The organism is Cobetia sp. 4B, from assembly GCF_018831605.1.
Taxonomy (GTDB): domain Bacteria; phylum Pseudomonadota; class Gammaproteobacteria; order Pseudomonadales; family Halomonadaceae; genus Cobetia; species Cobetia amphilecti.
This window is the reverse complement of sequence record NZ_CP059843.1, coordinates 1,951,168-2,066,510: the sequence shown is the minus strand read 5'-3', so window position 1 is coordinate 2,066,510 and position 115,343 is coordinate 1,951,168. Positions and strand designations below refer to the sequence as shown.

78 protein-coding genes and 1 pseudogene (2 of these 79 only partly in view) are annotated in these 115,343 nt (G+C 62.8%); 50 read left to right on the top strand and 29 right to left on the bottom strand.

What is annotated here, in order from left to right; translation table 11 throughout:
* From H2O77_RS08720 to betT, 3 genes are all read right to left on the bottom strand, one after another.
* On the bottom strand, window positions 1-59 hold the 5' portion of the coding sequence (locus tag H2O77_RS08720; RefSeq protein ID WP_276315235.1) for an AMP-binding protein. It extends 1,744 nt beyond the left edge of the window; the window shows 59 of its 1,803 coding nt (coding positions 1-59); its start codon is at window positions 57-59; its stop codon lies beyond the left edge, outside the window.
* A 486-nt stretch (window positions 60-545) separates the two neighbouring features.
* Window positions 546-2,279: a BCCT family transporter gene (locus H2O77_RS08715; protein ID WP_215824398.1), complete on the bottom strand. Its 1,734-nt coding sequence runs from the start codon at window positions 2,277-2,279 to the stop codon at window positions 546-548.
* Window positions 2,280-2,759: 480 nt separating this feature from the next.
* Entirely contained in the window at window positions 2,760-4,787 is a 2,028-nt protein-coding gene (betT, locus tag H2O77_RS08710; RefSeq protein ID WP_153635745.1) for a choline BCCT transporter BetT, read from the bottom strand.
* A 267-nt stretch (window positions 4,788-5,054) separates the two neighbouring features.
* Between betT and H2O77_RS08705 the strand changes: the two genes are divergently transcribed.
* A complete protein-coding gene (locus H2O77_RS08705) occupies window positions 5,055-5,612 on the top strand; it encodes a hypothetical protein (protein ID WP_153635744.1) in 558 nt (185 codons plus the stop codon).
* Between the two features lie 132 nt (window positions 5,613-5,744).
* On the opposite strand, the gene smrA is transcribed toward H2O77_RS08705, so the two are convergent.
* From smrA to H2O77_RS08675, 6 genes are all read right to left on the bottom strand, one after another.
* Window positions 5,745-6,386, bottom strand: coding sequence for a DNA endonuclease SmrA (gene smrA, locus H2O77_RS08700; protein WP_225348067.1), 642 nt, complete (start codon window positions 6,384-6,386; stop codon window positions 5,745-5,747).
* Between the two features lie 155 nt (window positions 6,387-6,541).
* Window positions 6,542-7,618 (bottom strand): extracellular solute-binding protein, encoded by a 1,077-nt coding sequence (locus H2O77_RS08695; protein ID WP_197738736.1) that lies wholly within the window; start codon window positions 7,616-7,618, stop codon window positions 6,542-6,544.
* A gap of 1 nt (window position 7,619) precedes the next feature.
* Window positions 7,620-8,402, bottom strand: a complete 783-nt coding sequence (gene potC, locus H2O77_RS08690; RefSeq protein WP_043333579.1) for a spermidine/putrescine ABC transporter permease PotC — start codon at window positions 8,400-8,402, stop codon at window positions 7,620-7,622.
* A complete protein-coding gene (potB, locus tag H2O77_RS08685; protein ID WP_215824397.1) occupies window positions 8,399-9,280 on the bottom strand; it encodes a spermidine/putrescine ABC transporter permease PotB in 882 nt (293 codons plus the stop codon). Before potB ends, potC begins: the two co-directional genes overlap by 4 nt.
* Window positions 9,277-10,410: a spermidine/putrescine ABC transporter ATP-binding protein PotA gene (gene potA, locus H2O77_RS08680; RefSeq protein WP_153635742.1), complete on the bottom strand. Its 1,134-nt coding sequence runs from the start codon at window positions 10,408-10,410 to the stop codon at window positions 9,277-9,279. Before potA ends, potB begins: the two co-directional genes overlap by 4 nt.
* Window positions 10,411-10,954: 544 nt before the next feature.
* Window positions 10,955-12,238: a YihY family inner membrane protein gene (locus H2O77_RS08675; protein ID WP_175088735.1), complete on the bottom strand. Its 1,284-nt coding sequence runs from the start codon at window positions 12,236-12,238 to the stop codon at window positions 10,955-10,957.
* Between the two features lie 105 nt (window positions 12,239-12,343).
* On the opposite strand from H2O77_RS08675, the gene H2O77_RS08670 reads away from it, so the two are divergent.
* The 4 genes from H2O77_RS08670 (at window position 12,344) to H2O77_RS08655 (ending at window position 14,593) form a co-directional block, all read left to right on the top strand.
* Complete coding sequence (locus H2O77_RS08670; protein WP_043333573.1) at window positions 12,344-12,703, top strand: arsenate reductase family protein; 360 nt, start codon at window positions 12,344-12,346, stop codon at window positions 12,701-12,703.
* A 76-nt stretch (window positions 12,704-12,779) separates the two neighbouring features.
* A complete protein-coding gene (gene wrbA, locus H2O77_RS08665) occupies window positions 12,780-13,412 on the top strand; it encodes an NAD(P)H:quinone oxidoreductase (RefSeq protein WP_043333572.1) in 633 nt (210 codons plus the stop codon).
* Window positions 13,413-13,820 carry a DUF2069 domain-containing protein gene (locus H2O77_RS08660; protein WP_153635739.1) on the top strand — a complete coding sequence of 136 codons (408 nt, stop codon included), beginning with the start codon at window positions 13,413-13,415 and terminating at the stop codon, window positions 13,818-13,820.
* A 284-nt stretch (window positions 13,821-14,104) separates the two neighbouring features.
* Window positions 14,105-14,593 carry a cytochrome c gene (locus H2O77_RS08655; protein ID WP_172978663.1) on the top strand — a complete coding sequence of 163 codons (489 nt, stop codon included), beginning with the start codon at window positions 14,105-14,107 and terminating at the stop codon, window positions 14,591-14,593.
* A gap of 136 nt (window positions 14,594-14,729) precedes the next feature.
* Here the strand turns inward: H2O77_RS08655 and H2O77_RS08650 are convergent, their stop codons facing one another.
* On the bottom strand, window positions 14,730-15,488 hold the full coding sequence (locus H2O77_RS08650) for a cytochrome b/b6 domain-containing protein (RefSeq protein WP_215824396.1): 759 nt from the start codon (window positions 15,486-15,488) through the stop codon (window positions 14,730-14,732).
* A gap of 336 nt (window positions 15,489-15,824) precedes the next feature.
* Between H2O77_RS08650 and H2O77_RS08645 the strand changes: the two genes are divergently transcribed.
* From H2O77_RS08645 to H2O77_RS08625, 5 genes are all read left to right on the top strand, one after another.
* Window positions 15,825-16,715: an AzlC family ABC transporter permease gene (locus H2O77_RS08645; protein ID WP_215824395.1), complete on the top strand. Its 891-nt coding sequence runs from the start codon at window positions 15,825-15,827 to the stop codon at window positions 16,713-16,715.
* Entirely contained in the window at window positions 16,712-17,086 is a 375-nt protein-coding gene (locus H2O77_RS08640; RefSeq protein ID WP_153635735.1) for an AzlD domain-containing protein, read from the top strand. Before H2O77_RS08645 ends, H2O77_RS08640 begins: the two co-directional genes overlap by 4 nt.
* Window positions 17,087-17,156: 70 nt before the next feature.
* Window positions 17,157-17,807 carry a pyridoxamine 5'-phosphate oxidase gene (gene pdxH / locus H2O77_RS08635; RefSeq protein WP_043333565.1) on the top strand — a complete coding sequence of 217 codons (651 nt, stop codon included), beginning with the start codon at window positions 17,157-17,159 and terminating at the stop codon, window positions 17,805-17,807.
* A gap of 333 nt (window positions 17,808-18,140) precedes the next feature.
* Entirely contained in the window at window positions 18,141-18,668 is a 528-nt protein-coding gene (locus H2O77_RS08630) for a hypothetical protein (protein ID WP_153635734.1), read from the top strand.
* A gap of 84 nt (window positions 18,669-18,752) precedes the next feature.
* Window positions 18,753-19,424, top strand: coding sequence for an RluA family pseudouridine synthase (locus H2O77_RS08625; RefSeq protein WP_054556709.1), 672 nt, complete (start codon window positions 18,753-18,755; stop codon window positions 19,422-19,424).
* Window positions 19,425-19,559: 135 nt separating this feature from the next.
* Here the strand turns inward: H2O77_RS08625 and H2O77_RS08620 are convergent, their stop codons facing one another.
* The 4 genes from H2O77_RS08620 to H2O77_RS08605 form a co-directional block, all read right to left on the bottom strand.
* On the bottom strand, window positions 19,560-20,480 hold the full coding sequence (locus H2O77_RS08620; RefSeq protein ID WP_043333667.1) for a glycine betaine ABC transporter substrate-binding protein: 921 nt from the start codon (window positions 20,478-20,480) through the stop codon (window positions 19,560-19,562).
* A gap of 152 nt (window positions 20,481-20,632) precedes the next feature.
* Entirely contained in the window at window positions 20,633-21,490 is an 858-nt protein-coding gene (locus H2O77_RS08615) for a proline/glycine betaine ABC transporter permease (RefSeq protein WP_043333557.1), read from the bottom strand.
* On the bottom strand, window positions 21,487-22,695 hold the full coding sequence (locus tag H2O77_RS08610) for a glycine betaine/L-proline ABC transporter ATP-binding protein (RefSeq protein WP_043333554.1): 1,209 nt from the start codon (window positions 22,693-22,695) through the stop codon (window positions 21,487-21,489). Before H2O77_RS08610 ends, H2O77_RS08615 begins: the two co-directional genes overlap by 4 nt.
* 464 nt (window positions 22,696-23,159) lie before the next feature.
* Window positions 23,160-26,249, bottom strand: coding sequence for a bifunctional acetate--CoA ligase family protein/GNAT family N-acetyltransferase (locus tag H2O77_RS08605; protein WP_240548767.1), 3,090 nt, complete (start codon window positions 26,247-26,249; stop codon window positions 23,160-23,162).
* A 201-nt stretch (window positions 26,250-26,450) separates the two neighbouring features.
* On the opposite strand from H2O77_RS08605, the pseudogene H2O77_RS08595 reads away from it, so the two are divergent.
* Window positions 26,451-27,377: pseudogene (locus H2O77_RS08595) on the top strand (histone deacetylase family protein); the annotation flags it as partial.
* Between the two features lie 499 nt (window positions 27,378-27,876).
* Complete coding sequence (locus H2O77_RS08590) at window positions 27,877-28,515, top strand: XRE family transcriptional regulator (RefSeq protein ID WP_043333550.1); 639 nt, start codon at window positions 27,877-27,879, stop codon at window positions 28,513-28,515.
* 293 nt (window positions 28,516-28,808) lie between these two features.
* Here the strand turns inward: H2O77_RS08590 and H2O77_RS08585 are convergent, their stop codons facing one another.
* Both H2O77_RS08585 and H2O77_RS08580 read right to left on the bottom strand, forming a co-directional pair.
* Window positions 28,809-29,858, bottom strand: coding sequence for a helix-turn-helix transcriptional regulator (locus H2O77_RS08585; protein WP_215824393.1), 1,050 nt, complete (start codon window positions 29,856-29,858; stop codon window positions 28,809-28,811).
* A complete protein-coding gene (locus H2O77_RS08580) occupies window positions 29,858-30,793 on the bottom strand; it encodes a formate dehydrogenase accessory sulfurtransferase FdhD (protein WP_215824537.1) in 936 nt (311 codons plus the stop codon). The genes H2O77_RS08585 and H2O77_RS08580 overlap by 1 nt, the downstream gene beginning before the upstream one ends.
* A 208-nt stretch (window positions 30,794-31,001) precedes the next feature.
* Between H2O77_RS08580 and H2O77_RS08575 the strand changes: the two genes are divergently transcribed.
* From H2O77_RS08575 to H2O77_RS08500, 16 genes are all read left to right on the top strand, one after another.
* Window positions 31,002-31,559, top strand: a complete 558-nt coding sequence (locus tag H2O77_RS08575; RefSeq protein WP_215824392.1) for a DUF3305 domain-containing protein — start codon at window positions 31,002-31,004, stop codon at window positions 31,557-31,559.
* The gene (locus H2O77_RS08570; protein ID WP_215824391.1) at window positions 31,556-32,353 is read left to right on the top strand and encodes a DUF3306 domain-containing protein; all 798 of its coding nucleotides are present in this window, start codon (window positions 31,556-31,558) and stop codon (window positions 32,351-32,353) included. Before H2O77_RS08575 ends, H2O77_RS08570 begins: the two co-directional genes overlap by 4 nt.
* 520 nt (window positions 32,354-32,873) lie before the next feature.
* Window positions 32,874-34,790: a 4Fe-4S dicluster domain-containing protein gene (locus H2O77_RS08565; RefSeq protein ID WP_215824390.1), complete on the top strand. Its 1,917-nt coding sequence runs from the start codon at window positions 32,874-32,876 to the stop codon at window positions 34,788-34,790.
* A gap of 4 nt (window positions 34,791-34,794) precedes the next feature.
* The gene (locus H2O77_RS08560) at window positions 34,795-35,571 is read left to right on the top strand and encodes a molecular chaperone TorD family protein (protein WP_082388778.1); all 777 of its coding nucleotides are present in this window, start codon (window positions 34,795-34,797) and stop codon (window positions 35,569-35,571) included.
* Window positions 35,572-35,657: 86 nt separating this feature from the next.
* Entirely contained in the window at window positions 35,658-35,885 is a 228-nt protein-coding gene (locus H2O77_RS08555; RefSeq protein WP_215824389.1) for a twin-arginine translocation pathway signal, read from the top strand.
* Between the two features lie 214 nt (window positions 35,886-36,099).
* Window positions 36,100-38,946 (top strand): molybdopterin-dependent oxidoreductase, encoded by a 2,847-nt coding sequence (locus H2O77_RS08550; RefSeq protein ID WP_082388779.1) that lies wholly within the window; start codon window positions 36,100-36,102, stop codon window positions 38,944-38,946.
* A gap of 130 nt (window positions 38,947-39,076) precedes the next feature.
* Window positions 39,077-39,736: a formate dehydrogenase FDH3 subunit beta gene (gene fdh3B, locus H2O77_RS08545; RefSeq protein WP_043333544.1), complete on the top strand. Its 660-nt coding sequence runs from the start codon at window positions 39,077-39,079 to the stop codon at window positions 39,734-39,736.
* 51 nt (window positions 39,737-39,787) lie between these two features.
* Window positions 39,788-40,792 (top strand): formate dehydrogenase subunit gamma, encoded by a 1,005-nt coding sequence (locus H2O77_RS08540; RefSeq protein ID WP_240548798.1) that lies wholly within the window; start codon window positions 39,788-39,790, stop codon window positions 40,790-40,792.
* A 301-nt stretch (window positions 40,793-41,093) separates the two neighbouring features.
* Entirely contained in the window at window positions 41,094-41,438 is a 345-nt protein-coding gene (locus H2O77_RS08535) for a DUF1244 domain-containing protein (RefSeq protein ID WP_215824387.1), read from the top strand.
* A 2-nt stretch (window positions 41,439-41,440) separates the two neighbouring features.
* Window positions 41,441-41,971, top strand: coding sequence for a molybdenum cofactor biosynthesis protein B (gene moaB / locus H2O77_RS08530; RefSeq protein ID WP_215824386.1), 531 nt, complete (start codon window positions 41,441-41,443; stop codon window positions 41,969-41,971).
* Window positions 41,961-43,280, top strand: a complete 1,320-nt coding sequence (gene glp / locus H2O77_RS08525) for a gephyrin-like molybdotransferase Glp (protein ID WP_215824385.1) — start codon at window positions 41,961-41,963, stop codon at window positions 43,278-43,280. The genes moaB and glp overlap by 11 nt, the downstream gene beginning before the upstream one ends.
* Window positions 43,281-43,511: 231 nt before the next feature.
* On the top strand, window positions 43,512-44,318 hold the full coding sequence (locus H2O77_RS08520; protein WP_215824384.1) for a carbonic anhydrase family protein: 807 nt from the start codon (window positions 43,512-43,514) through the stop codon (window positions 44,316-44,318).
* Between the two features lie 490 nt (window positions 44,319-44,808).
* Window positions 44,809-65,352, top strand: coding sequence for an Ig-like domain-containing protein (locus H2O77_RS08515; protein ID WP_215824383.1), 20,544 nt, complete (start codon window positions 44,809-44,811; stop codon window positions 65,350-65,352).
* A gap of 176 nt (window positions 65,353-65,528) precedes the next feature.
* The gene (locus tag H2O77_RS08510) at window positions 65,529-66,872 is read left to right on the top strand and encodes a TolC family protein (protein WP_215824382.1); all 1,344 of its coding nucleotides are present in this window, start codon (window positions 65,529-65,531) and stop codon (window positions 66,870-66,872) included.
* Window positions 66,869-69,130, top strand: coding sequence for a type I secretion system permease/ATPase (locus H2O77_RS08505; RefSeq protein ID WP_215824381.1), 2,262 nt, complete (start codon window positions 66,869-66,871; stop codon window positions 69,128-69,130). The genes H2O77_RS08510 and H2O77_RS08505 overlap by 4 nt, the downstream gene beginning before the upstream one ends.
* Window positions 69,127-70,314: an HlyD family efflux transporter periplasmic adaptor subunit gene (locus H2O77_RS08500; RefSeq protein ID WP_215824380.1), complete on the top strand. Its 1,188-nt coding sequence runs from the start codon at window positions 69,127-69,129 to the stop codon at window positions 70,312-70,314. The genes H2O77_RS08505 and H2O77_RS08500 overlap by 4 nt, the downstream gene beginning before the upstream one ends.
* A gap of 15 nt (window positions 70,315-70,329) precedes the next feature.
* Here H2O77_RS08500 and H2O77_RS08495 read toward each other — a convergent pair whose 3' ends face one another.
* A complete protein-coding gene (locus tag H2O77_RS08495; RefSeq protein WP_215824379.1) occupies window positions 70,330-70,977 on the bottom strand; it encodes an ACP phosphodiesterase in 648 nt (215 codons plus the stop codon).
* 145 nt (window positions 70,978-71,122) lie between these two features.
* Here H2O77_RS08495 and selD point away from each other — a divergent pair, with 145 nt between their 5' ends.
* Complete coding sequence (selD, locus tag H2O77_RS08490) at window positions 71,123-73,486, top strand: selenide, water dikinase SelD (protein WP_215824378.1); 2,364 nt, start codon at window positions 71,123-71,125, stop codon at window positions 73,484-73,486.
* Window positions 73,487-73,680: 194 nt separating this feature from the next.
* Here selD and H2O77_RS08485 read toward each other — a convergent pair whose 3' ends face one another.
* Window positions 73,681-74,403, bottom strand: a complete 723-nt coding sequence (locus tag H2O77_RS08485; RefSeq protein WP_054556084.1) for a DUF3581 family protein — start codon at window positions 74,401-74,403, stop codon at window positions 73,681-73,683.
* A 291-nt stretch (window positions 74,404-74,694) separates the two neighbouring features.
* On the opposite strand from H2O77_RS08485, the gene H2O77_RS08480 reads away from it, so the two are divergent.
* From H2O77_RS08480 to puuE, 3 genes are all read left to right on the top strand, one after another.
* On the top strand, window positions 74,695-76,581 hold the full coding sequence (locus H2O77_RS08480; RefSeq protein ID WP_215824377.1) for a VRR-NUC domain-containing protein: 1,887 nt from the start codon (window positions 74,695-74,697) through the stop codon (window positions 76,579-76,581).
* Window positions 76,578-79,478: an ATP-dependent DNA helicase gene (locus tag H2O77_RS17900; RefSeq protein ID WP_240548766.1), complete on the top strand. Its 2,901-nt coding sequence runs from the start codon at window positions 76,578-76,580 to the stop codon at window positions 79,476-79,478. Before H2O77_RS08480 ends, H2O77_RS17900 begins: the two co-directional genes overlap by 4 nt.
* 149 nt (window positions 79,479-79,627) lie before the next feature.
* The gene (gene puuE / locus H2O77_RS08465; protein ID WP_215824376.1) at window positions 79,628-80,581 is read left to right on the top strand and encodes an allantoinase PuuE; all 954 of its coding nucleotides are present in this window, start codon (window positions 79,628-79,630) and stop codon (window positions 80,579-80,581) included.
* Between the two features lie 131 nt (window positions 80,582-80,712).
* Here the strand turns inward: puuE and H2O77_RS08460 are convergent, their stop codons facing one another.
* The 6 genes from H2O77_RS08460 to H2O77_RS08435 form a co-directional block, all read right to left on the bottom strand.
* Window positions 80,713-82,014, bottom strand: coding sequence for an amidase family protein (locus tag H2O77_RS08460; protein ID WP_215824375.1), 1,302 nt, complete (start codon window positions 82,012-82,014; stop codon window positions 80,713-80,715).
* Between the two features lie 36 nt (window positions 82,015-82,050).
* A complete protein-coding gene (locus H2O77_RS08455; RefSeq protein WP_215824374.1) occupies window positions 82,051-82,905 on the bottom strand; it encodes an amino acid ABC transporter ATP-binding protein in 855 nt (284 codons plus the stop codon).
* Window positions 82,889-83,542, bottom strand: a complete 654-nt coding sequence (locus H2O77_RS08450) for an amino acid ABC transporter permease (RefSeq protein WP_077376658.1) — start codon at window positions 83,540-83,542, stop codon at window positions 82,889-82,891. The genes H2O77_RS08455 and H2O77_RS08450 overlap by 17 nt, the downstream gene beginning before the upstream one ends.
* On the bottom strand, window positions 83,539-84,264 hold the full coding sequence (locus H2O77_RS08445) for an amino acid ABC transporter permease (protein WP_215824373.1): 726 nt from the start codon (window positions 84,262-84,264) through the stop codon (window positions 83,539-83,541). The genes H2O77_RS08450 and H2O77_RS08445 overlap by 4 nt, the downstream gene beginning before the upstream one ends.
* A 46-nt stretch (window positions 84,265-84,310) precedes the next feature.
* Window positions 84,311-85,165 (bottom strand): transporter substrate-binding domain-containing protein, encoded by an 855-nt coding sequence (locus tag H2O77_RS08440; protein ID WP_215824372.1) that lies wholly within the window; start codon window positions 85,163-85,165, stop codon window positions 84,311-84,313.
* Between the two features lie 591 nt (window positions 85,166-85,756).
* A complete protein-coding gene (locus H2O77_RS08435; protein ID WP_215824371.1) occupies window positions 85,757-86,752 on the bottom strand; it encodes a MurR/RpiR family transcriptional regulator in 996 nt (331 codons plus the stop codon).
* Between the two features lie 373 nt (window positions 86,753-87,125).
* Between H2O77_RS08435 and H2O77_RS08430 the strand changes: the two genes are divergently transcribed.
* A complete protein-coding gene (locus H2O77_RS08430; RefSeq protein ID WP_215824370.1) occupies window positions 87,126-87,569 on the top strand; it encodes a hypothetical protein in 444 nt (147 codons plus the stop codon).
* Entirely contained in the window at window positions 87,566-88,171 is a 606-nt protein-coding gene (locus H2O77_RS08425) for a hypothetical protein (RefSeq protein ID WP_215824369.1), read from the top strand. Before H2O77_RS08430 ends, H2O77_RS08425 begins: the two co-directional genes overlap by 4 nt.
* 205 nt (window positions 88,172-88,376) lie before the next feature.
* Here H2O77_RS08425 and H2O77_RS08420 read toward each other — a convergent pair whose 3' ends face one another.
* The gene (locus H2O77_RS08420; RefSeq protein WP_054556074.1) at window positions 88,377-89,060 is read right to left on the bottom strand and encodes a TetR family transcriptional regulator C-terminal domain-containing protein; all 684 of its coding nucleotides are present in this window, start codon (window positions 89,058-89,060) and stop codon (window positions 88,377-88,379) included.
* A gap of 405 nt (window positions 89,061-89,465) precedes the next feature.
* On the opposite strand from H2O77_RS08420, the gene H2O77_RS08415 reads away from it, so the two are divergent.
* The 9 genes from H2O77_RS08415 (at window position 89,466) to H2O77_RS08375 (ending at window position 101,876) form a co-directional block, all read left to right on the top strand.
* Complete coding sequence (locus tag H2O77_RS08415; RefSeq protein ID WP_215824368.1) at window positions 89,466-90,995, top strand: FAD binding domain-containing protein; 1,530 nt, start codon at window positions 89,466-89,468, stop codon at window positions 90,993-90,995.
* The gene (gene xdhB / locus H2O77_RS08410; protein WP_215824367.1) at window positions 90,973-93,387 is read left to right on the top strand and encodes a xanthine dehydrogenase molybdopterin binding subunit; all 2,415 of its coding nucleotides are present in this window, start codon (window positions 90,973-90,975) and stop codon (window positions 93,385-93,387) included. The genes H2O77_RS08415 and xdhB overlap by 23 nt, the downstream gene beginning before the upstream one ends.
* A gap of 20 nt (window positions 93,388-93,407) precedes the next feature.
* The gene (xdhC, locus tag H2O77_RS08405) at window positions 93,408-94,406 is read left to right on the top strand and encodes a xanthine dehydrogenase accessory protein XdhC (RefSeq protein WP_215824366.1); all 999 of its coding nucleotides are present in this window, start codon (window positions 93,408-93,410) and stop codon (window positions 94,404-94,406) included.
* A complete protein-coding gene (gene guaD, locus H2O77_RS08400) occupies window positions 94,406-96,013 on the top strand; it encodes a guanine deaminase (protein ID WP_240548764.1) in 1,608 nt (535 codons plus the stop codon). Before xdhC ends, guaD begins: the two co-directional genes overlap by 1 nt.
* A 211-nt stretch (window positions 96,014-96,224) precedes the next feature.
* A complete protein-coding gene (locus H2O77_RS08395; RefSeq protein ID WP_043333519.1) occupies window positions 96,225-96,884 on the top strand; it encodes an oxygen-insensitive NAD(P)H-dependent nitroreductase NfsB in 660 nt (219 codons plus the stop codon).
* Window positions 96,885-97,189: 305 nt separating this feature from the next.
* The gene (locus H2O77_RS08390; RefSeq protein WP_052384416.1) at window positions 97,190-97,498 is read left to right on the top strand and encodes a putative quinol monooxygenase; all 309 of its coding nucleotides are present in this window, start codon (window positions 97,190-97,192) and stop codon (window positions 97,496-97,498) included.
* A gap of 275 nt (window positions 97,499-97,773) precedes the next feature.
* Entirely contained in the window at window positions 97,774-99,204 is a 1,431-nt protein-coding gene (locus H2O77_RS08385; RefSeq protein WP_215824365.1) for a solute carrier family 23 protein, read from the top strand.
* A gap of 314 nt (window positions 99,205-99,518) precedes the next feature.
* Window positions 99,519-101,234 carry a bifunctional UDP-sugar hydrolase/5'-nucleotidase UshA gene (gene ushA / locus H2O77_RS08380; protein ID WP_240548763.1) on the top strand — a complete coding sequence of 572 codons (1,716 nt, stop codon included), beginning with the start codon at window positions 99,519-99,521 and terminating at the stop codon, window positions 101,232-101,234.
* Window positions 101,235-101,423: 189 nt separating this feature from the next.
* The gene (locus tag H2O77_RS08375) at window positions 101,424-101,876 is read left to right on the top strand and encodes an Lrp/AsnC family transcriptional regulator (protein ID WP_043332694.1); all 453 of its coding nucleotides are present in this window, start codon (window positions 101,424-101,426) and stop codon (window positions 101,874-101,876) included.
* Between the two features lie 92 nt (window positions 101,877-101,968).
* Here the strand turns inward: H2O77_RS08375 and H2O77_RS08370 are convergent, their stop codons facing one another.
* Window positions 101,969-102,787 (bottom strand): hypothetical protein, encoded by an 819-nt coding sequence (locus tag H2O77_RS08370; protein WP_215824364.1) that lies wholly within the window; start codon window positions 102,785-102,787, stop codon window positions 101,969-101,971.
* 815 nt (window positions 102,788-103,602) lie between these two features.
* Between H2O77_RS08370 and dctP the strand changes: the two genes are divergently transcribed.
* From dctP to H2O77_RS08340, 6 genes are all read left to right on the top strand, one after another.
* Window positions 103,603-104,694, top strand: a complete 1,092-nt coding sequence (gene dctP, locus H2O77_RS08365) for a TRAP transporter substrate-binding protein DctP (protein ID WP_043332696.1) — start codon at window positions 103,603-103,605, stop codon at window positions 104,692-104,694.
* Between the two features lie 217 nt (window positions 104,695-104,911).
* Window positions 104,912-105,442, top strand: a complete 531-nt coding sequence (locus H2O77_RS08360) for a TRAP transporter small permease subunit (protein ID WP_054556072.1) — start codon at window positions 104,912-104,914, stop codon at window positions 105,440-105,442.
* On the top strand, window positions 105,439-106,767 hold the full coding sequence (locus tag H2O77_RS08355; RefSeq protein ID WP_215824363.1) for a TRAP transporter large permease subunit: 1,329 nt from the start codon (window positions 105,439-105,441) through the stop codon (window positions 106,765-106,767). Before H2O77_RS08360 ends, H2O77_RS08355 begins: the two co-directional genes overlap by 4 nt.
* Window positions 106,768-107,007: 240 nt before the next feature.
* Window positions 107,008-107,847, top strand: coding sequence for a sulfite exporter TauE/SafE family protein (locus H2O77_RS08350; protein WP_043332700.1), 840 nt, complete (start codon window positions 107,008-107,010; stop codon window positions 107,845-107,847).
* A 51-nt stretch (window positions 107,848-107,898) separates the two neighbouring features.
* A complete protein-coding gene (locus tag H2O77_RS08345) occupies window positions 107,899-109,614 on the top strand; it encodes a gamma-glutamyltransferase family protein (RefSeq protein ID WP_215824362.1) in 1,716 nt (571 codons plus the stop codon).
* A 249-nt stretch (window positions 109,615-109,863) separates the two neighbouring features.
* Complete coding sequence (locus H2O77_RS08340) at window positions 109,864-110,904, top strand: type II asparaginase (RefSeq protein ID WP_215824361.1); 1,041 nt, start codon at window positions 109,864-109,866, stop codon at window positions 110,902-110,904.
* 113 nt (window positions 110,905-111,017) lie between these two features.
* On the opposite strand, the gene H2O77_RS08335 is transcribed toward H2O77_RS08340, so the two are convergent.
* Window positions 111,018-111,677 (bottom strand): NAD(P)H-dependent oxidoreductase, encoded by a 660-nt coding sequence (locus H2O77_RS08335; protein WP_240548762.1) that lies wholly within the window; start codon window positions 111,675-111,677, stop codon window positions 111,018-111,020.
* A gap of 595 nt (window positions 111,678-112,272) precedes the next feature.
* Between H2O77_RS08335 and H2O77_RS08330 the strand changes: the two genes are divergently transcribed.
* Entirely contained in the window at window positions 112,273-112,575 is a 303-nt protein-coding gene (locus tag H2O77_RS08330; RefSeq protein WP_215824360.1) for a S26 family signal peptidase, read from the top strand.
* 3 nt (window positions 112,576-112,578) lie between these two features.
* On the opposite strand, the gene H2O77_RS08325 is transcribed toward H2O77_RS08330, so the two are convergent.
* A complete protein-coding gene (locus H2O77_RS08325; protein ID WP_215824359.1) occupies window positions 112,579-113,202 on the bottom strand; it encodes a hypothetical protein in 624 nt (207 codons plus the stop codon).
* Window positions 113,203-113,454: 252 nt separating this feature from the next.
* Window positions 113,455-115,343: the 3' portion of an NADH:flavin oxidoreductase gene (locus H2O77_RS08320; RefSeq protein WP_215824358.1), read on the bottom strand. The gene runs 208 nt beyond the window's last position; the window shows 1,889 of its 2,097 coding nt (coding positions 209-2,097); its start codon lies beyond the right edge, outside the window — the gene reads right to left on this strand; the stop codon is at window positions 113,455-113,457.

The following is a 115,343-nucleotide window of genomic DNA, read 5'->3' as shown; positions in this document are numbered from 1 at the left end:
GTGGTATCGGTAGTGGACTTGCCTGACTCATCGGGTCGAGCCGCTAGGGGATCATGCATGGCGTTGCTCCTTGATCAGTACGTGGGGCGCTCGGCATCATTGCCCCCGCTACCTTGTTGTTGTAGACGTCGTTGTAAGACCTCGTTGCAAGACGTCGTCGTGAGACCAGGTCGTAAGACATCGTGGTGAGATGCGTGGTGAGGCGCTGTCGGGACTCCGTCGGGTGGGTATCAGCCTGTGGGCCCTTCACTGTCGACAGCATAGCCGCAAACCGATGCTGCGCGCCGTTGGCGAAATCGATGGACCTGTCAGCATTGGAACATACGTACGTTTGATATTGCCTTGCGACCTTGGTGACATGCGCAGGCCTGCTCTGGAGCAGGGAAACAGCCCTGAGCCCAAGAAGGGAAACAGCCCTGAGCCCAAGGAGGTAAACAGCCCTGACCCGAAAGCGAGAAACAACGAGGCCCCTGCCGGGGGGCAGAGGCCTCATGTCTTGCACACCGAACGCATGCGTCAGGCGCATACGTCTGGCAAACGGCAACTCAGGAGAGGTCGCGGACCTCGTTCTCGATCATCTTGCGGATATGCTCCTCGTTCTCGATCATCGATTCGCCATCCTCGCGCAGCGATTTCAACAGTCCGATCATCATGGCGATCAGCACGAAGGTGAACGGCAAGGCGCCGGCGATCGAGGCCGCCTGCAGGGACTTGAGCGCCTGATCGCCCCCCAGCAACAGCAGGATCAAGGTCACGGCGCCCAGCATCATGCCCCAGATGATGCGTTGCTGAACCGGGGGGCGACGACCGAAGGCCAGCAGGCGTCCCAGCACCAGGGTGCCGGAATCCGCAGACGTGACGAAGAAGATGATCACCACGACCAGCGCGGCCACCTTGGCCACGGTCGCGGCGATGCCGGGAGTGAGCACCTCGAACGAGTGGTAGAGGGTGCCGGCGTAGTCCCAGTTGGTGACCGCAGCCGTGTAGATGCCCATGTCGGCCCCGTACAGGGACTGATAGATCCCCGCCGAGCCGATGACGCCGAACCAGACCAGCGCCACGATGGAAGGGATGACCATCACCCCGAGAATGAATTCACGGATGGTCCGGCCGCGCGAGATGCGGGCAATGAACATGCCGACGAAACCGGCCCAGGCGATCCACCAGCCCCAGTAGAAGATGGTCCAACCGCCCTGCCACACTTGCTCGTCCGGCGTGCGCGCCGTCCACAGTGTCATCGAGACGCCATCGGTGAGGTAATCCCCGAGCGCGGTGATGGAGCTCGCAATCAGATAGTTGGCGTCGCTCACCAGCAGGAAGTAGGCCAGGATGCCGAGGCAGACCCAGGTATTAAAGGTGGAAAGCAGCTTGATGCCGCGTGCAACGCCGCTGGTCGCTGACAGGGTAGCGATGACGCTGATCAACACGATGGAGACCACGGTCACCATGCGCGACTTCTCTTCGATGAGGCCCAGTGACATCAGGCCGGAGCCGATCTGCTCGACGCCCAGACCGAGCGTGGTGGCGATGCCGAAAATGGTACCGAACACGGTCAGGATATCGACGGTGTGCCCGATGGGCCCGTAGATCCGGTTGCCGATCAGCGGATAGAGGGCCGAGCGCATCGAGAGCGGCAGGCCCTTGCGGAAGGCGAAATAAGCCAGTGACAGCCCGACGATGGCATACATGGCCCAGGCGATCGTGCCCCAGTGGAAGACGGTGAGCTTGATGCCCCCGGCGGCCGCTTCCGCGACGCGGCTGTCAGGCACCGGGAAGCCTTCGTCCCCCGGCATGAGACCACTCGCCAGGGCGGCCTGCTTGGCCTCGAAGAAGGCGGCAACGGCCGCCTTGACGTCAGCACTCAGAAACGGATTGCCGCCGCTCCAGTCACTCGCGAAATGGATCATGGGCTCGGACATCGAGAAGAACAGCATGCCCGCGCCGGTCCCGCAGCCGAACAGCATCGAGAACCAGGCAAAATTGCTGAACTCGGGACGCTCATCGTCACGCCCCAGCCGAATCTTGCCGACACGCGAACACATCACGTAAAGACAGACCACGAAGGTCGAGAACATCACCAGCACGTAGTACCAGCCCAGGGTGCTCTCTATCCAGGCCTTGATGCCCAGAAACTGATCGCTGGCCGTCTTGCCCAACAGAATCGCATAGAGAATGAAGAACACGGTCATGGTGATCGCGGTGATACCGAGCGTCGAGTTGAGTCCCTTCAGGACACCTCGCTGCTCGATGAGTGCATCCAGTTCCTTTCCTTTCAACATGTTTCTACCTCGTGACGGGTTTTTATTATCATTTTTCATGATGCCGCTATCGTCGTTCGTGACAGCGGTATCGTTGTTCATGACTGCGGATGCCGGGGCTCAAGGAACCTCAGTCGTCATGGGGACATTGCGGGCAGATCGCGTTCACCTTCGGCCAGACATGGGCGGGAACCTTGGCAGACGACAACGCCACGGCATGTCATCTGACCCCAGCCGATATGCGACTTTGTGGGGAGAGTCCATGCTATAGGCCCCCCGCTTGCGAGACCAATAAGATCTCGACGCCGTCTGGATAAGCAGCGCTAATGCCTGAGCCGAGAAAAAGAGGCCTCACATTCTGGCGTCTTTCGACAGAGGTCCTATCCAGGCCGCATCCTTCAGGGAACCTCATCCAGACAGACAAAAGCCCCCGGCGGATCTCTCCACAAGGGGCTCTTGCGTCATGGCGACGCGTGAAGCGTCACTGACTGCCCGCTCGGATCATTGACCGACGGACTGGCTCAGACGCAGCTGGTGCAGGTAGTGCATATGACGCTCGTACTGCTCGAGCAGATCATTGATGACCTGGTCCTTGCTGTAGCCCATCAGGTCATAGGACTGACCGCCTTCCTTGAGGAAGACCTCGGCACGACAGTAGTCCTCTTCATCCCCCTCGTCTTCCTGATCCAGATTGAGGTCCGGACGCAGGTGAGAGCGAATGCGCACGCCGTAGATGAAGTCATCTTCCTCACCATGGCGTGCATTGAAGTAGACGCGATCACGGCTGATGGTGACGTCGACTTCCAGTCCCTGGCTACGCAGCTCTTCGGCCAGCTCCTGCATGCCTTCCGCGACAGTGCCGCGCAGGAAGCCACGTACCATGGCGCGCGTCGGGAAGCTCATCAGGTGCTGGGCACGCTTGCGCCAGTTGCCCTTCTCGCCCATCGGCGTCGCGGCTGCGGTGTTCACCGACAGCGAGCGGCGCTTGACGGACTCGAGATTGAGCTGACGCAGCAAGCCGAAGATCGCGGCCAGCAGAATCATGCCGAACGGCAAGGCGGTGGCGATGGTGGCGGTCTGCAGCGCCCCCAGCCCACCGGCCAGCATCAGCACGATGGCCAAAAGACCCACCGCGAAGGCCCAGTAGATACGCTGCCAGATCGGGGTGTCTTCACGACCACCGGAGGCCAGCATGTCGACCACCATCGAGCCGGAATCCGCCGAGGTGACGAAGAACACGATGACCATCACCAACGCGATCACCGAGGTGATGGACGACAGCGGCAGCTGCTCGAGGAAGGTGAACAGGGCCAGCGAATAGTTGTCGTTGACGGTATCGACCAGCGCCGTGACGTTCTGCTCCAGAATCATCGAGATGGCGGTGTTGCCGAAGATGGTCATCCACAGCAGGGTGAAACCGGCCGGCACGAACAGCACGCCGATCACGAATTCCCGGATGGTACGGCCACGCGAGACACGCGCGATGAACATGCCGACGAACGGAGACCAGGACATCCACCAACCCCAGTAGAGCAGCGTCCAGCCACCGATCCAGTCATTGGGTTCGTAGGCGTAGAGTTCGAAGGTCTTGCCGACGATATCGGCCATGTAGAAGCCGGAATTCTGGACGAAGGCCTTGAGCAGGAAGGCGGTCGGGCCGAGCAGCAGCACGAACAGCAACAGCACCACGGCGAGGCCGAGGTTGATCTCGGACAGGATACGGATGCCCTTGTCCAGGCCGGTCACGACCGAGATGGTGGCAAGGCCGGTGATCACGACGATGATCGCGACCTGGGTCCAGTCGTTGTTCGGCATGCCGGTCAGGTGCGAGAGCCCGGCATTGACCTGTGCCACACCGTAGCCCAGCGTGGTGGCGACACCACAGACAGTGCCGACGATGGCGAAGATGTCCACCGCATGGCCGATCGGACCGTAGATGCGCTTGCCGATCAGAGGATACAAGGCACTGCGCAGCGTCAGCGGCAGGTCATGGCGATAGCTGAAGTAGGCCAGAATCAGCGCGACGATGGCGTAGATCGACCAGGCATGCAGCCCCCAGTGGAAGAAGGTCAGCTTCATCGCTTCACGTGCGGTCTCGACCTGCTCCGGGGTGCCTGTCGGCGGGTTGAGGAAGTGCATCACCGGCTCGGCCACGCCGAAGAACATCAGACCGATGCCCATGCCCGCCGAGAACAGCATCGCGAACCAGGTGACGTTGCTGTAGTCCGGCAGTGAGTGGTCCGGCCCCAGGCGAATCTCGCCATGGCGTGAGAAGCCGACATACACCACCGAGATCAGCACGATGGCCACGCACAGGATGTAGAACCAGCTCACGGTGTTGGTGATCCAATGCTGGACCGACTCGAACACGGACATGGCCGTATCCGAGAACACCGCGGTGAAGATCACCAATAACAGGATGATGGCATTCGCGCCGAAGAAGACCGGCGGGTTGACCTTGGCAAACAAGCCGGTGCGCGGCTCGGCACTGGCATCTTCGCCACCGCCCGCTGCAGGGGTATTGCGCATGGAGATTTCCTTGTGAGTGTCCGGGAGAGACGCCGTGAGCTGTCTCGGCGCCCTGCTGGCAAACAACACTATAATGAAAAAACATGATCAGATTGCGCGCGGATAATATCACCTGATGCCTACATGACCAATGTCTTGTCCAACTACCGTCCAACTTCTCGGCGTACACATGGCGCAGGATGCCATTTGTTTTCTTGATGCTTGCACGCTGGCACCCAACGTCATCGGCACACTCAAATGCCATGCTGGTCACACAGGAGTTAACGCATGAGTCGCAATCGTCATTCCGGCAAGGCCCCCCTGCGCGCGCTCGCGCTGTCTCTCGCCCTGTTGAGTGCCCTGCCGACCACGTCCGCCATGGCGGGCCCGGGGCATGGGCGCTTCGATGGGCCGGGCTACATAGGCCCCGACATCGTGATCGGGCATGGTGAGCCCGGTCGGCTGATTCGCTGGGCACCGGGTGGCCCTGGGCACGGTCATGGCCTGCCCGCCGGGGCGCGCGGTGTCTGGGTGGGCGCTACGCTGTATTTCCTGGCGGCAGGCACCTATTACCTGTGGGAAGAGAGTCAGCAGCAGTATCTGCCCGTCCAGGCCCCCGCTCAGGCGACACTCACGGCCGCGGCAGTCGATGTCATCGCCTACCCCACCAAGGGCCAGAGCGAAGACCAGCAAGCGCGTGATCGCTATGAGTGCCATCGCTGGGCCAATCAGCAGAGTGGCGCCGAAGCCAATTCCGCGGCGCCGCCCGTGACCGCCAGCAACGCAGACACCTATCGCCGCGCGCTGAGTGCCTGCTTCACCGGTCGCGGTTACAGCGTGCAATAGTCTGCTTGAGCCATGAGCATGAAAAAGCCCCGCCAGCTCGCGATGATCGCGGCCTGGCGGGGCTTTCTTGTGTCCATTGTCGGCTTTCTGCTGTCTGATTTGACTGCTTGCGGGATTTGCTGCTCGTGGCGATCAGCCGCGCCGCTTCTGATGCCGTTCGCGGTTGGTGTCACGCGCCGCGCGGGATTTGCGCAACATCACCAGCGTCGCCCCCAGCCCACCGTGGCGCGGCGTGGCACTGCTCCAGGCCTGCACCTCGGGCATCTGCTCCAGCCAGTGCACCAGGTAGGCACGAATCAAGGCGGCATGCGATTCGCTGTCACGCCCCTTGCCATGAATCACCAGCAGGCAGCGCAACTCGCTGCGCCAGGCATCCTGGATGAAGCGGTGCACCTCACGGCGACACTCGATGAGCGGACGACGCATCAGATTGAGCTGCGCCTCGGGTGGGTAGCCGCCCTGGCGCAAGCGCTCCAGCACACCGGTCTGGATGCCATCACGGCGAAACTCGACCGGGTCATGCGGCGAGAGATGCTCCACGTAGCTGTCGGACAGCCCGTCCAGCTCATTGCCCAGGGTCTTCTGCGCGTCTTCACGCCGTGCCAGCTGAGCCTCGCTGGGGCCCTTGCGGGCCGTGGTGACATCGGCGCGGTCCTTGCCGCGCGTCAGGGGAGCAACGCCTTGCATCTCACGACTGAACAGATCATCCGCCTCGGCACTGCTCAACTCACGGGCATGCGCCGCCGACATCATTGCAGGGGAAAAACGTGACATGGCACCCTCCAGTCTTCACCAGGACGTGTCAATTACGTGGAGCGCGCAGCCAAGGTCGACAAACGACGACGCCCCGAGACAGAGCATGCCTCGGGGCGTCGGTTCAGCTCAAGTCGCTGACGTGATTTCTTGCGTCATCACGCCTAAAGGGCGGATCAATGCCCGGTCTTGAGCTGCTCCCAGTACTTCTGATAGATCGACAGCGCATCGCCGACATCGGTCTGGAATTCGCCGCGGGCGAGATCCTGCTGAGTCGGGAAGACCACCGGGTTATCACGCACTTCCGGGTCCATCATGTTCTTGGCCGCCAGGCTCGGCGTGGTGTAACCCACGTACTCGCTGATTTCCTTGCTGACTTCCGGGCTGATCAGGTAATCGATGAACTGATAGGCCGCATCGACGTGACGCGCGTTGGACGGAATCGCCATGGTGTCCATCCACAGGATGATGCCTTCCTTGGGATAGACATACTCGACCGGCACGCCTTCCTGGTTCGCCTGATAGACCTCACCGTTCCAGATCAGACCGGCATCGACCTCGCCCTGCATGAAGGGCACGCGCGCCGCGTCGGAGTTGAAGGCACGCACGTTGGGCATCAGCTGGGTCAGCTTCTCGTAGGCCGCCTTGATCTCGTCCGGGTCCGTGGTGTTGCCACTGAAGCCAAGGCTTGCCAGTGCGACATGGAAGACTTCACGCATGTCGTTGGAGAGCAGCAGCTTGTCACGATACTTGTCGTTCCACAGGTCGTTCCAGCTGGTCAGTGCGCCCTCTTCGACATAGTCCGGGTTGTAACCGATACCGGCGCTGCCCCACATGTAAGGCACGCTGTACTGGTTGCCCTTGTCGAAGTCACGATCGACCAGGTTGGGGTCGAGGTCCTCGAAATGGTCGAGCTTGCTGACATCCAGCTTCTGCAGCAGACCTTCACGCGCCATCTTGTCGATGTAATAGGTCGACGGGAAGACGAGGTCGTAGCTGTTGTCGCTGTCCAGCAGCTTGAGCTTGGCGTACATCGCTTCGTTGGAATCGAAGGTGGAGTAGACGACATCGATGCCGGTCTGCTCTTCGAAGCGCTCGATGACCTCATCGGGCATGTACTCGGTCCAGTTGTAGACGTAGAGGACCTTGTCGCTGTCATCCGCGGCCAGAACGGGGGCGGATGTGGCCACGGAAGCCAGGCTGACGGCAGCCATCAGGCCAGCGGCGCGCAGCGGGAAACGGGTACCTTGCATGTTATTTTTTCTCCTTGAGCAACAACTGTGAAATCAACAGCAGACAGAGCGACAGCCCCAACAGCAGGGTTGCCAATGCATTCACTTCAGGTTTGAGCCCCAGTCGCACCATCGAGTAGATACGCAGCGGCAGCACCTCGAAGGTCGGCCCGGTGACGAAGGTCGAGATCACCACATCATCCAGCGACAGGGTGAAACTCAGCAGCCAGCCGGAGGCGATCGCCGGCATCAGCGCCGGTACCAGCACGTGCCAGACGGCGCGGGCTTCACTGGCACCGAGATCACGCGCCGCTTCCAGCAACTGCGGGTTGATGCCCGTCAGGCGGGAATAGACGGTGATCACCACGAACGGCAGACAGAAGGTGGCGTGCGAGACCAGCAGCGAGAAATAGCCCAGCTGGATACCCAACGCAATGAACAGCGCCAGGAAGGCGATCGCCATCACGATGTCCGGCATCATCATCACCGTGAACAGCATGCCATTGAGCAGCGGCTTGCCGCGGAAGCGATAGCGATAAAGCGCAGTGGCCGTCAGCGTGCCGATCAGGGTCGCCAGCGTCGCCGCCGTCACCCCGAGCCACAGCGTATTGAGCGCAGCCTCCATCAGATTGCCATTGCCCAGCAGCTTGTCGTACCAGCGCAGGCTGAAGCCGCCCCACACGAAGGGATTGCGTGAGTCATTGAACGAGATGCCGATCAACACCAGGATCGGCACATACAACAGCGTGAAGATCAGCGTCAGATAACAGCGGCTGAACCAACGCAGCGCGGCGCTCGCCTTCATAGGGTCACCTCACGCTTGAAGAGCTTGACGCTGCGGTAATAGGCCAGCAGCAGGAACGCCATCACCAGTGTCAGCATCACGCTGATCGCCGCGCCGAAGGTCCAGTTGTTGGCCTCCAGGAACTGGCCCTTGATGATGTTGCCGATCAGCGGATGGCGCGAGCCGCCCAGCAGGTCCGAGACATAGAACATGCCCATCGCCGGCAGAAACACCAGCAGCACGCCCGCGATGATGCCCGGCATGGTCAGCGGCAGCACGATATGGCGGAAGGTGGCCAGGCCATTGGCGCCAAGGTCGCGGGCCGCCTCCAGCGTCGGGCGGCTCAGCTGCTCGAAGACGGCATACAGCGGCAGGATCATGAACGGCAGCAGCATGTAGACCAGCCCCACGATCACCGCCTCCTCGGTATACAGCAGGCGCAGCGGCGCATCGATCAGGCCGAGGTTCATCAGCACATCGTTGAGCAGCCCGCGCGTCGCGATCAGCGTGCGCAGGGCATAGATGCGGATCAGCGAGTTGGTCCAGAACGGAATGATCACCAACAGCAGCAGCAAGGGCTGCAGGCGCGGGCTGGCCCGCGAGATCATCCACGCGAAGGGATAGCCGAGCAGCAGACAGATCAGCGTCGTGATCAGGCCGATCCACAGCGAATGGCCGAAGACACTCAGGTACACCGGGCTGATCATCTGGCCATAGTTGGTCAGAAAGCCCTGCCACAGCGTGCTCAGCGACAGCTCACCGGCCAGTAACTGGCCGGTGTTTTCCGGCATCAGACTGACCAGCACCACCAGCAGCGTCGGGGCCAGCACCAGCACGATCAGCCAGCCCCAGATGATGGTCAGGGTGGCGGTCTTGAAGGGATTGCGCACCAGACTCATGCACCCGCCCCCGTCACGGCCGGCTCATCATCGGGCAGGATGATCTCCCAGTCCGGCACCCAGCTGACGCGCACGCGCTCGCCGAGGCGGTAATCGAAGTCAGGGTCATCCTCGTCGAAGAACTCGCTGGCCAACAACTGCTGACCGCTGTCCAGCTCCAGCACCGTGTCCAGGGTCATGCCCTTGTAGTTGCGCTCGATGACACGCGCCGGGAAACCTTCGCTGTCCTCGGCGCCCTTGAGTCGCATGTCTTCCGGGCGCAGCAACACCTGCACCGCCTCTCCGCCCTGATAGGTGCGGCCATGGCTACTGAGTTCCAGCGTCTGACCGAGCAGCGTGATCTCGATGCGCCCAGCCGTCGCCGCGGGGCGCACGACCTGCGCCGCCAGCTGGTTGATCTCACCGACGAAGCGCGCCACGAACAGCGTGCTCGGCGATTCATAGACCTCACGCGGCGTGCCGATCTGCTCGATGCCGCCTTCGCGCATCACCACCACGCGATCGGACATCGACAGCGCCTCTTCCTGATCGTGGGTGACGAACACGAAGGTGATGCCCAAGCGACGCTGCAGGCGCTTGAGCTCGTTCTGCATCTGCTTGCGCAGCTTGTAATCCAGCGCCGACAGCGGCTCATCGAGCAGCAGGACGCGGGGACGCTTGACCACGGCGCGGGCAATCGCGATGCGCTGCTGCTGCCCGCCGGAGAGCTGGTCCGGGCGGCGGTCCGACAGATGGGCCAGTTGCACCATCTCCAGCGCTTCGCGCACCCGCTCATGAATCTCGGCCTTGGCGACCTTTTCCATGCGCAGCCCGAAGGCCACGTTGTCGTAGAGGTTCATGTGCGGAAACAGCGCATAGCTCTGGAAGACGGTATTGACCGGGCGCTGGTGAGCGGGACGCTCATGCAAGGCCGTCGACTCGAGCGTGATGGTGCCGCTATCCGGCGATTCGAAGCCGGCGATCATTCTCAGCACGGTGGTCTTGCCGCAACCGGACGGGCCCAGCAGCGTGACGAACTCACCATCGTTCAAATCCAGGTCAAGGCTGTCCAACACCTTGCGATCACCAAAGGTCTTGGAAATGCCACGCAGCTTGACCAGCGGGGCCTTCTCAGGAGCAGAGCTTTTCATCGGCGGGTTGTCACCTCCAGCGGGCGTCGCGAACGGCACCCTCATGCATGTCAGGCGCGCCAGGGACTGGCACGCCACATCGTCAATTCCATCGTGCCTGGCCACCGGCTGACTGCCAGCTCTCGCCGCTCGCTTTGGCGCTGGCGCGCAGGTCGCGCAAAGGTCACATCAGACAGCGGAAAGGCGCCGTCGCCAGTCTGGCATGCCAACCTTTCACTTGCGTGTCTGCCCGGCGAGCCGCTGCCAGCTGACCTGTCTCATTCATGCCTCGACCACGCCTCACCCTTACCTCGCTCACTCCTCACCCTGGCTCTCCAGCGTGCAGGCCGAATTGCGGCAAGGCAGGCGAGCGGTTCCGGTTGATGTGCGAGAGACAAAGGAAAAGGCCCGAACAGGTGTCGGGCCTTTTCATTGCCGTCATCGCTTTCGATATCGGGGCATCGGCATCCGCCTCAACCCCCGTCGGGATGAGCAGACGGCACAGGGTGCGCATTCTGCCCATTCGGCTTCAGGCTGTCACCTTGCAATCACGTTCCTGTGCCGCTCAGGAAGTCGCAAGTCGCGGATCTTGCGGGTCTTTTTCCTCCTGAGTCATGGCCTCATCACCCACCTCACCGACACTGGGCAGCACCTCGACCAGACCGCAGGTCATGCGCTCCTTCTCGGCGGCACGCGCACGCGCCAGCGCCTCACGCAGGGGTTCCAGGCGCGGATGCGGCGCTTCGCCCGCCTCGCCGGCCGGCAGTTCCCACGGCAAGGCGTGCGCCATCTCCCACAGCGAGTAATGACTGAGATCACGCCCGAGCACCCATTGGCCATCCTGGGTCTGGCTGGCGATGTTCTCGGCGATCAGCGGCTTGAGCACACGACGGTAACGACTGCCCAGCACTTCCGTGAGTCGATCATCGGACAGCGGCTCACCGCGTTCATGGGCATCCTTGAGCAGCATCACGGCACCGAGGGTCTGCCAGAACGGTGGCCAGCGATGCCAGTCAGCATTGGAGCGCTCGCCCATCCAGGCCGCGACTTCCGCCCCCAGCAGCACGATGCACCAGGACAGGAACACCCACAGCAGGAAGAGCGGAACGGCCGCGAAGGCGCCGTAGATGGCCTGATAGGACGGGAAATGCGTCACGTAGAGCGAGAAGCCCGCCTTGGCCAGCTCAAGCGCCAGCGCCGTGGTCAGCGCGCCGACCGCGGCGTCACGCAGGCGAACCTTGCAGTTGGGCACCGCGGCATAGATGAAGGTGAAGGCCGCAGCGCTCAACAGCGGCGGCAACAGACGCAGCAACAGTGCCTTGCCGCCCAGCATCTCGGCGGCCGAGTCGAAGAAGGACAGCGAGGTCAGAAAGGACGACAGCAGAAAGCCCGAGCCCAGCATCAGCGGCCCCAGCGTCAGGACGGCCCAGTACATCAGGAAGCTCGACAGTCCCTTGCGCCCTTCCGGCACCTGCCAGATGGCATTGAAGGCGCCTTCGATGGTGATCATCATCATCACCGAGGTCACGAACAGGAAGATCAGACCCACCGAGGTCAGATTGCGCGCCTGACCGGAGAACTCGTTGAGATACTCGAGCACCGTGGCGCCGGTCGAGGGCAGAAACTGGGAGAACACCGTGGTCTGCAGTTGATCGCCCACGCCGTCGAAACTCGGAATGACGGCGAACATCGCATAGATGACCGTCATCAAGGGCACGATGGCGAACAGCGTCGTATAGGTCAGTGCCGACGCGGTCTTCTTGCCGTCGTGATAGTTGAAACGTGATACCAGCTTGAGGATGACGCCGATGGCGGGCATGACCCGCGAGATCCCTGGCAGTTGTGGCATTCTTGTGCGCCCCTCTACAATGCGTTCCTGATTCATTCGCCACCGCCGGCCATGGCCAGTAGCGCTTGCGTGAAACCCATCACCTGTCCGGAAACGGAGACAGTCATGTCAATATTGAAACTCTACCATAACCCACGCTGCTCCAAGTCACGGGAAACACTGGCGCTTTTGACCGCGCGCCTCGAGGGCGATGCCTTCGAGACCGTCCGCTACCTGGAAGACCCCCTCGATCGTGAGCAGCTCGAGGCCCTGGCCGCCCGAGTGGAAGGCGGGGCGCGGGCTCTGACCCGCGAGAACGAAGCCGAGTGGAAGGCGCTGGGCCTTGTAGACCCCAGCGATGCGCAACGCCTTGACGCGATTGCCGCAACGCCGAAATTGATGCAGCGGCCGATTCTCGATGATGGCACCCGTGCCGTCATCGGTCGCCCGCCCGAAGATGTGCTGGTGCTGTTGAGCGACGCCTGATCCCCTGATGACAGAGTGTGCTCACGCAAGCCCCGCTTGCCCCTTTCGATAGATTGTCATCCACCTGAGGAAGCTCATGTCCGCAACGACCCCCGACGCGACGCCGTACGTCCTCGTCCTCTATTACTCGCGCCATGGTGCGACCCGCACGCTGGCCGAGCAGATCGCCGCCGGCATCGAGTCCATCAGCGGTGTCGAGGCACGCCTGCGCCGGGTGCCCGAGATCTCGGCCACCTGCGAGCAGACCGAGCCGGAAATCCCCGACAGCGGGGCCATGTACGTCGAGCTGGACGACCTGCGTCACTGTTCGGGCCTCGCGCTGGGCAGTCCGACCCGCTTCGGCAACATGGCGGCGCCGCTCAAGTACTTCCTGGACTCCACCAGCGAGCTGTGGATGAACGGCGCCTTGATCGACAAGCCTGCCACCGCCTTCAGCGCCTCAAGCTCTCTGCATGGCGGTCAGGAAACCACGCTGATCACCATGCTGATACCGCTGCTGCATCATGGCATGGTGTATGCCGGTGTGCCCTACAGCGCCACCGAGTTGCTCGAGACCACCCAGGGCGGCACGCCCTACGGCACGACCCACGTCAGCGGCAAGCGTGGCGACAACGATGTCGATGACAACGAACAGCGCCTGGCACTGGCGCAAGGCAAGCGTATCGCTCGCCTGGCCCTTGCCATGCAACCTCTCAGGGAGACGAAATAGATGCGCGCCTGGCTTGAACGACTGGAACGTGAGCAGGGCCTCGACACGCTCGAAGCCAAGAGCCGTCGCGGTGTGATCGCAAGTTTTGCGGCCGTCGCCCTGCTGCTGCTGATCGGCGGCATTCAGCTAATGGCGCAGAGCGAGAACAGCGGCCTGCTGCCGCTGTTGATCCGCCTGCTGCCCATCGCACTATTCCTGCCCGCCATCTTCACCCGCCGGGCACGTGGCCATGTCTGGCTGGCCTTCGTCAGCCTGCTCTACATCATGCAGGGCGTGATGCTGGCCGGTGTGCCTGGCCACGCCGTCATCGGCGTTCTGGAAGCACTGGCGGCACTGGGGCTGTTCATTTCCAGCATGGCTTACGCCCGTTTCCGCTCGCGCAACCTCAAGCGTCAGCCGCAGGCCTGATCAAGCCCTGGCCTCTCCATTGCCCGCCCTTCTCGTCGCGCCATAATCGACTAAAATTGGCGGCTAGAATAGCCGACTAAAATAGGCGACTAGAATAGCCGTAAAATAGCCGACTAGAATGGCGGGTATCGGTTTGCGCCCTCCCACGGCGGCTTGCCACTTACCCCGCCGCTACCCACTGCTTTTCCCAGCGTGTCTCCTCAACCATCGCGAGCCGCCCATGCTGTATCGGCTTTGCGAGTTGATTACAGCGAGGCTTTGCCATGATCGGCCTGACAACACACTTGTCTTTTCCGCGCCCTGCGGGCGTATCGCGCAACCGCCTGACCACTGGCGTGCTGGCGGCTGGCGTGGTGCTTGCCAGCCTGTTGGCGTCGCCAGCGGCACTGGCTGACAAGACGGAAGATGCCATCCAGTATCGCCAGGCAGTCTTCCAGACGCTGGCGTGGCAGTTCAGTCCGATGGGTGCGATGGTCAAGGGCAAGCAGGACTATGATGCCGAGGAGTTTCGCACCCGCGCCGAGCGACTGGCGCTGTTGGCTCAGATGCCATGGGAGGGCTTCATCGCCGGTTCCTATGACGGTGATACCGACGCGCTGAGCAAGATAGAGAGCGACCGTGCAGGCTTCGACAAGCGTGCCGAGGCGCTGATGACCCAGAGCCGGGCATTGGCTGACGCCGCCGCCAGTCAGGACCTTGATGCCCTGCGCAGCCAGTTCGTCGAGACAGCCAAGACCTGCAAGGGCTGTCATCAGCAGTATCGCGCTGACTGATATAGCCAAAGCTCCGTCAAGACGCAAAAGCGCCGCCATGAGATTGCTCGTGGCGGCGCTTTTGCGTCTTGGCATACATGAGGGCGAAAGTGAGAGTAAAAGTCATAGCGAAAGCATGAGTGAAAGCGAGCAGAGCTTACGGCAACTGCGCCCCCTGCCAGATGACCAGAACGGCAATGCCGATCGCCAACCCCAGCGCGAGCCTCCTGCGTGGGCGTAAAGGTGGCACTGGCTCGCCCTCATCCACTACCGATTCATCGCGCCTGAAATGCTTGCGGCCATGCACCATCGCCCAGATCAGCCACTCACCGCGCAGGCCATGCCAGACGATGGCCATCAGATGCAGGGCGATCAGCCCCCACAGCAGCGTGATATTGGTGTGATGCACCCAGGCCAGCCCCTCGGCGACACTCGCTGGGACCCGATCATGCAGGGGCCCTTCGAACAGCAGATCATCGGTGAGAAACAGCCCGCTCGAGGCCTGAATCGCCAGCACCAGCAACATGGCCAGCGTCATCCAGCCACCCAGGGGATTGTGGCCTGCATGACGTGGCGCGCGTCCCGCCAGAAAGTCAGCGGCGTAGCGCCAGGTCGTGCGCGGTGACGCCACGAAGCGGCTGAAGCGAGCATGCCCGCTGCCCACCAGCCCCCAGATGACGCGAAACGCCACCAGCCCGATCACGCAATATCCCAACCGTGCGTGCCAGACCATCGGAAAATCGAGTCCTGCGCCCACCTCGGCGGTGTACCACATGCCGGTGATCGCCAGAATCAGCAGCAGGTGAAACAGCCGGATGGCCAGCCCCCAGATCACGACACTGCGCAGCGGCGAAGGCTCACCCTGATCATGAAGCACCGTCTCAGACGAGGACTTGCGGAATCGGTTCGAACTCATCCTGATGACTCCCTCAGCGAATGAACCTTTGATGGCACACGTGATCAGGCAGCGATAGGCAGCCAACGAGCGACTACAGGCCAGTATAGGTGGACTCGGTCTGGCGGCTCACGGCAAATCAATCGGCCGTGCCGCCATGAGACATGTGAAATATCAGCAATGAAGCGCTGATTCAGCACTTTCCACTGCCAGCTGCCACCTTGGCAGCATCGCCTGACGCTTGATGACATTATATGCTGCGTAGATTGCCTGCGGCTTACCGGGTCTCGGCCTCTTGAAGGCTCCCGGCATGTGTCGCCCGTCTTCACCCCGCCTGCGCAGAACGGAACTCTCGCCATGTCATCGCCTTCCACGGCCGGTACCTCGCACGCCTCCCGGGACGACACCACCTGTGCGGGCTCGCCTCCCCGGCAGCCAGTCAGCAGTCGTCACCTATGGCAACAGGCACTCAACAAGACCCTGCCGGTGATGTTCGGCTATATCCCGCTGGGCGCTGCCTTCGGCGTGCTGTTCACCCAGCTGCCGTTGAGCCCCTGGCTGGGCCTTTTGATGTCACTGGTCATCCTGGCCGGGGCCGGCCAGTTCCTGGCGGTAGCGCTGCTCGGTGCGGGCGCCGGCATCACCGAGGTCTTTGTGGCCACTCTGCTGCTCAATTCGCGCCACCTCTTCTACGGCCTGTCGCTGCTGGAGCGCTTCCGCGCGGCGGGGCTTGGCAAGCTCTATCTCATCTTCGGGCTGACCGATGAAACCTACTCGCTGCTGGCCAGCCTGCCACGCAGCGGCGAACGCGATGATCCCGTGGCGCGCCGTGATGACCAGCGCCTGATGTTGCGCATCACCTTCCTCAACCAATCCTGGTGGGTACTGGGGACGCTGCTGGGTCTGGCAGCCGGACAGCTCAGCTTTGACAGCAGCGGCATCGAGTTCGCGTTGACGGCGCTGTTCGTGGTGCTGGGCATCGAACAATGGTTCGCCCTGCGCGAGCGCTGGCCCTTCATGCTCGGCCTGCTGGTCACGCTCGCGGGCCTGTGGCTGCTGCCGGAAGATCAGCTGTTGCTGGGCAGCATCGCGGCAGCCTGCGCCCTCCTGCTCGGGCAGTATCATTACCAGCGTGGCAAACAACAGCCACACGTCACGCCTGCCCCGCGTGACGATCATCCCCCACACGGCAAGTCTGGCGCGCGCCGGACTGAACACAATCAAGCCTCGGAGCACACCACCCCATGACGACCCTGCAGGCCTTGCTGTTGATCGCCGTGTCAGCCGGCGCGACCTTCGCCACGCGCGCGCTGCCCTTCGTGTTCCTGTCCCGCCATTCGGCCCATCCGCTGATTCTGCATATGGGCCGCTATCTGCCGGCCATCGTCATGGTCGTGCTGATCATCGTCTCGCTGTCGGCCATGCAACTGCCTGACATGTCAGAGTCTGCGCACCACATCTCGGCCTGGCAAAGCTGGCTCGTAAGCGCCGAGGGCGCCGGCATGCTGGTCGCGGCCCTCTGCGTGGCGGGACTGCATCTGTGGCGACGCAATGCGCTGCTCTCGATTGCCGTCGGTACCGGGCTTTACATGGCGTGGCTGCAGCTGGGCGGTGTCTGATGCTTGCGATCCAGCACGTGAGCGGTCACAGTCATGTCATTACATGAGCAATTCATCAAGGGAGCCCACCATGAACCGCGATATCGCCGATGTGCGCAGAACCTATTCCGGTGATGGCCTGAGCCTTGCGAACACACCGCTGGAACCCTTCGAGCTGTTTCAGGAGTGGTTGACCAGCGCCCTGTCCGCCGATGACAACGACGCCAATGTCATGACGCTCTCCACCGTCGACAGCCAGGGCAAGCCGCATGCGCGCATCGTGCTGCTCAAGGGCTGCGACAGTGAAGGCTTCATCTTCTATACCAACTATCAGAGCCACAAGGGCAGCGAGCTGGCCAATGTGCCCTTCGCCGCGCTGACCTTCTGGTGGCCCGCGCTGGAGCGCCAGGTGCGTATCGAAGGCAGCGTCGAGAAGGTCGCGGATGCCACCTCCGATCAGTACTTCGCCTCACGCCCCAAGGAGAGCCAGCTGGGCGCCTGGGTCTCGCAGCAGAGTGTCGAGATTCCCGATCGCGAATGGCTCAGCGAGCGTCAGGGTCGCTTCGAGCAGGTCTATGCCACCACCGAAGTGCCGCGTCCGGAGCATTGGGGCGGCTACCGCGTAGTGCCGGAAATGATCGAATTCTGGCAGGGGCAGCCCTCGCGCCTGCACGATCGCGTACGCTACCAGCGCCTGGACACGGAAGACGGCGAATGGCACAAGCAACTGCTGGCACCCTGACCCGCTAGCCAGTCTCTGCCGCTAGCCAGTCTGTGCCGATAGCCAGTCTGCGCCACAACAGGCGCTCTTCTCGAGGCTCCGCTCATGCGGGGCCTCTTGCGTTGCCGTTCGGGTTACCGTGCGGGGCGCCGGCCGGGTTGCCGCTTGTGTTATCGCTTGCGCTATTCCTTGAGACCCCGCCGGCGCAGATTCGCGCGTTCAGCGGCTTGCCCTCGCCGGGCACAAGCCGGACAATGGCCGCCCTTTCGGCCTCTCGAACGCCAGTCAGCCTGCGTCATTCATAGCGCATCCGACATGGCCTGCGATGCCAGACACGCTCAGATTGGAGGCTTCATGGCCTGGGATGACAGCGGCACCCCCAAGGTGGCACGTCAGACACTGGTAGACCGTCTGCTGGCCGGTTATACGCCGTCCGACAGTCATGGCATCTCGCTGGTCGATCACGCCGTGGTCGGCAATGTGCTGTATACCGTGCTGGAACATCCTCACGGCCATACCTTCATTCGCCAGCACCTGATGCAGGCTCCCAAGAATGGTGACCCCAGCCGCTGGGAATACCATATCCGTGACGAAGGCACGCCAGACATTCCGCTGCAATGCCCCGAGGAGCTGCTCGAACAGTCGACAGCGCCCGGTGAGATTGCCGCCCAGTGGCGCGCCGACACCCGCGCGGCGCGTGATGCCGCCGCAGCACGCAAGCGCAAGATCAAGAAGCTCAAGAAGGGTGAGCTGCTGACCGCACTGGATGGCAGCCAGGTGATCTTCGTGCGCGCCTTCACCGCCAGCCTCTTCATCGGTCGTGCGCCAGAGGATGGTGAGGACGACGAGTACGAGTATCATTGGCAGGATATCGCGCTCTAGACCGCGCCAGCGCTCTAGAGCACGCCAGCAATTGCCTCACTTGCCGTTTCGCCCCGCCCTCCTTGATGTCACTGACGAGCCCTTATGCAGCCACAAGCCGACCCGTTCATCGTTCCCGTCTGCCACGAAACCTACGCGGTGCTGTACGCCGACGATGACATCCTGCTGATCCACAAGCCCAGTGGCCTGCTCAGCCTTTCCGGCAAGCATCCGCTCAATCTGGATTCGCTGCATCATCGCCTGGTCAAGGAATACCCCAGCGCCAAGCTGCTGCATCGGCTGGATTTCGGCACCTCCGGCATCATGCTGGTCGCGCTCAACAAACCGGCCAACGGCAACCTGACCCGCCAGTTTCAGGACCGCAACATCGGCAAGTCCTACACCGCGATCCTGCATGGCCATCTCGAGGAGGACAGCGGGCGCATCTCCCTGCCCATCGCCAAGGACGTCGACCAGTTCCCGCTGCAGAAGATCTGCCACGAGACCGGCAAGACCGCCATCAGCGATTTCCGCGTCATCGAGCGCCTGGAGAATCCGGCGCGCACGCGAGTCGAATTCACGCCGGTGTCAGGTCGCACGCATCAGTTGCGCATCCATAGCCAGCAGATCGGCCACCCGATCCTGGGCTGCGATCTCTATGCGACGGATGAGGCCTTCTTCATGGCCGAGCGCCTGATGCTGCATGCCGAGATGATCAGCTTCGATCACCCGGTGAGTGGTGAGCGCATGGAAGTGCGCAGTCCCTGTCCGTTCTGAGCCCGTCCGTTCTGATCAAGTCTGAGCTCGCCGAGTGTGAGCGACGCGTCATTTGCAGGCACACAACGAAACGCCCCCACAGGAGACCCTGTGGGGGCGTTTCGTCATTCATGACTCAGTGAGTCACGCCAGGCATCACTCAGCCGCGGCCGGCAGCCATTCCTTGACGATATCCTGATGGCTTTCCACCCACGCCTTGGCGGTTTCGTAGGGGTCAGCGTCATCTTCCTGGTTGTTGAGCATCACTTCGCCCATGTCAGCCGGAGTCCAGGCGAAGTTGTCGAGAATCGCGTAGACCTCCGGCATGTCTTCCTCGAGCCCCTTGCGCGCCAGGGTGTGAATCTCCTCGGCACCGCCGTAGACGCCCTTCGGGTCATCCAGATACTTGAGGTCCCAGCGGGCGAACATCCAATGCGGCGTCCAGCCGGTGACGACGATCTCACGCTCACCCTTGATCGCATTGCTCAGCGCGGCGGTCATGGTCGCACCGCTGCCGGTGGTCAGGTCGATGTCCTCGAGATCGTAGTCCTCCAGCACCTGCTCGGTCAGACGCGTCAGACCTGCGCCCGGCTCGATGCCGACGATGCGCTCATCGATATCCTCGGCGTGGGTCTTGATGTCGTCGATGGTCTCGAGCTTGCTGTAGGACGGCACGACCAGCCCGAGCTTGGTGCCTTCGAGGTTGACGCCCAGGTCGTCGACCTTGTCGGCGATCTTGGCCATGTAGTCTTCGTGGGTGGTGGGGAGCCACGCACCGACCATGCCATCGGCATCGCCGAAGGCGACTGCCTGGAACATCGCCGCCGCAGACAGCGCCTTGAGTTCGACGTTGTAGCCCTGTGATTCGAGCACCGCCTTGACCACATTGGTGGAGGCGACTTCAGAGGACCATTCGACGTAGGCCAGCGTCACATCGCCCTTGTCACCAGCGGCATACACGGCGCTTGCCCCGGCCAGTGAGGAGGACATGACAGCGCCGAGCAGCAATGCCTTGGTGGCGGCATTCATCTTCGCGGTGACGTTCAAGGTAGTGCGGGAGGCATCTTGCTTGTTCATCATTTTCCCCTTTATTCGAATTTACTCATTGTTTATCGAAGCACGCCTGTCGAAGAACGCGTGTCGACGGCCAAACGTTGAGTCGGGTATGGAAGTGCTCGAGGCGGCCTCCGCATCGCCATGCAACATACGGAGGCCGCTGGTGAATCCCCTCATGAACGGGGCTTCTTTTCCTTGCTGAAGGTCTGGGTCAGGCGGTCGAGCAGCATGGCCAGGATGACCACCGCGATGCCCGCTTCGAAACCATCTCCCGGACGCAGGCGCTGGATGGCTTTCCAGACCTCATTCCCCAGGCCATCGGCGCCGATCATGGCCGCGATCACCACCATCGACAGTGCCAGCATGATGGTCTGGTTGATACCGGCCATCACGGTGGGCAGGGAAAGCGGCAGCTGCAGCTTGAAGAGCTTCTGGCTGCGGGTGGCGCCGAAGGCATCGGCGGCTTCGATCAGGTCATTGGGCACCTGACGAATGCCCAGCGTGGTGAAGCGAATCGCCGGCGGCATCGAGAAGATCACGGTGGCGAAGATGGCGGAGACCGAGCCGATGCCGAAGAAGGGAATCGCCGGAATCAGGTAGACGAAGGCCGGCATGGTCTGCATGAAATCCAGCACCGGCATGATGACCTTGTAGAAGCGGTCCGAGAGTGCCGCCAGTATCCCCAGCGGTACCGCGATGACCACGGCGACCAGGGTGGCGATCACCACCAGGGTCAGCGATTCGATCATCGGGTCCCACAGATCCAGGTTCCAGATCAGTCCCAGCCCCAGTACGGAACCGATGGCCAGGCGCGTGCCGGCCAGCCGCCAGCACAGCAGCGTCACCAGAGCGATCAGCGCCCACTCGGGCAGCCACATCAGCGCATCGTTCAGGACGTCGATGCCGGTCTCGGTGAACTTGGAGATGCCGCGCGTGATGCTGGAGTAGTTGGTCGTCAGGTAATCCAGACCCGTCTCGATCCAGTCACCCAGCTCTATCTTCGGGATGGTAAAACCGGTTGCGTCGCTCATGCGTGTGCCTCCCCTGCTTCCGCCAGTTCCGCGAGTACGGACCCTTTGATCACCACGCCCAACAGGCGGGATTGCTCATCGACCACCGCCAGCGGGTGGTGATGACCGGCAAACATCGCGAACAGGTTGTGCAATGGTTCTTCCGGCGAGACCTGACAGCAATCGGAGTGGATGATGCTCGAGAGATCGGTGAGATTCTCGCGCACGGCACGCTCGGTATCCTCGGCGGTGATGATCCCGAGCACGGTGCGATCACGACGCACCACGAACAGGCTGTCGAGGCCGTTGTCGCCCATCTTGCGCAGCGCCGTGCGCGGGCCATCATCATCGCGTGCGGTGGCCCGCACATCGGTCATCGCCGAGCGGGCAGTGAGGATGCGCGACATGTCGACGCCTTCGACGAAGCGCGCCACATAATCATTGGCCGGGGAAGTGAGGATGCTTTCGGGGGAGCCGATCTGCACGATCTCGCCATCCTTGAGCAGGATGATGCGGTCGCCGATGGAGAGGGCTTCATCAAGATCGTGGGTGATGAAGATGGTGGTCTTCTTCATCTTGTGCTGCAGCGCCAGCAATTCCTGCTGCATGTCCTTGCGGATCAGGGGATCAAGCGCCGAGAAGGCCTCATCCATCAACAGCACCGTGGAGTCGTTGGCCAGCGCTCGTGCCAGGCCGACACGTTGTTGCATGCCACCGGAGAGCTGGCTGGGATAAGCATCTTCCCAGCCATCAAGGCCGACCTGCTTGAGCGCATCGCGACCGCGCTGATAACAGACTTCCTTCTCCTCGCCACGCACTTCAAGCCCGAACTCGGCATTCTGCTGCACGGTGCGGTGCGGGAAGAGCGCGAAATTCTGGAACACCATCGAGAAATGCTTGCGACGACAGCGCAGCAGCGACTTGTCATCCAGCTTGGCAACATCATCGCCGTCGATGAGGATCTCGCCCTCGGTCGGCTCGATCAACCGGTTCAGGCAGCGGATCAGGGTCGATTTCCCGGAGCCGGACAGCCCCATGATGACCAGCAACTCGCCTTCCATCACATCGAAGTCCACGTTGGAAAGCCCCAACGTCTGGCCAGTCTTCTCGAGAATCTCGGGGCGTTTCATGCCCTCATCACGCAATTTGAGCGCCTTGTCGGGCTGATTGCCGAACACCTTGCTCAGATTGCGCACTCGAATCTTCACGTCGCGAGTGTCAGTCATTGGCTTTCCTGTCGTCAGCGGGCAGGAAATATCCACGGATTCTGTCCATTACGCACTCCATCCGGCAGGGAGAATGGCTCGCCCTGCCCGCTGACATCGCGCAATCTGGCCGCAAGCATCGCTTGCCGACCTGCTGACAGAATACTGTGTCATCCCCTGCGCCATTATCCATAAAGGATTCTTATATTTGTAATTACAATACAGTTTTATTGATAAGCGCTCAAACACGAACAGACGTTTATACGACCAAGGTGGTATGCCCTTGACGCTTCTTGCTGATACCTCCCTGAATCACGACATTGCATGTTGTTATTGGTCTATTGCTCTCCCTCCCCTGACGCATTGCGTGTTGCCGAGAACCGCCTGGCAAGCCTACGCATGCACCCTTGAACACCCCCCGCACACGCCTATCAACAAGCCCAGGCACACGCCTATCAAATAAGCCCATGCACCATCAAGGCGCATCAGGCCTTGGCTTCCAGCCTCAGGCGCTGCCAATCACTGACCGGCTCGTTGAGACGGATGCTGGCATCGATGACCTGCTCCTCCATGTTGTAGCGACAGGTGAAGCCAAGGTGCTTCATCAGGGCGCGCATCGGGTGATTGTCGATCATGATCTTGCCGACCATCTCCAGCGTGCCCAGCGAGCGGCAATAGCGCAGCATCTTCTCCATCAACAGACTGCCGATTCCCTCACCTTGCATGTCATCCCGGATGATGACGGAGAATTCGGTGCGAATGTTGTCCGGGTCATTCCATACCCGCACCACCCCCAGCATCTCGCGCTGCGGCGACTCACCTGGCTGGGCTTCCACTTCACGCTCGGCGATGAAGGCCATCTGGCGGTCGTAATTGATCTGGGCGAGCAACGCGAGATCTCGCTGCGTCAGCGCCGCCTTGTGGTGGAAGTAGCGGAAACGGATGCTTTCCTCGGAGAGCCGGGCATGGAAGGCCGTGATCAAGGGCGCATCCTCGCCGCGTATCGGGCGCACCTCGACGTGCATGCCATTGTCCAGCGACACCCATTCACGCAGCTCCTCCGGGTACGGCATGATCGCGAAACGGGCCGGTTTGCCGAGATCCAGCGCGAAATCCACCGCCACGGCTTCCTCGCGGTTGAGCAACAACGGATTGATTTCCAACCCTCTTATGTCAGGCAAATCCGATGCCAACTGTGAGAGCTTGATCAACAGCGTGCTGACGCGCTCGAAATCGCGCTCCGGGTCCGGCGAGTGCTCGGCGATCAGGCGGGAGGCATGGCTGCGTGAGATCAGCTCACGCGCCAGTGTCATGTTGAGGGGCGGCAAGGCCACCTGGCGGTCCGCCAGCACATTGACCTTGTAACCGCCGATGCCGAACACGATCACCGGGCCGAATTCGTCATCGCGCGTGATACCTGCGCTCAGCTGCAGCGAGTGCTTGCCACGCTGCATCGGCTGCAGGCAGAACTCATGAATGCGCGTGCGTTCATGGTCACTGCGGCCACGCTCGGCATCGCCCTCCGCCACCTTCTGGGTGATGCGGCGAATCGCCAGCGCGATATCCTCCGGACCGGAAAGGTCCTGTACCACGCCGGAAGACAGCCGCTGTGGGTAGCGGCGATAGCGGAACGGCTGGCTGTTGTGTTCATGCACCACGCGCAGCGCATAGGGGCCCTGGCGAGAAGGCTTGTCGTCATCCGTGGCAGAACGCTGCAACTCGACGATGGCGCGCGCGCCTTCGGCGGCGTCGAGCACATAGCGGCTGGGTGCGGTCGCGATACCGTAGGTATCGAGCACCTGCGCCGTTTCCGAGTGGGTCAACCATTCACGGCCGGCACGCCGCGCACTGTGCACCAGGTCATGGGCGCGGGCGCGGATCTCGGCACTGGTCGAGAAGGCCAGACTCGGCGGCGTCTGCTGCAACAGTGTCTGCACACGGTGGTAATCGACCATCTGCAGGAAGGCCTTGACGCCCTTCTCCGGCGACAGATAGGTCGGGATGCCGGCCAGATGGCATTCATGACGGGCCGAAAGTGCCTGCTCAAGCCCCATCCAGCTGGTCAGCAGGTTGCGTCGGAATTGCTTGCGATGCGCCACCAGCGCCTCGGCCGTTGCCCGTGAGGGAGCAAGGCGTGTCGGCGCATGCACGACCAGCACGGCGTCCACGCCACGGTCATTGGCCACGATGTTGACTGCGGCCAGGAAGTCTTCCGGCGTGGCATTGCCACCCAGATCCACCGGATTGCGCCCCGGCAGGCTGACATCCAGCTCGGCCTTGAGCAGAGCCTGGCGGCTCTCCTCGCTCAGCTCGGCCAGCTTGCCGCCGCCCGCCATCAGCTTGTCGATGGCCAGCAAGGCCGGGCCCAACCCATTGGAGACGATCGCCAGCCGATCACCGCGCAACGGCTTCATGCGATTCAGCGTCTCCAGCGCATCGAACATGTCTTCGCTGTCATTGACGCGCACCACCCCGGCACGCGCGAGGGCAACATCGACGATCCGGTCGCGATTGGGCACCCCACGCGTGACATGTGTGCCGAACAGGTCGGCTTCCGGGGTACGGCCACTCTTGATCGCCAGCACCAGCCGATTGCGGGACGCCTCGCGCAGCGCGGTCATGAAGTGCATCGGGTCGTGAATGCGCTCCAGATGCAACAGCAAGGCCTGCGACGGCCCGTACTGGTTCAGATAGTCGATCAGATCGGGCAGCATCACATCGACGCTGTCGCCCAGGGTCACCAGATGCGAGAAGCCGATGCCGCGCCCTGCCGCCCAGTCGATCATCGCATTGCCCAGCATCCCCGACTGACCGAGATAGGCGACCTTGCCCTTGGCCACTGGCTGCCCACTGAAGGAGGCATTCAGGTGCCGGTTGGGCACGCAGATGCCCATGCATTCCGGCCCGAGCAGGCGAATCCCACTGCCACGGGCAGCCTTGAGCAACCGACTGTTGAGGCTTTCCTGATCACGGTGGATACGCGGAACTTCGACACCCGGCTCACGGGCCTGCGAGGCATCCAGCACGTCGTCCGTGCTGTCGGCGATCCGCGGGTAGCGCTCGGCGCTCGGCGCGGCAGGCTCACCGGCCTCATCCAAAGACGACGCCTCGGTGACGGAGGGTTCGGAGCCTGGCTTGCCCGTAGTGGACCTGTGAATGCCCGGCAGGCGCGGGGCAGAGAAGTTCAGCCCGTCGCGGCGTGACAGCATCTCAAGCCCCTTGCCGGTGACGCGGGCCAGCGAGCTGACCGGCGTCGGCGCGACACCTCCCGAAATCAGCAACGCCGCCTTGACGCCGCGCCGACCCAGCTTCTCGACCACACGCGGCAAGGTATCCGGCGGGGAGCACAGAATGGCCAGGTCCGGCACCTGCTCAAGCTCACTGACCCGCTTGACGCACGCCACGCCATGCACCGTCTCATATCCCTTGGGGTTGACCACCGTCAGGGCGCCCTTGAAGCCCCCTTCAAGCAGATTGCGCAGTACCTGCCCGCCCAGTGAATGCGGCTTTTCCGAGGCGCCGATCACCACGATACTGGCGGGCTCGAAGAAATTGCGCAGAAATCGCGTTCCCATAGGCTTGTCCTGTCAGCGGTTGCGCCTCGTCAGCGCGATATGAGCAGCATGCCGCGAAAGCGCAGGTCTGAACAGCCATCCTCGCGCCCTTCATGCGTGAAACAAGGTAGACCATCGGCGACTGGCTCATGCCATTGACGACTCTTACTGTTACGTCATGGTGCAGACCATTATGACCCGCACACTCACGCAGGCATGCCGATGATCACCTCCTACATATCCCATCGCGACTGCGGTCAGCATTTCATGGGCCCCACCCATCCCGAAAGCCCACTGCGTCTGCAGGCCATCGAGCGTCAGCTGGCGCTGAGCGGCGTGATTCAGCATGTCCAGCAATACAGTGCGCGAGCGGCAACGCTTGAGCAGCTGGCGCGCGTGCACCCCATGCGCCACCTGCAGGCGCTGGAGAAATGTCCGCCCCAGGCCGGGCAGCTGCTGACCATCAACGAAGACACCGTGATGTGTGCCGATAGCCTGGTCGCGGCGCGACTGGCCGCCGGCGCGGTGGTACGTGGGGTCGACCAGGTGATGCGCGATCAGGCCGACAACGTTTTCTGCGCCGTGCGCCCACCGGGCCACCATGCCGAACGCGCCGATGCGATGGGTTTCTGCTTCTACAACAACGTGGCGGTGGGTGCCCTGCACGCCCGCCAGCATTACGGCGTGAAGCGGATCGCAATCCTCGATTTCGATGTGCACCAGGGCAATGGCACCGTCGATATCTTCAAACATGATCCCGATACGCTGGTGTGCTCCTCGTTCCAAGACGCCATGTACCCGTGGCGCTACCTGGAGAGCCGCTGGGAGCACATCCACAACACGCCCTTGAGCGAAGGCAGCGGCTCACTGGCCTTCCGGCGCGCCATTGAAGCCCAGTGGCTGAAGAAGCTCGATGACTTCAAGCCGGAGTTGATCCTGATCTCGGCGGGCTTTGACGCGCATCGTGAAGACCCGATGGCGGAACTGTGCCTGGAAGATGACGACTATTACTGGGTCACCCTGCTGGCAATGGATGTCGCGCGGCGTCACTGTCACGGGCGTATCGTCTCCGTGCTGGAGGGCGGGTATTGCCTGGAGGCACTGGGGCGCAGCACCGAGGCGCATCTCAAGGCGCTGGCGGGCTTGCCGATGCAGGATGGCCTCGAGGCGCGTGCCGGCGGCCATCGCCCCGACCAGCACCCATCAGACCAGCTCGATCTCGCGCCTCCCCCCGTGGATGCCCTCCCACCCCGCTCCGCCTCTGGCACACCAGACGGCGTCCAGCCGCCGCTTGCCAAGCCCGCCGAGGATGAGCGTGATCACCCGCTGTTCTAGCGCCTGGCTGCTCTAGTGCCCGGCTGTTCTAGCGCTGGGCATTCCACACACAGGTAACCTTTCCCCTGACGCACACCACACCTCACGACAGGTTTCCCGCAGCCAGGAAACCTGTCGCTGCATCATGGGAGCACCAGCTAGCCTTCGGTGTCGCGGACAGCCATGTTGGCTACGCGTCGGGATGATGCGCGCTTGCCATGCTGTGATAAGCTGGCGATAAAGTTTCCGATAGTAAACTTTATCGCCAGCTGACAGCGCTGCGACACTCAATGTCGTGCGCCGCCAATATCACGCCCATAGCGAAGCCACTCTCATGAGCACACCGACAGACAAGGACGCCGCCGTCCGGATCGCCTCCGGCCGCAAACCCTTCGTTGAGCCCCTGAAGCTTGGCGAACGCGTGAAGCAGATCCGCCTCTCCCATCATTGGACGCTGGAAGATGTCAGCCAGCGCACGGGACTAGCACGCTCGACATTGTCCAAGATCGAGAATGAGCAGATCTCGCCGACCTTCACGGCGGTACAGAAGCTGATTCATGGTCTCAACATCGACCTGCCGCAGCTGCTGAGCCCGCCCAAGCGCCAGAGTGGCACTCTCGGGCGTCGCGATCTGACGCGCGTCGGTGATGGCAAGTCACACCCGACGCCGACCTATGAGCACGAGCTACTGTCCTGGCAGCTGGCGCAGAAACGCATGATTCCCTTCAAGACTCGCGTGCGTGCGCGCAGCTTCGATGACTTCCCCGACTGGGTGCGTCACGACGGCGAGGAGTTCCTGATGGTATTGGCGGGCAGTATTCTGCTCTATTCGGAATTCTATGAACCCCTGCCGCTGGGCGATGGCGACAGCATCTATTTCGACTCCGACATGGGTCACGCTCTGGTTTCTACCAGCGAAGAAGATGCCATCGTGCTGTCGGTGTGCACTCGCAATGATTCGGATCCGAGCTGAGCTGATTTGAAGTGAGCTGGGCTGTGTTGACGTGAGCAAAGCTGAGCTGAAATAAGCCACATGACGCGCTGGCGAGAAGCTAAACCGTAAAGATAGCCTTCACGCGAGCGTCACCTGGCCGATCCATTCAAAACAATGACTTGCTTGACCATGCTCGCCGTCAGCCCGAAATAAAAAAATCGCCCACTAGCCATGCGCTAATGGGCGATTTTTCTGGATGTCGTAAAGACACTCATGGCTTGCGCCGAGTCCTGACCGCCAGCACCCGCTGGGTGTTCAGCGTACCGAGCACTTCAATCGTGCTGTGCGGCATCGCCGCGCCAGATCAACTGACCGCATTCGCGCAGATCATAGCCACCGAGGGATTGCGCCAGCTGGATACCATTCGGCGTGGCCAGATAGTCCAGCAACCCCTGGAAGAGATCGCGGAAGTAGACATTGCGCGGTACCACCAGGTCGAAGGCCTCTTCACAGACCGGCACGAAGCCGAGGCCGAACTCATTGGCGGCCGACAGCGTGCCGGGGCCGACATCCACCTCGCCCCGCGCCACCATCGAGGCCACTTCACGCTCGGAATAGGCGATTGCCAGGGTGTTGAGCTGCTCGGCACGCATCTGATGGCCGGATAGCCACTCCTGCAAGAAGCGCTGCGAACCCGCCCCCTCCTGTCGCACCGCCCAACGCCGCTGCGAACCGAACAGGCCGCTGGGGTCGATGGACAGATGGCGATCATCATTGCGGATGATCAGCCCCTGGGTACGGCGCGCAAGCCGCACCATCACCCACTGACGATAGCCATCGTGGCCGCGAATCAGCGCCGGATGACGCAGCGCCGCCTCCTCCGCGCGCCCCCAGTGAATGGCGCAGACGTCAGCACGCCCCTGGCTGAGCAGATCAAGCCCCAGACGCGTACCGGTCACACTCATGCCATAGAAGGCGCTACCGGCATGCTGCTGATTGAGGCGCATGGAGAGTGCGGCCAGCAGCGGGTCATCACTGCCGGTGATCATCAGGCGATCCGCCAGCACACCATGATGGCTGGACTCGAGAATCCATTGCTCCACCAGGCGCCGCGGAAACAACCACTTGCCGGTCACCTTGGTCGCCGGCATGGTGCCGTCACTGGCCAGCTGATAGATCTTCTTCTCATTGAGATGCAGCAGACGCGCGACTTCCTGCACCGTCAGAAAGGGGTTGTCGTGGGGGACCGGAGCCTGCCGGCCGGTGGCCGCATTCAGGGGCTCGCCTGAAGACTCAGCGACAGAGCCACCCGAAGGTGCGCCGAGTTCAGAGGTAAAGCCCTGTGAGGGTGTGACGCCCAGCGGCGAAGAGAGACGACTCATCACTGTGCCCCCTTGTCGTGACCGGCTGCGCCGTCTGATGAAGATGGCTTGCCTGACGCGTCATGGCGCGATGACTTGAGAGCGTCGCCGGCACGCAGCGGCGGGATGGCGTCCAGCACCAGCCGCCCGGCAGGGTCCACCGCCTGGAAGTGGCGCCCCTTGGCGCGCGCGATCAACAGCACGCCAAAGCGTTCCGCCAGCTCCACTCCCTTCTGCGTGACACCGGAGCGTGAGACCAGCACCGAGATCCCCGCTTGAGCCACCTTCAGTACCATCTCGGAAGTCAGACGACCGGTGGTGTAGAAGATGTTGGCCCCCTGATAATCACTGGCATCATCACTCAGGGGCGCCAACCAGCTCAGCCCCGCCAGCGTATCGACGGCGTTGTGGCGGCCGACATCCTCGATGAACGCCAGCACTTCATCATCCCGACACAGGGCGCAACCGTGAACCGCACCGGCCTTGCGATAGGTCGCGTTGTGCGCCGCCAGCGCCTCCAGCAGGCGATACAACAAGGCCTGACTGAAGGGGCCTGCGTCCAGCGCGGCCAGTGATTGGCGCTCCAGCAGATTGCCGAACACCGTGCCCTGCCCACAGCCGGTAGTCACGGTGCGCTTGCCGAGGCGCTGCTCGATATCCTCGGGCAGATGACGCGTCACCACCGAGGCGCTCTCGACTTCCCAGTCCACCTGCAGCGCCTCGAGGTCCTCAAGCTCACCCAGCAGGCCCTGATTGCGCAGATAACCGGCCACCAGCGCCTCAGGTTCGGCACCCAGAGTCATCAAGGTGACGATCTCGCGTCGATTGAGATAGATGGTCAGCGAGCGCTCGGCGGCAATGGACTGCTGATGGCGCTCACCGCGCTCATCCATGACTTCGATGTCCAGCGTAGTGGGTAGTGTGGCGCGACTGATCGCTGGCCGTGCAGAGGGCATCATGAACTCGGGTCTCCCTGATCGAGCCGGTTGGAATGGCAATTCTTGCGCTGAATCGCCGTAGAGTACCAGTCTGATGGCAGAGCTGTCCCCGCACTGACTGACGGTGACCCTGATATCGCATGCGCCGGCATGTATCTTGCACACTAGCACCATCGCAGCATTCTTTTCAGACCCGCTTGCGGGTACAGCAGTGAACAAGGAAGCCATGTCTGAATCCATCCCTCCCCGCAGTGACGACACCCGCTGGTTGAGCGTCACCCTGGCGCCCACCACGCAGAAGCTGGGGCGTTTCAGCATCGACACCTGGCGAATTGCCGACCTCTCGCCCTCTGCAACGCCAGAGACGGAATCGCACGTAGCGGAGCCCGCCTCCGCTGATGAGGTAGCGCATCGCCGCATCCTGCCGCTGCAGCTTCACCTCACCGAGCGCACCGATTACCGCTACAACCTGCGCTGCGAGCAGCCGCGTCTGTTCGTCCAATGCGATGAGCGCGAAGCCGACGGCATGCAGCCCCGCGTGGTGACGGCCTGTCAGGAAGTGGCATCGCATTGGATGGATGGCGACCAGCTGGTGCTGGACGTGCCGATGCCACCGGCCTTGATGGTGTGGCTGGAAGCCTACCTCGCGCGTCACGGTGAACGACTCGACGAAGGCAAGAAGAAGAAACGCAAGGGCGCCGGGCGCGCCAGTCAGGCAGAGCAGCACGCCGCGATGCCCGACAAGACGCATCAGCCCGGTGATGGTAAGGAAAGCACGTCATGAGCCAGCACGACGATAACGCAAGCCCTGCCCATGAAGGCCTGTTCTCGCGCTGGTCACGCCGCAAGCAAGGCGACAGCCGACGTGAAGACCAACTGGCACAGCCGGACAGCACAGAGGGAACCAAAAGCGACACCCTCCCGCCGTCACAGGCGGGAGTCGCCTCTGACAACAGCGCTGACACCCCTGCAGCGAGCGGCTCGCAGCACGAAGCCCTGGGCGGCGATAGCCCCTCCTCGGCAACAGAACAGGCCGCCGAACAACCAGCAGAACAGGCATCAACCGAGAGCGATCAGCAGGCATCGGACGCTGACAGCGCTGAAATACCCGTCATCGAGCTGCCAGACCCCGACACCCTGACCCCAGACGCCGACATCAGCGCCTTCATGCAGAACGGCGTGGACCCGGCGCTACGCCAGCGCGCGCTGCGGCGCATCTTCATGGGTGGCGAGCACTCGGTGCGCGATGGGCTGGATGACTACGACCAGGACTTCTCCCAGATGCGCCCACTCGCCGAAGGTGTCGCCGACACGCTGCGCAGCTGGACCCGCAAGGTCGAAGAAGGCCTGGAAAAGCTCGATGAGGCAAGCGAGACACCCCAGGCGGAAACGGCGCAGGAGACAGACGACCAGATCGCCGAGCAGGCGCCTGACGGTGAGGCGCCAGTGGGCGAGTCACACGCGACGCCCAGCGACGAGATACTCGAGTCGCCTGACCCGCAAGCGATGCCTGCGGAAGACTCGCGCGAGCCAACTCCCACGTCAGATGATGAAGGCGGCGCCCACCACAAGCCGTGACTCGGGGCTGGCCCCATAAGCGCCTCCAGCGCCAGGGCTGAGCGCGTCAGGGCTCAGGACGCCAGGGCGTCAGGATGACGCGCCGCACAACCAGCATGAGTCATTATGACCCATGATAAAGCCGGACACGTCTGGTCGAGGTCATCCTGATGCCTCATGGGTCACCCTGACGCGCCTCATCAAGGCGCACTGACTGCAACGCACATGCAAGATTCAGCATGACATGCCAACCCTTGAAGATGATGACTGGCGTCAACCGTCTGCGCTGATGAGTGCCTGCGCGACCTGACCGCGCCCCTCTTCTCGCCGGGCGTGAAAACGGCAATGTCATCAACAGCATGCAAAGATGGTTGGCCTGTCATGAATCCCCCACTGAACGACTGTCGATCGCCGACCCGGCTCTGACCGCGAAAGACCGCGAGAGACCGCGAGAATCAGCGACGACCGGGACCTGCATCATCCGCGTGCCACCTGACGGCAGCTTGCATGCAAGGTCCGCCACGACCGAATAAGGATGAGGATGCTCAGCTCAAGCCTCGAGAGCGCTCAGCGCGCCCTCAATCAACAAGCACGCCAACGCGCCCTGTCATCCGCCATGGGTGGCTCGCCTGCCTCCAGTCTGCCGCTGTTGGCGACGGATGCCGGTAGCGCTCCCATCCGCTATCACAGTCAGGGACGCACCGTGATCATCGGCAGCGAGGCGCGAGTGCGAGCACTGGCGAGTCTGCTGACCCGCCTGCCGGCCACCGCTCAGCTGCCGGTGGCACTCTTGATCAGTGAGCAGGACAACAGTGCGCTGGTGACGATGGATGAACAGCATCTCGCCGCCAGTGAGTCGCTGCCTGCGCACAGTGCCCCGCGTGACATGCTCGCGCTGAGCGGTCACCTCGGCCAGTTCATCCTTGCCAGTGATGGCGTCAATCTGGCTGCCGCGCTGGTGCCGCAAGGTACCGGCAGCGCGACCCATTTCGACCTGATCGCCGACCTGTCCAGCCAGCCGCTCAACCAGGCGGAACTGCCACCGCCCGGCTATCTGCAAGCCGGTGCGGACGTCATCGCTGAGCTGGATCAGCTGGTCGCCGATGCCGAAGCCTCCCAGCAATCACTGTCACAGCTGACCGCCTGGGCGATGCAGTTCGCAGGCCTGATCGGCAATTTCGACAAACCGAATTACGTGACCGTCAATCTCGATACCTGCGCTCACTCCAGTGCCGGCAATATCGGCTGTACGCGTTGCCTGTCGTCCTGCAGCGCCGATGCCATCTTCTCGGTGGCCGGTCGTCGCAATGCGCATATCGAGATCGACCCTTACCTGTGCCACGGCGCGGCCAGCTGCGTCAGTGCCTGCCCGACCGGCGCGCTGAGCTTCACCCAGCCCCCGGCCGAACAGCGCATGGAGCAGATCCAGCGCCTGCTGGAGCGCTATCAGGATGGCGGTGGCCTCTACCCGCTGCTGCGCTATCGCCTGGAGCAATCCCCTGCCTCGCAGACTGCCCTGGCGAGTGTCGACCAGGAGCGCTGCCTCGATATCACTCTCGAGGAAATCTCCGCCACCGGGCACGACGAGTGGCTGGCCGCACTCGCACTTGGCGCGACACAGGTCATCGTCGAACTGCCCCACGACCTGCCTGCAGGCCAGCACCAGCAGCTCGAGAGCGAACGCCGCCTGGCGCTGACCCTGCTCGACAGCATGGGGCTTGCCAATGCGGCCAGTGGCGAGCCGCGCATTCGCTTCGTCTCTTTGCCGTCCGCCCTGCCACAAATGGATAGCAACGAGGCTGCCCCCCTGCCTCTGATCACGCCGCTGTGTGTCGCTCTGGCACCGGGCGCGGACAGTGAAGAAGAGCAGCAGCCCAGCCAGCCGATCGCCCGTGACTGGCTGCTGGGTCAGCCGCAGGCACGCCCCGGCAAGCGCGAACGCCTCAATCGGGTGCTCGATCACCTGGCGACCCTGTCGGTCGCGGACCTGGCGCAAGACAGCGTCGCCGTGCCGACAGGCGCGCCCTTCGGTGTGGTGAACGTCGACAGCGACAACTGCACGCTGTGTCAGGGCTGCGTCGCCGTCTGCCCGACCAGCGCCCTCTCGGCCAATCGCACGTCGCCTGCACTATCCTTCACTCAAGGTGACTGCGTGCAGTGTGGCCTCTGCGAGCAGGCATGCCCGGAGCAGGTCATCACCCTGACGCCTGGCTTTGCTCCGCAGCCCGACGTGCGCCGCGAACCGCAGCTCATCAAGCAGGATGTGCCCTTCCCCTGCATCAGCTGTGGCACGCCGTTCGGCTCCACCGCCACCATCACGGCGATGCAGACCAAACTGGCCTCGCATGCCTACTTCCAGGGCGATGGCGCACTGCGCCTGAAGATGTGCAGCGACTGCCGCGTCAAGGACATCTGGCACGAAATGGCACGTAATCCCGATGCCCAACTCAAGGTTTGAGCCAATGACATCACCCACGTCGACTCCCGACGACTTTGCAGCAGGTGGGACTGACGATCGTGCACCTGACACCACTGCGGCCGACTCTCTGATAAGCCATAGTGAAGAACAGCAGGCATTGCGCGCCGACCTCTACCGGCTGCTGGCGCGGCTGTTGCGTGCGGCGCCGGATGCGGAGCTGATCGACTTTCTGGCCGAACTCGACCATGACGCCATCAGCCTGCCCGGGGCCGCCGAGCAACAACTGCCGCGCGCGCTGGCGTCGCTGTCATTGGCCGCCCGCGTCAGCGACTCGCGCCGGCTGGAAGACGACTTCTTCCAGAGCCTGGTAGGCGTGGTGCAGGGCGAGGTAGTGCCCTACGCCAGCTGGTACCTCACCGGCTCGCTGATGGAGATGCCGCTGGTCGCCCTGCGCCAGGACCTCAAGCGCCTCGGCTTCGAACGCCAGAGCGATGTGCATGAGCCCGAAGATCATCTCGGCGCACTGTGCGAAGTGATGGCCATGCTGATCGATGAGGTGCCCGGCGAGCAGGTCAATTTCTTCCGCCGCCATGTGGCCAGCTGGGGCGAGCGCTGCTGCGCCGACCTCGCGGGACGCGAGAGTCCCTTCTATGCCGCCGTCGGCTACCTGGGGCAGGCCTTCCTGCGGGCAGAGCGCCTGAACCTCGGTGACTCGATCCCGCTGCATGCGGCGACCGAAAACAACTCTGGCGAGCAGGTGACGGCCGAGGCCGTCCAGCTCGTCACGCCAGCCAGTGTGGCACCCGACGCAAGACACTGATGTCACGCATGACGTGAAGCAACATTCGAGACTGCAACGCTATCCATACTCGCATCACCCAGCAGCATTGCCGACAGGAGATCAGCATGAAGACTGATGACGCAAAAGACAGCCATAACCAGGAGCGCCAGGGGCGCCGCAAATTCCTGCGCGTACTGGGCGCCAGCACCGTAGGGGTTGCCGCAGCAGGGTCATTGGCCGGTGCCGTGATTCCGGACCAGGCCGCGCCAGAGGCCCCCGTCAAGGACAAGGGCACTGACAATTATCGCGAGAGTGATCACGTCAAGGCCTTCTACGCCACGCTGCGTGACTGAATGCTAGACAGACAGTGCCCTGAGCCTGCGCCATGCGCGCGGCCAGCGGCCTGAACAACGGGCAGCGCGGAGAGGTTTCCGCCCGCCATCGACAGTGACAAGTCGGCACGGATCAGGACTGCCCCTGATCTGAAAGACCGCCGCTCCCGACATTGCCCCCTGACCCGCTCACGCGGCCCGGGCAATGATTCGGGTGACGAGGAGAGATGATGTCATGCGACTGACCCCCACCCCCTCTGCCAAAGAGACCTCGGGACTCGGTATCAACCGCCGCCAGTTCCTGAAACGCAGCGGTGTCGCCACCGGCGGCCTTGCCGCCGCGAGCTTCATGGCCGCCCCGATGATGAAACGCGCCGAAGCCAAGACCGAAGTGTCTGACGCGCCGGTCGAGACGAAGCGCACCATCTGCTCACACTGCTCCGTGGGCTGCGGCGTCTATGCCGAGGTCCAGGAAGGTGTCTGGACCAAGCAGGAACCCGCCTTCGATCACCCCTTCAACCGTGGCGCACACTGCGCCAAGGGCGCGTCCCTGCGTGAGCATGGTCACTCTGACCGTCGCCTCAAGTACCCGATGAAGCTCGAAGGTGGCAAGTGGAAGAAGCTCTCCTGGGAGCAGGCCATCGAGGAAGTCGGCGACAAGGTGCTCGAGCTCACCAAGGAGCACGGCCCCGATAGCATCTACTGGCTGGGTTCGGCCAAGTTCAGCAATGAACAGGCCTACCTGATGCGCAAGTTCGCGGCCCTGTTCGGCACCAACAACGTCGATCACCAGGCGCGTATCTGCCACTCCACCACGGTGGCCGGGGTCGCGAATACCTGGGGCTACGGGGCGATGACCAACTCCTTCAACGACATGCACAACTGTCGTTCGATCCTGTTCATCGGCTCCAACCCGTCCGAAGCGCACCCGGTGGCCATGCAGCACATCCTGCTGGCCAAGGAACGCTCCAACGCCGAGATCATCGTCGTCGATCCGCGCTTCACGCGGACCGCCGCCAAGGCCAACAAGTACGTGCGCCTGCGCCCGGGCACCGATGTCGCCTATATCTGGGGCCTGCTGTGGCACATCTTCGAGAACGGCTGGGAAGATGAGGCCTACATCCAGCAGCGTGTCTACGGCATGGATGAAGTGCGTGCTGAAGTCGCCAAGTTCCCACCGGCGGAAGTCGAGCGCATCACCGGCGTAGCCGAGGCCGACATGCTCGACGTCGCACGCCGCCTGTCCCAGAACCGTCCGGGCAGCGTCGTGTGGTGCATGGGTGGCACCCAGCACACCACCGGCAACAACAACACCCGCGCCTACTGCATCCTGGAACTGGCGCTGGGCAACATCGGCAAGTCCGGTGGCGGCGCCAACATCTTCCGTGGCCACGACAACGTCCAGGGCGCCACGGATCTGGGCCTGATGTCCCACTCCCTGCCGGGCTACTACGGCCTCTCAGAAGGCGCGTGGAAGCACTGGTCCAAGGTCTGGAACGTCGACTTCGAGTGGATCCAGAACCGCTACGACCAGACCGAATATCACGACGGCAAGCCGATGCACACCAACGGCATCACCGTCTCGCGCTGGGTCGATGGCGTGCTCGAGAACCCGGACCGCATCTCCCAGCGCACCGCGCTCAAGGCGATGTTCTACTGGGGCCATGCCGTCAACTCCCAGACCCGCGGGCCGGAGATGAAGAAGGCGATGGCCAAGCTGGACATGATGGTGGTGGTCGACCCCTACCCGACCATCGCCGCCGTCATGCACGACCGTACCGACGGCGTCTACCTTCTGCCGGCCGCGACCCAGTTCGAGACCACCGGCAGCGTGACCAACTCAAGCCGCTCCCTGCAGTGGCGCGATCAGGTCATCGAGCCGATGTTCGAGTCCAAGCCTGACCACGAGATCATGTACCTGCTGTCTCGCAAGCTGGGCTTCGCCGACGAGTTGTTCCGCAATATCAAGGTCGAGGGCAGCGTGCCCGTCGTCGAGGACATCACGCGCGAGTTCAATGCCGGCATGTGGACGGTGGGTTACACCGCCCAGAGCCCTGAGCGCCTGAAGGCACATCAGCAGAACTGGCACACCTTCGACTTCGAGACGCTCAAGGCCCGTGGCGGCCCGGCCAACGGCGACTTCTACGGCCTGCCTTGGCCGTGCTGGGGCACGCCGGAGATGGGTCACCCGGGCTCGCCCATCCTGTATGACACCTCCAAGACGGTGGCCGAGGGTGGCGGCAACTTCCGCGCGCGTTATGGCGTTGAGCACAACGGCACCAACATCCTCGCGGAAGGCTCCTGGTCCAAGGGCGCCGAGATCGAGGATGGCTATCCGGAGTTCACCGACAAGCTGCTCAAGCAGCTGGGCTGGTGGGATGACCTGACGGCCGAGGAAAAGCAGGCGGCGGAAGGCAAGAACTGGAAGACCGATCTCTCCGGCGGCATCCAGCGCGTGTGCATCAAGCATGGCTGCATGCCATATGGCAACGCCAAGGCGCGCGCCCTGGTGTGGACCTTCCCGGACCCGATCCCCAAGCACCGCGAGCCGCTGTATACCGCGCGTCGCGACCTGGTGAAGGATTACCCGACCTGGCCGGATTCCGAGTCCATCTATCGCCTGCCGACGCTCTACGCCTCCATCCAGGAGAAGGACGTCAGCGCCAAGTACCCGATCACCCTGACCTCGGGCCGCCTGGTGGAATACGAAGGGGGTGGCGAAGAGACACGCTCCATCCCGTGGCTGGCCGAGCTGCAGCAGGAGATGTTCGTCGAGATCAATCCGGCCTTGGCCAACGACCAGGGCATCAAGGACGGCGACATGGTGTGGGTCGAGGGCGCCGAGGGCGGCCGCGTCAAGGTGATGGCGATGGTCACCGAGCGTGTCGGCCCGGATGTCGTCTTCATGCCCTTCCACTTCGGTGGGCATTACGAAGGCGAATCCCTCGAGTCCCGCTATCCGGAAGGCACCGTGCCCTATGTGCTCGGTGAATCGGCCAATACCGCGACCACCTACGGCTACGACCCCGTGACCCTGATGCAGGAAACCAAGGTCACCTTGTGCCGCGTCAGCCTCGCCTGACTCGAGTGATGGCCGCGTCCCGGTGACGCGGCCCGGACGCAGCGCAAGACACGATCGGACGTATCCGTTACCAGAATCATCCGGCCTGTTGACCGAGGAACCCGGCGACAGGCCGTGAAGGAGAAGCACCATGGCCCAGATGAAATTTTTGTGTGATGCAGAGCGCTGCATCGAGTGCAATGGCTGCGTGACAGCCTGCAAGAACGCCAACGAGACCGAGTGGGGCGTTCAGCGCCGCCGCGTAGTGACACTGGACGACGGCAAGCCGAGTGAAGTCTCCATCTCGGTGGCGTGCATGCATTGCGATGACGCGCCATGCATGGCGGTCTGCCCCACCGACTGCTTCTACAAGACCGATGACGGTATCGTCCTGCACGACAAGGACATCTGCATCGGCTGCGGCTACTGCCTGTACGCCTGCCCGTTCGGCGCCCCGCAGTTCCCGCAGCAAGGCGCCTTCGGCGAGCGCGGCAAGATGGACAAGTGCACCTTCTGTGCCGGCGGCCCGGCCGAGAGCCCGGAAGAAGAGTTCGAGAAGTACGGCGCCAACCGCATCAGCGAAGGCAAGCTGCCGCTGTGCGCCGAGATGTGCTCCACCAAGGCCCTGCTGGCCGGCGATGCCGAGACCGTCTCCGACATCTTCCGTCAGCGTGTGGTCTACCGTGGCCATGAAGACGGCGCCTGGTCGCCGGTCGACAAGGCCAGCCATCCGGAGACGTCTGCCAACCTGACCACCAGCAGCGTTCAGCAGGCGGACCACCTGGCCTACGACGCAGCCCGCAAGGGGTAAGGAGGCGACATGCGCGCGCACTTTACAGCTTCACGGTTGACCGTGGTCGCCATGTTCCTGTGCCTGATGCTGGCCAGTCTCTGGCTGGCTCCTCAGGCACTGGCCGCGAACCCTGACGGCGAGATCGGTCAGGCGGTCGGCACGGTGGACGCCGATACCTGGCGGCAGGTCAAGGATGGGGGCAACTCCATCGACAGCCGACATGACTCCAACTACAGCCTGATCAACCAGAGCGGCGAGACCTGGCGTCAGATCCGCAATCGCTGGATCTCACCGGGTGGCCTGATCGCACTGGGTGGCATGCTGGCCGTGCTGGTGATCTTCTACCTGCTGGTGGGACGCAACAATCTGGACCACCCGCGCAGCGGCAAGCTGATGCTGCGCTGGACGGCGCTGGAGCGTGCCATGCACTGGACGTTGGCGACGCTGTTCCTGACGCTGGCCATCACCGGCATCAATCTGCTGTGGGGCAAGTTCGTGTTCCGCAATGTGTTCGGGGATGTGTTCTGGGCCAACATGATCATGGCGACCAAGGTGATCCACAACTATGTGGGGCCCCTGTTCTCGATCATGCTGATCCTGGTGCTGGCCAAGTGGCTGAAGCTCAATCTTCCCAAAAAGCATGACCTTGACTGGTTCCGTCAGGGTGGCGGCATGATGAAGGGCAAGCATCCGGACGCCGGCTTCGCCAATGGCGGGGAAAAGGCCTGGTACTGGATTCTGGCGACGGTCGGTCTGGTGGTGATTGCCAGCGGGCTGGTGCTCGACTTCCCGATCTTCGGCCAGACGCGGGACAACATGCAGTGGGCCAATGTCTTCCACGGCATCGCCTCGCTGATATTGATCGCGGTGTCCTTCGGCCACATCTATATCGGCACCGCCGGTACCGAGGGTGCCTTCGAGGGCATGAAGACCGGCTATGTCGATGAGACCTGGGCCAAGCAGCACCACAATCTGTGGTACGACGAGGTCAAGCAGGCCGAAGCGGCAGACCCGGCAGCAGACCCCGCCACGGCGCCTGACGACAGCCTGGCACGTCAGCAACGTCCGAATTAGCGCGGCGTCAGACATCCGCTGGATGAGTGAAGATACGCCCGGTCAGGTTCGCCTGCCGGGCGTTTTCGCTTGCCAGCGCCTGCTCTCTCGCTTGCCCGCGCGCACTCTTTCGCGACTCTGCCACCCATTGGCGTTCCACCGGCCAACCCGCCTGCCAGTCCGTCTGCCAAACCACAGGCGTGCAACGCTGGTTCACAGCCCTGCATTAGTTGCGTAAAGTTTCAGATATACCGCCTGGGCCCACCGGGCACCCCGACAGCATGAAGGCAGGCGCCAGGCTGCGCCTTCTCAGGAGAATTCGATGAGCGACCCGACCCCTCAAGCCGTACAAGACCTGAGCCAACTGGACGAGCAGACCCGCACCGAGCTGGAAGCGGCCGCGTTCCGTCGTCTGCTCAAGCATCTGGATGACAACAAGGATGTCCAGAACATCGATCTGATGATCCTCGCCGACTTCTGCCGCAACTGCCTATCCAAGTGGCTGATGGCTGCTGGCGAGGAGCGCGGCGTGAGCTTCGATTACGACGCGGCGCGCGAGCATGTCTACGGTATGCCCTATTCCGAGTGGAAAACACACCACCAGGCCAATGCGACCCCTGAGCAGCTGGCAGCGCTCGAGGCACGTCAACAAGGCAAGAAGGACTGATCATGAGCAGCAATGACGAACAGATCGGCCTCACTATCGCGGTATTGACCGTCTCGGATACACGCACCGCAGAGAATGACCGCTCCGGCGACGCTCTGGTCGACAACCTGACGGCGGCTGGCCACAGCCTGCATGAAAAGCGCATCGTGCCCGATGACGTCTACCAACTGCGCGCCGTGGTCAGCGAATGGATCGCGGACCCGGCCGTGCAGGTCATCCTGACGACGGGCGGCACAGGCTTCACCGGGCGTGACTCCACGCCGGAAGCCATTCGCGTGCTGCTCGACAAGGAAATCCAGGGCTTCGGCGAACTCTTCCGTCAGCTTTCCCACCAGGAAGTCGGCAGCTCGACGATCCAGAGCCGCTGTCTGGGCGGGCTGGCCAACCGTACCGTGGTGTTCTGCCTGCCCGGCTCCACCGGCGCCTGCAAGACGGCCTGGAACGGCATCCTCAAGGAGCAGCTCGACAGCCGTCACCGCCCCTGCAACTTCGCCAACCTGGTGATTCCGGAGCGCGGAACCCATGCCCACTGACGCCAGTAAAGACCCGCATTCTCGCCCGTCGCCTTCCGCGGCGGCAGAGTGTGGCTGCGACGCCGTGCCTGCCGGCGCCAAGGGGCTGGCGCCCCTGGCCAGTGCACTCGCAGCGCTCCGTGATAGCTGCCCGCTGATGCCAGCCGAGCGCGTGGCAGTCAGTGACGCCGCAGGGCGTGTGCTCGCCGAGGACGTGCATGCCGAGCTTGACGTGCCGCCTGCCGACAACTCCCAGATGGATGGTTACTGCGCCCGGGTTGCGGACATCGGTGACGGTGCCTGGCTGCCGATCAGTCAGCGTATCGCGGCAGGTCAGCCTGCCACGCCGCTGGCCGTGGCGAGTAGTGCGCGCCTGTTCACCGGGGCGGAAATCCCCGAGGGCGCCGACGTGGTGGTCATGCAGGAAGAGGTGACACTGCGTGAAGGCGAAGATGGCACCACCCTGGCCTGGCTGCCCGGGCCTCGCGCCCGCGGCGACAACATTCGCGTCCAAGGCCGGGATGTCAGCAAGGGCAGTCGATTGCTCGCGGCGGGCACGCGACTGGACGCTGCCGCGCTGGGCCTGCTGTGTGGCCAGGGGGCAAGTCACGTGTTGGTGCGCCGCAAGGTACGAGTAGCCTTGTTCGCGACCGGCGATGAACTGATCGAGCCCGGCCAGCCGCTCAAGCCCGGCCAGATCTACAATTCCAATCGCGTGATGCTCAGCCAGATGCTCAGCGACTTCGGGGCTGAGGTGGTGCTGGCGCCACTCAATGTGGCCGATACCTTCGAGGCCACCCGTGACGCTCTCGCTTCGGCGGCGCAACAGGCTGACCTGATCGTCACCTGCGGCGGGGTCAGCGTCGGCGAGGAAGACCACGTCCGCCCCGCCATCGAGGCGCTCGGCAGTCTGGATCTGTGGCGCTTGGCCATCAAACCGGGCAAACCACTGGCGCTGGGGCGCATCAACAGCTCCCGGGGTGACGCGGTGCGTGTCGTGGGCCTGCCGGGCAATCCGGTCTCCAGCTGGGTAGGTGGCTGGTTGTTCCTTCGTCCACTACTGGGCGAGATGACCGACTGCACTGCATTGCGCGAGCTGAAACGTCTCACGGTACGCGCGGCCTTCTCAGCCCGCACCGCCATCCGTCAGGACCATCTGCGCGTCACCTTGGCGCCCGGCAGTGATGGACAGCTTGAGGCACATGCCTTCCCGGACCAGAACTCGGCGGTACTCTCATCCTGCGCCGGTGCTCAGGCACTGGCCGTGATTCCGCCCCACGCACAGCTCAACCACGGTGACAGCGTGGAATGCCTGTGGCTCGAGCACTGACACCGCTCCCCCTCCCTGTTTTGACAACTGTCTTTACAACTGTCGTGGGAACTACCGCGATAACTGCCACGACAACTGACGCTGGAATGCGACACCCTAGTGACACTCCAGCGTCATCTTGACCTCGCCCCTGAGTCCGGCACACTGACTGCCTTCATTCATCTGAGTTCTGACTGCCTACGGCGGCTCAGGACACTGATCGGTTACGGACTCTTGAGCAAGGACAACTCAATGCCAGCCTCTTCCTCGTCGCCCCGCGCGCTGTTACGCCCACTTGCCATGGCTGTGCTGCTTGCCACCACGTCGTCATCCTTGCCGGCGCTCGCCGATGACATTGCCACGTCGCCTGCGCCGGGCACGTCGGTCACTGAATGGAGCTATGCGAGTGAATCCGCGGATGACACCAACGCCGGAGCCAATGGCCCCGAGCATTGGGGAGAGCTCACCCCGGGCTATGCCGAGTGCTCGGCCGGCAGCCAGCAGTCGCCGATCGATATCGACAGCCAGTCACGCACGCTGAATGAAGCGGGCCCGAAACTCGACTACCACTCGCCGCTGCTCGTCACGCGCGATACGGGCCACACCCTGCAGATCGAAGGGGCCAGCGGCAATACCATGACGCTGGATGGCACCCAGTACACCCTGTCGCAGGTGCACCTGCATGTGCCGTCAGAGCACGCCATCGACGGCAAGCGTGCCGCCATGGAAATCCATCTGGTGCACAGCACGCCGGAAGGCAAGCTGGCCGTGCTGGCCGTGCTGGTCGAGGAAGGGCATGACAACCTGGCCCTCAGCCGCCTGTTGAGCCGCCTCCCCCAGCGCGGTCTCTCCGAGACCCTGACAAGCGGCCTGTCTGCCAACCTGCTGCTGCCACGCGAACATGCTGGCTGGCAGTACTCCGGCTCGCTTACCACCCCGCCATGCTCTGAGCCCGTCACCTGGTTTGTCATGCAGACGCCGATCGAGGCCTCCCAGGCACAGATCGAGGCCTACCATGAATGGCAAGGCGGAGAGAATGCCCGCCCCCTTCAGCGCTGATTGATACAAGGCGCGCCCCGGCCGACAAAGGCGCCACCCTCGCGGGTGGCGCCTTTTTTATTCTCTAAACATATTTCATGCGTTTAAACAACGTATGCCGCACCTCGATAGCCAACAGTTTATAAGCATATCTTAAATTAAAATCATTTTTTGCCGCTAAATTAACCAGTTAGCACTACTTGATCTTTAGTCTCATGCCCGATTAGAAAAATCATACTCAACGCATGATCCGAACACCTCTCCCAGGCGTTATTGAATTTGACACTCGACTCCCCGATCTCCAGTAGAGCAAGGGCTCAAGGAGGTATCGAGATAGTGAGCAGTGAAACCGAGGGATCCAAAGAAAGTCGAAACACAAATACACCATGCTTTAACGATTAGAATTGACGCCTGAGTACTAGAAAAATGATCCAGGTCATAATAACGTGTTGATTATTGATAATTAATAGAAAGTCGCGAATGCACAAGAAGTGCCATTGAGGATAACGATATGCCGGTAACTGCCAAGGTCGCTCCCCACGGTCAGCTCGCGGAACAGGAAACGGTCCTGCGTAAAGTCGACACCATTGCCCTCAATAGATCATCGGATGTCAGTCTGGACCTCCATCCTCGCGATATCGAGGTGATGACCCGCCAGGGAGACAACCTGCTTGTCACCCTCGAAAACGGGGAACTGATCACGGTCGAAAACTTCTACGCAGACCCCACCGAGCTCAGCCACCTGTATCTGCAAGGCGATGAGTTCGCCGGTGAGATCTTTCAGGTGGGTCTGGGTGAAGCTGGCGCAGGGGGCGCTGTGCCCTTCACCAGTACCGCGACCTTGACGACGGCAGAGACGGCACTCACTACCGCAGCAGCGGGTGCGGGCACTGCGGGTGCAGGTGCCGCAGCGGGAGCGGGTACAGTGGCTGGCATCAGCACCGCTGGCCTCGTGGCAGGCGGCGTTGCCGTGGCCGCGGGTGTCGGCGTGGCCGCTGCCACTGGCGATGACAGTTCCTCCTCGGATGAGGACACGACAGCGCCTGAGGCGCCTGTCCTCGACGAGTCCAATGGCAACATCCTCACCGGCAGCAGTGAGCCCGGCGCCACTATCGAGGTCACCAATGCCGCTGGCGACAGCGTGGGGAGCGCCGTTGCCGATGCCGATGGCAACTTCTCGGTCGAGCTGTCTCCCGCGCAGGCAGCCGGTACCGAACTGACCGCCACCGCGACCGATGCCGCCGGCAACGTGAGCGAAGCCTCCACCGCGGTCACCGTGCCGCAGGATGCTGACATCACGGCACCCAACACTCCGACCATCGCCGCCGCGACAGATGATGTGGAAGCCATCAGTGGAGCGCTCGAGAATGGCGGCAGCACCAATGACACCACGCCGACCCTGGGCGGAACTGCTGAAGTCGGCAGCACCGTCACTGTCTCGCTCGATGGTGAAGTGATCGGCACCACCACCGCCGACAGCAACGGTGCCTGGAGCTTCACTCCAAACACCGAGCTTGGCGATGGCGAGCATGTCTTCAGCGTCACCGCGACCGATGCCGCCGGTAACGAAAGTGCCCCGTCTGGCGAGTTCACGCTCACGGTCGACACCACCGCGCCGGATGCGCCGGTTCTGTCCGAGACGGATGGCACCACGGCATCCGGTACGGCCGAAGCCGGTAGCGACATCGAGATCACCAACAGCAATGGCGATAGCGTCGGCACTGGGATTGCGGAAGACGATGGCACCTTCTCCATCGAACTTGATCCGTCCCAGCAGGATGGCGAGGCGCTGACGGCCACCGCGACCGATGCCGCCGGCAACACCAGCAGCAGCTCTACGCCAGCGACGGTGGATACAAGCACCGACTCCACCGCGCCGAATGCCCCGACCATCACCTCCGCGACAGACGATGTGCCAGCTGATACCGGTGCCCTCGCCTCCGGCGACAGTACCAATGACGCGACACCGACCCTCACCGGCAGCGCCGAAGCCGGCAGCACCGTCAACATCACCCTCAACGGCGAAGTCGTTGATAGCGTGACGGCCGATGCCAATGGTGCCTGGAGCTATACCCCGAGCACTGATCTCACCGAGGGTGATCACGTCTTCAGCGTCACCGCGACCGATACCGCCGGCAACGAAAGCGCGCGGTCTGGCGAGTTCACCCTCACGGTCGACACTATCGCTCCGGACGCACCGACCCTGTCCGAGACGGATGGCGAGACGGCCAATGGCAGCACCGTCAATGGTAGCGCCGAGGCCGGTGGCACCGTCGAAATCACCAATGGTGATGGCGACCTGCTGGGCAGCGGCACTGTTGCCGATGACGGCACCTTCAGCATCACGCTGTCTCCGAAGCAGGAAGCCGGCGCTGTGCTGGCCGCCACCGTCACCGACGCCGCAGGTAATGAAAGCCCAGTCTCCGACGCCCTGGTGGTGCCGGAAGACGCTGACGTTACCGCGCCGAATACGCCGACCATCGCCTCCGCGACCGATGATGTGGCAGCCAATACCGGCGCCCTCGCCTCCGGCGACAGCACCAATGACGCGACGCCGACGCTGACCGGCAGCGCCGAGATCGGTAGCACCGTCACCGTCACGCATAATGGCGAAGTGATCGGCACGACCATCGCCGATAGCAATGGCACGTGGAGCTTCACACCAGGCACTGAATTCGCCGATGGCGAGCACGTCTTCAGCGTCACCGCGACCGATGCCGCTGGCAACGAAAGCGCGCCGTCTGGCGAGTTCACACTCACCGTCGATACCGCTGCGCCGGATGCGCCAGTCCTGAGCGAGACCGATGGCACCACTGTCGCAGGAACCGGTGAGTCGGGCACTTCGGTGGAAGTCACCAATGCCAACGACGATGTACTGGGAACAGCGGTCGTCGATGCAGAAGGCAACTTCTCGGTTGAGCTCTCCCCGAAGCAGGAAGCTGGCGCCGAACTGACCGCCACCGTCACTGACGCCGCGGGTAACGAAAGCCCAGTCTCCGACACCCTGGTGGTGCCGGAAGCGGCGGATGTGACCGCGCCGAATACGCCGACCATAGCTTCCGCGACCGACGACGTGCCAGCCGATACCGGCGCCCTCGCCACCGGCGACAGCACCAACGATGCGACGCCGACGCTGACCGGCAGCGCCGAGATCGGTAGCACCGTCACCGTCACGCATAATGGCGAAGTGATCGGCACGACCATCGCCGATAGCAATGGCACGTGGAGCTTCACACCAGGCACTGAATTCGCCGATGGCGAGCACGTCTTCAGCGTCACCGCGACCGATGCCGCTGGCAACGAAAGCGCGCCGTCTGGCGAGTTCACACTCACCGTCGATACCGCTGCGCCGGATGCGCCAGTCCTGAGCGAGACCGATGGCACCACTGTCGCAGGAACCGGTGAAGCGGGCACCACGGTCGAGATCACCAATGCCAACGATGATGTTGTAGGCACCGCGGTCGTCGATGCAGAAGGCAACTTCTCGGTTGAGCTCTCACCGGAGCAGAAAGCTGGCAGCACACTGACAGCCACCGCAACCGATGCGGCCGGCAATGAAAGCGAAGCGTCCGCAGCACTCGATGTGCCGATAGATGCTGACGTTACCGCGCCGAATACGCCGACCATCGCCTCCGTGACCGATGATGTGGCAGCCAATACCGGTGCCCTCGCCTCCGGCGACAGCACCAATGACGCGACGCCGACGCTGACCGGCAGCGCCGAGGCCGGCAGCACCGTCACCATCACCCACAACGGCGAAGTCGTTGATAGCGTGACGGCGGATGCCAATGGCAGCTGGAGCTATACCCCGAGTACTGATCTCACCGATGGCGACCACGTCTTCAGCGTCACTGCGACCGATGCTGCTGGCAACGAAAGCGCGCCGTCTGGCGAGTTCACACTCACCGTCGATACCGCTGCGCCGGATGCGCCAGTCCTGAGCGAGACAGATGGCGAGACCGCCAATGGCAGCACCGTCAATGGTAGCGCCGAGGCCGGTGGCACCGTCGAAATCACCAATGGTGATGGCGACCTGCTGGGCAGCGGCACTGTTGCCGATGACGGCACCTTCAGCATCACGCTGTCTCCGAAGCAGGAAGCCGGCGCTGTGCTGGCCGCCACCGTCACCGACGCCGCAGGTAATGAAAGCCCAGTCTCCGACGCCCTGGTGGTGCCGGAAGACGCTGACGTTACCGCGCCGAATACGCCGACCATCGCCTCCGCGACCGATGATGTGGCAGCCAATACCGGCGCCCTCGCCTCCGGCGACAGCACCAATGACGCGACGCCGACGCTGACCGGCAGCGCCGAGGCCGGCAGCACCGTCACCATCACCCACAACGGCGAAGTCGTTGATAGCGTGACGGCGGATGCCAATGGCAGCTGGAGCTATACCCCGAGCACTGATCTCATCGATGGCGACCACGTCTTCAGCGTCACTGCGACCGATGCTGCTGGCAACGAAAGCGCGCCGTCTGGCGAGTTCACACTCACCGTCGATACCGCTGCGCCGGATGCGCCAGTCCTGAGCGAGACCGATGGCACCACTGTCGCAGGAACCGGTGAAGCGGGCACCACGGTCGAGATCACCAATGCCAACGATGATGTTGTAGGCACCGCGGTCGTCGATGCAGAAGGCAACTTCTCGGTTGAGCTCTCACCGGAGCAGGAAGCTGGCAGCACACTGACAGCCACGGCAACCGATGCGGCCGGCAATGAAAGCGAAGCGTCCGCAGCACTCGATGTGCCGGTAGATGCTGACGTTACCGCGCCGAATACGCCGACCATCACCTCCGCGACCGATGATGTGGCAGCCGATACCGGTGCCCTCGCCTCCGGCGACAGCACCAATGACGCGACGCCGACGCTGACCGGCAGCGCCGAGATCGGTAGCACCGTCACCGTCACGCATAACGGTGAAGTCGTTGATACGGTCGTGGCAGATGCCAATGGCGCCTGGAGCTATACCCCGAGCACTGATCTCACCGATGGCGACCACGTCTTCAGCGTCACCGCGACCGATGCCGCCGGCAACGAGAGCGCGGCCTCTGGCGAGTTCACACTCACCGTCGATACCGCTGCGCCGGATGCGCCAGTCCTGAGCGAGACCGATGGCACCACTGTCGCAGGAACCGGTGAAGCGGGCACCACGGTCGAGATCACCAATGCCAACGATGATGTTGTAGGCACCGCGGTCGTCGATGCAGAAGGCAACTTCTCGGTTGAGCTCTCACCGGAGCAGGAAGCTGGCAGCACACTGACAGCCACGGCAATCGATGCGGCCGGCAATGAAAGCGAAGCGTCCGCGGCACTCGATGTGCCGGTAGATGCTGACGTTACCGCGCCGAATACGCCGACCATCACCTCCGCGACCGACGATGTGGCAGCCGATACCGGCGCCCTCGCCTCCGGCGACAGCACCAATGACGCGACGCCGACGCTGACCGGCAGCGCCGAAGCCGGCAGCACCGTCACCATCACCCACAACGGTGAGGAAATCGCGACAGTCACCGCCGATGCCAATGGCGCCTGGAGCTATACCCCGAGCACTGATCTCACCGAGGGTGAGCATGTCTTCAGCGTCACCGCGACCGATGCTGCCGGCAACAAAAGCGCGGCGTCTGGCGAGTTCACGCTCACGGTCGATACTACTGTGCCCAGCAGTCCGGCCTTGGCATTGTCCAACGATACCGAAACGGATGACGACGGCATCACCAGCAATGGTGAAGTCACCGTCAGCGGTCTGGAAGCCGACGCCAGCTGGGAGTACTCCCTCGACGGCGGCAGCAACTGGATCGATGGCACTGGCACCACCTTCACGCTGGACGAAGGTGTCTACGCCGATGGCTTTGTGCAGATCCGTCAGACCGATGTGGCCGGCAATGTCAGTGACGCCGTGAACCTGGGCGACGTGACGGTCGATGCGACTATCGCCGCACCGAGCCTTGCGCTCACCACCGACACCAACGTCACCGACGACGGCATCACCAGCAATGGTGACGTCACCGTCAGCGGTCTGGAAGCCGACGCGGCCTGGGAGTACACCACCAACGGTGGCACGACCTGGATTGCGGGCACTGGCACTACCTTCACCCTTGCCGAAGGCAGCTATGCCGACGGTAGCGTGCAGATCCGTCAGTCCGATGTGGCCGGCAATGTCAGTGACGCCGTGAACCTGGGCGACGTGACGGTCGATGCGACCGCCCCGACGGGCAGCATCGCCTTCGTCGATGGTGACGATGGCCTGCTCAATCTGGCAGACATCAGCGCCGTCGACCTGACTGGCAGCATCGAGGCCGGTCTCGACAGCAGCAATGTCGTGATCACCATCACTGACAGCGCCGATCCGGCCAACGAGATCACCGTCGCCACGACTGACATTACGGTCGACGGTGCCGGCAATCTGTCCGTAACCGGTCTGGACCTGAGCACCGCAACTTCCGGGCTCACTGAAGGCGCCCTCACCGTCTCGATGACCGTGACCGATGTGGCGGGCAATACGTTCGAGACCGACGGCACCACTACCAGTGATCTCACGGTGCCTGACGCTCCGAGCCTTGCGCTCACCACCGACACCAACGTCACCGACGACGGCATCACCAGCAATGGTGACGTCACCGTCAGCGGTCTGGAAGCCGACGCGACCTGGGAGTACACCACCAACGGTGGCACGACCTGGATTGCGGGCACTGGCACTACCTTCACCCTTGCCGAAGGCAGCTATGCCGACGGTAGCGTGCAGATCCGTCAGTCCGATGTGGCCGGCAATGTCAGTGACGCCGTGAACCTGGGCGACGTGACGGTCGATGCGACCGCCCCGACGGGCAGCATCGCCTTCGTCGATGGTGACGATGGCCTGCTCAATCTGGCAGACATCAGCGCCGTCGACCTGACTGGCAGCATCGAGGCCGGTCTCGACAGCAGCAATGTCGTGATCACCATCACTGACAGCGCCGATCCGGCCAACGAGATCACCGTCGCCACGACTGACATTACGGTCGACGGTGCCGGCAATCTGTCCGTAACCGGTCTGGACCTGAGCACCGCAACTTCCGGGCTCACTGAAGGCGCCCTCACCGTCTCGATGACCGTGACCGATGTGGCGGGCAATACGTTCGAGACCGACGGCACCACTACCAGTGATCTCACGGTGCCTGACGCTCCGAGCCTTGCGCTCACCACCGACACCAACGTCACCGACGACGGCATCACCAGCAATGGTGACGTCACCGTCAGCGGTCTGGAAGCCGACGCGACCTGGGAGTACACCACCAACGGTGGCACGACCTGGATTGCGGGCACTGGCACTACCTTCACCCTTGCCGAAGGCAGCTATGCCGATGGCGTTGTGCAGATCCGTCAGACCGATGTGGCCGGCAATGTCAGTGACGCCGTGAACCTGGGCGACGTGACGGTCGATGCGACCGCCCCGACGGGCAGCATCGCCTTCGTCGATGGTGACGATGGCCTGCTCAATCTGGCAGACATCAGCGCCGTCGACCTGACTGGCAGCATCGAGGCCGGTCTCGACAGCAGCAATGTCGTGATCACCATCACTGACAGCGCCGATCCGGCCAACGAGATCACCGTCGCCACGACTGACATTACGGTCGACGGTGCCGGCAATCTGTCCGTAACCGGTCTGGACCTGAGCACCGCAACTTCCGGGCTCACTGAAGGCGCCCTCACCGTCTCGATGACCGTGACCGATGTGGCGGGCAATACGTTCGAGACCGACGGCACCACTACCAGTGATCTCACGGTGCCTGACGCTCCGAGCCTTGCGCTCACCACCGACACCAACGTCACCGACGACGGCATCACCAGCAATGGTGACGTCACCGTCAGCGGTCTGGAAGCCGACGCGACCTGGGAGTACACCACCAACGGTGGCACGACCTGGATTGCGGGCACTGGCACTACCTTCACCCTTGCCGAAGGCAGCTATGCCGACGGTAGCGTGCAGATCCGTCAGTCCGATGTGGCCGGCAATGTCAGTGACGCCGTGAACCTGGGCGACGTGACGGTCGATGCGACCGCCCCGACGGGCAGCATCGCCTTCGTCGATGGTGACGATGGCCTGCTCAATCTGGCAGACATCAGCGCCGTCGACCTGACTGGCAGCATCGAGGCCGGTCTCGACAGCAGCAATGTCGTGATCACCATCACTGACAGCGCCGATCCGGCCAACGAGATCACCGTCGCCACGACTGACATTACGGTCGACGGTGCCGGCAATCTGTCCGTAACCGGTCTGGACCTGAGCACCGCAACTTCCGGGCTCACTGAAGGCGCCCTCACCGTCTCGATGACCGTGACCGATGTGGCGGGCAATACGTTCGAGACCGACGGCACCACTACCAGTGATCTCACGGTGCCTGACGCTCCGAGCCTTGCGCTCACCACCGACACCAACGTCACCGACGACGGCATCACCAGCAATGGTGACGTCACCGTCAGCGGTCTGGAAGCCGACGCGACCTGGGAGTACACCACCAACGGTGGCACGACCTGGATTGCGGGCACTGGCACTACCTTCACCCTTGCCGAAGGCAGCTATGCCGATGGCGTTGTGCAGATCCGTCAGACCGATGTGGCCGGCAATGTCAGTGACGCCGTGAACCTGGGCGACGTGACGGTCGATGCGACCGCCCCGACGGGCAGCATCGCCTTCGTCGATGGTGACGATGGCCTGCTCAATCTGGCAGACATCAGCGCCGTCGACCTGACTGGCAGCATCGAGGCCGGTCTCGACAGCAGCAATGTCGTGATCACCATCACTGACAGCGCCGATCCGGCCAACGAGATCACCGTCGCCACGACTGACATTACGGTCGACGGTGCCGGCAATCTGTCCGTAACCGGTCTGGACCTGAGCACCGCAACTTCCGGGCTCACTGAAGGCGCCCTCACCGTCTCGATGACCGTGACCGATGTGGCGGGCAATACGTTCGAGACCGACGGCACCACTACCAGTGATCTCACGGTGCCTGACGCTCCGAGCCTTGCGCTCACCACCGACACCAACGTCACCGACGACGGCATCACCAGCAATGGTGACGTCACCGTCAGCGGTCTGGAAGCCGACGCGACCTGGGAGTACACCACCAACGGTGGCACGACCTGGATTGCGGGCACTGGCACTACCTTCACCCTTGCCGAAGGCAGCTATGCCGACGGTAGCGTGCAGATCCGTCAGTCCGATGTGGCCGGCAATGTCAGTGACGCCGTGAACCTGGGCGACGTGACGGTCGATGCGACCGCCCCGACGGGCAGCATCGCCTTCGTCGATGGTGACGATGGCCTGCTCAATCTGGCAGACATCAGCGCCGTCGACCTGACTGGCAGCATCGAGGCCGGTCTCGACAGCAGCAATGTCGTGATCACCATCACTGACAGCGCCGATCCGGCCAACGAGATCACCGTCGCCACGACTGACATTACGGTCGACGGTGCCGGCAATCTGTCCGTAACCGGTCTGGACCTGAGCACCGCAACTTCCGGGCTCACTGAAGGCGCCCTCACCGTCTCGATGACCGTGACCGATGTGGCGGGCAATACGTTCGAGACCGACGGCACCACTACCAGTGATCTCACGGTGCCTGACGCTCCGAGCCTTGCGCTCACCACCGACACCAACGTCACCGACGACGGCATCACCAGCAATGGTGACGTCACCGTCAGCGGTCTGGAAGCCGACGCGACCTGGGAGTACACCACCAACGGTGGCACGACCTGGATTGCGGGCACTGGCACTACCTTCACCCTTGCCGAAGGCAGCTATGCCGATGGCGTTGTGCAGATCCGTCAGTCCGATGTGGCCGGCAATGTCAGTGACGCCGTGAACCTGGGCGACGTGACGGTCGATGCGACCGCCCCGACGGGCAGCATCGCCTTCGTCGATGGTGACGATGGCCTGCTCAATCTGGCAGACATCAGCGCCGTCGACCTGACTGGCAGCATCGAGGCCGGTCTCGACAGCAGCAATGTCGTGATCACCATCACTGACAGCGCCGATCCGGCCAACGAGATCACCGTCGCCACGACTGACATTACGGTCGACGGTGCCGGCAATCTGTCCGTAACCGGTCTGGACCTGAGCACCGCAACTTCCGGGCTCACTGAAGGCGCCCTCACCGTCTCGATGACCGTGACCGATGTGGCGGGCAATACGTTCGAGACCGACGGCACCACTACCAGTGATCTCACGGTGCCTGACGCTCCGAGCCTTGCGCTCACCACCGACACCAACGTCACCGACGACGGCATCACCAGCAATGGTGACGTCACCGTCAGCGGTCTGGAAGCCGACGCGACCTGGGAGTACACCACCAACGGTGGCACGACCTGGATTGCGGGCACTGGCACTACCTTCACCCTTGCCGAAGGCAGCTATGCCGATGGCGTTGTGCAGATCCGTCAGACCGATGTGGCCGGCAATGTCAGTGACGCCGTGAACCTGGGCGACGTGACGGTCGATGCGACCGCCCCGACGGGCAGCATCGCCTTCGTCGATGGTGACGATGGCCTGCTCAATCTGGCAGACATCAGCGCCGTCGACCTGACTGGCAGCATCGAGGCCGGTCTCGACAGCAGCAATGTCGTGATCACCATCACTGACAGCGCCGATCCGGCCAACGAGATCACCGTCGCCACGACTGACATTACGGTCGACGGTGCCGGCAATCTGTCCGTAACCGGTCTGGACCTGAGCACCGCAACTTCCGGGCTCACTGAAGGCGCCCTCACCGTCTCGATGACCGTGACCGATGTGGCGGGCAATACGTTCGAGACCGACGGCACCACTACCAGTGATCTCACGGTGCCTGACGCTCCGAGCCTTGCGCTCACCACCGACACCAACGTCACCGACGACGGCATCACCAGCAATGGTGACGTCACCGTCAGCGGTCTGGAAGCCGACGCGACCTGGGAGTACACCACCAACGGTGGCACGACCTGGATTGCGGGCACTGGCACTACCTTCACCCTTGCCGAAGGCAGCTATGCCGACGGTAGCGTGCAGATCCGTCAGTCCGATGTGGCCGGCAATGTCAGTGACGCCGTGAACCTGGGCGACGTGACGGTCGATGCGACCGCCCCGACGGGCAGCATCGCCTTCGTCGATGGTGACGATGGCCTGCTCAATCTGGCAGACATCAGCGCCGTCGACCTGACTGGCAGCATCGAGGCCGGTCTCGACAGCAGCAATGTCGTGATCACCATCACTGACAGCGCCGATCCGGCCAACGAGATCACCGTCGCCACGACTGACATTACGGTCGACGGTGCCGGCAATCTGTCCGTAACCGGTCTGGACCTGAGCACCGCAACTTCCGGGCTCACTGAAGGCGCCCTCACCGTCTCGATGACCGTGACCGATGTGGCGGGCAATACGTTCGAGACCGACGGCACCACTACCAGTGATCTCACGGTGCCTGACGCTCCGAGCCTTGCGCTCACCACCGACACCAACGTCACCGACGACGGCATCACCAGCAATGGTGACGTCACCGTCAGCGGTCTGGAAGCCGACGCGACCTGGGAGTACACCACCAACGGTGGCACGACCTGGATTGCGGGCACTGGCACTACCTTCACCCTTGCCGAAGGCAGCTATGCCGATGGCGTTGTGCAGATCCGTCAGACCGATGTGGCCGGCAATGTCAGTGACGCCGTGAACCTGGGCGACGTGACGGTCGATGCGACCGCCCCGACGGGCAGCATCGCCTTCGTCGATGGTGACGATGGCCTGCTCAATCTGGCAGACATCAGCGCCGTCGACCTGACTGGCAGCATCGAGGCCGGTCTCGACAGCAGCAATGTCGTGATCACCATCACTGACAGCGCCGATCCGGCCAACGAGATCACCGTCGCCACGACTGACATTACGGTCGACGGTGCCGGCAATCTGTCCGTAACCGGTCTGGACCTGAGCACCGCAACTTCCGGGCTCACTGAAGGCGCCCTCACCGTCTCGATGACCGTGACCGATGTGGCGGGCAATACGTTCGAGACCGACGGCACCACTACCAGTGATCTCACGGTGCCTGACGCTCCGAGCCTTGCGCTCACCACCGACACCAACGTCACCGACGACGGCATCACCAGCAATGGTGACGTCACCGTCAGCGGTCTGGAAGCCGACGCGACCTGGGAGTACACCACCAACGGTGGCACGACCTGGATTGCGGGCACTGGCACTACCTTCACCCTTGCCGAAGGCAGCTATGCCGACGGTAGCGTGCAGATCCGTCAGTCCGATGTGGCCGGCAATGTCAGTGACGCCGTGAACCTGGGCGACGTGACGGTCGATGCGACCGCCCCGACGGGCAGCATCGCCTTCGTCGATGGTGACGATGGCCTGCTCAATCTGGCAGACATCAGCGCCGTCGACCTGACTGGCAGCATCGAGGCCGGTCTCGACAGCAGCAATGTCGTGATCACCATCACTGACAGCGCCGATCCGGCCAACGAGATCACCGTCGCCACGACTGACATTACGGTCGACGGTGCCGGCAATCTGTCCGTAACCGGTCTGGACCTGAGCACCGCAACTTCCGGGCTCACTGAAGGCGCCCTCACCGTCTCGATGACCGTGACCGATGTGGCGGGCAATACGTTCGAGACCGACGGCACCACTACCAGTGATCTCACGGTGCCTGACGCTCCGAGCCTTGCGCTCACCACCGACACCAACGTCACCGACGACGGCATCACCAGCAATGGTGACGTCACCGTCAGCGGTCTGGAAGCCGACGCGACCTGGGAGTACACCACCAACGGTGGCACGACCTGGATTGCGGGCACTGGCACTACCTTCACCCTTGCCGAAGGCAGCTATGCCGATGGCGTTGTGCAGATCCGTCAGACCGATGTGGCCGGCAATGTCAGTGACGCCGTGAACCTGGGCGACGTGACGGTCGATGCGACCGCCCCGACGGGCAGCATCGCCTTCGTCGATGGTGACGATGGCCTGCTCAATCTGGCAGACATCAGCGCCGTCGACCTGACTGGCAGCATCGAGGCCGGTCTCGACAGCAGCAATGTCGTGATCACCATCACTGACAGCGCCGATCCGGCCAACGAGATCACCGTCGCCACGACTGACATTACGGTCGACGGTGCCGGCAATCTGTCCGTAACCGGTCTGGACCTGAGCACCGCAACTTCCGGGCTCACTGAAGGCGCCCTCACCGTCTCGATGACCGTGACCGATGTGGCGGGCAATACGTTCGAGACCGACGGCACCACTACCAGTGATCTCACGGTGCCTGACGCTCCGAGCCTTGCGCTCACCACCGACACCAACGTCACCGACGACGGCATCACCAGCAATGGTGACGTCACCGTCAGCGGTCTGGAAGCCGACGCGACCTGGGAGTACACCACCAACGGTGGCACGACCTGGATTGCGGGCACTGGCACTACCTTCACCCTTGCCGAAGGCAGCTATGCCGACGGTAGCGTGCAGATCCGTCAGTCCGATGTGGCCGGCAATGTCAGTGACGCCGTGAACCTGGGCGACGTGACGGTCGATGCGACCGCCCCGACGGGCAGCATCGCCTTCGTCGATGGTGACGATGGCCTGCTCAATCTGGCAGACATCAGCGCCGTCGACCTGACTGGCAGCATCGAGGCCGGTCTCGACAGCAGCAATGTCGTGATCACCATCACTGACAGCGCCGATCCGGCCAACGAGATCACCGTCGCCACGACTGACATTACGGTCGACGGTGCCGGCAATCTGTCCGTAACCGGTCTGGACCTGAGCACCGCAACTTCCGGGCTCACTGAAGGCGCCCTCACCGTCTCGATGACCGTGACCGATGTGGCGGGCAATACGTTCGAGACCGACGGCACCACTACCAGTGATCTCACGGTGCCTGACGCTCCGAGCCTTGCGCTCACCACCGACACCAACGTCACCGACGACGGCATCACCAGCAATGGTGACGTCACCGTCAGCGGTCTGGAAGCCGACGCGACCTGGGAGTACACCACCAACGGTGGCACGACCTGGATTGCGGGCACTGGCACTACCTTCACCCTTGCCGAAGGCAGCTATGCCGATGGCGTTGTGCAGATCCGTCAGACCGATGTGGCCGGCAATGTCAGTGACGCCGTGAACCTGGGCGACGTGACGGTCGATGCGACCGCCCCGACGGGCAGCATCGCCTTCGTCGATGGTGACGATGGCCTGCTCAATCTGGCAGACATCAGCGCCGTCGACCTGACTGGCAGCATCGAGGCCGGTCTCGACAGCAGCAATGTCGTGATCACCATCACTGACAGCGCCGATCCGGCCAACGAGATCACCGTCGCCACGACTGACATTACGGTCGACGGTGCCGGCAATCTGTCCGTAACCGGTCTGGACCTGAGCACCGCAACTTCCGGGCTCACTGAAGGCGCCCTCACCGTCTCGATGACCGTGACCGATGTGGCGGGCAATACGTTCGAGACCGACGGCACCACTACCAGTGATCTCACGGTGCCTGACGCTCCGAGCCTTGCGCTCACCACCGACACCAACGTCACCGACGACGGCATCACCAGCAATGGTGACGTCACCGTCAGCGGTCTGGAAGCCGACGCGACCTGGGAGTACACCACCAACGGTGGCACGACCTGGATTGCGGGCACTGGCACTACCTTCACCCTTGCCGAAGGCAGCTATGCCGACGGTAGCGTGCAGATCCGTCAGTCCGATGTGGCCGGCAATGTCAGTGACGCCGTGAACCTGGGCGACGTGACGGTCGATGCGACCGCCCCGACGGGCAGCATCGCCTTCGTCGATGGTGACGATGGCCTGCTCAATCTGGCAGACATCAGCGCCGTCGACCTGACTGGCAGCATCGAGGCCGGTCTCGACAGCAGCAATGTCGTGATCACCATCACTGACAGCGCCGATCCGGCCAACGAGATCACCGTCGCCACGACTGACATTACGGTCGACGGTGCCGGCAATCTGTCCGTAACCGGTCTGGACCTGAGCACCGCAACTTCCGGGCTCACTGAAGGCGCCCTCACCGTCTCGATGACCGTGACCGATGTGGCGGGCAATACGTTCGAGACCGACGGCACCACTACCAGTGATCTCACGGTGCCTGACGCTCCGAGCCTTGCGCTCACCACCGACACCAACGTCACCGACGACGGCATCACCAGCAATGGTGACGTCACCGTCAGCGGTCTGGAAGCCGACGCGACCTGGGAGTACACCACCAACGGTGGCACGACCTGGATTGCGGGCACTGGCACTACCTTCACCCTTGCCGAAGGCAGCTATGCCGATGGCGTTGTGCAGATCCGTCAGACCGATGTGGCCGGCAATGTCAGTGACGCCGTGAACCTGGGCGACGTGACGGTCGATGCGACCGCCCCGACGGGCAGCATCGCCTTCGTCGATGGTGACGATGGCCTGCTCAATCTGGCAGACATCAGCGCCGTCGACCTGACTGGCAGCATCGAGGCCGGTCTCGACAGCAGCAATGTCGTGATCACCATCACTGACAGCGCCGATCCGGCCAACGAGATCACCGTCGCCACGACTGACATTACGGTCGACGGTGCCGGCAATCTGTCCGTAACCGGTCTGGACCTGAGCACCGCAACTTCCGGGCTCACTGAAGGCGCCCTCACCGTCTCGATGACCGTGACCGATGTGGCGGGCAATACGTTCGAGACCGACGGCACCACCACCAGTGACCTCACGGTGCCTGACGCTCCGAGCCTTGCGCTCACCACCGACACCAACGTCACCGACGACGGCATCACCAGCAATGGTGACGTCACCGTCAGCGGTCTGGAAGCCGACGCCAGCTGGGAGTACACCACCAACGGTGGCACGACCTGGATTGCGGGCACTGGCACTACCTTCACCCTTGCCGAAGGCAGCTATGCCGATGGCGTTGTGCAGATCCGTCAGACCGATGTGGCCGGCAATGTCAGTGACGCCGTGAACCTGGGCGACGTGACGGTCGATGCGACCGCCCCGACGGGCAGCATCGCCTTCGTCGATGGTGACGATGGCCTGCTCAATCTGGCAGACATCAGCGCCGTCGACCTGACTGGCAGCATCGAGGCCGGTCTCGACAGCAGCAATGTCGTGATCACCATCACTGACAGCGCCGATCCGGCCAACGAGATCACCGTCGCCACGACTGACATTACGGTCGACGGTGCCGGCAATCTGTCCGTAACCGGTCTGGACCTGAGCACCGCAACTTCCGGGCTCACTGAAGGCGCCCTCACCGTCTCGATGACCGTGACCGATGTGGCGGGCAATACGTTCGAGACCGACGGCACCACCACCAGTGACCTCACGGTGCCTGACGCTCCGAGCCTTGCGCTCACCACCGACACCAACGTCACCGACGACGGCATCACCAGCAATGGTGACGTCACCGTCAGTGGTCTGGAAGCCGACGCCAGCTGGGAGTACTCCCTCGACGGCGGCAGCAACTGGATCGATGGCACCGGCACCACCTTCACGCTGGACGAAGGTGTCTACGCCGATGGCGTTGTGCAGATCCGTCAGTCCGATGTGGCCGGCAACGTCAGCGACGCCGTGAACCTGGGCGACGTGACGGTCGATGCGACCATCGCCGCGCCGAGCGTTTCGCTGAGTGAAGACACCAACGTTATCGACGACGGCATCACCAGCAATGGCGACGTCACCGTCAGCAGTCTGGAAGCCGACGCCAGCTGGGAGTACTCCCTCGACGGCGGCAGCAACTGGATCGTTGGCACTGGCACCACCTTCACCCTCGCCGAAGGCAGCTACGCCGATGGCGTTGTGCAGATCCGTCAGACCGATGTGGCCGGCAATGTCAGCGACGCCGTGAACCTGGGCGCTGTGACGGTAGATAATACGGCCCCGGGCGCGCCGCCGACTTTGGTCATCGATGAAGCCCTCAATGGCGTGAATATCGAGGAGCTGACAGATGGGCTGCAAGCCGAGGTCGCGCTCAGTGCGGATACCGTTGCAGGGGATACGGCCACTGTCACCTTGGTTGACACAGATGATGCGGATAATGTGATTACTGCTGATGTGGCGCTGATAGAAACGGATATCGACGCAGGCACTGTGACTGTGACCATCCCGGCTGACACGTTGACCGATGGCAGTAGCTACAACGCCTCAGCTGTCATTACTGACGCCGCAGGCAATGTCAGCAATGAAGTCAATCTGGGCACAGTGACCATAGATACCACTGCCCCCACAACGACTGTCACCATCGATTCCATCAGTGACGATACTGGCCTCGCAGCCGATGACTTCATCACCAGCGACAATGATGGCCTGACGATCACCGCCACGCTGAATGCTCCGCTTGCCGAAGGTGAAACGCTGCAGTACAGCACCGATGGCACCACTTGGGTCGACATCACCGACAGCGTGTCCGGTACTGCCGTCAGCTACGCCGATGCCAGCCTCACCACCTCTGCCACCGTGCAGCTCAAGGTGCAGGACGCCGCCGGCAACGATGGCGCCATCGAGAGTCAAGACGTCGTCATTGATACGACTGCTCCGACAGGGAGTGTCATCAGCTTCACGGATGCTGATGGGGACATCAACGCTGCAGGAGCGACAGATGTGACATTCGAGGGCACTGTCGAAGCCGGCTTGACCAGCAACAACCTCACGATAGTGATCACCGATACCGATAATGGCTCCGTCACCGTCCCAACCGAGAACATCACTGTCTCGGCGGCGGGCGAAGTGACTGTGTCAGGCGTCGACCTCACCGGTCTGGCAGAGGGACTGCTGACCGTGACCATGACCGTGACGGACGATGCAGGCAATGAGAATGTGGCCGCCGTGACCGATACGGCGACCAAGCTGAGCGACGATTTCCTCGTTCTGGGAAATACCAACCGTCTCACAATAGAGGAAGCGCTAGTCGTCTCAGCGACTGCCGTCGCCAGCACTCCGGCATTCGCTGATACCAGCGGTGAGGCAACACTCTCACTCAGCTCCACCGAGTCGCTTACCAGCAACGGCCAGGCACTTGAATGGGTCATTACTGATGAAGGGCGCACGCTCACATTGGCAAGTGATGCCGACAATGCTGCTGCGACGGCCGTCATGGTCGTTTCCGTCACCGAGGATGGATCGGAAGTTGTCTACAGCGCAGAACTGCTCGGCAACATCGATCAGGTGAATGCCGAGTCATCCACGGTGGATGTGCTTGTCACTCTGAGCGACGGCGCGTCGAGCACCAGTAGCACCTTGAACATCGATATCACTGATGATGTGCCGACGATTGCGGCAAGTACCGTCGTGGAGTCTCTGAGCTCGAATACGGATTACAACGGCTCCATCTTCGATGGTGAGGGCGACTTCGGGTTTGGGGCTGATGCGGCAAATGGGCAGGTACAGTCCTTCACCTTCAAGGGCCTGACATTTACTGTCTCTGATGATGGCACCTACGCGGACGTGACCGGCACCTCAACCGAGATTGGCCTGGAGGCTGGCGGTATTGTCAGCATCGTCGATGGCATTCTGGCGGTCGAAACGCTGTCCGGTGAATCCTTCAGCCTGAATATCGACTCAGGGGACTATAGCTACAGCCACCAAGGCCAGTTCAGCGCAACAGAGGAGGCCAATACACGCCCGCAAGCCAACCTGACTGAAAGCGATGGTGTGCTAGGCCTCGTCGGCGTCAATGTTCTTGATATCGTGACCTTGAGCAATGACCAGCTCTATAGTGTCTATGATGCTGAGAACAATGTGTCCTCTATAACTATTACATCAGGCAATTTAGTTGACACCATTACTGGATACCTTGATGGAATTGTGAGCGTATTACTTACGGATACCATCGTTTCCGGGCTTGTCAACACTTTGCTTGGCAATAGCAGCTGGAGCTATAGCGAAGAGATAGCATCTGAATTAGGGCTGGATGTACAAGCTTCATCCCCAGGAGAGACAGTGCAAACAATCACCATCACTAAAAATGATGGTAGCGAAATAACCAACCTCGAAATCAATGAGCTATTGGCTAGTATAGATTTCACAGTTACTGCTCCAGGAGTATTGCCTACAATCCTAGCTTTACTTGACTTGGACTCCATTGCCGATTCAATCCTGAGCAGTACCACTATTTATGCAACCGACTCACTCGGTGCAACCTCATCTGACACAGATGCTTCATTGGCCAATGTGGATCTCCTTGTAGATGACTATGAGATTCCTGTAGATGAAGGGACTACTGGAAACGACTCTGTTAACGCTTCACAGGCAGGCTCCAACCTCTATGGATACGCCGGTAATGACACACTGAATGGTGGAAGCGGAAGCAATATCCTGCGTGGTGGCAGTGGCGTTGACACCCTGAATGGTGCAGCTGGCAGCGACCTTCTGATCGGGGGTGCAGACAACGACACCCTGAACGGTGGTGACGGAATCGACGTCATTCGATGGGAGGCCGGTGATGAAGGTACCGTCACTACACCTGCAACGGATACCGTGCTGGATTTCAATAATGACAGTGAGGCCGATGCCACAGCTGGCGATACCCTTGATCTGACTGATCTGTTGACCGGGGCCTATTACATCGATAGCGCCACCAACAATCTTGCCAGCTATATCAGTGCCGAATATGTCTCGGCAACTGGTACGACCGTCCTCTATATCAACACAGAGGGTGGATTGACCGCTGCCCCTACCTCGTCCGCCAACCAGGTCATTAATATCGAGGGTCTCGATCTGACCGACGGTGGCACCTTGACGAGCAGTGAGGTCATCGATTCCCTCATCAGCGGTGAACAGTTATTGGTGGGCACAGAGGTCAATGAAACGGATGTCAGTGTCACGGTCGTGGATGGTGATGGCGACACGGCGACGGGCGAAGTCACCTTCGTCGGTGAGGAAAGCCTGGATGCGGTCACCAATACCGCCCCTATCGTCACCCTGCAGGATTCTGAACTGTTGGGCCTGGTGGGTCTCGAAGCACTCGATCTGATAGACCTTTCCAACAACAAGGTCTTCGTTGCAGACCCTGACAACAACCTGCGCGAGGTGGTGATCAACTACTCTGCACTGGTGGATGTCAATTTGTTGACTGGTACATTCACGGACCCTGAGTTCACTTGGGATAACGACCTGGCAACTTCGCTTGGCCTATCAGTTACACCAGACGACAATGGTGTCCTCGACATAATTGCCACTACTGCGGAACTGACCATTACCGCGACTGACGGTGGGGATATCGACAACCTGGCGCTCACTCAATTCCTGGCGACCGTTGGGTTCAGTGATGGCGGAATTTCGGATCTGAATCTGGCAAACATCGATCTATTGGATGCCTACAGCATCACGGCTACCGATGCCTACGATGCCAGCACCACGGATGCCATCTCCTCTTTGGCAGGTGTGGAGCTGCTTGATTCCAATGAACCCCTATTCTCCGGTATCGACGAAAGTAAGACCTTTATTGGTAGCCTGCTGACCGATGATGAAATCGATATTTCAGCCAATCTCGAAGGAGGCACCATATTCGGCCTTTCGGGCAATGACTCTCTCATCGGCAGTAGCTTTGATGATGTCATTCGAGGTGGCGAGGGGGATGACTCACTGATCGGGAACGCAGGGAATGACCTGCTGATTGGCGATTCAGGCAGCAATACCTTCGATGGTGGCGCGGGTGATGACCTGATCGTCACTTCCAGCCTGGACTTTACCATCGAGGGTGGCGCTGACATCGATACCGTCAGCTTCGATGGCACAGGAAAAGGCATCGATCTCGTCGCCTTGTCCGCCCAGGCTGAGCCCAGTCTCATGACCAACATCGAAGTGCTCGACATCTCGGCCAGCAGCGAGACCGGCACCAGTCTGAAAATCGATGCCGATACGGTATTGAATCTCACCGATGGTGATAACGAGCTGTATATCGATGGCGATGAAGGCGATAGCGTAAAAGCGGCTGGGGCTGTCGATACTGGCATATCGTCCGAAATCAACGGCACGACCTATGATACATATGAACTTGGCAGTGCCACGCTGTACATCGATCAGGATGTCACGGTGAATACCAACAACGGCTAGTCCCGGGATGCGCCCCTCAAGGGGCGCCTTCCCAATGAACAAGTACGCACTGAACACGAATAAAGCGTCAGGATGACGCAACTTCAGGGATCACCCTGGGGCCAAGGAGTGACATGATGCCCACCCTATTTCGTTGTCCGTCCGCCATCGGACAGGCGACAACTCTGCACATACGAATGAAGAGGCTTTCCATCGCCGTCTGTGTCGTCTCAGCCGGTCTGGCGAGTTCGCTACCGGCCAGTGCTCAGACGACACGTGATCTCGCCGAAGTTTTGAGCGATGTGCTCAGGCATGACCCTCGCATCGAGGCCGCCCGGGCCAATGTGCGTGCCGCAGGGACGGAGATCGAGATTGCCGAGGATGGCTACTGGCCACGTCTGGAAAGCAGCGTCGGCACCGAGGACAATTTCACGGAAGGCGGGTATCGCATCACGCTGAGCCAGATGCTCTATGACTGGGAACAGGTGGAAGCCGAGGTCGAACAACGCAAGGCCGAGCGGGATGTCGAGCGTGACACCCTGGATCAGACCCGCATGGAAATCGCCCAGGAAGCGATCACCGCCTATATCGATCTCGGGGCCAACCGCGCCATGATGCGCCGCGTACGTGATTACATCGAGAAGCTCGAAAGCCTCGAGACGCTGGCCAATGATCGCACCTTCTCGGGCTATGGTGACCGGGTCGAGCTGGACCGCGCCGCCGTCGACCTTGCCAGTGCGCGTGAATGGCTGGCACGCCTTCAGGGCGATGCCGATACCGCCCGACAGGAACTCGAGATTCTCAGTGGACGCCCCTTCCGGGGCGTGGCCTTGAGCGCCCCGAAGCCACTGCCGATCGTGGCGGACCTGGCCCGCGACCCTGCCACTACCGATGCCGCCATCACCAACGCGCCGGCCTATCGTAGTCATGTCAGCCAGCAGAATGCCGCGCGCCACGCCTTGAGCCTGAGCGAAGCCGAGCGCTGGCCGGAATTGCGACTGGAGGCGACAAGCTCACGTTATGAGTCGAACGATGACATGGTCAGCGACTCCAGTATCGGCCTGCGCATCGAGGCCCCGGTCTTTCAGGGCCTGACACCCCTCCGTCAGCCCGAAGCGAATCGCGCACGCCTGACCGCCGCCCAGTTTGAGACCGCCTCCACCGCCCGTGAGCTGCGCCGCCAGATCCAGCGACTGTCTGCCAGTCAGCCAGCGGTCGAAGCACGCATCAAGGCGCTGGATCAGCAGGCACGCAGCGGGGAGCGCCTGCGCAGCAGCTATCGGGACCAGTTCATCACCGGCTCACGCAATATCGAGGATCTGCTGACCATCGAAAGCGAGATCTTCGCGGCGCGTCGACAGATGATCGAGCTCAACACCCAGCTGCTCACCGATCAATATGACCTCGCGACCCAACTGAGCGCCCTGCCACTGGTCACCTCACCCCTTCGCGCGCCATCCACCACTGCCGCGACAACTGAGATGACGAGTGCTCACCTGTCCCATTCCCGTCAGCCTGTCAGCCAGGGAGTCAGCCAATGAGCTCCGAACAGTCTGCCGCCGATACCCCGGTGGCCTCCCGACCCGACCCGCTGCTGGAGAGCGTTCGGCAGTTGCTGCGCCTGCAGGGCCACGGCATCGACCTCGAACGCCTGCGCCATGGCATGCCACTGACCAAGGGGCAGCTCGCGCCACAGGATCTGGAGCAGGCCCTATCGCGCCAGGGCATCGCCGCGCGCCTGAGTCAGGCGCCGCTCAGCGAGATTCCCGACAGCCTGATGCCCTGTGTCGTGCTGCTGGAAGACGGCAGCAGTCGCGTGCTGCTGTCCCATGAGGCCTCGCATCGGTGGCCTGACAAGTCAAGCAGCGAATCGAGCAGTGAGTCGAGCAACACCCAGGCAGACGATGACTTGGACACCGCCCCCAGCGGCCCCGGCTACAAGCTGCTCGATCCCCTGTCCGGTGGCGTCTACTGGCTGTCACAGTCCGAGCTGGCTGCCGCCTACGCCGGCATTGCGCTGTTTGCGCATGGCGAGATCTCGCTAGAGCGCGCGGAAGGCTATAGCCAGACCCAGAAGGGGCACTGGCTGACCTCACGCCTCAAGTCGCATTGGCGCGTCTTCGCCGAGGTCGCGCTGTCCTCCTCGCTTGCCGCCCTGCTGGCCGTGGCGACGGCCCTGTTCGCGATGCAGGTCTATGACCGGGTGGTGCCGACCGGTGCCGTCGATACGCTGTGGGCGCTTGGCATCGGCGTGATGCTCGCCATCGGGCTGGAAGCCTTGTTGCGCGCCTTGCGGGCGCAGTTGATCGAGAACTCGGGCAAGAAGATCGACCTCGAACTCAACGATCACATCTTCCGTCACGCCGTGCAGATGCGCCTGGCCGCCAAGCCGCGCTCGACCGGGGCGATGGCCAGCCAGATTCGTGACTTCGACGCCATTCGCGAGTTCTTCACCGCCTCGACCCTCGGCGCCTGTGGGGATCTACCCTTCGCGCTGCTGTTCCTGGGCCTGATCGCCCTGTTGGGCGGCCCGGTGGTCTGGGTGCCGGTGGCGGCCATCGTGTTGATGCTGATTCCCGTGCTGCTGGCGCAACCGTGGCTGTCGCGGCTGTCGCGTGAAGGCATGCGCGAATCGGCGGTCAAGAATGGCGTGCTGCTCGAGACTCTCGACAACCTCGAGAACCTCAAGGCCTGTCGCGCCGAGGGCCATGCCAGCCGTCAGTGGCAGCGCCTGACCTCCGAGCAGACGCACCGCGGCGTCACCTTCCGCCACGCCGTCGCCTGGCTGACCAGCTGGGGTACCGGCATGCAGCAGCTGGCCTATGTCGGCGTCATCATCGCCGGGGTCTACCTGATCATGGCTGGCGAGTTGAGTGTCGGTGCCCTGATCGCCTGTTCGATTCTCTCGTCGCGCGCCATCGGCCCGACCCTGCAGATCAGTGCGCTGCTGAGCCGCTGGCAGCACGTCAAGGTCGCCAAGGAAGGGTTGGATGCGCTGATGGAGACCGATATCGAGCGTCCCAGCGATCGTCGCTTCGCGCGCCTCGCCCAGGCACGCGGTCACTACCAGGCCGAGAATCTGCACTGGCGCTACGACGAGGAAGCCCCGGAAGCCCTGGCGTTGGACCGCCTGAGCATCGCGCCCGGTGAGCACCTCGCCTTGCTGGGGGGCAACGGCGCCGGCAAGAGTACTCTGCTGCGTCTGCTGGCCGGCTACTTCACGCCCACCAGTGGCGAGCTGACCCTCGACAACCTCGCCCTGAGTCAGATCGATCCTGCCGACCGCCAGCGCGCCATCGGCTATCTGCCGCAGGACATCAGCCTGTTCAGCGGTACGCTGCGTGACAACCTGTGCATCGACGGGCGGGATGTCAGCGACATGCGCCTGCTGGAGGTCATCGAGATGACCGGGCTGGGCGACTTCGTGCGCCGCCACCCGCTGGGGCTGGACATGATGCTGCATGATCGCCACAGCCTGTCCGGCGGCCAGCGTCAGAGCCTCGGCCTTGCCCGCCTGGTCCTGCAGGACCCGGTCGTGGTGCTGCTGGATGAGCCCACCGCCTCGCTGGATCAGGCCACCGAGCAACACGTCATCAAGACCCTCGGCCCCTGGCTTGCCGGCCGCACCCTGGTGCTGGCCACACACCGCAAATCGCTGCTCGGTTGGGTCGAACGCGCCCTGGTGCTGCGCCACGGCAAGCGCGTCATGGATGGCCCGCTGGATCAGATCATGGCCAGACAAACGGCCGGCAAGACACCGGCCACCTCCGCATCCCGTCAGCGCCAGGAGGCCTCATGAGCCAGCGTTTCGATCCCGAACTCCTCAAACGCGAGCTGGGCGCGCCGGACCAGAAGCTGGAAAGCCACTGGTCGCGTCCGCTGCTGTGGGCCAGCTTCCTGGTCATCGCACTGTTCATCGCCTGGGCCAGCTGGGCCGAGGTCAATGAGGTGGCGCGTGGCGAAGCCAAGGTCATCCCCTCCTCCCGCCAGCAGACCATCCAGAGCCTCGAGGGCGGCATCCTCGACGAGATGATGGTCAGCGAAGGCGAGATCGTCGAGGCCGGTCAGCTGCTGGCCGCCATCGACGAGACCCGCTTCCGCTCGGCCTACATGGAGTCATTGAGTCAGGCGCAGGCACTGCGCGCCACCATCGGGCGACTGGAGGCTGAGGTGCTGGACAAGTCGAGCATCGAGTTCCCCGAGGAAGTGCGTGACAACGAGGCACTGACCGCCACCGAGCGCGAGCTGTTCACGGCCCGGCGCAAGAAGCGTGACAGCGCCCTGAATGCGGTCAGCAAGGAAATCAGTGCGGCCCAGCGTCAGCTCGCGGTGATCCGTCCGCTGGTCAAGCGTCGCGCCGTGGGCGAGATGGAAATGCTCAAGCTGGATCGCGAGATCGCCGAGCTCAACGGTCGTCAGGCCGAGATCCGCAACACCTATCTGCAGGACGCCTACGCCGAGCTTGCCGACAAGAAGTCCGAACTGGCCGCCCTCGAGGAAACCAGCGTGCAGCGGCGTGATCAGCTGGACCGTACCCGGCTGCTCTCGCCGGTGCGCGGGGTGGTCAACAACATCGCCATCACCACGCGCGGTGGGGTGATTCCGCCCGGCGAGGAGATCATGCAGATCACCCCGCTGGAGGACACCCTGGTGTTCGAGACGCGCATTCGCCCGCAGGATGTCGCCTTCATCGCCCCGGGCATGCCGGCGACGATCCGAATCAGCGCCTACGACTATGCGGTCTACGGCACGCTTGAGGGCAAGGTCGAGCGCATCAGCTCGGACACCCTGGAGGAGGAAACGCCACGCGGCGAGGAAAGCTACTATCGCGTGCTGGTCAGCAGCGACACCGCGGCGCTTGAGCACAACGGCGAGACGCTGCCGATCAAGCCGGGCATGGTCGCCACGGTCGACATCGAGACCGGCGAGCGCAGCGTGCTCTCCTACCTGCTGAGGCCCTTCACGCGCCTGGAGCTGCGCTGAGCGCAAGCCTGATCGTCAGATAGCGGGCGGCTGGCGCAATGCCAGCATGTCCGGCCACAACCGCGCGAAGCTGTCCTCGAGCATCGCGCGGTTATCCGCCAGCCACGGCGTCATGTCCGCCAGCGGATTGGCGCCTGCATCCAGATTCCCTACCTTGTGCGTAAGCCTTTCATTGCGAGTATCACTTGTCTGGCGGGTATCACTTGTCTGGAGTAAGCGGCGTCTGGCCGTCATGCGCTCGCCGATGCTGGCAATGGTCGCGAGCGTGAACTCCAGCTCCTGATAACGCCTGAGCGCATCGCGCACCTGAATCCATTCGATCAGGCTCGACAGGCGTGACGGCACCTCCTCACGCGCCAGCAGGCGATAGAGGCGCTCGATATCGTCATCATGCATCTCGGCGGCCAGCAGGTGATCCCACATCATGTCGAAGGCGATGCCGGCGACACGTCGCGACGAAGGCGGCACCTGAGTCAACAACCAGCGTGTCTCGGGATGGGCGTCGATCACCGCGTCGCAGCGGCGGTGAAAGCGGATGCCCGCCTCTACCTCCGGCGACCAGTCGCTCAGGTCACTGCCGCGCACGCCATCGGCAATCAGGTTGCCAAACAGGAAGTTATCGCTGCCCGCCAGACTCAGGCGTGCATGACCGAGAAAGTTCAAGTTGCTAGACTCCTGCTTTTGCGAATCCTGTCGCCGGTCTCATCTGGCGCGCCCTGGCTCTGCATACCCTGCTCCTGTTTCCCTACTCTACTGACTATCGAGATTCACGATGCCGTCCGCCTCCATGCCAGTCAAAGCGCCTATCGTGCGTGATATCGTCCTGATCGGCGGTGGGCACAGCCACGTCGGCGTGCTGATGCGCTTTGCCATGCAGCCAGAGCCCGGTGTCCGCCTGACCGTCATCTGTCGCGACACCGACACGCCCTATTCCGGCATGTTGCCGGGCTACGTCGCCGGTCATTATACGTTCGATGATGTGCATATCGACCTGCGCCGGCTGTGTCAGTTCGCCGGTGCCCGCTTCTATCGCGATCAGGTTATCGATATCGACCGCCGCGAGCGCCGCGTGATCTGCGCCGAGCGCCCAGCGGTGGACTACGACCTGCTGTCGATCAACATCGGTTCCACGCCTCGCCTGTCCCACATCGACGGTATCGGTGACCCTGAAGCCGCAGACGCCCCTGTGGTGGCGGTCAAGCCGATCAGCACCTTCCAGCAGCGCTGGCTGAGTCTGCTCGAGCGCGCCAGGAGCGCCGAGCGTCCGCTCGATATCGTGCTGGTCGGCGGCGGTGCCGGCGGGGTCGAACTGCTGCTGGCCATCCAGCAGCGCCTCGCCACCGAGTTGCCCGATGCGCTCGCGCCGAACCTGGCGCTGATCACCCGCGGACAGCGCCTGTTGCCCACCCATGCGCACACGGTCAGCGAGGCACTTGCCACTACCCTGCACGAGCGCGGTATCCAGGTGCATTTCGGTGAGGAGATCACGGCCGTCGAACGCGCATCCTCGACCGCCCAGCGCCAGCTGATCAGTGCTAGCGGTGCCTGCCACCAGGCCGATGAGGCCATCTGGGTGACACGGGCCGGTGGCGCGCGCTGGCTGGAGAAGACCGGACTGAGCCTGGACGAGGATGGCTTCCTCAAGGTGCGCGATAGCCTGCAGACGCTTGAGGATGACGCCATCTTCGCCGCGGGCGATATCGCGCATCAGCTCAACCATCCCCGCGAGAAGGCCGGTGTGTTTGCCGTGCGTCAGGCGCGGCCGCTGGCCGACAATCTGCGACGGGCCGTGCGCGGCGAGCCACTCAAGGACCATGTGCCGCAGTCGCGCTGGCTGGCGCTGATCAGCACCGGGGATCGCGACGCCATCGCCTCACGCGGCAACCTGGGGCTGGTCGCGCCGCGTCTGCGCCCGTGGCTGTGGCGCTGGAAGGACCATATCGATCGCCAGTTCATGGCTCGCTTCAATGAACTGCCCAGCATGCAGGACGCCGCGAATACCGGCGGCCTTGCTGGGGTGCATCAGCGTATCAGCGCTGCCTGGCAGGCGCTCAAGGGCAGCGATGGCAAGCTGCATCCGCGCCTGACCGCCGAGCTGGATGAGCAGGAGGCGCATCAGGCCCTGTCCGCACTGGCGATGCGCTGCGGCGGCTGCGGGGCCAAGGTCGGCGCCAGCGTGCTGTCGCGAGCGCTGCAGAGTCTGGCCCCGCGCGAGAACCCGGACGTGCTGGTCGGGCTGCATGCCCCGGATGATGCCGCCATCGTGCGCGTGCCCGAAGGACAGGCGCTGGTGCACAGCGTCGACTTCTTCCGCGCCTTCATCGATGACCCCTACCTGTTCGGGCGCATCGCCGCCAATCACGCGCTGGGCGATCTCTACGCCATGGGCGCGACGCCGCACACGGCGACGGCGGTGGCCACGGTGCCACAGGGGGTAGAGCGCAAGGTCGAACCGCTGGTGCGCGAGCTGATGCAAGGCGCGACCGAGGTGCTCAACGGGGCAGGCTGCAGTCTGGTCGGCGGCCACACCGGCGAAGGTCAGGAGCTGGCGCTGGGCTTCGCGCTCAATGGTCTGGTGGAGGAGAGTCTGGCCGGCGTCACCTGCAAGGGCGGCATGCAGCCGGGCGATGTGCTGCTGCTCACCAAGGCCATCGGCACCGGCACGCTGTTGGCGGCGCACGCACGCCTGGAAGCCCGCGGCCGCTGGATCGACGCCGCGCTGGACAGCATGCAGCAATCCAGTCAGCGCGCGGCGGATATTCTGCGCGCGCATCAGGCGAGCGCCTCCACCGATGTCACCGGCTTCGGTCTGCTCGGCCATCTGGTCGAGATGACCCGCGCCAGCGGCGTGGATGCCGAGCTCGAGATCGATGCCCTGCCAGTGCTCGACGGCGCTGAGGACTGTGTCGCCCGCGGCGTGGTCAGCTCGCTGCAACCGGCCAATCTGCGCCTCAAGCGTGCCCTGAAGGACCAGGCCGGCGTCATCGATCATCCGCGTTATCCGCTGCTGTTCGATCCGCAGACCGCCGGTGGCCTGCTGGCCAGTGTGCCGCCCGGGGAAGCCGAGCCCTGTCTGGCCGCGCTCAAGGCCGCCGGCTATCACGCCAGCGCCATCATCGGGCGCATCACGCCCCAGGGCGATGCACTGGCGCCGATCAGCATCAAGCGCTGAGCGCGGTTAGACGGTCACACGGTGAGCCAGCCAGTTGGCGATCAATGACAACCGGCGACACCCAGCGATGCTTCACAAGCGTTGTGACATTCAGATGGCAAGACGCCCGCCAGAGAACTCTCTGGCGGGCGTCTTCATGACTGCCGATTCATGCGCGGGGCGTCTGGCGACAAGCCTCAGACTGGCTGGCTATCTCAGGCTTCGGCTTCGCGCTTGAGCGCCTCGAAGGACTCCACGAACGCATCCATGGTCTCGGCGCAGTAATCCCGCAGCCCACTGACGACCAGCTTCTTGGAGCCACTGCCGATGCACTGCTCACCATCATGTATGCTGAACTCGAGCAGGGTATCACCACGCTTGCCGTTGACCTCGAGCGAGGACCCCACGAAGTCGAGGTGCAGGTCGGCGATATCCAGGCGCTCGAAACAAAAGCCCATGCTGTCGTAGATCACCAGCGGGCGGGCCGGGTTGAACATCACGCCCTTCTCCAGCATCAACGGCTGCAGGAAGTGCGGGAAGTTGCGCCCGGAGAAGGCGATGTACTGGCGGGTGAAATTGGCGACCACTTCCTCGTCATGGGTGGTATCGCCGCTGCGCTCGACCGTCAGGTAGACCTTGCCGGCTTCATCGCGCACCAGCAGGGACACGCCATTCTCGTCGGGGGCGTCCAGCGCTTCGAAGATCAAGGGCACATCGTTGCCGACCATGCCGCAGAAACGGATGGTCATGCACTGCGACAGACCGAATTTCGCCAGCAACAGGGAGAACAGCAGGTCGCCGGGCACACAGAAGCGTCGCGCGTCCGGGTCATGAATGGGGTTGTAATCCCCCGCCATCTGCTTGGCGAAACGACTTGCCTGCTCGGCGGTGATCCGCACGCGGCCATCTTCGACCCGGTGAAACTGATCAAGAAACATGGACTGCCTTCCTGCCCTGCTTGAATGATGATCGATGGCCCGTCCTGAACCATCGCGGAAATGCCTCCGAGGGGAGGAATCGCGGTCGACGCGCTGTCACGCCTGCCTACCTGTCGTGTCATGAAGCTTTCAAGACATGCAGATGAAACGATTTTACCACTGGATGACAGTCAGGTGGTGACTCGTGACAGGCTTTGCAAGAGATTGCAGCGCGCCAGATGGCAATATACTGTATATAACCCCATGCTTTCGGGCAAACCGCCGCACTGCCCGCCACTTCGACAGGTCGCCATGCAAGCCGCTCCCCTCGACAATCCGCGCTACTACCTGGCCAACTTCGACACCTTGATCGACTGGGTCTGCCAGTGTCACGCCGATCTGCTGACAGAGGCGGAGCGTGCCACGGTGGACGCCATCACTCGCCTGCCGGATGCCTCGCGGGCCTTGCTGGTGCGACTGCTGATGCGCAAGGGCGATCATTTCGAGCGCTCGCAGCTGCATTATCCCGAGATCGGTGCGATCGAGGCCGCAAGCCAGCCATTGATCACACCGCTCGCCGACAGTGCCACGCCTGACGGCCTGTGCCGCCACAATGCCGATCTGACGCTGGACGAGATGCTGGCGCTGGTGACCTTGCCGCGCCTCCGGGCAGCCTTTGCCGAGCTGCCCAGAAGTACACCCAAGCGCCGCATGCATGATGCCATCAGTGAGCTGCTGGGCGACGTCACGCCACGGCCACTACCAGCCTGGTTGAACGACCCTGACGCCGACACCTTGAGTGTCGGGCTGGGTGAGCTGTCGCGACGCCTGAGCCTGATGTTCTTCGGCAACCTGCGCCAGAATCTGTCGGACTTCGTACTCAGCGAGCTGGGCCTGCTGCGTTGCGAGACGGTCGCCCTGTCGCCGGCCTCGCGCGCCTTCACCCATCGCTGGGAGGTGGATCGCTATCTGGCGCTGGAGCAACTGCGTGAGGACTGGCAGCAAGCCAGCGAGCGGCTGGGCCGCACGGCGAACGCCGAGCTTGAGCGGCACTGGCATCGCATCGTCGCGGCGCTGGATGCGACGCCGTCTGCAGCGGCAAACGAGCTCCACAGTGAGCCGTCCGCGACTCATCAGCTCACTGACGCTCATGCCACTGACGGGCGGGCTATTGATGATCGTGCCAATGCCTGGCTGGCACAGCGGCGTGACCGCCTGCGCTTCTCGCTGGCCCGCGACGCCGAGCGTCAGGGCTGGCATCAGGCGGCCGCCCGCCAGTACGCCTGGCTCGAGGACTCCGCGTATGCCCCGCGTGCCATGCCGCGCCGGGTGAGAGCACTGGAGTTGTCTGGCGATATCAGCGCAGCTCACGCGCTGGCCAGCGAGCGGTTGGCGCGCGCCGAGATCACGCTGGACGAGCAGCTGGCACTCGAACGCACCCTGCCGCGTCTGTGCCGTGGCCTCGGATTGCCCGCGCCCAGGCGCGCCAAGGCGCCGACCACGCCACAGATCACCATTACGGTGCCCGACCTTGCCACCTCGGCGGCTGACGGCATCCACGGGGTCGAGCGCGCGGCCGCCCATGCGTTGGCCACGCCCGAGGCACCGGTCTTCTATGTCGAGAATGGCCTGATTCCCGCGCTCTTCACCCTGCTGTGCTGGGAGGCGCTGTTCGCCCCCTTGCCGGGGGCCTTCTTCCACGCCTTCCACACCGGCCCGGCGGACCTCTATCGCCCTGATTTCGTCAGCCGTCGCCAGGCCGCTTTCGAGGCCTGCTTCGCACGCCTGAACGATGAAAGCTACCGGACGGTGATCCGTGAACGCCATCAGCAGAAACAGGGCATTCAGGCGCCCTTCGTGCACTGGGAGCTATTGAGCGAGGAACTGCTGAACCACGCCCTGGACTGCATTCCGCCCGCGCATCTGGAAGCCTGTTTCCGCCACCTGCTGGCCAACCCTCGTGAACATCGCGCTGGCCTGCCGGACCTGATCCAGTTCTTCCCCGAGCACAGCAGCGACCGTTATCGGCTGATCGAGGTCAAGGCGCCCACCGACCGTCTGCAGGACAACCAGCGTCAATGGCTGGCCCTGTTCGCACGCCATGCGATTCCGGCGCTGGAGTGTCGCGTCGAGTGGCTGAGCGCGACCGAGGCCTCAGCGGACGAATGCTCCCGGCACAAGGCACCTCCTGCATCATGATCAAGGCAGACGAGACCCACGCTGAACCCGGACGCTACCGGATCGCGGTGCGTGAACTGTGTGCCTTTGCCGCGCGCGAGGGCGATCTGGACCTGCGCTTCACGCCATCGCCCACTGCCCAGCAGGGCATCCGTGGTCATCAGCGTATCGTGCGCCGCCGCGGCAAGGACTATGAAAGCGAGATATCGCTCAGCGGTGACATCGGCAACCTGACCATCCGTGGGCGCGCCGATGGCTATGATCCCAAGCGCAACTGCCTCGAGGAGATCAAGACCCATCGCGGCGACCTCTCCCGCCAGCCCGCGCACCATCGCGCCCTGCACTGGGCCCAGGCACGCGTCTACGGCGCACTGATGTGTCGCAGCCGGGACCTCGAAGGCATCACGCTGGCGCTGGTGTATCTGGATATCGCGGCGGATGCGACCAGGGGCACCAAGAACGAGCAGGATGAGCAGAGTGAGCAGGACGCGGGCGCCCTGGATGATCGAGACGAGCAGACTGACCAGGCTGACCCCAAAAGCCGCAAGGCACAGCATGATGAGCAGCGTCTGGAAGCCTGGTGGAGCCGTGAGGCGCTGGAGGCGGAGCTGGCACGTCTGGCGGCACGCTTCAGCGAGTTCGCCGCCAATGAGCTTGCCCATCGCAGTGCCCGCGACAGCGCGCTGAGCCGCCTGGCCTTTCCGTGGCCGAGCTGGCGCCCCGGTCAACGCCAACTGGCCGAGCATGCCTACAAGGCGGTGATGACCGGCCGCGAGCTGCTCGCCGAGGCGCCGACCGGCACCGGCAAGACCCTGGCGACGCTGTATCCAGCACTGCGCGCGATGCCCGCAAGCGGCACGGACAGGCTCTTCTACCTCACCGCCCGCACCCCGGGCCGCGCGCTGGCACTCGACGCATTGGACACCTTGGCACCAGCCACTGACGACAGCGAGGGGCAGGACAAGACACCGGCGACACCGCTGCGCATTCTGGAACTGGGCGCGCGAAGCAAGACCTGCGAGCACCCGACCCTCGCCTGTCATGGTGAATCCTGCCCGCTGGCGCGCGGGTTCTATGACCGCCTGCCCGCGGCGCGCGACGCCGCGCTCGCCGACCAACGCCCCCTGAATCTGGCGACGACACGCCGCCACGCCCTGGCCCACGACATCTGCCCCTATTTTCTCGCCCAGGAGCTCTCGCGCTGGGCGGATGTCATCATCGGCGACCACAACCACTACTTCGACAGTCATGCGCTGCTGTTCGCCCTGGCCCAGGCCAATGATTGGCGCACGGTGGTGCTGGTCGATGAGAGCCACAACCTCATCGAGCGCGCCCGCGGCATGTACAGCACCGAACTTGACGCCCGCCAGTTCCACTTCCTGCTCAAGCAGTTGAGCCGTACGGGCCATCCGGCTCCGCTGCGCTCGGCCTCACGCGCGCTGGCTCGCCAATGGCGAGCGCTGGAGCAGATCGAACAGGGTGCTGACGGCGAGACACAGGCAAGCAAGGTCGATAGCAAGGACGAAGGCCACAAGGCGCAGCGTCTTGCGCTGGAGGCTCTGCCCGGCGACTTCCTCAAGGCCTTGAGCCAGTGGACCGGCGCGATGGGTGACTGGTTGGCGGAGCCTGACAAGGCCGCAAGCCCTGCTGCGACCAGGCAACAGCCAGCGAGAGCCACCGCCACGCAAGCCCCCGAACAGCTGGGTCTGATCGCAAGCGATGCCTCCTCTGCTGCTCCGAGTGCTACCGATACAGGCACTGCAACGACAGTCTCCGGTTCGGCCTCCTCCACGGCCAGGCGCCGTGTGGAACCCGATGTCGAGATGATGGAGGCGTATTTTGCGGCACTGACACTGGCGCGACTCGCCGAAGGCTTCGGCGATCACTCGCTGTTCGAGGTCGAACTCGCCGCCACTCCCCCCGCGCGGCAGGCGTCGCTTGCCAGCGATTCAAGCTCGAGTTCCGGCGCAGCATCGGCTGCAGGAGCAGAAGCAGTAGGATCAGAAGCAGCAGCAGGAGCAGTAGCCCGGTCACGCAAGGCCCGTGGGCGCAGCGTGCGCCAGATCCAGCCGCGACTACGCTGCGTCAGCCCGGCGCCGTGGCTGGCACCTCGCCTGCGCGCCAGTCACGCCACCCTGTTGTTCTCGGCCACGCTCAATCCACCGGCCTATCACCATCGCCTGCTGGGTCTGGCGGACGATGCCGTCTGGCTGAGTGTCGTTTCCCCGTTCAGCGCGACCCAGGTGCAGGTCAGTCGTCATCGGCTCTCGACACGCCTGCGGGATCGCGACGCCTCCTGTCGGCCGATCGCCGAGTTGATGGCGCGCCAATACCGGCAGCGCCCGGGCAACTATCTGGCGTTCTTCTCGAGCTTCGCCTATCTGGAACAGGTCGCCAGCACCCTGCAACTGCTGGCGCCGGAGATTCCCCAATGGCGCCAGACCCGCGCGATGACGGAAGCTGAGCGCACCGGCTTCATTCAGCGCTTCACACCCGACGGCCAAGGCATCGGCTTCGCAGTACTGGGTGGCGCCTTCGGCGAAGGGATCGATCTGCCCGGCTCGCGGCTGATCGGGGCCTTCATCGCCACCCTGGGACTGGCCGGTTTCAGCCCCGAGAATGAAGCGCTCAAGCAGCGTCTGGCCACATGGCTGGACAACGACGCTCAGCGGCGTAGCCAGCCGCAACAGGCTGAAGGCGACTCACACGACGATACGCGCACACCGCGCCCGGTCATCCAGCCATTGAATGCCGATGACTGCACCTATCTGTACCCGGGGCTCACCAGAGTGGTGCAGGCTGCCGGCCGAGTGATTCGCAGCGAGCAGGATCAGGGCGTGATCCACTTGATCGATGACCGCTTCATGCGCCCGGAAGTCGCACGGTTGCTGCCACGCTGGTGGTCACCGACGGATTGATGCGGGGTGGAAGCGTGACAACACCACCATGCGCCGTGATGGCACAAAGCCTGCACATCAATGGAGAGCGATTGGGTCTTCATTTCGCACTTCATTTCGCTCTTGTCTTCGCTCTTCATTACGTTAGCCACCCGCAAGGAAGCCGCACGATGCCAGACACCGACAATGCCCTGTGGGGCAATGAGTATCCGCGTGACCTGATCGGTTATGCCGATACGCCACCGCATGCCAACTGGCCGGGGGGCGCAAAGATCGCGGTCCAGTTCGTGCTCAACTATGAGGAAGGCGGCGAGAACTGCCAGCTGCACGGGGATAGCGAGAGCGAGAAGTTTCTCTCAGAGATCATCGGTGCCGAGGCCTACCCCGCGCGGCACATGAGCATGGAATCGATCTACGAATATGGCTCGCGCAGTGGCGTATGGCGGATTCTGGACGAATTCAAGCGCCGCGAGTTACCGCTGACGGTCTTCGGCGTCGGCATGGCGTTGGCGCGGCATCCGGATCTCGTCGCGCGTTTCCTGGAGGATGGTCATGAGATCGCCAGTCACGGCTGGCGCTGGATTCATTATCAGCACATGGATGAAGCCCATGAGCGCGCACATCTGGAACGCGCGGTGGAGAGCTATCGTGAGCTGGTCGGTCATGCGCCACAGGGCTGGTACACCGGGCGCGACAGCCCCAATACCCGCCGACTGGTGGTTGAACACGGGGGCTTCACCTACGACAGCGACTACTACGGCGATGACCTGCCGTTGTGGATGGAGGTGACCACCGCCAATGGTGAGAAGGTGCCGCATCTCGTCGTGCCCTACACCCTGGACACCAATGACATGCGCTTCGCCAGCGCCCAGGGCTTCAATAGCGGCGAGGACTTCTTCCAGTACCTGCGCGATGCCTTTGATGTGCTCTATGCCGAGGGCGACACCGCGCCCAAGATGCTCTCCATCGGGCTGCACTGTCGGATCGCCGGCCGCCCGGGACGCTTCGCGGCGCTGAAACGCTTCCTCGATTACATCCAGTCCCACGACAAGGTATGGATCACGCGACGCATCGATATCGCCGAGCACTGGCAACGCGAGCATCCCTATACCCCCGCCAACTGACGAACCATCCCTTCAAGCGCCAGCACCACAAACGCCGCAGCCCTTTCGGGATGCGGCGTTTCTGTTCAACTCCAGACAATGTCTGCAATCGCACATTCAAGGCAGCGCTGGTCAGTTTTCCAACATGCAGGTCAGTCTTCCAACATGCAGGCCAAGGCCAGCAGGCTCTCATCACGTCCCGGCAGGCCCAGCAATGACACGCCCCAGGGCGGGGGCGCGGATTCCTGTGGCAGACGTGCCGCCGAGTCGGCAAGCCACGGCAGACTCAGCTGCGGCGCGCCATTCAAGCCCGCCAGCGCGGTGAGCCCCATCAGACGATGACGATAGGCCTCCATCTCCTCGAGGCTTGCACCCAGCAGCGGTGAGGCGCCCGGAGTGGTGGGCAGCATGAAGACCGCCTCGCTGGTGGCCTCGGCCTGGGCATGGGCAGCCGCACTGCCATCTTCGCAGGCACTCTCTCCGCCCTCATGACTGGCCGCCAGCTGCTGGCGATACCAGCGGCGAACGGTGTCTGCCTTGGCTTCTGCTGCCTGCTCGTCGGTATCGCTGAGCGTCATGCACCATTTTAGACGCGCCGCGATATCCGGGTTGAGGCGCGGCCAGCGCGATTCGGGCCCCTGCTCTGGCGTATTCAACCACGCCTGGTGAGTGCGACGAATCTCGCAGCCCTGCAGAATCCGGAAGGCTTCACTGGCGCGCGCCATGAAGGTCTGACTCAGCATGCGCCGCTCGCACTGAAAGCCGAGTGACTCAAGGCGCCGAGACAGCGGCCCGAGCAGGCGCTGATAAGGACCCGCGGCCAGCCCTTCCGGCACCAGCAGGATGATACGTGCAGGCAGTCGGGTGGCTGTCGCCGCCGGCATCAGCACCTCACTGACCTGCGTCAGCGTCGCCAGATCCCGCGTCATCCAGCCGACGGTGTCGAAGCGCGGCGCCAGCGGCTTGAGCCCGGTCATGCTGATACGACCATGGGTCGGGCGCAGCCCATAAAGCCCGCAGTAACTGGACGGCACGCGGATGGAGCCGCCGGTATCGGTGCCCAGTCCGATCTCCGCCTCACCACGCGCCACCGCCACCGCAGAGCCCACACTCGAGCCGCCCGGCAATCTCAGCGGTGCGCGTGGGTTCTCCGGCGTGCCGAAATGCGCATTGGTGCCGTTGAGGCTGTAGGCCAGCTCATCGGTGGTGGTGCGGGCTCGATAATCGGCCCCCGCCTGCTGAAGCGCGAGGACAGCAGGTGCCGTCTGCCGCTCGATGGGGGCGCTGGCCAGCAGGTCAGGGTTGCCCTGGCCGATGCGCTCGCCCTTGATCGCGAACAGATCCTTCACCACCAGTCTCTGACCATCAAGCGGCCCCTGTCCCCGCGGCCCTGGGAAACGTGCCGGCGCTACATAGATACGCTTGTCCACTGGGAGCGACTCCTTTCGACTCATGATGTGGTCCACCGCTGATCGCTCAAGACGCTGTACTCATAGCACCGCGCCGAGGAACTGGCGCAGCTCTTCCGTGGCCGGATTGGCGAACAGAGTCGCCGGCTCGCCCGACTCATGCACGCGCCCCTGGTGCATGAAGATCACGCGATCGCCCACATCGCGGGCGAAATTCATCTCATGGGTGACCAGAATCAGCGTCATGCCCTCACGCTTGAGCTGTTCCAGCACCTTGAGCACATCGCCGACCAGTTCCGGGTCCAGCGCCGAGGTGATCTCATCGCAGAGCAACACCTTGGGGTGCATCGCCAGAGCGCGCGCGATCGCCACCCGTTGCTGCTGACCACCGGAGAGCTGACTCGGCCAGGCATCGAATTTCTCCCCCAGCCCGACCTTGGCCAGCATCTCGCGGGCCTCGCGCTCGGCGACATCGCGGGCGACGCCCTTGACCAGCATCGGCGCCAGCATCACGTTCTCGCCGACGCGCTTGTGGGGAAACAGATTGAAGCTCTGGAACACCATGCCGACATCCTGCGCCAGGGCGGCGGCGTCCATCTCGCTACCGTCCAGCAGCTTGCCGGCGACATGAATGGCGCCGCCGTCATGCTGTTCGAGCTGATTGATGCAGCGCAGCAAGGTGCTCTTGCCGGAACCGCTGCGACCGATGATCGACACCACCTCACCCGGGCGCACCTCGAGATCGATCCCCTTGAGTACCGGCAGATCACCAAAGGACTTGGTCAGCGCCGACAGGCTGACCAGCGGCGTCTTTGCCTTCTCGGAAACGGGAGCGCTCTCCGTGACAGCGGCGCTCTCGGTGACGGCGGTCTTCTCGGAGACAGCAGCGTCGGATGAGGCGCTATCCAGCGCAGAAACTTCAGCGAGCAGTGACATTGAGACGTGCCTCCAGATGGCGAGCCAGCCGCGACAGCGGATAGCACATGGCGAAATACAGCAACGCGACCAGCGCGAAGACAGTGAAGGGTTCCAGGGTAGCGTTGTTGAGCATGGTGCCGGCCTTGGTCAGCTCGACGAAGCCGATCACCGAGGCAAGCGCGGTGCCCTTGATGATCTGCACCGAGAAGCCGACGGTCGGCGCGATTGCCATGCGCAGCGCCTGCGGCAGGATGATGTGGCGCATGGTCTTCAGATAGCCGAGCCCCAGCACCCGCGCCCCTTCCCACTGCCCCTTGGGCACCGCCTCGACACAGCCGCGCCAGATGTCATGCAGGAAGGCACTGCTGAACAGCGTCAGCGCCACGGCGGCCGCCGTCCAGGCCGAGACATCCAGCCCGAAGACCGCCACGCCGAAGAAGGCCAGGAACAGCTGCATCAACAGCGGCGTGCCCTGGAACAGCTCGGTGTAGAGACGACAGAAGAGCGCCGCCCCCGGCCAGCGGGTCAGGCGCAGAAAGGTCAGCGCCAGCCCGACCAGACTGCCGCCGATGAAGGCGATCAGGGACAGCGCCAGTGTCCAGCGCGCCGCCAGCAACAGGTTGCGCAGAATGTCCCACAGCGTGAAGTCGATCATGAGTGGGCCTCTTTCAGGACATGGGAAGACAGACGCCTACGCGGGGCCGGCGTCAGGTGGCGAAAGCCGAACAGACGACGCCCGATGCGGTTGAGCAAGGCACGCATCGCGATGGCCAACAGCAGGTACATGCCTGCCGTCACCACGTAGCTCTCGAAGCTCAGGAAGGTACGTGACTGGATGAAGTTGGCCGCGAAGGTCAGGTCCGCCACGCTGATCTGGGAGACCACGGCGGAGCCCAGCATCACGATCACGCACTGGCTGGTCAGCGCCGGATACATGCGTTCCAGCGCCGGCATCAGCACCACATGGCGATAGCTCTGCCAGCGGGTAAGCCCCAGTGCCCGCCCGGCTTCCCACTGGCCGCGACCGGTGGCATCGACCCCGGCACGCAGGATTTCACTGCTGTAGGCCGCCAGGTTGAGTGTCATCGCGATTACAGCGGCCATCTCGGCACTGAGTGACAGTCCCAGCGCCGGCAGACCGAAGAAGATGAAGAACAGCTGGACGATGAAAGGCGTGTTGCGCAGCAGCTCCACCAGCATGCCCAGCAGCCGGCTGAAGAGGCTGGTCGGCGCACGATGGCGCTGCCAGACACACATCACCGCGCCGAGTATCCCCAACGTGGTGGTCAGCGCCGTCAGCCAGACCGTCGTCATCAGCCCGGCCATCAGGTCGGGCAGATACGGCAACAGGCGCGGGAAATCCGGGAGATAATTCATCGATCAAGCCTCACGGGCAAAGGGATCAGACGTGTGACGTCTCGATTCAGGCATCCAGTGACGGCAGCGGCGCCTTGAACCAGGTCTCGGAGAGCGTATTGAGCGTGCCATCCTCGATTCCCTGGGCGATCAGCTCATTCACGCGCGCCTTGAGCGCCGGCGTGTCATGACGCATGCCCACATAGCAGGGAGAATTCTTGAGCGGCAGCACGCTGACCGGCACGCGGGCAGGATTGCGCTCGGCGATGGCGGCGGTGACGAGATTGCCGGTGGCGATCATCTCGACCTGCCCTGACAGGAAGGCCGACAGGGTCGTGTTGTTGTCTTCGAAGCGCTTCACGGTGGTCGATTCCGGTGCCACCTTGCTGAGCTCCATGTCTTCCACCGAGCCACGTGTCACGCCGATGGTCTTCTCGCTCAGTCCTTGCGCGGAGTCCACCTCACTGCCCTTCTCGCCGAACACGCCGAGGAAGAACGGCGCATAGGCATCGGAGAAATCGATCGCCTTCTCACGCTCGGGATTCTTGCCCAGGCTCGAGATCACCAGATCGACCTTGCGGGTCTGCAGGTAAGGGATGCGATTGGCCGAGGTGACCGGCACCAGCTCAAGCTTCACGTCCATTTCGTCTGCCAGATAGCGCGCCATGTCGATATCGTAGCCACGCGGCTTGAGGTCCGGGCCGACCGAGCCGAAGGGCGGGAAGTCCTGGGGCACCGCCACTTTCAGCACCCCGCTATCTTTGATGTCACTCAGTGCATCCGCGTGTGCGCTCAGGGCGGTGGACGCCAACGTGCCCCACAGGGCCAGCAATATTCCCTTGCGGACCCAGTTGCCAAGACGCTGCTTGTTGCCTGTCTGTGTAGCGCGCTGCTGGGCCTTGCTCTCGTGACGCTTGCTCATCGGTCGACTCCGGTATCCGTCAATGCCAGGCGCTGATACGAGAACGACTCGTCATGCACCTGGTGCCTTGCGGCAGTGGATTGTTGTTGGTTGTTGGTTGTTGTTGATCGTCTTGCCGAGTGTCTCGCCGAGTCAGATCCAGTGACTCCCTGCCCCATTCGTCTTCAGAACCTGACCAATGAAACAAGTGATTCCCTTATCATTCTTTGCAACAGGTGTGCCAAAGCTTTCGCTACAAGCTCAATAAGGTGATCGAGTTGCAGGCAGCGCAGAGTCACCTGCGGCTCACACGCCTGAGCAGGGGCCTGAGAACGCGCTTGAGCAAAGGGATGCAAGCCAAACAGCGGATGGAAAGAAGAAGAAGCGACACACGCCTGCGGGAGGCGAAATCGAGGATGGTGGCCTCGCCGGGCGGCGAGATCAGGGCGCCGACACCAGCGATATGGCAGCAGATGGTGCAGTCAGGGAGGCATATGCGCCCTGCGGGTGCGCAGAGCGCGGCGAGTCGAATCGGGAGCAGAAGCAAGGCTGGCGGCCCACAGGGGGATAGAGAGGGAGAAAGGAAAGGCAGGAGCACTTCAAGCTGGACGATCAGCCGTCGCCCAGTTCCTCCAGCGCATCGAAGGTATCGGTCACGCGGCGTATCTGACTGCGCCCGCCGACGAGGTCGTCATGCAGCAGGCGCGTGGCCAGCAGGTTGATCTGGCTCATGGCTGCGGCGTAGCTGTCGAAGGCGCTGACGCTGTCCAACGGGCAGCGCAGGACATGCTCGATACCGGCGGGGATGCTGCTCAGGCTGTCATCGCAAACCAGGAGCACCGTACATGGCGCCTGCCCCAGCCATTCAAGCAATCGTGCCAGCCCCTGCGGTCGCCGACGCATGGCGAATACCACCACGGCATCATCGGCACCCAGGCGTGCGACCTCCTCGCCGAGTGATTGGCCGGGTTGCGGCAACACCGCCACCTGCGCGCGTAGCTGCAGCAACTGCTGGCGCAGGTGCAGCGCCAGCGGATAGGCATTGCGAAAGCCGATGATCTGCAGCCGCTCGGCCTTGGCCAGAGCGCTGCTCAAGGCCTCCATGTCGAGCATGTCCAGCGCCGCCAGTGCCTGACGCAGGTTGCGACACTCCTGCTCATAGTGACGCTGGTGATGGTCTGCCGTCGGCGCTGCCGCCACCGGCACGCCGGATTGACGCAGACTGCGTGCCTGGTCCCGCGCCTCACGGAAGTCCTGATAGCCAAGACGGCGGAACAGGCGGCTGACCGTCGCCTTGGAAACGTCGGTCAGACGTGACAGTTCCGCGGCGTTGTATAGCGCCAGTTCATCCTGATGCGCGAGCAGAAAGCGCGCGATGCGCTGCTCATTCGGGGTGAGCTCCTCAAGCGAACGGGTCAGACGCTGATGCAGACTCAGGCTCCTGGTGCCCTGCCTTGCGGCATGGCGAGCGGGGCTGGTAGCAAGATTGACGGTGGCATCGGCATCGGCAACGGGAGCAGGCGCTTCCCCATCCGGGTGCACTGCCCGGGATTCACCGAACACGTCATCCTCGGGGGGCGCGCTGTGATCTATGGGCGCTCGTGGCATGAAGACACACTCCTGGAAAGATTCTGCGTGAGCGCAGAGCAACGATTGCATCAACGTTTGCATCAAGACAGTGCAAAGCCTGGGCCAGGTGCTGACTGACAGTGCATAGACGAAAGGCGTAACCCTCGCGATGAGCGGTTTTTCCTCATCCTGAGCGCCTCTGACGCCCTCAAGCGCTGCACGACGCCAACCATCCGCACCGCGCGACAGACACAAGCGCCTGTTTTTACTGTTCATCACATCAAATCGGCACGCAAGCCGCTTGATCAAGACTAGCCAGCCGACAGGTCATACGCCGCGCAGTAACGCCAACGACCCTTGCCGGACTGCAATATTCCCGATAAAGCGCTCGCGATGCGCAAGGAGCATTCTCATGGCCACCTCAACGATGACTGCCCTCCTCGATACCTGCCGAGCCATGACAGCCAAGGTCACGACACAGACATTCACCCTCTTGCCGCGCTCTGGTAGCGCCACCCAGGATGTCGCCAATGCCCAGTCCGCTCAATTGCTGGGCGTGATGGCGATGGGCTACGAGGCACCGCCGCTGAGCCTGAAGGCAACGGCGGCCCCCACGACGCCTTCACCGGCCCATGACACGCGCAGCCAGGCTGACATTGCCGCCTCGGCCGTGGCAGCCCAGACCTCAGCCCAGGCCTCAGCCGAGACATCGACTCCAACAGCATCGCCTATCGCGCAGCAGAAAGCCGTCTTCAATCCTGACATCAATCACAAGGCTCACGCTGACTGGGAGGCGATGCACCGCCACCACACCCTGCTGCGTCAGAGCATGACGCGTCGAGGAATGCTGGCATGAGCGTCTATACCATCGGCATGGAATGCGGCATGCACATACCGCTGGAGAACAGCATCGCCCTCGCCCCGGCGCCTCGCATCAAGCTGGAACTGACCGCCGGCCAGCATGCTGGTGAGTATCTGAGCATGATGTCAGGAGCCATCCAGCCGCTGACGGATAGCGACGATGCGTTGCTGAAAAGCCTGGAGGCGCAGCTGCCGCGCCGCAGCCTGATCTGGACGGCGCGCGGGATCACCGAGGTCGGGCGTGGCTGGCGTTGGCAGTCATCGCCCGGCCATCCCCAGGCGCCCTGGCTGGACGCCGTGCATCACAGCTGGCCGAGTCATGCGCCGCGCTGGCTGCTCAAGGCGCCGATGGTGGTAGTCACCGCTGATGCGCTGCCGCTGGCCAACCGCACCCGCCACCAACGTGACCTCGCCCGGCTATGGGCAAGCGCCGATGCCGCGCTGATCTATCTGGCCGACGATGCCCGCGATGGCTGGCAGATGCATCAACACTGTGACATCTCTCAACTGGAGAAAGCCGAGTTGTCGGGGGCCAAGCAAGAGGAAGAAGCCGTGCTGGATCGCGACCCTGGCATGCCCTTGGAGATGGCAAGCTGACCACCTGAGGGCCTTTTCCTTCGCTCTTTCTAGAACGACTCAAGAACCAAGAACCAAAAAGCCCGCCCCGGATTCCGGGGCGGGCTTTTTGCTGTGCGGCGAGGTACTGACAACAGACAGCTGACAACTGGCGACTGACAGAGCGCTGAACCCGCCGGCTCAAGCTCTCTGTCAGTCGCTCTTGCCGCTCAAGCGCTCATGCCGCTCATGACTGTCGCGGGCACAGACCATCACATAGCGTGCTGGCCACGAAATCCGCCAGCTGCTCCCAGTCTTCATCGCTCTGCGGCGCTCCCCCCAGCTGATCGATCTGGGCAGCGAAATCCGCGTAATGCTGAGTGGTGGACCAGATGAGGTAGATCACCCACATCGGCTCCGCCTCACGCAGCTTGCCCGCGGCCATCCAGGCCTTCATGACATCACAGCGCGCCTGTACCCAGTCGCGCAGGTCGCCACTGAGATAATCGCGCAGGAAAGGTGCCCCGCTGATCACCTCCGCCGCGAACAGACGCGAGGCCTGCGGTGCCTGGCGTGCCAGCTTGAGTTTCACGCGCACCAGCGCCTCCAACACCTCACGCGGCTCGTCATCAGGCGAGATATCCTCGAGCGAGGCATTCCAGCGCGTCAGGGTCTGCTCCAGCAGATGAACGTAGAGCTTCTCCTTGGAGCCGAAGTAATAGAGCAGATTGGCCTTGGGCAACTCGGCCACTTCCGCAATCTGCTTTAAGGTGCTGCCGCGATAACCGTGACAGGCGAATACGCATTCGGCGGCCTCGAGAATGCGGCTCTCGGCTTGCTCACGCGGAGAGCTGGCAGGCGGCACGCTCAATTCCGCGCTACGGGTACGACGGACTTCAGCGTAAAGGGAAGAAGGAGAATCCGCGGGCATCGGCATCACTCATCAGGTCAGAAAAAAGCATTCGAGTCTCTTGGCGACAGTCCCCTGTCTGTCTCACTCGCCAGTCAGCGGCGATGTGCGCAAGCAGGAGGCTCTGGTCAAGCGACTATCACGTGGCGTTGGAACAGCAGTGAAAACAGCCCGTTGAGACACCGGCGAACAAAATACCACAACATGCACTGACCATTTGGTCAGATTCTTGCAGGAATCACAATACGACCTGTTACATTGATAGAGACAACAGCCTGCAGACCAACGCTCGCTGCCATGGTAGATCCAGCCCGCTGGCAAGACAGAGCAAGCCCGTCGACAAGGCAGAACAAGGGCTTGAGCTTTGGAAGCCCGCTGTACGCAACAAGGCACCACAATGACAATACGACCTGACAGGATGCCCGCATGATCGACTTCACCTTGAACGGGCGCGCGTGCCGACTGCCCTCACCTGCACCGGGAACGAGCGTACTCGAAGTGCTGCGCACCTCACTTGGGCAAGACGGCACCAAGGAAGGCTGTGCCTCCGGCGACTGCGGCGCCTGCACCATTGCCTTGCAGGGGCCGGGCCACAATGTGAGCACCGCCAACGCCTGCCTGATGCCCGCCCACCAGCTGGCCGGCTGTAACTTGATCACCGTCGAGGGGTTGGCGGATGCGAGCCAGGCGTCTTCGCTCTCGGCGGTGCAGCAGGCATTGGTCAGCACCCATGCCAGCCAGTGTGGCTTCTGCACCCCGGGCATCGCCATGAGCCTTGCGGTGCTGCATGCCCGTCATCAGCGCCAGATCGATCAGGGCGAAGTGATCGATGCCAGACAGCGCGACACCATGATCGACCATGCACTGGGCGGCAATCTGTGTCGTTGCACCGGCTATCGCCCGATCCGCGAGGCCGCTCACCGCCTGCTGCAAGGCGAATTCGGGCCAGCCAGCCTGCAGGACGCTGGCGCGAGCACAGCGGAAGCGCACGACACCGCCCCTGATGACGAGCGAGACACCGGGCGTTTCTATCGGCCGGTCACCTTGCAGGCCCTGCTGGCACTGCGCGCCGAGCGCCCGGACGCCGCGCTGATCGCCGGCGGCACGGACCTGATGCTGGAACACACCCAGCGCCTGCGCGACTTCCCGGCCTTGATCGACACCACCCAGGTCGCGGCGCTTGGCAAGATAGAGGAAGGCGAGCACGCCGGTCAGGCAGGCTGGTGGATCGGGGCAGTGGTCAGCTATCACCAGCTGATGCCGCTGCTGCGGGAACATTACCCGGATGGCGCGGAGCTGCTCACGCGACTGGGCAGCGAGCAGATCCGCCATCGTGGCACCCTGGGCGGCAATATCGGCAATGCCTCGCCCATCGGTGACATGCCGCCGCTGCTGATCGCGCTGGACGCCTATATCCAGCTGATGAGCCAGGACAATGAGCGCATCCTGAAGCTCGAGGACTACTTCCTCGACTACAAGCGTACCCAGCTGATGCCGGACGAGATCATCCACTCCGTCTTCCTGCCGCGCCCACTGCCCAACCAGCGACTGGCGGTGCACAAGCTGTCCAAGCGGCGTGACGATGACATCTCCACCCTGCTCGGTGTCTTCGCCTGGCGGCGGGATGCCAGCGGGCGCGCGCAACACTGGCGGGTGGCCTTCGGCGGCATGGCCGGGGTTCCGGCCCGCGCCCCGCACCTTGAAGCACTGCTGACGCTGCAAGCGCTGGAATCTCTCACTCCCGCCAGACTGACGGCGCAGACTCGTCAGCAGATCGAGCAGGCCGTGCAGGCCGATTTCTCACCGCTCAGTGACGTGCGCGGCTCACGCGAGTATCGCCTGCTGGCCGCCAGCCATCTGATTCCCCGCGTGGCCCAGCGCATCCTGAATGAGCGCCAGCCCACGACTTCCCTCACGCCACTGGAGAGCCTCGATGCGTACCTTGCACAGTCTTGAGTCCGACGCCAGCGCCGCGCCGGCCGCCCCCGTTCTCCAGTCACGTCAGCATGAAAGTGCCCAGCGCCATGTCAGCGGTTCGGCGCGCTATGTGGATGACCTGCCACTGCCCACCGGCACGCTGCATCTGGCCATCGGCATGAGTGAGGTCGCGCACGCCACTCTGGATGCGCTGGATCTCGAAGCGGTGCGCCGTGCCCCCGGCGTGGTCTGCGTGCTCAGCGCCGCCGACATCCCCGGTCACAGCGATGTCGGGCCGGTCTTCCCCGGCGACCCGCTGCTGGTCAGTGACATCATCAGCCATCATGGTCAGGCGCTGTTCGTGGTCGCCGCCGACAGCGAGCGCGCGGCACGTCAGGCGGCGCGACTGGCCAAGGTCGCAACGTCCCCCCTGCCGGTGTGCCTGGACCCGCGCGAGGCGGCCAGCCGCGGTGATCTGGTGCGCCCGACCCACACCCAGGCACGGCTTGCCAATGGTCGCGCCGGCGATCTCGACAGCATCAGCGCCAAGCTCGCCAAATCCGCCTGGCAATTGAGCGGTGAGCTGGAAAGCGGCGGCCAGGAACACTTCTATCTGGAGAGCCAGGCCGCACTGGCCTTGCCCGGCGAAGATGACGAGATGCTGGTGCACAGCTCCTCCCAGCACCCCAGCGAAGTCCAGAAGCTGATCGCCGAAGTGCTCGGCGTGCCCTTCCACGCCATCACGGTGGAGACCCGCCGCATGGGAGGCGGCTTCGGCGGCAAGGAAACCCAGGCCGCACCGGTGGCCTGTCTGGCCGCGATGATCGCTCGGCGCACCGGCCGCGCGGCACGCCTGCGGCTGGCACGCGCAGATGACATGCGCCTGACCGGCAAGCGCCACCCTTTCCACCATCGCTATGAATTCGGCGTCGATGACAGTGGGCGCATCGAGTCCGCCATCATCGAGCTGACCGGCGACTGCGGCCACTCGCCGGATCTGTCGGATGCCATCGTCGATCGCGCCATGTTCCATGCCGACAACGCCTACTACCTGGGCAATGCCCACGTGCGCGGCATTCGCGCACGCACCAACGTGGCGTCCAATACCGCCTTCCGCGGTTTTGGCGGCCCTCAGGGCATGTTGGCGGTCGAATCCGCGATGGAGGATATCGCTAGGCGTCTGGGGCGTGACCCGCTGGAGATCCGCAAGCGCAATCTCTACTGCGAGGGCCGTGAGACCACGCACTATGGCCAACACGTCAATCAGCACCCGCTGCTGGCGACCCTGATCGATCAGCTCGAGGACAGTGGCCGCTACTGGGCGCGACGCGCCGAGATACGCGCCTTCAATGCCGCCAATCCGGTGGTCAGGAAGGGGCTGGCGCTGACACCGGTCAAGTTCGGCATCTCCTTCACCGCCAAGCACCTCAATCAGGCAGGCGCCCTGGTGCATGTCTACACCGATGGCAGCGTGCAGGTGAATCACGGCGGCACCGAGATGGGCCAGGGCCTGCACACCAAGATCACCCAGGTCGCGGCGCGTGAACTGGGGCTGAGCGTGGACAAGGTACGCATCACCGCCACCCGCACCGACAAGGTGCCCAACACCTCGCCGACGGCGGCAAGCTCCGGTGCGGATCTCAACGGCATGGCGACGCGTGATGCCTGCCTGCGCCTCAAGATGCGCCTGCTCGACTTCGCCGCCGAGCATCTCGCCCAGCCACGCGTCAGCCTGAGTCTTACGGATGGTGAGCTGCACGGCCCGAGCGGTGTGCTGATGACGTGGGGCGAGCTGATCCAGGCGGCGTATCTGGAACGCATCTCACTGTCCGAGAAGGGCTTCTATGCCACCCCGGATATCCATTACGATCGCGCCAGCGGCACCGGCCGCCCCTTCTACTACTACGCCTTCGGCGCGGCGCTGTGCGAAGTGGTCGTCGATACGCTGAGTGGTGAATACCGCCTGGAAAGCGCCGAGATCCTGCACGATGTCGGTGATTCGCTCAATCCGGCCATCGACATCGGTCAGATCGAGGGCGGCTTCGTGCAGGGCATGGGCTGGCTGACGACGGAGGAGCTCAAGTGGAACGAGGACGGCCGGCTGCTCACCGATGGTCCGGCGACCTACAAGATTCCGGCGATCAGTGACGTACCGGCCGGCGCGCTCAAGGTACGCCTGCTGGAGGGACATCCCAACTCGGCCGCCAGCATCTATCGCTCCAAGGCGGTCGGCGAGCCGCCCTTCATGCTCGCCATCAGCGTGTGGGCGGCGTTGCGCGATGCGCTGGCCTCGCTGACCGACTATCGCCGCGCGGTACGCCTGGATACCCCAGCCACGCCGGAGCGGGTGATGCTGGCGGCGCGCGAACAGCGTGACTGGCAGGAGCAGCACGACACTGCTGGCGCAGAGCCAACGCAGGTGCCGTCATGAATGTCGACAAGAGTGCCGTCATGAATGCAAAGAGTGCCGCGACCGGCCGCTGGTATCAGGCGCTCGCCGAGGCTCAGGCAGCGCTGACGGCGCATGCACTGGCCACCGTGGTGACGGTGGCGGGCTCTGCCCCGCGTCGTGCCGGCAGCAAGATGCTGATCACCCCCGATACGCTGCACGACAGCCTCGGCGGCGGTCGGCTGGAGCAGCTGGTGGTGGAGCGCGCCCGCGAGAGGCTGGCCCAAGGACAGTCAGGATGCCTGCTCGAGGAAATCGCGCTCGGCCAGCATGCCCAGCAATGCTGCGGCGGCCATGTGCAGGTGCTGATCGAGCTGTACCCGGCGCTTGCGCCACGCCTGGCCCTGTTCGGCGCCGGCCATGTCGGGCAGGCGATCGTCACGCTGCTGGCACCGCTGGGCTGGCAGATCGACTGGCGGGACTCACGCCCCGAGCAGCTCACGGCCGCCACAACTCCGGCGGGCTGCGAGGGCCGTGTAGCGCGTCAGGCGTTCAATATCCTGACCGAGCTGCCAACCGCGAAAGCCGCGCCCGCCAGTGAGTCACTGCCCGTGATGGCGGGCAGTCATGTGCTGGTATTGACCCATGACCATGTCGAGGACCAGGCGCTGATCGCCGCGCTCGCACCACGTGATGACCTGGCCTCGCTGGGGCTGATCGGCTCCAGCAGCAAGTGGGCGCGCTTTCGCCAGCGCCTGCGCGGCGATCTCGCGGAGCATCAGATCGACCGCGTTCGCTGCCCGATTGGCGTGCCCGGCATTCCCGGCAAACGTCCTGAGGAAATCGCGATTGGCGTCGTCGCGGAACTGCTGCAGATCGAGGCGCGGCGCAGTGACGAAGCGGCCCTGAACTCGCCCGACAGGGCCACCGCCCATGGCACGTCAGCCCAGGGCGCGTCACTGGACAGCCATGGACTGACGCGTCAGGGTGCCCGCCAGCTGCGCGCCCATTTTGCCCCTGACGCGATGCACCAGACAGAAACGACACAGAAGGCCGAATGATGACTGACCAAGACACGTCGCACACTGCGGCCTGCCACCTGGATGAGCAGCGCCTGACGGCAGCCCTGCGCGCGGCCGCCAAGGACGCTTCCTGCGTCAGCCTGCTGCGCGGAGCACTGCTGCATTTCGTCGCCGACCCTGAAGACGCCATGCTGAGTGAGGCGGCCTCTAGCGATGGCAGCGATAAGCAAGATAGCAATCAAGGAAACAGCAACAGCCGAGCCTCTGACATGGCGGCGACCCTGGCGCGCGCCGTCGAACACTACGCCGATGCCCTGCTGGTGATGCATGCAGGCCATGTGGTCGCCGTGGGGGATCATCGCTCTCTTGCCCGGCATGAGGCCGTGGGCGAGCTGATGCGCCTGTCTCCGCCGCGCAACGTCGAAGGCCTGATGATGCCGGGCTTCATCGATACCCATGTGCACTTCCCGCAGCTGGATATCATCGCAAGCTACGGCCACTGCCTGATCGACTGGCTGAACACCTACACCTTCCCCGCCGAGCAGCGCTTCGCCGACCCCGCACATGCCGCCGAGGTCGCCGATGCCTTCCTCGATGCGCTGCTGTGTCATGGCTCGACCAGCGCCCAGGTGTTCGCCACCTCACATGCCAGCAGTGCCGATGCTCTGTTCCGGGCTGCCCGGGCGCGCGACATGCGCGTACACGCCGGGCGCGTGATGATGGACCGCAATGCCCCGCCCGAGTTGCTGGACTCCGGAGTCACCGCGCTTAAGGACGATGAGCGCCTGATCGCCGACTGGCACGGGCGTGACCGCCTCGGCTATGTGCTGACGCCGCGCTTCGCGCCGACCTCCACGCCCGAGCAACTCGAGGCTGCCGGCCAACTGCTCAAGAGCCAGCCGGACCTGCACCTGCAGACCCACCTGGCCGAGAATCACGCTGAGGTGAAGTGGGTCGCCGAGCTGTTCCCCGACGCTCGGGATTATCTGGCGGTCTATGAGGATGTCGGCCTGAGCCATGAGCGCACTACCTTCGCCCACGGTATCCACCTGGACGATGGCATGCGCCAGCGCATCGCGGATCAGGGTGCCAGCATCGCCTTCTGCCCGACCTCCAACCTGTTTCTCGGCAGCGGACTCTTCGATCGCGCCAGTGCCCGCGCCATGGGCATGAACATCAGCATCGCCACCGATGTCGGCGGTGGCTCCAGCCTGTGTCAGCTGGAGAGCCTCAAGGCCGCCTATCAGGTCGGCCAGCTTCACGGCGCCGTCGCCCATGATGTGACGGGGCTTGAGTCACGCGCCAATCAACCGCTGACGCCCTGGCAGGGCTTCTATCAACTGACGCTGGGCAATGCACGCGCCATGCGTCTGCAAGACAAGGTCGGCAACCTGCGTCCGGGCATGGAAGCCGATGTCATCGTGCTCGACCCCGCCGCCACGCCCTTGCTGGCACGGCGCACTCGCTGGGGTCAGCCCAGCCAGGTGTCGCTGCAGGAGGTGCTGTTCGCGCTGATGATGCTGGGCGACGACCGCGTGATACGCGAAGTCCATGTGGCGGGCCAGTGCCGCAAGCTGCATGGCCTGATGCTGAGTGCTTCTTCTGATACGCCATCCAGAGAGCCTGCCGCAGCATTAATGCCATAAAAGCATCACAGCGATGACAAGTAATTGACATATGGCACCAATTCTCGGGATTGGTGCCATTTTTTCATCTTAAAGATGCGCGCAACGCGGATACTCAACGCTGAATCCACTCGCTATGATGGCGACATCTTCTTCTACAAGTCTTTCCATAAGGCTTCTCACAAGGTCATGGGCGCTCAGCGACTGGCCTGCCACTACGAGGACCATCATCATGACTCCCACCGCCATCATGCAACGTCGTTATTCCACCAAGGCCTTCGATCCGGCACGCAAGATCAGCGCCGCCGACTGGCAGGAACTGGAAAACGTGATGCGCCTGAGCGCCTCCAGCGTCAATTCCCAGCCATGGCACTTCCTGGTGCTGGAATCCGACGATGCCAAGCAGCGCTTCGCTCGCGCCGGTACCGATGACAAGTACGCCTTCAACTCGCCGAAGATCACCAATGCGTCTCACGTCGTGCTGTTCTGCACTCGCTCCACCCTGGACGACGACTACCTGAACCACCTGCTGGACACCGAAGCGTCTGATGGCCGCTTCAAGAAGGATGACGAGTTCAGCGCGATGATGGACGGTGCGCGTCGTCTGTTCATCGACCTGCACCGTCATGACCTCAAGGACCTGCAGCACTGGATGGACAAGCAGGTTTACCTCAACTACGGCAGCCTGCTGTATGCCGCCTCCAGCCTGAACATCGATGCGGTGCCGCTGGAAGGCATCGACCCGGTGGCGCTGGATGCGGAATTCGGCCTGCGCGAGAAAGGCTTCAACGCCCTGGTCGCCGTGAGCCTGGGTTACCGCGCCGCTGACGACTTCAATGCCGAGCTGCCCAAGTCCCGTCTGCCGGCAGACGAGATCTTCACTCGCCTGTAAGGCTCGCTCTCAAGGCCGGGCACTCAAGGCCGGGCTCTCAGCAGCTGGCGCTCAAGAGCGGATTCTGAAGATCTGTTCACAGCAGCTGTCCGCAAGACATCGACGTGTCCGCCTTGCGGGCCAACGGCGGGCACGGGGGCAAGTCGCCGCCCGTGCCCGCCGCATTGCATCCCGATGGCGGACATGCCACCTTTTCGAGGCAGGCCAGCGCAGTGCATTCCCGGCGGCGATGGCCGGCTTGCGTGCCTGATTCGTTTCGCCCATCCGTTACCTCCACTTCTTACGCCCACGACAGGATTCATGCCATGTCCATCAAGCTTATCGCGACCCTGACCTTCCCCGCCGACCAGCAGGACAAGGCACGCGATGCTCTCGCCGAACTGGTCGAGAAGAGCCAGTCCGACAAGGGCTGCCTGCAGTACGAATTCTTCGCGATCGACAAGAACGTCGCGGAAGGTGAGCCGGTACCGGAAGGCGACTTCGTGGTACTGGAAGAATGGTGGGATGAAGACGCCATCGAAGCCCACGTGGCCACCGAGCACTTCCAGGGCTTTTTGAGCACCTTCGGCGAAGGCGAGATCAGCCTCAATATCCAGCGCCTTCTGACGCCCTGAGCCGCTGGGCGTACTTTCGCTCAGACAAGGCGCCGCGAGAGCACAGACAGATCCCCGCCGGGCATCACGCCCGGCGGGGATCTTGCGTTTGTGGCACATGGGCCTGGCCTGCGTATCCGCTGGCCTGGCCGCGGGACGCGCAACAAGTGATGGAAAAATCGATACGAGCACTGAACTTGGTTCACATCTTGCTTATAATTGGTTGCCCGCGCTGAACACTCCAGTGCCCGACACCATTTCCGCCATTGCACCGCGAGCAGAACAAGGAGCGTCACATGAGCCAATCCTCTTCCGATTCCAAGGGGATCGACGAACCACTGCTCGGCCTCGAAAGCTGCCCGTCGGTCCCCATCTCGGCCCTCGCCGGCGCCCAGCATCTGCTGGCCAGTCTGGCCGGTATCATTGCACCGACATTGATCATCACCAGCGCGCTGGGCCTCGATGCCTACACCGCCAGCCTGCTGTCGATGGCGCTGGTGGTCTCCGGTGTCGCCACCTGGATCCAGTCCCAGCGCATCGGCCCGTTCGGCTCGGGGCTATTGAGCATCCAGGGCACCAGTTTCAGCTTCGTGTCCGCGCTGATCACCGCCGGATTGATCGCTCGTTCGCAGAATGCCAGTGACGAACAGGTACTGGCGGTGCTGTTCGGCACCTGCCTGGCGGGCAGCCTGATCGAGATGGCGCTGGGCACGGTATTGCCGTGGCTCAAGCGGGTCATCACGCCCGTGGTCACCGGCGTGGTGGTGATGCTGATCGGCCTGAGCCTGATCCAGGTGGGCATGACGGACATCGGCGGCGGCTTCGGCGCCGAGGACTTCGGTGCGCCCGCCAATCTGGCACTGGCCGGTTGTGTGCTGATCACGGTGCTGGCCTGCCAGGTCTCGCGTCATCCGTGGCTGAGAATCGCCTCCATCTTCATCGGCATGGCCGTCGGCTGCATCATCGCCGCCATCAGTGGCCTCTATGATGCACCGCAGCTGGCCGATGCCGCCCTGCTGGCTCTGCCGCATCCGGCGACCCTGAATACCGGCTTCGATTTCTCGCTGGCCGCCTTCCTGCCGGTGGCCTTCATCTTCATGATCACCGCCATCGAGACCGTCGGTGACCTCACCGGCAGCGCACGCGCCTCGGGTCTCGCCGTGGATGATGAGCGGCACCAGAAGCGTCTGCGCGGCGGCGTGCTGGGCGATGGCCTGAATTCCGCGCTCGGCGCGCTGGCCGGCACCTTCCCCAACACCACCTTCAGCCAGAACACCGGTGTGATCCAGCTGACCGGCATCGCCAGCCGCCATGTGGGCCGCTACGTGGCAGGCTTCCTGCTGCTGCTGGGCCTGTCGCCCTTCATCGCCACCCTGCTGACCCAGATGCCGCGTCCGGTGCTCGGTGCCACCACCACGCTGATGTTCGCGCTGATCGCGGTGTCCGGCATCCGCATCCTGATGGCGCAGCCCATCGGGCGCCGCGAGATGATGATCATCGCGCTGGCCCTGGGGCTGGGACTTGGCGTCGGCATGGTGCCGGATGTGCTGAACGCCATTCCGGGCGCCTTCGCCGATGCGCTGCGCTCGCCGATCACCATGGGCGGCCTGACCGCCATCATCGCCGAGCTGCTGCTGCCGAAGATGGAAGACGCCGAGGTGTTCAATCCCAGAGCGAGTGAGCGTGCATCCACCGACAGCATCAGCGCGGACCAGGAACACGCCTGACCCGCAGGCGCAGCAATGAGACATGAAAAGACCGGCGCATCATTGGCCGGTTTTTTCATGTCGGTCTCCCTCTTCATGCCAGTCGCTGACGCTCGCAAGCCGCGCCAGCCTCGCACTTCGGGCGTCGGTCATCCAATCTCCACAGCAATGAGGCAGACTGCATGGGGTTGTTCATGCCATCCCCACCCTTCAAGCAGTTTTACCATCAACACACTTACAATCAGCACTCTTGCAATCAGTACTCTTGCAATCAGCACTAACAGATTGGAACGCGCCTTTGCGCACCGGAGCCAGACACAAGGAACGTATCGCTCATGCTGAATACTCGACTCACCTCATCAAATGCGCCGGGCTTGTGTGCGCCTACCCGCTCGCGCATGGCGCTGAAGGCCCTGCTGGGGGCTGCACTGCTCAGTGCGCTGAGTGCCTGTGCCAGCCAGGCGGGCCATGAATGGCAGGCCGACACCACCTATCACCTGACGGTGCTGCATACCAACGATCACCACGGTCGCTTCTGGCAGAGCAGTGATGGCGAATACGGCATGTCGGCGCGCAAGACGCTGGTCGACCGCATCCGCGCCGAGGTGGAATCCGCAGGCGGCAGCGTGCTGCTGCTGTCGGGTGGCGACATCAATACCGGCGTGCCGGAATCCGATCTCCAGCAGGCCGAACCCGACTTCAAGGGCATGAACCGCATCGGCTACGACGCCATGGCGGTCGGCAACCATGAATTCGACAACCCGCTGGAGGTGCTGCTCAAGCAGCGCGACTGGGCCGACTTCCCGATGCTGGCCGCCAACATCTACGACAAGACCACCGGCGAGCGCCTGTTCGCGCCCTGGAAGATCTTCGATGAGCATGGCATCCAGATCGCGGTGATCGGCCTGACCACCGAAGACACCGTGCGTATCGGCAACCCCGAATACTTCAGCAATCTCGACTTCCGCGACCCCAAGGAAGAGGCGCGCAAGGCCATCGAGGAGCTCAACGAGCATGAGCAGCCGGACCTGATCTTCGCCGTCACCCACATGGGCCACTATCAGGATGCCGAGCATGGCATCAATGCGCCGGGCGATGTCTCGCTGGCGCGTTATCTGCCCTACGGCGAACTGGACATGATCGTCGGTGGCCACTCCCAGGAGCCGGTCTGCATGGAGGGCGCCAACCGGATGGCGGACTTTGCGCCCGACGATGATTGCCAGCCGGACCGCCAGAACGGCACCTACATCGTCCAGGCACATGAATGGGGCAAGTACGTGGGACGCGCCGATTACGAGTTCCGCAATGGCGAGCTGACCATGGTCAACTATCAGCTGATTCCGGTGAATCTCAAGAAGACCGTCGAGGAGAATGGCGAGCGCAGGAAGGTGCTGGTCGCGGAGGAAATTGCCGAGGACAGCGAACTGCGCGAATTTCTGCGCCCCTATCAGGAAAAGGGCCAGGCGCAGCTCAACGTCACGGTCGCGCAGAGCAACGGCAAGCTGGAGGGTGATCGCGACGTGGTGCGCTTTGCCCAGACCAACCTGGGACGCCTGATCGCCACAGCCGCCATGCAGGCCGGCAAGGCCGACTTCGGCGTGATGAACGCAGGTGGCGTGCGCGCCTCGCTGCCCGCGGGCGAGATCACCTACAAGGATGTGCTGACCGTACTGCCCTTCGGCAACACCGTGGGGGTCGTCAGCATGTCGGGTAGCGAGGTGCTCGAGTATCTCGAGGCGGTGGCCACCCAACCGGTGGACTCCGGCGCCTATGCCCAGTTCGCCGGCGTCAGCCTGCGCGTCAATCGCGAGGAAGGCAGCGTCTCCGACGTGATGATTCAGGGCCAGCCATTGGCCATGGACGCCCAGTATCGCTTCACCGTCCCGAGCTTCAACGCCGCCGGCGGGGATGGCTATCCGAAGGTCACTGATCTGCCGGGTTACCTGGATACCGGCTTCGTCGATGCCGATGTGCTCAAGGCCTACCTTGCCGAGCAGAGCCCGATCGACGTCGCGCCGTACGCGCCCCAGGGCGAGATCGTCTATCAGTGACGCTTGAGACTTCTGCACCACGACATGAACTGAAGGGCAAGACGACAACGGGACGCCAAGGCGTCCCGTTGTGGTTTCCAGAGCCGGAATATCCTCGCCAAGGCTGCAGTCGGACTATACAAGTGCGGATCGCACAGGTTTGATAAGGCATGCGCACCACTACAACAAAGACCGTCGAGACCCTGGCCCATGAATCTCAACCGCACCGACAGTGAGCTGCTCAACCTGCTGATCAAGGACGGTCGCATGTCCTACGCCGATATCGCCCGCAAGCTCGGCATTTCGCGTGCCCATGCGCGCAGCCGCGTCCAGGCGCTGGTCGAGAGCGGCGTGATCGAACAGTTCACCGCCGTCATCAACCCCGACAAGCTCGGCAAGGGCATCTCCACCTTCGTGGATCTGACCGTCGCTCCCAGTGCCATCGAACGCATCGCCGAGGAGCTTTCCGCCTGCGTCGAGGTGGTCAGCCTCTATATCATGAGCGACCTGAAAAGCCTGCACATCCACACCCTCACCGACAGCTACGAGGCCTTCGATGCCTTCGTGCGCGCGCATATCTTCAATCGCGACGAGATTCTCTCCGTCGACTGCAAGTCGCTGATGACCCGCGTGAAGCACCGGCGTGGCGGCGCGCGGCTATGACGTCTCTGCCTCTGTCTCTAACGCCGCAGCCCCAGCCCCGGACGGCACCGGAGCGGTCATTTCACTCGTCACCTCACATATCACTGCAAGCGTCACTGCAACCTTGCCAGCCCGCGCAGCAGCCGTAGCGCGACCCACAGAAAGCCCAGCGGGAACAGCACCGTCTGGGTGATGAACAGCATGGTGAGATCGATCACCTTGTCGGTCATCGCATCAAAGCCCTGGGTGACACTGGTGATCGGCCCACCGACCCAGCCTTCCATGCTGCCCTTGAACTGCTGCCACCAGCTGCGCTCCTCGTGCGCGCCGCCTACCTGCTTGTCGGCGACTTCCGCCAGCTGCTGCTGCGTCACGCTCAGCTGCGCCATCTGGGTATCGCGACTGTCATCAAGAAAGGCCTGACCCGCGGCGCCGCTGGCCAGCGCGACACTCAGCACCGCGAAGCGCAGTGCGATGCCCCACAGGGCCACGCGCAGGATGGCTACCTGCCACCAGCGCTGACGGGGATACATCCCCTCGCCCGATTGGCGACTGCCGGTAAGTAGCCCCAGCGCCGCCAGCAGGCAGGCACCACTGGCGAAGGCCTTGATGATCAGCGAGCCGGAGATGCCCAGCAGCAGTTTCTGCAGCGCCAGCGAGCCGGTCGCCGCGAACATCACCCACGAGAAGCGCTCGATCATGTCATTGGCGGGGTCCAGCGCTTCCCCGGGCGAGACCTGAAACACCTGCAGGTCGATGGTCGAGGACTGCAGTACCGAGATGGTCGCGTTCAGGCCCTTGGCGATGGCGAAGGCACTGAAGGCCTGACCCAGAGTGGCGTCGAGTAAATCCAGCGCCCACTGCTGCGGCATCTCCCACCAGGCAAGCACCGCCATCACCACCAGGATGGCGACCAGCAGGATGCGCGGCACCTGTGCCCCTCCTGGTGCCCCGGGCGTGGCGGGCAGGCGAGGCCCGGCAGTCTTCGTCACGCAGGTGGATGCGGCGGCAGGCGAAGACTCCGAGCGGGCGGTAGGCTCTTCAGGCACATGAGGTGACATCTAACGCTCCATCAGGACAAAGCCGCATGATGCCACCGACCCGTCAGACTGTCGTCTGTGTCACCTCGCATTAAGACTAGATGTGGTCAAACCGGCTCTGATTGACCGGCTCTGATTGACCGACGCTGATTGACCGACTCTGGGCGCCCCTATCCAGGTGCACCATGATCGATCGCACGCACCATCAGGTCGCGAGCATGACAATTGATCATCCCCACCCCACATTCGTGAGCCAGATGTCACCCTCCCCGTCGTTATCGGTGAACAAATGCCGCGACAGGCGTCATCTCCTGACATTTGTCAGGCCCTGAACTCTGCCAATCAGCGCTGCCACGGCCTCACTTGGGCAACGCCAGGGGCGAACTCACGCTCCATCAGTGGAACACAACGCCCAGAATTCCCATGCAATCGATTGAAAATAATGAATAAATCTCCCTGCGCGCCAAATGGCACATGCCTTGCACTGTCTTCCACGTAGCCCACTGACAAATGGCAGCCTCCTGACTGACAAATGACAGGCAACGCTACTCAAGAACATGCAGAAACACCTACACAACAAGATCGCCGGCCTCGATGTCGGCATGCCGTACAGGCGCCCCTTGAGACAGAAGACTCTTTCACACAGAGCATTCAAAGCAGTCTGTCGCAAGGGCATTACTGGTCATCCGTCCGCAGGAGATCCTCCCATGACATTCGATCGTCGCAAGTTCCTGGGTGCCGCACTGGCAACCTCAACCGCTGGACTCGTGATGGGTGCGCCCGCCATCGTGCGCGCGGAATCCAACAAGACCTATCAATGGAAGATGACCAATGCCTATGGTCCGGGCTCGCCCTTCTATGTCGAGGGTCCGGGCAGCCCGACCGACTTCTGCCGCAAGGTGGAGGCCATGTCGGGTGGGCGCATGAAGATCCAGCACTTCGCGGCCGGTGAGCTGATTCCAGCCCTAGAGGGCTTCAATGCCGTCGCCAGTGGCGTGGTGGAGATGAACGCCGGCAATGCCTATTTCTGGGCCGGCAAAATTCCCGCCGCCCAGTACTTCACTACCGTGCCCTTCGGCATGAACACCCAGGGCATGAATGCCTGGCTGTATCACGGTGGCGGCCTGGAGCTGTGGCATGAGCTCTACGCCCCCAAGGGGCTGATCGCCTTCCCGATGGGCAACACCGGCGTGCAGATGACTGGCTGGTTCCGCAAGCCGATCAATACGGTCGAGGACTTGAAGGGCCTGAAGATGCGTATCCCGGGGCTGGCCGGCAAGGTCTATGCCGAACTGGGCGTGGCCGTACGGTTGTTGCCCGGCGGAGAGATCTTCCCGGCGCTGGAACGTGGCGTCATCGATGCCGCCGAGTTCGTCGGCCCCTATCAGGATCGCCGTCTGGGGCTGCAGAAGGCCGCCAAGTACTACTACACCACCGGCTGGCATGAGCCGACCAACGTCACCGAGCTGATGATCAACAAGGCGGCCTGGGAGGGCCTGCCCGAAGACCTGCAGGCCATCGTCAAGGCCGCCGCCCAGGCGTGCAACGTCGAGAGCCAGGCCTGGTGCGAATCGGTGAATGCCGAGGCGCTCAATGATCTGGTCGACAACGAAGGCGTCACTGCCCAGCCGCTGCCGGACGCGGTGGTAGCGCGCCTGAAGGAAGTCACCGAGAAGACACTGACCGACATGGCGGCGGCCGATCCGGACACCGCGCGCGTCCACGAGTCCTTCATGGCCTTCCGCGACCAGCACAAGGAATGGGCCGCCGTCAGCGAGAAGACCTTCCTGGCGCTCTGACGCATGGGTGTCTCGGGTCTCGCGGCTCGCGGCTCGCATCTGTCGACTCACGTCTCACGTCCCGCGTTCAGACCCGTCGCCCGATGAAATCGCCCTTCGCTGCGCTGCGGGGGCGAACTCAAGGAACAAGCCCCGAGCGCAAACGCCTTTTTCCGTCTTCCTGCTTCCCTGTCCAACGCCACGACCTGTCCCGTCGTGGCGTTCATGAGGCCATGCCATGCTGTACGTCATCCATTTTCTCGAGGGCATCATCGAGCGACTGGGCGTCATCGCCCGTTACTCGCTGTTGGCGCTCGTGTTGCTGGTCGCCAGCAACGTGCTGCTGCGTTACTTCTTCAGCATCAGCCCCGTGCCACTCCAGGAATTCGAGTGGCACCTGATTTCTCCCATCGCGCTGCTGGGCATCTCCTACGCCCTCAAGCATCGCGCCGACGTTCGCGTCGATGTCTTCTACGACCGTTTCTCCCTCAAGGGTCGCGCGCTGGTCGACCTGATCGGTGCGCTGATGACCATCGCCATCGGCGCCGCCATCGCCTGGCTGGGCCTGAGCTACACCGAGCAGTCCTGGCAGCTGATGGAAGGCTCGCCCGACCCCGGCGGCCTGCCCTATCGCTATCTTCTCAAGGCCTTCATTCCCCTCGGATTCGCCGCGCTTGCGCTGCAGGGCGTGGCAGATTGCCTGCGCGCGCTGCTGGTGCTGTCGGGCAAGCCCGTCGACGGTGACCTGGAACGCGAGGTGACGCCATGAGCCCGAACGAGTGGATCGCGCTGGCCATGATCGGCGGTTTTCTGGTCCTGATGCTGATCGGCATTCCGGTCGCGATTTCCCTGGCCGTAGCTGGTTTCGTGGCGGGGCTGGCAGGCTTTGGCCCGCTGCTGTTCAGTCTGATGCCGGCCCGTCTGTATGGCGTGGTCACCAACTACACCCTGCTGGCGATCCCCTTGTTCGTCTTCATGGGGGTCATGCTCGAGAAATCGCGGGTCGCCGAGGACATGCTCGAGACCATCGGGCGCGCCATGGGCGGCGTGAATGGCGGTATGGGCATCGCGATCATTCTGGTCGGCGTGCTGATGGGGGCCTCTACCGGCATCGTCGGCGCGACGGTGGTCACCGTCGGTATGCTGACGCTGCCGACCCTGCTGCGTCGCGGCTATCACCCGGGCGTGGCCTCGGCCACCATCTGCGCCTCCGGCACCCTGGGGCAGATCATTCCGCCGAGTCTGGTGCTGATCCTGCTGTCGGAAATTCTCGGCGAATCCGTCGGCACCCTGTTTGCCGCCGCCTTCGTACCGGGGCTGGCCATCGCCGTCATCTATATCGTCTATCTGCTGGTGCTGGGCTGGTGGAAACCAGACCTCGTCCCGGCCATCCCGGAAGAGGAGCGCGCCGCCGCCGGTTGCATGAAGGAATTGCTGCGTGATCTGGCGCGTAGCGTGATTCCGCCGCTGATGCTGGTGTTCGCGGTGCTCGGCTCGATTCTGGGTGGCGTGGCCGCTCCCACCGAAGCGGCCTCGATGGGCGCGTTGGGCAGCATGCTGATCGCGCTGCTGGCCCGGCGTCTCAACCTCACCATGCTCAAGGCCTGTCTGCACTCGACCCTGACCATCACCGCCATGGTCTATTTCATCCTGCTGTGCGCGCAGCCCTTCTCGCTGGCCTTCCGCGGCCTTGGCGGCGAGAACATGGTGCATGATCTGTTCAACCTGCTGCCGGGTGGCGAGCTGGGCGCGCTGATCTTCCTGATGGTGATACTGTTCGTGCTCGGCTTTTTCCTCGAATGGATCGAGATCAGCTATATCGCGCTGCCGATGTTCCTGCCGGTCTTCATCGGCTATGGCACCGACATGGTGTGGCTGGGCGTGCTGGTGGCGATGAATCTGCAGATGTCCTTCCTGACGCCGCCCTTTGGCTGGGCGTTGTTCTTCCTCAAGGGCGTCGCTCCCCCCGAAGTCACCACCCGCCATCTGTATCTCGGTGTGCTGCCCTTCGTGGGCCTGCAGGCTGCGGCAGTCGTGCTGCTGTTCTGCTTCCCGGGGCTCGCTACCTGGCTGCCGGAAGCGATCGGTTGGTAAGCCGGCCAGCCATCTACCGGCGCGGCACGAGACACTCGAGTGGTGATTCAGCGCAAAGGCCATTGGAAAGGTAATTCAGCAACGCGTAATGTCTTGTGGCCTGCCCACCGGCTCGCCTCCCCTGGAGACAGCGCACCCGCCAGCGCTCCAGGGGCATGCATCGACTGCCGATGGCGTTCATCGGCAACCTTCATCAGCAATGAACCACCCCGCGCCATACGGGGACGACAAGGAAACACCATGGAACTGTTCTCAGCCTATCCACTGCACTGGATTCTCGGCCTGATCGCCGCACTGATCGTCACCGGCATGATTGCCGGCGTGATGGCCGGCCTGCTGGGGGTTGGCGGCGGCATCGTCATCGTGCCCGTGCTCTTTCACCTCTTCAGCCTGCTGGGCGTCGATGAAGCGGTGCGCATGCACCAGGCCGTCGGCACTTCACTGGCGACCATCATTCCCACCTCGATCATGTCGGCCAGGGCGCATTACGCCAAGGGCAATCTGGACCCGGCGATTCTCAAGCGCCTGCTGCCGGGCGTGATCATCGGCGTCATCATCGGCGGCCTGCTCTCCAACCTGTTCAGCGGTGCGGTACTGATGGGGCTGTTTGCCACCGTGGCCTTCCTGGTCGCGCTCAACATGTTCCGCCGTCAGTCCACCGTGCTGGGCTCTGGCCTGCCGGGCCCGCTGGGTAGCGGCGCACTGGGCACCTTCATCGGTGGCGTCTCGACGCTGATGGGTATCGGCGGCGGCACCCTGAGCGTGCCGACCCTGAGTACCCTGGGCACCCCGATGCACCTGGCCGTCGGCACGGGCGCGGCACTGGGCCTGGTCATCAGCCTGCCGGGCACCGCCAGCTTCCTGCTCAATGGCATCGGCGAACCGAACCTGCTGCCGGGCTCCATCGGCTACGTCAATCTGCTCGGCTTCGCCGCCATCGTACCGGCGACCATGCTGTGTGCTCCGATCGGTGCGAAGCTGGCCCACGCGATGGACGCCGCCAAGCTCAAGAAGGTCTTCGCCATCTTCCTGATGTTCACGGCACTGCGCATGTTCTACGACCTGTTCACCGGTAGCTGAGCCGCACTGGACGCTCAATAACAACAACGGAATCCTCAGGAGCAAGACGCCATGATTCATACCCGACGTGGTTTTGGCGGCGCCTGCGCCGCGCCCCATCATCTGGCGGCGCAAGCGGGCCGCGATATCCTGCGCGATGGTGGCAACGCCATCGAGGCGATGGTCGCGATGGCAGCGACCATCGCGGTGGTCTACCCCCACATGAACGGCATCGGCGGTGACGGCTTCTGGCTGATCAAGCGCCCGGGACTGGCGCCGCTGGCGATCGATGCCTGTGGCCCGGCGGCAGGGCTTGCCAGCCGCGAGTTCTATGCCGAGCACGGCCATGGCTATGCGGCTGACAGTGAGGGGGCCACTCCCCTGGCCAACGGCAGCAGCATCCCGACCCGCGGGCCGCTGTCGGCATTGACGGTGGCCGGCACCATCGGCGGCTGGCAGGAGGCGCTGGCCTTCTCTGCCGAGACCTCGGCGGATGAGCGCTCGCCCCTGCCGCTCTCGACATTGTTGAGCCATGCCATCCGGCATGCCAATGATGGCGTGGCCGTCAGCGCCAGCCAGAAGGCACTCAGCGAAAAACACCTGGCCGTGCTCTCGCAGCAGCCCGGCTTCGCTGAGCGCTATCTGGGTCAGAGTGAGTCAGGTGAGCCGATCGCGCTGGAAGAAGGCGCGCGACTGCGTCAGCCGGCGCTGGCCGCAACGCTCTCGCGTCTGGCAGATGCCGGACTCGATGACTTCTATCGTGGCAAGCTCGCGTCCCGCATGGCACAGGAGCTGGAAGCCGCCGGCAGCCCGCTGCGCCTGGCAGACCTCAACGGCTATCACGCCCAGCGCGTCACGCCGCTGAAGGTTCGCCTGCGTGACAGTGAGGTATACAACCTGCCCGCCCCGACCCAGGGCCTCGCGACGCTGATGACTCTGGGGCTCTACGATGCATTGAGCGCGACGCATGGCATCAGCGAGGGGGACGGCAACACCCCACGTCACCTGCATGCGCTGATCGAAGCCACCAAGCGCGCCTTCTTGGTACGCGACAGCCTGATCACCTCACCGGAATGCATCGAGGGGGCGCTCGAGGATAGCCTCGAAGGCAGCATCGCCACGCAACAGGCACAGCTTTCCCCGGAGGCCCTTGCCCGCCAGGCCGAGATGATCGACATGCAGTCCGCGCTTGGCTGGCCGCACGAGCCCGCCGAAGGCGACACCATCTGGATGGGCGCGACGGACAGTGACGGCACCACCGTCAGCTTCATCCAGAGCGTCTATTGGGAGTTCGGAAGTGGCATGGTGCTGCCCAGCAGCGGCGTGATGTGGCAGAACCGTGGGCTGGCGTTCGATCTGGCGCCGGACAGACTGCGCAGCCTGGCGCCGGGCCGCAAGCCCTTCCATACCCTCAATCCATCACTGGCCTGCTTCGATGATGGCCGTGTGATGGCCTTCGGCACCATGGGCGGTGAAGGTCAGCCGCAGACTCAGGCGGCTGTCTTCACGCGCATCGCCCGCCACGGCATGTCATTGCAGGCCGCGCTCAGCGCGCCGCGCTGGCTGCTCGGTCGCACCTGGGGCGATGTCAGCACCAGCCTCAAGCTCGAATCGCGCCTCGCGGGCGAAATGGCCCAGACACTCGCGGCCATGGGCCACGAAGTGGAAGTCCTCGATGAGGCCTTCAGCGACACGCTGGGGCACGCCGGCGCCGTGATGCGCCACCCGGATGGGCAGGTCGAGGCGGCCCACGACCCGCGCAGTGATGGTGGCGCGGCACTGACGTGATGAAAACCGGCCAGTGTCATGTCACGAACTGGCCGGCTTCTTGCTTGATTCGATGGGGGATGAAGCCTTTCGTCTGACTACCGCCTCCACCCCATGCTGAGCATCAATCGCCACACAAAACGACAAGGAGAACTGACCTCTTAAATTTAGATATTCATTATTCATGAATAATGAAAGATTGAGAAACGACCTTCATTTCCACTCATAACAACGACAGAGCGACTCACCACAATGACAACAGCTGACTTCATGACTCCCCGCCGCCTTGTAGCTGCCATCTCGATCGCCGCCTGTTCCCTGGCCTATGGCATTCAGGCCAACGCCGCGGAACACCCGGGGGTGAAAATCTATGCCACCGGCGGCACGATTGCGGGTAGCTCTGCCTCCTCCACGGACACCACCAACTACAAATCCGGCAGCCTGGGGGTGCAAGCGCTGCTGGACGCCGTACCAGAACTGGCCGATGTCGCCGAGGTGACCGGTGAACAGATCGCCAACACCGGCAGCAGCAATATCGATCAGGAAATCCTGCTCAAGCTGTCGAAGGCGATCAATGAAGAGCTCGCGACGGACGCCACCCACGGCGTGGTCATCACCCACGGTACCGACACGCTGGAGGAGACCGGCTTCTTCCTGGATCTCACCATCGACAGTGACAAGCCGGTGGTAATGGTCGGCGCCATGCGTCCGGCGACTGCCATCAGTGCCGATGGCCCCTTCAACCTGCTGGAGGCGGTCACCCTGGCAGCCGATGAAGGCGCGGAGGGACGTGGGGCGATGATCGTGCTCAACGACCGCATCGGCTCGGCGTATTACACCACCAAGACCAATGCCATCATGATGGACACCTTCAAGGCGACCGAGCAGGGTTACCTCGGTGCCTTCATCAGCGGCAAGCCGCACTTCTATTACACACCGGCGACACCGACCGACAAGCCTCGCTTTGACGTGACATCCCTCGATGGCCTGCCGAAGGTTGATATCATCTACGCCCACCAGGATATGGACCCGGCGCTGTTCACCGCCGCCCTCGACAACGGTGCCAAAGGCATCGTGATCGCCGGCAGCGGCAATGGCTCGATTCCCGAGACCGTCAAGCCGCTGGTCAAGCAGGCCATGGCGGATGGCATCCCGGTCGTGCGCAGCACCCGTACCGGCAATGGTATCGTCAGTGCCAAGGAAGAAGGCATCGGCAGTGGCGCCCTCAATCCTCAGAAGGCGCGCATTCTACTCTCGCTGGCGCTGACGGAGACCGATGACATGGACAAGGTGCGTGGCTACTTCGAGTGAGCCGGCAGTCACATGACGAAACGTGACTGACTATCAATGCAAAAAGGGACTGCTCAGGCAGTCCCTTTTTGCTGCGTCACCCGTTTATCGAGGCGTGGAATGCTATCGCTCCTTCAAGGCGCGTTGCGCTGCGAGGGGCTGCGCGTGAAGGCGCCGGGGCGCTTCTCACCGTCTTCGCTCTCGTGATAACGCCTGGCGGCATTCGCCCACCAGGCAAGTTGTTCGAAGGCGCGCTCGAGATAGCCGCCCCATTCCCGGGCATCCTGATTCTCGGCGTAGCCACCATCTTCATTGAGCACTTCCTGCGCCCGAGGCACGTGAATCATCGCCGAGACCGGCAAGCAGCCCAGCTCCGAAAGGAAGGTGCGCATGTTGACCGCTGCGCGCACCCCGCCCCACTGTCCTGCGGAGTAAGTCGCAATCACCGAGGGCTTGTAGGAATAAAGCGAGCTGCCGAAGTGATTCAGGAGATTGGCCAGCGCCGGACTCATGGAATGGTTGTACTCAGGGCTGACCATCACGTACCCATCTGCCGCTTCGATCTGCTGGGCGAGGTTGAGCAAGTCCTGGGGGGCATTGCGCTGCGCATAGGAGAACAGCGGCTTGAAGGGGTCTACCAGATCGTAATCGAGTGGATCGATCAGCACCGCCTCATGGCCACTTTCCTCGAGCTGTGCGACGCAGCACCTGGCAACCCTTTCCCCAAGACGTGCAGGTGCGGGGGGTGTGCTGGTCCGCACCGACCCCAGAAAGACCAGAATCTTCAGTGCCATTGTTCTCTCCTTGTTGCGAGCCCCATGAAGTGGATTCCTGTGCTCGATATTCGCTCATGCATTGCATCATATCTCGGACTCTGAATACTGATGCACTGCGTCGCAAGACACTGCATCAATCTTCATGCTGTGCCTGACACAGATCATGAATGTGCATTCCCAGCCATGCATGCCCCCCATGAATTTCCTGCCATTAATTTCTTGCCTGGCGGCTTTACCGCGTTCCCCATTCTTTCCTTGATTGCTGCGCCTGCACCCTTCCAATCCCCGCAGGGGCATGACCTGCTGGCATGAACCATATCACCCTCAGTATCTGCAATTGGCGACTGATACCCCTCTGCGAAGGTAGCGTGGCGGAGTCCTTGGTGTTGCGTCAGCAGCCCCTCCATTTCTCATGACAATACCGCTCTCGTATCTTGAGGGGGCCAAGGCCTCAAGGCCATCTACAAGTCAGCCCCAGGCAATGCGGTAAAGCGCAGTTTCATTTCTTTTGGCGTCATGTTAGCCGCCCATGTCGAGTTTATCGTAATGGATAGAGGCAACGACATGACGCGCCTAACAACTGATGAAGAGTGAATTGATCAAGAGTGAACGGATGCCCATCGGATTCTATCGCGTCAATGGACTCAGCATGTCTCCCGGCCTTGCGCCGGGAGATTATGTCGTGACGCTGAAACGCTGGAAATCTCGCTATCGCATCGGCGATATCGTGGTGGCACAGCACCCCCACTTCGGCCGCATCATCAAGCGCATCCGCGCGATACAGCCAGACGGCATGCTCTGGCTGGAAGGCACCCATCCTGACAGTACCTCTACTGAAAAGATGGGGGCAATATTTATTATATCTGTGGCAGGCCGAGTCATATTTACGACAACATTAAAAAACCAACACAAATAACCATTATGCCTCACAATAATCTCTTAGTTTAATCAAGTGTACTTCAGCCCTACCTAGTTCATTCTTGGCGTACTCAACAAAACCGCTTCGAGCAATGTTGTGAGGGAAGGGCTCATTGTTTTGTTCAGCTTGCAGACATTTAATCAACCCCGAGTGTATATGCTTGAGTTTAGATAATCCTTCATACCCATTTTGGACAGAAAAGAAGAATGACTTGTTCAATTCAGCCACATCAAGCAACACTTTGTGATATACGTTATCAAAACTCTGAGGTATAGGACGGCTGATTTTCAACACATCGTCCAACTCTCCGATTAAATACTCATTACCCATTTCTCTAATCGAGAGTGTGAATTTTGATTCGCCTCCTTCTCTCTCAAGAGCTTCAATTTCATTTAATATTGAAAGCATGCAGGTCAATGAGTCTAAATTCAACTTTGTTTCTTGAAGTATCAATAACTTGCATGCGCTAATTTTTCTTGTCCTTACAGAAACTTCGTTTCTATAATCACAAAACTGCTTTAACAAAAACAGAAAAATACCCGAAACTAGTGTCCAAAACAAGTCCATCTTTATATTTGAAGAAAAATCTGTCAACCATTTACTTATTTCTTGAAAATCAATCACAATAGCAGCCTCTTAGCACTATTCTAAAGTTACAGCATGAACTTTCAACAACATTATCCATGTAAACCAAAAGCTTATAGCGTACGACAATAGCCGAAAAATATAACCGTACTTACTCGGAAACCAATTCATATATCACCAAGTATATCACTAGCTTCACAAACCTCATAGCTTATGCTGCTATAATAAACTCCAAAATCAACAATAGACAATCATCTTCTTGCCCATAGAATTAAATCTTTAGATATAACCTCACACCACCTTCATCAGCCTCAGCGCGTCATGGATCGCCGCATGGGTATTGCGGGTCGCGACGGCGTCGCCGATGCGATAGAGCTGGAAGCTGCTCTCTGCTGCGCGCTCGGTGTGTTCCGGGCTCGGGCCGTCCACCGGTTGGGCGAGGCCTGCGATCAGAGCGTCGTAGTCCACTGCCCCGCCATTGCGTGAGTGAGGCTTGAGTTCGAAGTAGAGATCTTCCATCGGGCGGGCACCGTAGTTGACCACTACCTGATCAACGAGGCGCTGATCTGTGTAGGCTCCGGTGCCCATGCCCTGCGCCACGGCGTCATCCAGATAATCACTGCCGATATGAGCGATCAGCTGGCCATCCTCACTGCGCGTGACACTGCCGAGGCGATAGGTCGGCGTGAAGGTGACGGCGAGACGTTGCAGGCTGCGCATGTAGGGGACCAGGTTCATGGCCATGATTTCCGGCGCGAAGGTGCGATCTGGCGTCATCATCTCGAGCCTGGCACCGGAGTTGGCGATCATCTCGGCGGCCTGTAGCGCAGCGTGGTCACCCGCGTCATCAAACAGCAGCACGTTGCGGCCAGGCGTGACATGGCCCGAGAGAATGTCCCAGCTGGAGACGACCAGCTCACTGCCGACCTGCGGCATGTCTTCCTCGGGGTAGCCACCGGTGGCCACGATGACGACATCGGGTTGCTCCGCCAGCACATCCTCGGCCTCGGCGAAGACGTTGTAGCGCATCTCGACGCCGAGCGCCTCACAGCGACTGATGCGCCAATCGATGATGCCGATCATCTCGCGTCGCCGCTCGCTCTGGGCGGTGAGGCGAATCTGGCCACCCGGCTGGTCCGCCGCTTCCAGCACCACCACCTGATGGCCGCGCTCACCGGCGACGCGTGCGGCCTCGAGCCCTGCCGGGCCCGCGCCGATGATCACGACCTTCCGGGTGACCTCGGCAGGCGTGATGTCATGCGGTTGCTCCAGCTCCCGCCCGGTCGCAGCGTTATGGATGCAGTAAGCGGAGCCGCCCTGATAGATGCGATCCAGACAATAGTTGGCCCCGACACAGGGGCGGATGGTCTCCTCCTGCCCTGCCATCAGCTTGCGCACGATGTGCGGGTCCGCCATGTGGGCGCGCGTCATGCCGACCATGTCGACCTTGCCAGTGGCGATGGCGTGACGCGCGGTGGCGATGTCCTGAATCTTGGCGCCGTGGAAGGTCGGGAAATCCATCGCTTCGCGAATCTGTCCGGCAAAGTCGAGATGCGGCGCACTGGCCATGCCCTGGATCGGGATGACATCGGTGAGGCCCGCATCGGTATCGATATGGCCGCGCACCACATTGAGAAAATCGACCTGACCGCTATCGCGCAGCAGTCGCGAGACTTCCAGGCCATCGCTGGCATCAAGCCCCCCACTCAGACACTCATCTCCGGTGTAGCGAACGCCGACGATGAACTCGCTGCCCACCCGTGCGCGAATGGCGCTCAACACTTCCATGGTGAAGCGCAGTCGATTCTCGAGACTGCCGCCGTAGGGGCCCTCCAGGGTATTGGTGAGCGGCGACCAGAACTGGTCCATCAGATGGCCATAGGCCTGCAGCTCGATACCGTCGAGGCCGGCTGCCTGCATGCGCTCGGCGGCGTCGGCGTAGTCCTGGATCAGCCGTGCGATATCCCAGTCCTCGACCCGCTTGGGAAAGGCGCGGTGCGCCGCCTCACGACGATGGGACGCCGAGACCGCCGGCAGCCAGTCGGCCTTGTCCCAACGCGTACGGCGCCCCAGGTGGGTGAGCTGGATCATCACCGCGGTGCCATGCTCGTGACAGGCATCGGTCAGCTCGCTGAGCCACGGCACCACCTCATCGCGATACGCCAGGATGTTGTTGAACA

Bases quoted from the DNA above. Each gene is read 5' to 3' on its own strand.
- H2O77_RS08715 (WP_215824398.1), bottom strand. From the start codon at position 2,279: ATGTTGAAAGGAAAGGAACTGGATGCACTCATCGAGCAGCGAGGTGTC.
- betT (WP_153635745.1), bottom strand. From the start codon at position 4,787: ATGCGCAATACCCCTGCAGCGGGCGGTGGCGAAGATGCCAGTGCCGAG.
- H2O77_RS08705 (WP_153635744.1), top strand. From the start codon at position 5,055: ATGAGTCGCAATCGTCATTCCGGCAAGGCCCCCCTGCGCGCGCTCGCG.
- smrA (WP_225348067.1), bottom strand. From the start codon at position 6,386: ATGTCACGTTTTTCCCCTGCAATGATGTCGGCGGCGCATGCCCGTGAG.
- H2O77_RS08695 (WP_197738736.1), bottom strand. From the start codon at position 7,618: ATGCAAGGTACCCGTTTCCCGCTGCGCGCCGCTGGCCTGATGGCTGCC.
- potC (WP_043333579.1), bottom strand. From the start codon at position 8,402: ATGAAGGCGAGCGCCGCGCTGCGTTGGTTCAGCCGCTGTTATCTGACG.
- potB (WP_215824397.1), bottom strand. From the start codon at position 9,280: ATGAGTCTGGTGCGCAATCCCTTCAAGACCGCCACCCTGACCATCATC.
- potA (WP_153635742.1), bottom strand. From the start codon at position 10,410: ATGAAAAGCTCTGCTCCTGAGAAGGCCCCGCTGGTCAAGCTGCGTGGC.
- H2O77_RS08675 (WP_175088735.1), bottom strand. From the start codon at position 12,238: ATGCCACAACTGCCAGGGATCTCGCGGGTCATGCCCGCCATCGGCGTC.
- H2O77_RS08670 (WP_043333573.1), top strand. From the start codon at position 12,344: ATGTCAATATTGAAACTCTACCATAACCCACGCTGCTCCAAGTCACGG.
- wrbA (WP_043333572.1), top strand. From the start codon at position 12,780: ATGTCCGCAACGACCCCCGACGCGACGCCGTACGTCCTCGTCCTCTAT.
- H2O77_RS08660 (WP_153635739.1), top strand. From the start codon at position 13,413: ATGCGCGCCTGGCTTGAACGACTGGAACGTGAGCAGGGCCTCGACACG.
- H2O77_RS08650 (WP_215824396.1), bottom strand. From the start codon at position 15,488: ATGAGTTCGAACCGATTCCGCAAGTCCTCGTCTGAGACGGTGCTTCAT.
- H2O77_RS08645 (WP_215824395.1), top strand. From the start codon at position 15,825: ATGTCATCGCCTTCCACGGCCGGTACCTCGCACGCCTCCCGGGACGAC.
- H2O77_RS08640 (WP_153635735.1), top strand. From the start codon at position 16,712: ATGACGACCCTGCAGGCCTTGCTGTTGATCGCCGTGTCAGCCGGCGCG.
- pdxH (WP_043333565.1), top strand. From the start codon at position 17,157: ATGAACCGCGATATCGCCGATGTGCGCAGAACCTATTCCGGTGATGGC.
- H2O77_RS08630 (WP_153635734.1), top strand. From the start codon at position 18,141: ATGGCCTGGGATGACAGCGGCACCCCCAAGGTGGCACGTCAGACACTG.
- H2O77_RS08625 (WP_054556709.1), top strand. From the start codon at position 18,753: ATGCAGCCACAAGCCGACCCGTTCATCGTTCCCGTCTGCCACGAAACC.
- H2O77_RS08620 (WP_043333667.1), bottom strand. From the start codon at position 20,480: ATGAACAAGCAAGATGCCTCCCGCACTACCTTGAACGTCACCGCGAAG.
- H2O77_RS08615 (WP_043333557.1), bottom strand. From the start codon at position 21,490: ATGAGCGACGCAACCGGTTTTACCATCCCGAAGATAGAGCTGGGTGAC.
- H2O77_RS08610 (WP_043333554.1), bottom strand. From the start codon at position 22,695: ATGACTGACACTCGCGACGTGAAGATTCGAGTGCGCAATCTGAGCAAG.
- H2O77_RS08605 (WP_240548767.1), bottom strand. From the start codon at position 26,249: ATGGGAACGCGATTTCTGCGCAATTTCTTCGAGCCCGCCAGTATCGTG.
- H2O77_RS08590 (WP_043333550.1), top strand. From the start codon at position 27,877: ATGAGCACACCGACAGACAAGGACGCCGCCGTCCGGATCGCCTCCGGC.
- H2O77_RS08585 (WP_215824393.1), bottom strand. From the start codon at position 29,858: ATGAGTCGTCTCTCTTCGCCGCTGGGCGTCACACCCTCACAGGGCTTT.
- H2O77_RS08580 (WP_215824537.1), bottom strand. From the start codon at position 30,793: ATGCCCTCTGCACGGCCAGCGATCAGTCGCGCCACACTACCCACTACG.
- H2O77_RS08575 (WP_215824392.1), top strand. From the start codon at position 31,002: ATGTCTGAATCCATCCCTCCCCGCAGTGACGACACCCGCTGGTTGAGC.
- H2O77_RS08570 (WP_215824391.1), top strand. From the start codon at position 31,556: ATGAGCCAGCACGACGATAACGCAAGCCCTGCCCATGAAGGCCTGTTC.
- H2O77_RS08565 (WP_215824390.1), top strand. From the start codon at position 32,874: ATGCTCAGCTCAAGCCTCGAGAGCGCTCAGCGCGCCCTCAATCAACAA.
- H2O77_RS08560 (WP_082388778.1), top strand. From the start codon at position 34,795: ATGACATCACCCACGTCGACTCCCGACGACTTTGCAGCAGGTGGGACT.
- H2O77_RS08555 (WP_215824389.1), top strand. From the start codon at position 35,658: ATGAAGACTGATGACGCAAAAGACAGCCATAACCAGGAGCGCCAGGGG.
- H2O77_RS08550 (WP_082388779.1), top strand. From the start codon at position 36,100: ATGCGACTGACCCCCACCCCCTCTGCCAAAGAGACCTCGGGACTCGGT.
- fdh3B (WP_043333544.1), top strand. From the start codon at position 39,077: ATGGCCCAGATGAAATTTTTGTGTGATGCAGAGCGCTGCATCGAGTGC.
- H2O77_RS08540 (WP_240548798.1), top strand. From the start codon at position 39,788: ATGTTCCTGTGCCTGATGCTGGCCAGTCTCTGGCTGGCTCCTCAGGCA.
- H2O77_RS08535 (WP_215824387.1), top strand. From the start codon at position 41,094: ATGAGCGACCCGACCCCTCAAGCCGTACAAGACCTGAGCCAACTGGAC.
- moaB (WP_215824386.1), top strand. From the start codon at position 41,441: ATGAGCAGCAATGACGAACAGATCGGCCTCACTATCGCGGTATTGACC.
- glp (WP_215824385.1), top strand. From the start codon at position 41,961: ATGCCCACTGACGCCAGTAAAGACCCGCATTCTCGCCCGTCGCCTTCC.
- H2O77_RS08520 (WP_215824384.1), top strand. From the start codon at position 43,512: ATGCCAGCCTCTTCCTCGTCGCCCCGCGCGCTGTTACGCCCACTTGCC.
- H2O77_RS08515 (WP_215824383.1), top strand. From the start codon at position 44,809: ATGCCGGTAACTGCCAAGGTCGCTCCCCACGGTCAGCTCGCGGAACAG.
- H2O77_RS08510 (WP_215824382.1), top strand. From the start codon at position 65,529: ATGAAGAGGCTTTCCATCGCCGTCTGTGTCGTCTCAGCCGGTCTGGCG.
- H2O77_RS08505 (WP_215824381.1), top strand. From the start codon at position 66,869: ATGAGCTCCGAACAGTCTGCCGCCGATACCCCGGTGGCCTCCCGACCC.
- H2O77_RS08500 (WP_215824380.1), top strand. From the start codon at position 69,127: ATGAGCCAGCGTTTCGATCCCGAACTCCTCAAACGCGAGCTGGGCGCG.
- H2O77_RS08485 (WP_054556084.1), bottom strand. From the start codon at position 74,403: ATGTTTCTTGATCAGTTTCACCGGGTCGAAGATGGCCGCGTGCGGATC.
- H2O77_RS08480 (WP_215824377.1), top strand. From the start codon at position 74,695: ATGCAAGCCGCTCCCCTCGACAATCCGCGCTACTACCTGGCCAACTTC.
- H2O77_RS17900 (WP_240548766.1), top strand. From the start codon at position 76,578: ATGATCAAGGCAGACGAGACCCACGCTGAACCCGGACGCTACCGGATC.
- puuE (WP_215824376.1), top strand. From the start codon at position 79,628: ATGCCAGACACCGACAATGCCCTGTGGGGCAATGAGTATCCGCGTGAC.
- H2O77_RS08460 (WP_215824375.1), bottom strand. From the start codon at position 82,014: ATGAGTCGAAAGGAGTCGCTCCCAGTGGACAAGCGTATCTATGTAGCG.
- H2O77_RS08455 (WP_215824374.1), bottom strand. From the start codon at position 82,905: ATGTCACTGCTCGCTGAAGTTTCTGCGCTGGATAGCGCCTCATCCGAC.
- H2O77_RS08450 (WP_077376658.1), bottom strand. From the start codon at position 83,542: ATGATCGACTTCACGCTGTGGGACATTCTGCGCAACCTGTTGCTGGCG.
- H2O77_RS08445 (WP_215824373.1), bottom strand. From the start codon at position 84,264: ATGAATTATCTCCCGGATTTCCCGCGCCTGTTGCCGTATCTGCCCGAC.
- H2O77_RS08440 (WP_215824372.1), bottom strand. From the start codon at position 85,165: ATGAGCAAGCGTCACGAGAGCAAGGCCCAGCAGCGCGCTACACAGACA.
- H2O77_RS08435 (WP_215824371.1), bottom strand. From the start codon at position 86,752: ATGCCACGAGCGCCCATAGATCACAGCGCGCCCCCCGAGGATGACGTG.
- H2O77_RS08430 (WP_215824370.1), top strand. From the start codon at position 87,126: ATGGCCACCTCAACGATGACTGCCCTCCTCGATACCTGCCGAGCCATG.
- H2O77_RS08425 (WP_215824369.1), top strand. From the start codon at position 87,566: ATGAGCGTCTATACCATCGGCATGGAATGCGGCATGCACATACCGCTG.
- H2O77_RS08420 (WP_054556074.1), bottom strand. From the start codon at position 89,060: ATGCCCGCGGATTCTCCTTCTTCCCTTTACGCTGAAGTCCGTCGTACC.
- H2O77_RS08415 (WP_215824368.1), top strand. From the start codon at position 89,466: ATGATCGACTTCACCTTGAACGGGCGCGCGTGCCGACTGCCCTCACCT.
- xdhB (WP_215824367.1), top strand. From the start codon at position 90,973: ATGCGTACCTTGCACAGTCTTGAGTCCGACGCCAGCGCCGCGCCGGCC.
- xdhC (WP_215824366.1), top strand. From the start codon at position 93,408: ATGAATGCAAAGAGTGCCGCGACCGGCCGCTGGTATCAGGCGCTCGCC.
- guaD (WP_240548764.1), top strand. From the start codon at position 94,406: ATGACTGACCAAGACACGTCGCACACTGCGGCCTGCCACCTGGATGAG.
- H2O77_RS08395 (WP_043333519.1), top strand. From the start codon at position 96,225: ATGACTCCCACCGCCATCATGCAACGTCGTTATTCCACCAAGGCCTTC.
- H2O77_RS08390 (WP_052384416.1), top strand. From the start codon at position 97,190: ATGTCCATCAAGCTTATCGCGACCCTGACCTTCCCCGCCGACCAGCAG.
- H2O77_RS08385 (WP_215824365.1), top strand. From the start codon at position 97,774: ATGAGCCAATCCTCTTCCGATTCCAAGGGGATCGACGAACCACTGCTC.
- ushA (WP_240548763.1), top strand. From the start codon at position 99,519: ATGCTGAATACTCGACTCACCTCATCAAATGCGCCGGGCTTGTGTGCG.
- H2O77_RS08375 (WP_043332694.1), top strand. From the start codon at position 101,424: ATGAATCTCAACCGCACCGACAGTGAGCTGCTCAACCTGCTGATCAAG.
- dctP (WP_043332696.1), top strand. From the start codon at position 103,603: ATGACATTCGATCGTCGCAAGTTCCTGGGTGCCGCACTGGCAACCTCA.
- H2O77_RS08360 (WP_054556072.1), top strand. From the start codon at position 104,912: ATGCTGTACGTCATCCATTTTCTCGAGGGCATCATCGAGCGACTGGGC.
- H2O77_RS08355 (WP_215824363.1), top strand. From the start codon at position 105,439: ATGAGCCCGAACGAGTGGATCGCGCTGGCCATGATCGGCGGTTTTCTG.
- H2O77_RS08350 (WP_043332700.1), top strand. From the start codon at position 107,008: ATGGAACTGTTCTCAGCCTATCCACTGCACTGGATTCTCGGCCTGATC.
- H2O77_RS08345 (WP_215824362.1), top strand. From the start codon at position 107,899: ATGATTCATACCCGACGTGGTTTTGGCGGCGCCTGCGCCGCGCCCCAT.
- H2O77_RS08340 (WP_215824361.1), top strand. From the start codon at position 109,864: ATGACTCCCCGCCGCCTTGTAGCTGCCATCTCGATCGCCGCCTGTTCC.
- H2O77_RS08335 (WP_240548762.1), bottom strand. From the start codon at position 111,677: ATGGCACTGAAGATTCTGGTCTTTCTGGGGTCGGTGCGGACCAGCACA.
- H2O77_RS08330 (WP_215824360.1), top strand. From the start codon at position 112,273: ATGCCCATCGGATTCTATCGCGTCAATGGACTCAGCATGTCTCCCGGC.